This is a genomic window from Lentzea sp. NPDC004782 (genome assembly GCF_040609115.1).
Classification (GTDB): Bacteria; Actinomycetota; Actinomycetes; order Mycobacteriales; family Pseudonocardiaceae; genus Lentzea.
The window spans coordinates 54,487-167,580 of sequence record NZ_JBEXJN010000016.1; the positions used below are offsets into that span (position 1 = coordinate 54,487).

Annotated in this window: 100 protein-coding genes and 1 tRNA gene (1 of these 101 only partly in view); 44 read left to right on the top strand and 57 right to left on the bottom strand. The window is 68.8% G+C overall.

Annotated features, from left to right (window positions below; genetic code table 11):
- A protein-coding gene (gene rdgB / locus ABZV40_RS17205) for an RdgB/HAM1 family non-canonical purine NTP pyrophosphatase (protein ID WP_355441719.1) crosses the window boundary here: on the top strand, window positions 1-183 show its final stretch. Its footprint begins 417 nt before the window's first position; the window shows 183 of its 600 coding nt (coding positions 418-600); its start codon lies off the left edge, out of view; its stop codon occupies window positions 181-183.
- Here rdgB and ABZV40_RS17210 read toward each other — a convergent pair.
- The 5 genes from ABZV40_RS17210 to ABZV40_RS17230 form a co-directional block, all read right to left on the bottom strand.
- Window positions 180-3,047, bottom strand: a complete 2,868-nt coding sequence (locus ABZV40_RS17210; RefSeq protein WP_355441721.1) for an NACHT domain-containing protein — start codon at window positions 3,045-3,047, stop codon at window positions 180-182. The genes rdgB and ABZV40_RS17210 overlap by 4 nt on opposite strands.
- 10 nt (window positions 3,048-3,057) lie before the next feature.
- Window positions 3,058-3,399, bottom strand: a complete 342-nt coding sequence (locus tag ABZV40_RS17215) for a multidrug efflux SMR transporter (RefSeq protein ID WP_355441724.1) — start codon at window positions 3,397-3,399, stop codon at window positions 3,058-3,060.
- 284 nt (window positions 3,400-3,683) lie between these two features.
- A complete protein-coding gene (gene bcp / locus ABZV40_RS17220) occupies window positions 3,684-4,151 on the bottom strand; it encodes a thioredoxin-dependent thiol peroxidase (protein WP_355441727.1) in 468 nt (155 codons plus the stop codon).
- 150 nt (window positions 4,152-4,301) lie between these two features.
- The gene (locus tag ABZV40_RS17225; RefSeq protein ID WP_355441731.1) at window positions 4,302-4,829 is read right to left on the bottom strand and encodes a hypothetical protein; all 528 of its coding nucleotides are present in this window, start codon (window positions 4,827-4,829) and stop codon (window positions 4,302-4,304) included.
- Between the two features lie 324 nt (window positions 4,830-5,153).
- On the bottom strand, window positions 5,154-6,182 hold the full coding sequence (locus ABZV40_RS17230) for an LLM class flavin-dependent oxidoreductase (protein WP_355441733.1): 1,029 nt from the start codon (window positions 6,180-6,182) through the stop codon (window positions 5,154-5,156).
- Window positions 6,183-6,301: 119 nt separating this feature from the next.
- Between ABZV40_RS17230 and ABZV40_RS17235 the strand changes: the two genes are divergently transcribed.
- Together ABZV40_RS17235 and ABZV40_RS17240 are read left to right on the top strand one after the other, a co-directional pair.
- Window positions 6,302-7,348: an FAD-dependent oxidoreductase gene (locus ABZV40_RS17235; RefSeq protein ID WP_355441736.1), complete on the top strand. Its 1,047-nt coding sequence runs from the start codon at window positions 6,302-6,304 to the stop codon at window positions 7,346-7,348.
- A gap of 30 nt (window positions 7,349-7,378) precedes the next feature.
- The gene (locus ABZV40_RS17240) at window positions 7,379-9,661 is read left to right on the top strand and encodes an excinuclease ABC subunit UvrA (RefSeq protein ID WP_355441739.1); all 2,283 of its coding nucleotides are present in this window, start codon (window positions 7,379-7,381) and stop codon (window positions 9,659-9,661) included.
- A gap of 9 nt (window positions 9,662-9,670) precedes the next feature.
- On the opposite strand, the gene ABZV40_RS17245 is transcribed toward ABZV40_RS17240, so the two are convergent.
- Window positions 9,671-10,291, bottom strand: coding sequence for a DedA family protein (locus tag ABZV40_RS17245; RefSeq protein ID WP_355441741.1), 621 nt, complete (start codon window positions 10,289-10,291; stop codon window positions 9,671-9,673).
- An 85-nt stretch (window positions 10,292-10,376) separates the two neighbouring features.
- Window positions 10,377-12,998, bottom strand: a complete 2,622-nt coding sequence (locus tag ABZV40_RS17250; protein WP_355441744.1) for a glycoside hydrolase family 97 catalytic domain-containing protein — start codon at window positions 12,996-12,998, stop codon at window positions 10,377-10,379.
- 128 nt (window positions 12,999-13,126) lie between these two features.
- Here ABZV40_RS17250 and ABZV40_RS17255 point away from each other — a divergent pair, with 128 nt between their 5' ends.
- The gene (locus ABZV40_RS17255; protein WP_355441747.1) at window positions 13,127-15,349 is read left to right on the top strand and encodes a LuxR C-terminal-related transcriptional regulator; all 2,223 of its coding nucleotides are present in this window, start codon (window positions 13,127-13,129) and stop codon (window positions 15,347-15,349) included.
- A 263-nt stretch (window positions 15,350-15,612) separates the two neighbouring features.
- Here ABZV40_RS17255 and ABZV40_RS17260 read toward each other — a convergent pair.
- A tRNA-Leu gene (locus tag ABZV40_RS17260) sits at window positions 15,613-15,686 on the bottom strand.
- A gap of 109 nt (window positions 15,687-15,795) precedes the next feature.
- Between ABZV40_RS17260 and ABZV40_RS17265 the strand changes: the two genes are divergently transcribed.
- On the top strand, window positions 15,796-16,017 hold the full coding sequence (locus tag ABZV40_RS17265; RefSeq protein ID WP_030469566.1) for a DUF3618 domain-containing protein: 222 nt from the start codon (window positions 15,796-15,798) through the stop codon (window positions 16,015-16,017).
- 146 nt (window positions 16,018-16,163) lie between these two features.
- Here ABZV40_RS17265 and ABZV40_RS17270 read toward each other — a convergent pair whose 3' ends face one another.
- Window positions 16,164-16,775: a TetR/AcrR family transcriptional regulator gene (locus ABZV40_RS17270; protein ID WP_355441749.1), complete on the bottom strand. Its 612-nt coding sequence runs from the start codon at window positions 16,773-16,775 to the stop codon at window positions 16,164-16,166.
- A gap of 238 nt (window positions 16,776-17,013) precedes the next feature.
- Between ABZV40_RS17270 and ABZV40_RS17275 the strand changes: the two genes are divergently transcribed.
- The 3 genes from ABZV40_RS17275 (at window position 17,014) to ABZV40_RS17285 (ending at window position 21,677) form a co-directional block, all read left to right on the top strand.
- Window positions 17,014-19,302, top strand: coding sequence for a Tat pathway signal sequence domain protein (locus ABZV40_RS17275; protein ID WP_355441752.1), 2,289 nt, complete (start codon window positions 17,014-17,016; stop codon window positions 19,300-19,302).
- Between the two features lie 26 nt (window positions 19,303-19,328).
- Entirely contained in the window at window positions 19,329-20,969 is a 1,641-nt protein-coding gene (locus ABZV40_RS17280) for an NPCBM/NEW2 domain-containing protein (RefSeq protein ID WP_355441755.1), read from the top strand.
- A 63-nt stretch (window positions 20,970-21,032) separates the two neighbouring features.
- Window positions 21,033-21,677, top strand: coding sequence for a hypothetical protein (locus ABZV40_RS17285; RefSeq protein WP_355441758.1), 645 nt, complete (start codon window positions 21,033-21,035; stop codon window positions 21,675-21,677).
- Here the strand turns inward: ABZV40_RS17285 and ABZV40_RS17290 are convergent.
- Window positions 21,649-22,410 carry a class I SAM-dependent methyltransferase gene (locus tag ABZV40_RS17290; RefSeq protein WP_355441761.1) on the bottom strand — a complete coding sequence of 254 codons (762 nt, stop codon included), beginning with the start codon at window positions 22,408-22,410 and terminating at the stop codon, window positions 21,649-21,651. The two genes, ABZV40_RS17285 and ABZV40_RS17290, sit on opposite strands and share 29 nt — an antisense overlap.
- 113 nt (window positions 22,411-22,523) lie before the next feature.
- Between ABZV40_RS17290 and ABZV40_RS17295 the strand changes: the two genes are divergently transcribed.
- A complete protein-coding gene (locus ABZV40_RS17295; protein ID WP_355441764.1) occupies window positions 22,524-23,558 on the top strand; it encodes a zinc-dependent alcohol dehydrogenase family protein in 1,035 nt (344 codons plus the stop codon).
- On the opposite strand, the gene ABZV40_RS17300 is transcribed toward ABZV40_RS17295, so the two are convergent.
- The gene (locus tag ABZV40_RS17300) at window positions 23,542-25,014 is read right to left on the bottom strand and encodes an NAD(P)/FAD-dependent oxidoreductase (protein WP_355441767.1); all 1,473 of its coding nucleotides are present in this window, start codon (window positions 25,012-25,014) and stop codon (window positions 23,542-23,544) included. The genes ABZV40_RS17295 and ABZV40_RS17300 overlap by 17 nt on opposite strands.
- A 116-nt stretch (window positions 25,015-25,130) precedes the next feature.
- On the opposite strand from ABZV40_RS17300, the gene ABZV40_RS17305 reads away from it, so the two are divergent.
- Window positions 25,131-25,715 carry a TetR/AcrR family transcriptional regulator gene (locus ABZV40_RS17305; RefSeq protein ID WP_355442005.1) on the top strand — a complete coding sequence of 195 codons (585 nt, stop codon included), beginning with the start codon at window positions 25,131-25,133 and terminating at the stop codon, window positions 25,713-25,715.
- Here ABZV40_RS17305 and ABZV40_RS17310 read toward each other — a convergent pair.
- The 4 genes from ABZV40_RS17310 to ABZV40_RS17325 form a co-directional block, all read right to left on the bottom strand.
- Window positions 25,681-26,388, bottom strand: a complete 708-nt coding sequence (locus ABZV40_RS17310; RefSeq protein WP_355441771.1) for a glutamine amidotransferase — start codon at window positions 26,386-26,388, stop codon at window positions 25,681-25,683. The genes ABZV40_RS17305 and ABZV40_RS17310 overlap by 35 nt on opposite strands.
- Window positions 26,381-27,628 (bottom strand): MurT ligase domain-containing protein, encoded by a 1,248-nt coding sequence (locus ABZV40_RS17315; RefSeq protein ID WP_355441774.1) that lies wholly within the window; start codon window positions 27,626-27,628, stop codon window positions 26,381-26,383. Before ABZV40_RS17315 ends, ABZV40_RS17310 begins: the two co-directional genes overlap by 8 nt.
- A 183-nt stretch (window positions 27,629-27,811) precedes the next feature.
- Window positions 27,812-28,297: a helix-turn-helix transcriptional regulator gene (locus ABZV40_RS17320; RefSeq protein WP_355441778.1), complete on the bottom strand. Its 486-nt coding sequence runs from the start codon at window positions 28,295-28,297 to the stop codon at window positions 27,812-27,814.
- Between the two features lie 115 nt (window positions 28,298-28,412).
- Entirely contained in the window at window positions 28,413-30,191 is a 1,779-nt protein-coding gene (locus ABZV40_RS17325) for an LCP family protein (protein WP_355441781.1), read from the bottom strand.
- 250 nt (window positions 30,192-30,441) lie between these two features.
- On the opposite strand from ABZV40_RS17325, the gene ABZV40_RS17330 reads away from it, so the two are divergent.
- Entirely contained in the window at window positions 30,442-33,372 is a 2,931-nt protein-coding gene (locus tag ABZV40_RS17330; protein WP_355442008.1) for a glycine--tRNA ligase, read from the top strand.
- A gap of 77 nt (window positions 33,373-33,449) precedes the next feature.
- Here the strand turns inward: ABZV40_RS17330 and ABZV40_RS17335 are convergent, their stop codons facing one another.
- Window positions 33,450-34,238: a chitosanase gene (locus ABZV40_RS17335; protein WP_355441784.1), complete on the bottom strand. Its 789-nt coding sequence runs from the start codon at window positions 34,236-34,238 to the stop codon at window positions 33,450-33,452.
- Between the two features lie 253 nt (window positions 34,239-34,491).
- Window positions 34,492-36,222 (bottom strand): S8 family serine peptidase, encoded by a 1,731-nt coding sequence (locus ABZV40_RS17340; RefSeq protein ID WP_355441786.1) that lies wholly within the window; start codon window positions 36,220-36,222, stop codon window positions 34,492-34,494.
- A gap of 222 nt (window positions 36,223-36,444) precedes the next feature.
- On the opposite strand from ABZV40_RS17340, the gene ABZV40_RS17345 reads away from it, so the two are divergent.
- Entirely contained in the window at window positions 36,445-37,533 is a 1,089-nt protein-coding gene (locus ABZV40_RS17345) for a substrate-binding domain-containing protein (RefSeq protein ID WP_355441788.1), read from the top strand.
- A 21-nt stretch (window positions 37,534-37,554) separates the two neighbouring features.
- On the opposite strand, the gene ABZV40_RS17350 is transcribed toward ABZV40_RS17345, so the two are convergent.
- Together ABZV40_RS17350 and ABZV40_RS17355 are read right to left on the bottom strand one after the other, a co-directional pair.
- A complete protein-coding gene (locus tag ABZV40_RS17350; RefSeq protein ID WP_355441790.1) occupies window positions 37,555-38,301 on the bottom strand; it encodes a hypothetical protein in 747 nt (248 codons plus the stop codon).
- Between the two features lie 31 nt (window positions 38,302-38,332).
- On the bottom strand, window positions 38,333-38,554 hold the full coding sequence (locus ABZV40_RS17355) for a hypothetical protein (protein WP_355441793.1): 222 nt from the start codon (window positions 38,552-38,554) through the stop codon (window positions 38,333-38,335).
- 238 nt (window positions 38,555-38,792) lie between these two features.
- On the opposite strand from ABZV40_RS17355, the gene ABZV40_RS17360 reads away from it, so the two are divergent.
- Together ABZV40_RS17360 and ABZV40_RS17365 are read left to right on the top strand one after the other, a co-directional pair.
- Window positions 38,793-38,999 (top strand): cold-shock protein, encoded by a 207-nt coding sequence (locus tag ABZV40_RS17360; RefSeq protein ID WP_189253125.1) that lies wholly within the window; start codon window positions 38,793-38,795, stop codon window positions 38,997-38,999.
- Window positions 39,000-39,121: 122 nt separating this feature from the next.
- Complete coding sequence (locus ABZV40_RS17365) at window positions 39,122-40,054, top strand: asparaginase (RefSeq protein ID WP_355441796.1); 933 nt, start codon at window positions 39,122-39,124, stop codon at window positions 40,052-40,054.
- Here the strand turns inward: ABZV40_RS17365 and ABZV40_RS17370 are convergent.
- Complete coding sequence (locus tag ABZV40_RS17370; protein WP_355441799.1) at window positions 40,048-40,500, bottom strand: ester cyclase; 453 nt, start codon at window positions 40,498-40,500, stop codon at window positions 40,048-40,050. The genes ABZV40_RS17365 and ABZV40_RS17370 overlap by 7 nt on opposite strands.
- 68 nt (window positions 40,501-40,568) lie before the next feature.
- On the opposite strand from ABZV40_RS17370, the gene ABZV40_RS17375 reads away from it, so the two are divergent.
- Complete coding sequence (locus ABZV40_RS17375; RefSeq protein ID WP_355441802.1) at window positions 40,569-41,204, top strand: TetR/AcrR family transcriptional regulator C-terminal domain-containing protein; 636 nt, start codon at window positions 40,569-40,571, stop codon at window positions 41,202-41,204.
- Here the strand turns inward: ABZV40_RS17375 and ABZV40_RS17380 are convergent.
- A complete protein-coding gene (locus ABZV40_RS17380; RefSeq protein WP_355441805.1) occupies window positions 41,201-43,201 on the bottom strand; it encodes an NPCBM/NEW2 domain-containing protein in 2,001 nt (666 codons plus the stop codon). The two genes, ABZV40_RS17375 and ABZV40_RS17380, sit on opposite strands and share 4 nt — an antisense overlap.
- 114 nt (window positions 43,202-43,315) lie before the next feature.
- Window positions 43,316-45,019, bottom strand: a complete 1,704-nt coding sequence (locus tag ABZV40_RS17385) for an acyl-CoA dehydrogenase family protein (RefSeq protein ID WP_355441808.1) — start codon at window positions 45,017-45,019, stop codon at window positions 43,316-43,318.
- Between the two features lie 144 nt (window positions 45,020-45,163).
- On the opposite strand from ABZV40_RS17385, the gene ABZV40_RS17390 reads away from it, so the two are divergent.
- Together ABZV40_RS17390 and ABZV40_RS17395 are read left to right on the top strand one after the other, a co-directional pair.
- On the top strand, window positions 45,164-46,243 hold the full coding sequence (locus tag ABZV40_RS17390) for an exo-alpha-sialidase (RefSeq protein WP_355441811.1): 1,080 nt from the start codon (window positions 45,164-45,166) through the stop codon (window positions 46,241-46,243).
- A 97-nt stretch (window positions 46,244-46,340) separates the two neighbouring features.
- Window positions 46,341-46,625: a MoaD/ThiS family protein gene (locus tag ABZV40_RS17395; protein ID WP_355441814.1), complete on the top strand. Its 285-nt coding sequence runs from the start codon at window positions 46,341-46,343 to the stop codon at window positions 46,623-46,625.
- Window positions 46,626-46,683: 58 nt separating this feature from the next.
- Here ABZV40_RS17395 and ABZV40_RS17400 read toward each other — a convergent pair whose 3' ends face one another.
- The 3 genes from ABZV40_RS17400 to ABZV40_RS17410 all read right to left on the bottom strand — a co-directional run bounded on the left by ABZV40_RS17400 (window position 46,684) and on the right by ABZV40_RS17410 (window position 50,015).
- Complete coding sequence (locus ABZV40_RS17400) at window positions 46,684-47,640, bottom strand: zinc-binding dehydrogenase (protein WP_355441817.1); 957 nt, start codon at window positions 47,638-47,640, stop codon at window positions 46,684-46,686.
- A gap of 85 nt (window positions 47,641-47,725) precedes the next feature.
- Window positions 47,726-48,529 carry an alpha/beta hydrolase gene (locus ABZV40_RS17405; RefSeq protein WP_355441820.1) on the bottom strand — a complete coding sequence of 268 codons (804 nt, stop codon included), beginning with the start codon at window positions 48,527-48,529 and terminating at the stop codon, window positions 47,726-47,728.
- Between the two features lie 19 nt (window positions 48,530-48,548).
- Window positions 48,549-50,015, bottom strand: coding sequence for an aromatic amino acid ammonia-lyase (locus ABZV40_RS17410; RefSeq protein ID WP_355441823.1), 1,467 nt, complete (start codon window positions 50,013-50,015; stop codon window positions 48,549-48,551).
- 30 nt (window positions 50,016-50,045) lie between these two features.
- Between ABZV40_RS17410 and ABZV40_RS17415 the strand changes: the two genes are divergently transcribed.
- Window positions 50,046-53,021, top strand: coding sequence for a DEAD/DEAH box helicase (locus ABZV40_RS17415; protein ID WP_355441826.1), 2,976 nt, complete (start codon window positions 50,046-50,048; stop codon window positions 53,019-53,021).
- On the top strand, window positions 53,014-53,856 hold the full coding sequence (locus tag ABZV40_RS17420) for an SWIM zinc finger family protein (protein ID WP_355441829.1): 843 nt from the start codon (window positions 53,014-53,016) through the stop codon (window positions 53,854-53,856). The genes ABZV40_RS17415 and ABZV40_RS17420 overlap by 8 nt, the downstream gene beginning before the upstream one ends.
- Here the strand turns inward: ABZV40_RS17420 and ABZV40_RS17425 are convergent.
- The 5 genes from ABZV40_RS17425 to ABZV40_RS17445 all read right to left on the bottom strand — a co-directional run bounded on the left by ABZV40_RS17425 (window position 53,853) and on the right by ABZV40_RS17445 (window position 57,470).
- Entirely contained in the window at window positions 53,853-54,005 is a 153-nt protein-coding gene (locus tag ABZV40_RS17425) for a hypothetical protein (RefSeq protein ID WP_355441831.1), read from the bottom strand. The genes ABZV40_RS17420 and ABZV40_RS17425 overlap by 4 nt on opposite strands.
- 274 nt (window positions 54,006-54,279) lie before the next feature.
- Window positions 54,280-54,552, bottom strand: coding sequence for a GlsB/YeaQ/YmgE family stress response membrane protein (locus ABZV40_RS17430; RefSeq protein WP_355441834.1), 273 nt, complete (start codon window positions 54,550-54,552; stop codon window positions 54,280-54,282).
- A gap of 62 nt (window positions 54,553-54,614) precedes the next feature.
- Window positions 54,615-55,097 (bottom strand): hypothetical protein, encoded by a 483-nt coding sequence (locus tag ABZV40_RS17435; protein WP_355441837.1) that lies wholly within the window; start codon window positions 55,095-55,097, stop codon window positions 54,615-54,617.
- Window positions 55,098-55,147: 50 nt separating this feature from the next.
- Window positions 55,148-56,383 (bottom strand): hypothetical protein, encoded by a 1,236-nt coding sequence (locus ABZV40_RS17440; protein WP_355441840.1) that lies wholly within the window; start codon window positions 56,381-56,383, stop codon window positions 55,148-55,150.
- Between the two features lie 40 nt (window positions 56,384-56,423).
- Window positions 56,424-57,470 carry a DUF2786 domain-containing protein gene (locus tag ABZV40_RS17445; protein ID WP_355441842.1) on the bottom strand — a complete coding sequence of 349 codons (1,047 nt, stop codon included), beginning with the start codon at window positions 57,468-57,470 and terminating at the stop codon, window positions 56,424-56,426.
- A 61-nt stretch (window positions 57,471-57,531) separates the two neighbouring features.
- Here ABZV40_RS17445 and folP point away from each other — a divergent pair, with 61 nt between their 5' ends.
- Genes folP through ABZV40_RS17460 form a run of 3 tightly spaced genes read left to right on the top strand, consistent with a single transcriptional unit; the run spans window position 57,532 to window position 59,642 of the window.
- A complete protein-coding gene (gene folP, locus ABZV40_RS17450) occupies window positions 57,532-58,356 on the top strand; it encodes a dihydropteroate synthase (RefSeq protein WP_355441844.1) in 825 nt (274 codons plus the stop codon).
- Window positions 58,357-58,370: 14 nt separating this feature from the next.
- The gene (locus tag ABZV40_RS17455; protein ID WP_355441848.1) at window positions 58,371-59,309 is read left to right on the top strand and encodes a hypothetical protein; all 939 of its coding nucleotides are present in this window, start codon (window positions 58,371-58,373) and stop codon (window positions 59,307-59,309) included.
- Between the two features lie 48 nt (window positions 59,310-59,357).
- A complete protein-coding gene (locus tag ABZV40_RS17460) occupies window positions 59,358-59,642 on the top strand; it encodes a hypothetical protein (RefSeq protein WP_355441850.1) in 285 nt (94 codons plus the stop codon).
- On the opposite strand, the gene ABZV40_RS17465 is transcribed toward ABZV40_RS17460, so the two are convergent.
- Window positions 59,599-60,651: a cytochrome P450 gene (locus ABZV40_RS17465; protein WP_355441853.1), complete on the bottom strand. Its 1,053-nt coding sequence runs from the start codon at window positions 60,649-60,651 to the stop codon at window positions 59,599-59,601. The genes ABZV40_RS17460 and ABZV40_RS17465 overlap by 44 nt on opposite strands.
- An 84-nt stretch (window positions 60,652-60,735) precedes the next feature.
- On the opposite strand from ABZV40_RS17465, the gene ABZV40_RS17470 reads away from it, so the two are divergent.
- From ABZV40_RS17470 to ABZV40_RS17480, 3 genes are read left to right on the top strand one after another with little or no spacing between them, the layout of a single operon-like run.
- Window positions 60,736-63,006, top strand: a complete 2,271-nt coding sequence (locus ABZV40_RS17470) for a LuxR C-terminal-related transcriptional regulator (protein ID WP_355441857.1) — start codon at window positions 60,736-60,738, stop codon at window positions 63,004-63,006.
- Window positions 63,007-63,041: 35 nt separating this feature from the next.
- Window positions 63,042-63,878 (top strand): exonuclease domain-containing protein, encoded by an 837-nt coding sequence (locus ABZV40_RS17475; protein ID WP_355441860.1) that lies wholly within the window; start codon window positions 63,042-63,044, stop codon window positions 63,876-63,878.
- Window positions 63,875-64,378, top strand: coding sequence for a hypothetical protein (locus tag ABZV40_RS17480; protein ID WP_355441862.1), 504 nt, complete (start codon window positions 63,875-63,877; stop codon window positions 64,376-64,378). Before ABZV40_RS17475 ends, ABZV40_RS17480 begins: the two co-directional genes overlap by 4 nt.
- Here the strand turns inward: ABZV40_RS17480 and ABZV40_RS17485 are convergent.
- The 12 genes from ABZV40_RS17485 to ABZV40_RS17540 all read right to left on the bottom strand — a co-directional run bounded on the left by ABZV40_RS17485 (window position 64,362) and on the right by ABZV40_RS17540 (window position 83,426).
- Window positions 64,362-68,144, bottom strand: a complete 3,783-nt coding sequence (locus ABZV40_RS17485) for an SbcC/MukB-like Walker B domain-containing protein (protein ID WP_355441865.1) — start codon at window positions 68,142-68,144, stop codon at window positions 64,362-64,364. The genes ABZV40_RS17480 and ABZV40_RS17485 overlap by 17 nt on opposite strands.
- Window positions 68,137-69,216, bottom strand: coding sequence for a TIGR02678 family protein (locus ABZV40_RS17490; protein ID WP_355441868.1), 1,080 nt, complete (start codon window positions 69,214-69,216; stop codon window positions 68,137-68,139). The genes ABZV40_RS17485 and ABZV40_RS17490 overlap by 8 nt, the downstream gene beginning before the upstream one ends.
- Entirely contained in the window at window positions 69,213-70,607 is a 1,395-nt protein-coding gene (locus ABZV40_RS17495; protein ID WP_355441871.1) for a TIGR02677 family protein, read from the bottom strand. The genes ABZV40_RS17490 and ABZV40_RS17495 overlap by 4 nt, the downstream gene beginning before the upstream one ends.
- Before the next feature lie 56 nt (window positions 70,608-70,663).
- Window positions 70,664-71,827: a TIGR02679 family protein gene (locus ABZV40_RS17500; RefSeq protein ID WP_355441874.1), complete on the bottom strand. Its 1,164-nt coding sequence runs from the start codon at window positions 71,825-71,827 to the stop codon at window positions 70,664-70,666.
- Window positions 71,824-75,771 carry a TIGR02680 family protein gene (locus ABZV40_RS17505; protein ID WP_355441877.1) on the bottom strand — a complete coding sequence of 1,316 codons (3,948 nt, stop codon included), beginning with the start codon at window positions 75,769-75,771 and terminating at the stop codon, window positions 71,824-71,826. Before ABZV40_RS17505 ends, ABZV40_RS17500 begins: the two co-directional genes overlap by 4 nt.
- Window positions 75,768-76,934 carry a TIGR02678 family protein gene (locus ABZV40_RS17510; RefSeq protein WP_355441880.1) on the bottom strand — a complete coding sequence of 389 codons (1,167 nt, stop codon included), beginning with the start codon at window positions 76,932-76,934 and terminating at the stop codon, window positions 75,768-75,770. The genes ABZV40_RS17505 and ABZV40_RS17510 overlap by 4 nt, the downstream gene beginning before the upstream one ends.
- Entirely contained in the window at window positions 76,931-78,451 is a 1,521-nt protein-coding gene (locus ABZV40_RS17515; RefSeq protein WP_355441882.1) for a TIGR02677 family protein, read from the bottom strand. The genes ABZV40_RS17510 and ABZV40_RS17515 overlap by 4 nt, the downstream gene beginning before the upstream one ends.
- Window positions 78,452-78,516: 65 nt before the next feature.
- Window positions 78,517-80,790, bottom strand: a complete 2,274-nt coding sequence (locus ABZV40_RS17520) for an ATP-dependent helicase (RefSeq protein WP_355441885.1) — start codon at window positions 80,788-80,790, stop codon at window positions 78,517-78,519.
- 191 nt (window positions 80,791-80,981) lie between these two features.
- Window positions 80,982-81,590 (bottom strand): hypothetical protein, encoded by a 609-nt coding sequence (locus tag ABZV40_RS17525; protein WP_355441889.1) that lies wholly within the window; start codon window positions 81,588-81,590, stop codon window positions 80,982-80,984.
- A 24-nt stretch (window positions 81,591-81,614) separates the two neighbouring features.
- Window positions 81,615-82,337: a hypothetical protein gene (locus ABZV40_RS17530; RefSeq protein ID WP_355441892.1), complete on the bottom strand. Its 723-nt coding sequence runs from the start codon at window positions 82,335-82,337 to the stop codon at window positions 81,615-81,617.
- Window positions 82,338-82,351: 14 nt separating this feature from the next.
- Window positions 82,352-82,693 (bottom strand): hypothetical protein, encoded by a 342-nt coding sequence (locus tag ABZV40_RS17535; RefSeq protein WP_355441894.1) that lies wholly within the window; start codon window positions 82,691-82,693, stop codon window positions 82,352-82,354.
- Entirely contained in the window at window positions 82,686-83,426 is a 741-nt protein-coding gene (locus tag ABZV40_RS17540; RefSeq protein WP_355441897.1) for a hypothetical protein, read from the bottom strand. The genes ABZV40_RS17535 and ABZV40_RS17540 overlap by 8 nt, the downstream gene beginning before the upstream one ends.
- Window positions 83,427-83,636: 210 nt before the next feature.
- On the opposite strand from ABZV40_RS17540, the gene ABZV40_RS17545 reads away from it, so the two are divergent.
- Window positions 83,637-83,822 (top strand): hypothetical protein, encoded by a 186-nt coding sequence (locus ABZV40_RS17545; RefSeq protein WP_355441900.1) that lies wholly within the window; start codon window positions 83,637-83,639, stop codon window positions 83,820-83,822.
- A gap of 503 nt (window positions 83,823-84,325) precedes the next feature.
- On the opposite strand, the gene ABZV40_RS17550 is transcribed toward ABZV40_RS17545, so the two are convergent.
- Entirely contained in the window at window positions 84,326-86,149 is a 1,824-nt protein-coding gene (locus ABZV40_RS17550) for a DUF2075 domain-containing protein (RefSeq protein ID WP_355441903.1), read from the bottom strand.
- 341 nt (window positions 86,150-86,490) lie between these two features.
- Between ABZV40_RS17550 and ABZV40_RS17555 the strand changes: the two genes are divergently transcribed.
- Window positions 86,491-86,637, top strand: a complete 147-nt coding sequence (locus tag ABZV40_RS17555) for an Imm1 family immunity protein (protein ID WP_355441907.1) — start codon at window positions 86,491-86,493, stop codon at window positions 86,635-86,637.
- Here the strand turns inward: ABZV40_RS17555 and ABZV40_RS17560 are convergent.
- From ABZV40_RS17560 to ABZV40_RS17570, 3 genes are read right to left on the bottom strand one after another with little or no spacing between them, the layout of a single operon-like run.
- Window positions 86,627-86,812: a DUF397 domain-containing protein gene (locus ABZV40_RS17560; protein ID WP_355441910.1), complete on the bottom strand. Its 186-nt coding sequence runs from the start codon at window positions 86,810-86,812 to the stop codon at window positions 86,627-86,629. The two genes, ABZV40_RS17555 and ABZV40_RS17560, sit on opposite strands and share 11 nt — an antisense overlap.
- Window positions 86,813-86,827: 15 nt before the next feature.
- Window positions 86,828-87,325, bottom strand: coding sequence for a DUF5753 domain-containing protein (locus ABZV40_RS17565; RefSeq protein WP_355442011.1), 498 nt, complete (start codon window positions 87,323-87,325; stop codon window positions 86,828-86,830).
- 6 nt (window positions 87,326-87,331) lie between these two features.
- Window positions 87,332-87,676, bottom strand: a complete 345-nt coding sequence (locus ABZV40_RS17570) for a helix-turn-helix transcriptional regulator (protein ID WP_355441913.1) — start codon at window positions 87,674-87,676, stop codon at window positions 87,332-87,334.
- Between the two features lie 38 nt (window positions 87,677-87,714).
- Between ABZV40_RS17570 and ABZV40_RS17575 the strand changes: the two genes are divergently transcribed.
- Together ABZV40_RS17575 and ABZV40_RS17580 are read left to right on the top strand one after the other, a co-directional pair.
- The gene (locus ABZV40_RS17575; protein ID WP_355441916.1) at window positions 87,715-87,864 is read left to right on the top strand and encodes a hypothetical protein; all 150 of its coding nucleotides are present in this window, start codon (window positions 87,715-87,717) and stop codon (window positions 87,862-87,864) included.
- A 27-nt stretch (window positions 87,865-87,891) separates the two neighbouring features.
- A complete protein-coding gene (locus ABZV40_RS17580) occupies window positions 87,892-88,455 on the top strand; it encodes a hypothetical protein (RefSeq protein WP_355441919.1) in 564 nt (187 codons plus the stop codon).
- Window positions 88,456-88,598: 143 nt separating this feature from the next.
- Here the strand turns inward: ABZV40_RS17580 and ABZV40_RS17585 are convergent, their stop codons facing one another.
- The 4 genes from ABZV40_RS17585 to ABZV40_RS17600 are packed head-to-tail and all read right to left on the bottom strand — an operon-like array spanning window position 88,599 to window position 91,511.
- Entirely contained in the window at window positions 88,599-89,381 is a 783-nt protein-coding gene (locus ABZV40_RS17585) for an ESX secretion-associated protein EspG (protein WP_355441922.1), read from the bottom strand.
- Entirely contained in the window at window positions 89,378-90,562 is a 1,185-nt protein-coding gene (locus ABZV40_RS17590) for a PPE domain-containing protein (RefSeq protein ID WP_355441925.1), read from the bottom strand. Before ABZV40_RS17590 ends, ABZV40_RS17585 begins: the two co-directional genes overlap by 4 nt.
- Window positions 90,559-91,113: a DUF3558 domain-containing protein gene (locus ABZV40_RS17595; protein ID WP_355441928.1), complete on the bottom strand. Its 555-nt coding sequence runs from the start codon at window positions 91,111-91,113 to the stop codon at window positions 90,559-90,561. Before ABZV40_RS17595 ends, ABZV40_RS17590 begins: the two co-directional genes overlap by 4 nt.
- Window positions 91,114-91,139: 26 nt before the next feature.
- Window positions 91,140-91,511: a PE family protein gene (locus tag ABZV40_RS17600; protein ID WP_355441930.1), complete on the bottom strand. Its 372-nt coding sequence runs from the start codon at window positions 91,509-91,511 to the stop codon at window positions 91,140-91,142.
- 276 nt (window positions 91,512-91,787) lie between these two features.
- Here ABZV40_RS17600 and ABZV40_RS17605 point away from each other — a divergent pair, with 276 nt between their 5' ends.
- The 11 genes from ABZV40_RS17605 (at window position 91,788) to ABZV40_RS17655 (ending at window position 103,139) form a co-directional block, all read left to right on the top strand.
- Window positions 91,788-92,135, top strand: a complete 348-nt coding sequence (locus ABZV40_RS17605) for a hypothetical protein (RefSeq protein WP_355441932.1) — start codon at window positions 91,788-91,790, stop codon at window positions 92,133-92,135.
- Between the two features lie 10 nt (window positions 92,136-92,145).
- Entirely contained in the window at window positions 92,146-92,910 is a 765-nt protein-coding gene (locus ABZV40_RS17610; RefSeq protein ID WP_355441934.1) for a hypothetical protein, read from the top strand.
- Complete coding sequence (locus tag ABZV40_RS17615) at window positions 92,910-93,632, top strand: hypothetical protein (protein WP_355441937.1); 723 nt, start codon at window positions 92,910-92,912, stop codon at window positions 93,630-93,632. Before ABZV40_RS17610 ends, ABZV40_RS17615 begins: the two co-directional genes overlap by 1 nt.
- 23 nt (window positions 93,633-93,655) lie before the next feature.
- Window positions 93,656-94,195, top strand: a complete 540-nt coding sequence (locus ABZV40_RS17620) for a hypothetical protein (protein ID WP_355441941.1) — start codon at window positions 93,656-93,658, stop codon at window positions 94,193-94,195.
- A 107-nt stretch (window positions 94,196-94,302) separates the two neighbouring features.
- Complete coding sequence (locus ABZV40_RS17625; RefSeq protein WP_355441944.1) at window positions 94,303-95,631, top strand: DUF2786 domain-containing protein; 1,329 nt, start codon at window positions 94,303-94,305, stop codon at window positions 95,629-95,631.
- Window positions 95,632-95,805: 174 nt separating this feature from the next.
- Window positions 95,806-96,438 carry a hypothetical protein gene (locus ABZV40_RS17630; protein ID WP_355441947.1) on the top strand — a complete coding sequence of 211 codons (633 nt, stop codon included), beginning with the start codon at window positions 95,806-95,808 and terminating at the stop codon, window positions 96,436-96,438.
- A 115-nt stretch (window positions 96,439-96,553) separates the two neighbouring features.
- On the top strand, window positions 96,554-97,873 hold the full coding sequence (locus ABZV40_RS17635; RefSeq protein WP_355441949.1) for a cytosine permease: 1,320 nt from the start codon (window positions 96,554-96,556) through the stop codon (window positions 97,871-97,873).
- A gap of 15 nt (window positions 97,874-97,888) precedes the next feature.
- The gene (locus tag ABZV40_RS17640; RefSeq protein ID WP_355441952.1) at window positions 97,889-99,460 is read left to right on the top strand and encodes a hydantoinase/oxoprolinase family protein; all 1,572 of its coding nucleotides are present in this window, start codon (window positions 97,889-97,891) and stop codon (window positions 99,458-99,460) included.
- On the top strand, window positions 99,453-100,520 hold the full coding sequence (locus ABZV40_RS17645) for a DUF917 domain-containing protein (RefSeq protein ID WP_355441955.1): 1,068 nt from the start codon (window positions 99,453-99,455) through the stop codon (window positions 100,518-100,520). Before ABZV40_RS17640 ends, ABZV40_RS17645 begins: the two co-directional genes overlap by 8 nt.
- 22 nt (window positions 100,521-100,542) lie before the next feature.
- Window positions 100,543-101,604 carry a DUF917 domain-containing protein gene (locus ABZV40_RS17650; RefSeq protein ID WP_355441958.1) on the top strand — a complete coding sequence of 354 codons (1,062 nt, stop codon included), beginning with the start codon at window positions 100,543-100,545 and terminating at the stop codon, window positions 101,602-101,604.
- Complete coding sequence (locus ABZV40_RS17655) at window positions 101,601-103,139, top strand: helix-turn-helix domain-containing protein (protein ID WP_355441961.1); 1,539 nt, start codon at window positions 101,601-101,603, stop codon at window positions 103,137-103,139. Before ABZV40_RS17650 ends, ABZV40_RS17655 begins: the two co-directional genes overlap by 4 nt.
- A gap of 141 nt (window positions 103,140-103,280) precedes the next feature.
- On the opposite strand, the gene ABZV40_RS17660 is transcribed toward ABZV40_RS17655, so the two are convergent.
- Together ABZV40_RS17660 and ABZV40_RS17665 are read right to left on the bottom strand one after the other, a co-directional pair.
- Window positions 103,281-104,132: a helix-turn-helix transcriptional regulator gene (locus ABZV40_RS17660; RefSeq protein ID WP_355441964.1), complete on the bottom strand. Its 852-nt coding sequence runs from the start codon at window positions 104,130-104,132 to the stop codon at window positions 103,281-103,283.
- A gap of 106 nt (window positions 104,133-104,238) precedes the next feature.
- Complete coding sequence (locus ABZV40_RS17665) at window positions 104,239-104,424, bottom strand: DUF397 domain-containing protein (RefSeq protein WP_355441967.1); 186 nt, start codon at window positions 104,422-104,424, stop codon at window positions 104,239-104,241.
- Between the two features lie 308 nt (window positions 104,425-104,732).
- Between ABZV40_RS17665 and ABZV40_RS17670 the strand changes: the two genes are divergently transcribed.
- Window positions 104,733-106,748, top strand: a complete 2,016-nt coding sequence (locus tag ABZV40_RS17670) for a hypothetical protein (protein ID WP_355441970.1) — start codon at window positions 104,733-104,735, stop codon at window positions 106,746-106,748.
- Here the strand turns inward: ABZV40_RS17670 and ABZV40_RS17675 are convergent, their stop codons facing one another.
- Genes ABZV40_RS17675 through ABZV40_RS17685 form a run of 3 tightly spaced genes read right to left on the bottom strand, consistent with a single transcriptional unit; the run spans window position 106,749 to window position 109,348 of the window.
- Window positions 106,749-107,537 (bottom strand): histidine kinase, encoded by a 789-nt coding sequence (locus ABZV40_RS17675; RefSeq protein WP_355441972.1) that lies wholly within the window; start codon window positions 107,535-107,537, stop codon window positions 106,749-106,751.
- A 60-nt stretch (window positions 107,538-107,597) separates the two neighbouring features.
- Window positions 107,598-108,356: a class I SAM-dependent methyltransferase gene (locus ABZV40_RS17680; protein WP_355441975.1), complete on the bottom strand. Its 759-nt coding sequence runs from the start codon at window positions 108,354-108,356 to the stop codon at window positions 107,598-107,600.
- Window positions 108,357-108,391: 35 nt separating this feature from the next.
- Entirely contained in the window at window positions 108,392-109,348 is a 957-nt protein-coding gene (locus tag ABZV40_RS17685; protein WP_355441978.1) for a hypothetical protein, read from the bottom strand.
- A 126-nt stretch (window positions 109,349-109,474) separates the two neighbouring features.
- Here ABZV40_RS17685 and ABZV40_RS17690 point away from each other — a divergent pair, with 126 nt between their 5' ends.
- Together ABZV40_RS17690 and ABZV40_RS17695 are read left to right on the top strand one after the other, a co-directional pair.
- Window positions 109,475-110,605, top strand: a complete 1,131-nt coding sequence (locus tag ABZV40_RS17690) for an ROK family transcriptional regulator (RefSeq protein ID WP_355441980.1) — start codon at window positions 109,475-109,477, stop codon at window positions 110,603-110,605.
- Between the two features lie 28 nt (window positions 110,606-110,633).
- Window positions 110,634-112,223 carry an endo-1,4-beta-xylanase gene (locus ABZV40_RS17695; protein ID WP_355441983.1) on the top strand — a complete coding sequence of 530 codons (1,590 nt, stop codon included), beginning with the start codon at window positions 110,634-110,636 and terminating at the stop codon, window positions 112,221-112,223.
- On the opposite strand, the gene ABZV40_RS17700 is transcribed toward ABZV40_RS17695, so the two are convergent.
- A complete protein-coding gene (locus tag ABZV40_RS17700) occupies window positions 112,190-112,570 on the bottom strand; it encodes a nuclear transport factor 2 family protein (RefSeq protein ID WP_355441986.1) in 381 nt (126 codons plus the stop codon). The two genes, ABZV40_RS17695 and ABZV40_RS17700, sit on opposite strands and share 34 nt — an antisense overlap.
- A 53-nt stretch (window positions 112,571-112,623) precedes the next feature.
- Here ABZV40_RS17700 and ABZV40_RS17705 point away from each other — a divergent pair.
- A partial coding sequence (locus tag ABZV40_RS17705) for a MarR family transcriptional regulator (protein WP_355442014.1) occupies window positions 112,624-113,094 on the top strand: 471 nt, incomplete at its 3' end.

Consider the following 113,094-nt stretch of genomic DNA (forward strand, 5'->3'; position numbering starts at 1 on the left):
GAGTGGCGGGGGACGTTGCTGCGGGAGCGGCGCGGGACCAACGGGTTCGGGTACGACCCGATCTTCGTGCCGGAGGGGTACTCGATCACGTCGGCCGAGATGACTGCCGAGCAGAAGGACGCCGAGTCGCACCGGGGCCGGGCGTTGAAGCTGCTGGTCCCGCACCTGCGCAAGCTGGTCTAACCGATCCACCTCACTCTTACTCCGGGACCGAGTTCCTCGACTCCTGGGTAGGAGAGGTATCGGCTCAATTCCAGAACCAGCGACCGGTTCTTCAACGGCAGGACGTCCACCGGGATGTGGCCCCCGAGCCCGAGGGTGTGCAGATTCGGCAGGTCGGGCATCGCACTGAGGTCGGGCCAGTTGTAGCAGTACAACGTCTTCAGATCGGCCACTTCCGCGAGCGGGGTCAGATCGCAGTCAGGCGCCGTTCTGCTGAGGTGGAGGTTGTTGCAGGCCCGCCCGCGCAGGAAGTCCAGATCGTGCCAGGGCTCGGCCTGCGTCAAGCCCAGGAACACGGGGATCTGCGGCAGCCGGTCCAGGTTCGAGTACTGCTGGGCGCGGCGCAGGTTGACCACCACCGGACGGGTCGGCTCCAGCGGGCTGACGTCGATCTCACCCGAGGTCGGCGTGCTGAGGTACCGCAATCCCCTCACGCGATCGAGGAACCGCAGGTCCGTATGTGCTTCGTCATCGAGCCAGAGATCGGTACCACGCAGGCGCTGGAGAAGATCCAGGTAAGGGATCAGACGGGTGGTCGTGATCCTCGCGTAGCCGTTGTCCAACGGCGCATCGGCCAGCACCTCTTCCGCATAGCGTTGCGGGTCGAAGTTGAGCCACGCTTCAAGAAGCGCCTCTTGCACGTTCTCCCTAGGATCGCGGGCGTACCCGGCCAGTCGTGCCATCGCTTCTGGCGATCCCACCAGTGCCGCGCTGCGCACGGTCGCTCCCGCGGCAGCGTCCGAGAGCCCGTCGAGATCCGTTGGCAGGTAGCGCAGGACGCGATGCCCGATCGTGGCCAGTGACGTGGTCTCCTTCTTGCTGCGCGGTGGAACCAGCCGGTCCCTGATGATCGCGTCGATCCGGTCATGTACGTCCGCGTCGACGTCCCTGATGGTTTCCAGGCACGCGGCGGCCAGCAGCCGCAGTCGGCGAGCGTTGCGCGGTTCGCGGTCGGCGCGGTCGAGCACCTCGGTCAGGAGTTCGGTGACCTGGGAGCGGTGGCCGTGTCCGCAGGCCAGCACGATCGTCTGCGTCCACGAGTCCTGGTGGGCGTGGGCGACCAGCGTCTCGACCTGGCCGTCCTGCATCGCCTCCTCGCCGGCCAGGTACTCCTGGAACGTCCGGTGCACGAAGTCGACCTGGCCCGGTACGGGTTCGCGGATGACGCCGCTGCGTTCCAGCAGGTGCGTGACGACGGCGCCGGGTTCCTCGTCGACGTTGGGCATCGAGCGGATCTTGCGCGCCACGTGCTCGTGCACTTTGGCCGTGGGCAGCTGGGTTCGGCCGCCCAGGGTGAGCCGCCACGCCAGATCCCGCAGCAGCACCGTCTTGTCGGAGGTGGTGAGGATGCGGGCGATGCCGCGTTCGGCGTCGCGGAGGTCCAGGAGCATGGTCAGCGCGGCCGCGTACAACTCCATGCGGCTCTGCGGCAGCTCCGAGACCCGGCCGAGGTTCAGCGCGCACAACATCGCGCAGAGCAACGGCGAGGAGGCGAGGGAACGCAGGTGCTCGCGGCTGTCCAGCTGGGTGGTCAGCCGCCGTTGGGCTTCCTCGGGCGCCCCGGCGGCCTCGTGCCACCGCTGCAGGAACACCTTCACGTCGGCCGGGCTCATCTGCTCCAGCTCGACGGACGAGAAGTCCAGCTCCGCCAACCACTTCTCGTCCGTCGCCGCGGGACGTGCCGTCACCACGACCTGCGCGGACGGGAAGACGTGCACGAGCTCGCGCAGCCACTCCCGGACGTGCTGGCGCTTCGACGGCGGCACCTCGTCGACGCCGTCCACCAGCAGGAGTCCTTTGCCCGCCTGCAGAACTCGATGGACCCACCCGGCGGGCATGATCCCGGCGAGCCATCCCGTGACGAAGTCCTCCGGCTTGGAGGGCAGCGGTGAGTCGGCGTAGGCGCGCAGCCGGACCGGGAACGGGACCAGGCCGTTCCACGACTGCAGGTTGCCGACGAACCCGCCGCGGGCGGCGGTGACCGCGAGCCAGTCGAGCAACGTCGTCTTGCCCGAGCCCGCTTCACCGCGGACCAGGGTGCGGCTGACCAGGGCCGACTCGACGCGCACGCCCGAGTGCGAGTGGTGGTCGGCCTGGCCGAACCACTCGTGCCGCTGTCGTTGCGCCCCTGACACCGTGAGACTCAGGTAGGCGACGCTCAGCGCCAGGCGCGGGCGGTCCTTCATGGACAATCCCAGGAGCTCAAGACGGTCGAGGTTGGCGGCGATGTAGCGCAGGTACTCGTCGCGGAACTCGTCGTCGTTGCTCGTTCCCTGCGGTGCGTGCAGCGAGGTGCGCGGCAAGCGGGCGAGGACGTCCTCGAGCAGCGCGGTCTGGGCCGTGGCGCGGGAGAGCACCTCGGCGAGGGCGCGCGGCTGGAACGACGGCAGGTGCCTGATCACCTGCACCAGGTGGCGGCACGACTGGTCGAGCGCGAGGTCGTAGAACCGGCCCAGGTCCTGGCGCGGCAGCTCCTTGCGGATGCGGCGCGCCAGCACCTCGGGATCGGCGTCGTCGGCGAGCAGCGCCTCGTCGGACAGGTCGATCGACTGCAGCGCCACCTCGACCGCGGCGAGCGAGGCGTCGATCTCGTCCTCGGGACACCGTTGCAGGACGGGCTCCAACTGCTCGGCGACCGTGTGGCCGATGCTCTCGACCAGGGTCTTGAGCTTGGCCTGCTGCAACGGTTTCGCGAGCTGTGCCGCCGCGAGCTCGGTCAGGGAGGAGGTCCGGGCCTTCTCCTTGTCGCGACCCGCCAGCCAGGCGGTGGCGGCGCGGGTCGCGATGGTCTGACCGAGTTTGGCGGCGGCGATTTCCAAGCCCACCCAAACGAGGTTAGACCGTGGCCGCCTGTGCGTGGGACGCGACGGACACGACGCACACGCCTGCCGCGATGAGGGCCATGCCGGTCAGCATCGCGAGGTTCAGCGGGTCGGCGAAGAGCACGCGGCTGGTGATGGCGACCAGGGCGATGCCCGCACCGGCCCAGACCGCGTAGGTGATCGCGACGGGCAGGCCCATCCGGATCACCACCGACTCCAGGTAGAGCGCGGTGAGGAAACCTGCGCCGAGGCCTGCGACGGGCCACGGTTTCGTGAAGCCGTCGGAGTACTTGAGACAAAGGGTCGCGAAAACTTCCGCGCCCACGGCGACGGTCAGCAATATCCACTTGAGCATTGAATTTTCCCAGCACGAAATGCACGTACGCGAAACGCACGTGTTTGACAGCGAACGGACGACGGGGCTGATCAGCCCAGGTCAACCGCCGCGCGTGGGGAAGTGGACGCGCAGGACGAAATCAGACGGGATGTCGGGACCGCGAGGTGCCGTCAAGCGACACACGGTGTATCACCCTCACCGGAACAAGGGGCGGCATTTTGCACGCCCTCACCTCGACCATACCCGAAGAAGGGGCCGCCGCCGCAAGTCTTGCGGCGGCGGCGTCACCTCTGGAGTGAAATTCAAGCGGGGAGTTCGCGCAGCAGCTTGGCGACGTGGCCGGTGGCGCGGACGTTGTACATGGCCTTGACGATCTTGCCGTCGGGGCCGACGAGGAACGTGGAGCGGATGACGCCCTGGACGGTGCGGCCGTAGTTCTGCTTTTCGCCGAACGCGCCCCACTCGGTCAGGACCTTCTTGCCCGGGTCGCCGAGCAGCGGGAAGTTCAGGCCTTCCGCGTCGCGGAACTTGGCGAGCTTCTCCTGCTTGTCGGGCGAGATGCCGACGACCTCGTAGCCGGAGTCGGCGAGGACGCCGAGGTTGTCGCGGAAGTCGCAGGCCTGCTTGGTGCAGCCCGGCGTGCTCGCGGCCGGGTAGAAGTACACGACCACGGACTTGCCGAGGTAGTCGGACAGGGACACCGGCTTGCCCTCGCTGTCGGGCAGCGTGAACGCGGGCGCGATGTCTCCAGGTTCGAGACGACTGGTCATGCCGTCGAGCCTAGGCCCGCCGCTCGGATGCCTCGCCGCAGACCTGAGGTGGATGAAGGGCGCCTTCATCGACCTCAGGTGGAGGAAGGCGCCCTTCATCGACCACGGGGCGTGCCTGGAACGGGCGCGCGCCTCGTCGAGGATCCCGGCCTAGGCCTGGCCTTCGAAGACGGTGGCCGCGTCCTGTGCCTGACCACCCGGCTGCACGCTCAGCTGCATCTTCACCGGCAGCTCGGACACGGCGAACGCCACCTGGATCTGGGTGTCACGGCCGGGCGGGAGCTCCGCGACGGCGCCGGCGAGGCCGTTGAGGCCCTGTGCGGAGTCGATCAGCTCGGCGGCGGGGGAGCCGTCGGCCGTGGCGCGCACGGTGAGCTTGGAGGGGCGGTAGGACGCCTTGGAGCCGTTGTAGACGGTGATCGTGAAGACCGCGGTGCGCCTGGCCGGTGGGACGGCCGTCGGGGACGGCGTGAGCGAACGGGGGGCGGACACCACGATGGAGAGGCCGGAGGCCCACACGCGCTGCGTGCCGAACGCGGCGGCGCCGGCCGCGCTGGGCGTCTCGGCTCGTTGTTCGACGGTCAGGTTCTCGTCCGGGGTGACGGCGACACGGGGGCCCGCACATCCCGCCACGGCCAGCACCAGGCACAGGCCCGCGGCCGATTTGGCGAACTTCACGAACTCCCCTTTCCCACCCCGGCGGTGGGTGTGAACGACTCCCGTCAACTGTGACGGTGCCGAAGGGGTGGCGGGGACCGGAAGAGGGCCTTGAAGCGGACCTGGTGCCGGGCCGTGGCCGTCTCGTGATGGGCGGCGTGGGCGGCGCCACACAGTGCGCCTGCCCCACGCCGTCCGTCTGGTGAAGCTAGGGAGCGCGTCGGGGGGCGTGCGCGCTCACACCGATCATCGCCCACAGTGTGTCTGGCGCTACAAGCGGAGCCGTTTATCACCCGTTCAGACCAGCGACAGTCGTACGAAACGTGAAGGTCACGCGTGGCCGACTCACGTATGTGCGGCTGAACGGCCCATCGTCGGCGTCCGTTCAGCCACCTCGCTGAGCAGTTCGAAGGAACGGAGGCGGTCTTCGTGGCCGTGCACGATGGTCGTCACCATCAGCTCGTCGGCGGCCGTCGACTCCATCAACTCGTCGAGCCCGGCCCGGACCGTTGAGGGGGACCCGATGATCTGGGTGGACATCCGGTCCTCGATCACGAACTCGTCGATCTCGGTGTACGGGTAGGCCGCGGCCTCCTCCGGCGTGGCCAGCGGTGCCGGGCGTCCCTGGCGCAGCCGCACGAACGACAGCGCCCCCGGACCGGCGATGTACCGGGCGTGCTCGTCGGTGTCGGCCACGATCACCGAGGCGCACACCATCGCGTACGGCTCCTGGAGGACCTCCGACGGCCGGAAGTGCCGCCGGTACAGCTCCAGTGCGGGCAACGTGTTCTGGGCGCTGAAGTGGTGGGCGAACGCGAACGGCAGGCCGAGCAGACCGGCGGCCTGCGCGCTGTAACCGGACGAGCCGAGCAGCCAGATCGGCGGCTTGTTGCCGGCGGCGGGCACGGCGTTGAGCTCCGCGGTGCCCTCGAAGTACTGGATGAGCTCGGTGAGCTCCTGCGGGAAGTTCTCCGCGGACAGCCCGGCCTCGGTGCGCCGCAGCGCCCGTGCCGTCTTCTGGTCGGTGCCGGGCGCGCGGCCGATGCCGAGGTCGATGCGGCCGGGGTGCAGCGCCTCCAGCATGCCGAACTGCTCCGCGACCACCAGCGGCGCGTGGTTGGGCAGCATCACGCCACCGGAACCGACGCGGATGGTCGACGTGGCGTCCGCGATGTGCCCGATCAGCACGGCGGGTGCGGACGACGCGATGCCCGGCATGTTGTGGTGCTCGGCGAACCAGTACCGGTGGTAGCCGAGACGTTCCGCCTGCTGCGCGAGTTCGCGGGAGTTCCGCAGTGCGGTCGAGGCATCCGATCCCGACGTGATGGGGGCGAGGTCGAGAACGGACAGCGGAATCTCACGAAGTCGGCTCATACATCGATCAACACCGATACTTCGTGACTTCTTCCGTGACGCGGGCAACTCGTTCCGCGGTGAGTGATCCGTGTGTCACAGCTGGGACGTTTCGCGGCCTCCTCCCGGTTGATCGTGGTGTGACGGATGTGGTGGTGATCGGCGCGGGACAGGCCGGCCTGTCCGCCTCGTACTTCCTCCGGCGCCGTGGCGTCGACCACGTCGTGCTGGACGCGAACGACGCTCCGGGCGGCGCGTGGCTGCACCGCTGGCCCTCGTTGCGGATGCGGACCGTGCACGGCATCCACGAACTGCCCGGCATGCCGTTCGAGCAGCCCTCGCCGGACGAGCCCGCCAACGTCGCGATCCCGTCGTACTTCGCCCGCTACGAGCAGCTCTTCGACCTGCCGGTGATCCGTCCGGTGAACGTCACGCAGGTCGTCGACGACGGCTCGCTGCTCAAGGTCGAGACGTCCCACGGCGTCTGGACCACCCGCGGCCTGATCAACGCGACCGGCACGTGGCGCCGCCCGTTCTGGCCGCACCACCCCGGCCAGGAGACGTTCCAGGGACGACAGCTGCACACCGCGGACTACCAGGGGCCCGAGGAGTTCGCGGGTAAGCGGGTCGTGGTGGTGGGTGGCGGTGCTTCCGCGACACAGCTGCTCATGGAACTCGCTCCTTTCGCCGCGGAGACCCGGTGGGTCACGCGGCACGAACCGGTGTGGCGGGAAGGCCCGTTCACCGAGGACTACGGCCGCCGGGTCGTCGGCATGGTCGACGAACGCGTCCGCAAGGGGCTGATCCCGCGCAGCGTCGTGAGCGTGACGGGGCTGGCGCTCAACGACCGGACGCGCGCCGCGATCGCGTCCGGGGTGCTGGACCGCAAGCCGATGTTCGACCGCATCACGCCGGACGGCGTCGTGTGGGCGTCCGGGGAGCACTTCGACGCCGACGTCATCCTGTGGGCGACGGGGTTCCGGCACGACCTCGGCCACCTCGCGCCCCTGCATCTGCGTTCGGCGGGCGGTGGCATCGAGGTCGACGGCACGCGCGTGGTCGCCGACCCGCGCATCCACCTCGTCGGTTACGGCCCCTCCGCGAGCACGATCGGCGCCAACCGAGCCGGACGCAGTGCCGTCCGTGAACTGATGCGTCACCTGGAGACCCCAGCACGGCTCGAGTGACGATCGACCGGCGCGCGGGACCGTCGTGCGATGAGCCGCAAGCGTGGACAGGAACCAATCGCCGCCGACAGCCACGACGTGATCGAGGTGCGCGGGGCGCGGGAGAACAACCTGCGCAACGTCTCGCTGGACATCCCCAAGCGCCGCCTCACCGTGTTCACGGGTGTGTCCGGGTCCGGGAAGTCGTCGCTCGTGTTCGGCACGATCGCCGCCGAGTCGCAGCGGCTCATCAACGAGACCTACACGGCGTTCCTGCAGGCCATGATGCCGAACCTGGGCCGCCCCGACGTCGACGAGCTGCGCAACCTCAGCGCCGCGATCATCGTCGACCAGGAACGCATGGGCGCGAACTCGCGGTCGACGGTCGGCACCGCCACCGACGCGCACACCATGCTGCGCATCGTGTTCAGCCGCCTCGGCAAGCCGCACATCGGCACGTCCACCGCGTTCAGCTTCAACTCGACCGACGGCATGTGCCCGGAGTGCGAGGGCATCGGCAGCGTCCGCGGCCTGGACATGAACGAGATGTACGACGTCGAGAAGTCCCTCAACGAGGGCGCCATCAAGATCCCGAACTTCCACCCGCGCTCGCAGTACTGGCAGACCTACAACATGTCGGAGTTCTTCGACATGGACAAGAAGCTCAAGAACTTCACGAAGAAGGAGTGGGAGCTCTTCCTCCACGCTCCGGCGCAGAAGCTCAAGCGGGACAAGTTCAACTTCAACTACGAGGGCCTGCTGGTCAAGTTCGACCGGATCTACGCGGGCAAGGAACGCGACACGGTCCAGCCGCACGTGCGGGCGTGGATGGACCGCGCCATGACGTTCACGACGTGCACCGCCTGCGACGGCACGAGGCTCAACCAGGCCGCGCTCGGCTGCAAGATCAAGGGCAGGAACATCGCCGAGCTGTCCTCGATGCAGATCAGCGACCTGGCCGCGTTCCTGCGCAAGGTCACCGACTCCGAGGTGGCGCCACTCCTGGCGAACCTGCTGAACACCCTGGACTCGCTGGTCGAGATCGGCCTGGGGTACCTGTCGCTGGACCGCGAGTCCGGCACGCTGTCCGGTGGTGAGGCGCAACGCGTGAAGATGGTGCGGCACCTCGGCTCCGCGCTGACCGACGTGACGTACGTCTTCGACGAGCCCACCACCGGGCTGCACCCGCACGACATCGAGCGGATGAACGACCTGCTGCTCCGCCTGCGGGACAAGGGGAACACGGTCCTCGTCGTCGAGCACAAGCCCGAGGCCATCGCGATCGCCGACCACGTCGTCGACCTCGGCCCCGGCGCCGGCGTGAACGGCGGCGAGCTCTGCTACACCGGCGACCTCGCGGGCCTGCGCAAGTCCGGCACGTTGACGGGCACACACCTCGACCACAAGGCCGGCCTGCGCGACCAGGTGCGCGTCGGCCGGGGCAAGATCTCGGTCAGGGGCGCGAAGCTGCACAACCTCAAGAACGTCTCCGTGGACATCCCCCTCGGCGTGCTCACCGTCGTGACGGGCGTGGCGGGCTCGGGCAAGTCGTCGCTGATCCACGGCTCGCTCGGGTCGCGTGCGGACGTGGTCAAGGTCGACCAGTCGCCCATCCGCGGCTCGAAGCGCTCGAACCCCGCCACCTACACGGGCATGCTCGACCACATCCGCAAGGCGTTCGCCAAGGCCAACAACGTCAAGGACTCGCTGTTCAGCGCCAACTCCGACGGCGCCTGCCCGAACTGCAAGGGCATCGGCCTCATCTACACCGACCTCGCGATGATGGCCGGCGTCGCCACCGTGTGCGAGGAGTGCGGCGGCAAGCGGTACACGCAGAAGGTGCTGGGCTACCGGTTGAACGGCAAGAACATCGCCGAGGTGCTGGAGATGCCGATCGCTGCCGCCGCCTCGTTCTTCTCCGACGGGCCGACGAAGGTGATCCTCGACCGGCTGGTGGACGTGGGGCTGGGCTACCTCGGGCTGGGGCAGCCGCTGAACACGTTGTCCGGTGGTGAGCGGCAGCGGTTGAAGCTCGCGATCAACATGACCGACAAGGGGTCGGTGTACGTGCTCGACGAGCCCACGACCGGACTGCACCTGGCTGACGTGGACCAGTTGCTCGGGTTGCTGGACCGGTTGGTGGACAACGGGAACACCGTTGTGGTGATCGAGCACCACCAGGCGGTGATGGCGCACGCCGACTGGATCGTCGACATGGGGCCCGGGGCGGGGCACGACGGCGGCAAGGTGGTGTTCACGGGGACGCCGCACGATTTGGTCGCGTCCGGGGAGACGTTGACGGCTCAGCACCTGCGGACGTACGTGAAGGGGTGAGGGTGCTGCTCAGGAGCGCGTCCGGGCAGCCTTCCTCGCCTTCACCAGGCGCGACACCACGAAGAACAGCACCGCCACACCCGCGAGCACCAGCACGACCTTCGACACGATGCCGACGTACTGCTCGACCAGGTGCCAGTTGTCGCCCAGCAGGTAGCCCGCGAGGATCAGGGCTGTGTTCCACAGGAGACTGCCGGCCGCGGTGTAGGCGATGAACGGCGCCAACCGCATGCGTTCGACACCGGCGGGGATCGAGATCAGGCTGCGGAAGACCGGGATCATGCGGCCGAAGAACACCGCGCGGTAGCCGTTGCGCAGGAACCACGCCTCCGTCCTGTCCACGTCGGACAGGCGGACCAGCGGCATGCGGGAGGCGATGCGGCGCACGCGGTCGCGGCCCAGCAGCGCGCCGATCCAGTAGAGCACCAGAGCTCCCGCCACGGAGCCGGCCGTGGTCCAGAGGATGGCGTCGGCCAACGACATCTTGCCCTGACCGGCGGTGAAACCGGCCAGCGGCAGGAAGACCTCGCTCGGCAGCGGCGGGAACAGGTTCTCCAGCGCGATGGCCGCAGCCGCTCCGGGTGCGCCGGCCGTGTTCATCAGGTCGGTGACCCAGTCGACCAAGTTCATGCAGTCCAAGTTACGGAGAGGACGCCGGGGCCGACCGCGAAGTCCGGGTGGCGTGAACCGCATTCCGGACTTCGCGGAAAACCCGCTATGCGCAGCGAATCCTTGCGTCGGCCCAAGAAGCGTGGTCGTTCTGCGTGCCGTCACCGCCGTCGAGGACGCGCAGGGTGAGAGTCCTCACGCCGCTCACGTCCGCGGTCAGGTCGCGAGCAGGGGTGCGCACGCCCAGAACGCCCGTGTCGGCGAGGACCGCGCCGTCGCCGAGCACCTGGAACGACACCGTGCCGCCTGCCTTCTGCCGGGCCACGTCCAGGCCCGCCTCGTCGTCGACGCCGACCGAGGCGGCGAAAGCGGTGCAGCGCGCGTCGAGCGCGTAAGTGATCTCGGACGACGCGTACGTGCCGAGACCCTTGCCGTAGGTGACCCGGCGGATCGCGATGCCCCGGCCGTCGCCGGCGGCGCTGCCGCCGTTGGTGAGGTCCTTCTCGACCGGGCCGTTACCGCCGACCGCGGACACCCACGGGCGGTCCGTCAGGTAGGACCAGCCGTCCGAGAGCGGCCGCACCAGGTGCACCCGCGCGGTCTTCTCGGACTCCACGCCGCCGTTGAAGGACGCGACGACCGGTATGTCGAAGTAGCCGTAGGACGAAGGGGACGCGGGCGGCACGACGGTCCACGATCCCGACAGCGCCTGACCGGAGCGCACCGCACGGGCCCTGACCGGCTCGCCCTGCACCGACCACCCGGCGGGCACGCGAGGTGCCAGCGTCACCCCGTGCACGTCCTCCTTCGTGGTGAAGAGGCCGGTCACCTTGAAGCCGTTGGAGGCGGTGGAGACGGAAGTCGAAGGCACGGCGGACACCGGTCGCTCACAGGTGCGTGAACCCGCGCGGCAGGCGATAGCGGCGAACCCGCCGTTGGCCACGACGTCGAGCGTCAGCACGTCACCCGAACGCACGGTCCGGGACTCGCGCACGAGACCGGCAGGACCGTCGCGCGTGATCTCCACCAGCCAGCGACCGGACGGCAGGTCGAACGGCACGGACACGGTCCTGGCGGCACCGGAGTACCCGCCACCGATGAACCACCGGTCACCGGACCGGCGGGCGAACACCGAGTGGTCGGCAGGACGCCCGGACAGCAGCCGGGTCTCGTCCCACGCGGTCGGCACCTGGTCGATGAACCGCTCGGCGGCGGGCCGCGCCGCGTAGTCCTCCGGGCGCCCTGCCAGGTTCTCCAGACCCGACTCGTAGATCACGGTCAGCGCCAGTTCGTGCGCGTCGGACGTGGTGCGTGAAGGACGGTGCCAGGCCAACGGCGTGTAGTCCATGCCACCGACGACGTTGCGCGTGAACGGCAGCGAGGTCAGGTGCGTTCCGGTGAGGCCGGAGGACTTCTCTCCACCGTGTACGGCTTCCATGGTCATGACCTGTGGCCACGTCCGTTGGAGGCCGTGCGGGATCGTCGAGCCGTGGAAGTTCACCAGCAGGTGGTGCTGGGCGGTCTCCGCGAGAATCCTGTCGTACCAGCGGTAGCGGTCCTGTCCGTCGGAGTCCATGAAGTCGATCTTCACGCCCGCGATGCCCCACTTCTCGAACAGCGCCAGCCTGGCAGCGCTCTCAGCGGGCGTGTCGAGCTCGTCGTAGTGGATCCACAGATGGATCTTCACGCCGCGTGCGGCGGCGTAGGACACTAGCTGCGGGATCCACGAGGTCTGCTCCCACGACGGGTCGTAGTCCCAGTTCGGGTCGAAGTACCAGCCGGCGTCGACCAGCGCGTACGGCCAGCCGTGCTGTGCCGCGTAGTCCACGTACTGCTTCTGCATCGCGAGGCTCTGCCCGGCCTCGCGGCCGCCGGCGAGCCAGCTCCAGAACACCTTGCCCGGCTTGATCCACGACGTGTCGCGCACCTTCGAGGCCGGTGCCAGGTCGTCCACCAGCGTCGACTCCGTGACCTCCGCCAGGGTGCCGACGATCGCGGTGCGCCACGGCGACTGCCACGCGCCGTCCACCTGCACCTGCTCGTCCCAGTACTTGATCGAGTAGACGCCCGAACCGGTGGTGTGCACCAGTCGCGCGCCCGAGTGTCGACCGTCCACGGAGGACTCGGTGAGCAGCGCGTACACGCCGTTCGTCTCGAACAGCGCCGGGTGCAGGTACTCGGCGGACTCCGCGGTGGCCGCGTTCGTCTGCACGAACGGGTTCTCGTAGTCCCGCCGGTACTTGGCGATCCACGCCGTCGCGGCGGAAGGCACGACGAACGCCGACGTCTCGCGCAGCACGTTGCCCAGCCCGGCCGGCAGCTCGTACCGGTACGCGACGCCGTCCGCCGCGGTCCGCACGACGAGATCCAGCCGGGCCGCGCCGGTGAACGAGTAGCGCTCTTCCTTGTGCGCCACCGTGCGCTGCCCCTGCTTGCCCGACGACGCGGTGTAGTGCTCGAACACCCGCCGTTCGGTGTGGCCGGTCAGCGTCAATCCGCCAGAAAGATCCGCTCTTTCCGTCACCACGCCCAGTGGGCTCGGCTCGAGCACGGTGGTGCCGCCACGGGTCACGGACAGCGTCGGAACGCCGTTCGACAGCTGCACGACCGCCTTCGGCCAGGCGTCCTTCGCCGCTGGTTCTGCCGATGCCACAGGGGTTGTGGCGCTCGCTGTCAGCGCGACGACCAACGCTGTTGCCGCGCGCCATCGCGCGGGGGTCAACCGCATGTCCAGTCCTCCCAGAACCTCAGTCGCGGCGGCGACAGATCCGATGTATACGCGTTGACGCGCCGTTGGTCCACAACATGCCCGGAAAGCCCTTTCCGCCCCGTAACCGGATGACTACGATGAGTTCGATGGCCGACCAGGTGGGGACGTGTGCGACCTGCGGCGCCGCGACCGCCACCTCCCGGCGCAGACAAGCGCGGTACTGCTCCAACGCCTGCCGTCAACGGGCTTACCGGCAGCGGGCGAACGAGCCGCTCACGGCACTGGACAGCTTCATCGGGCGCGACGCCGAGCTGGAGCGCCTCACCGAGTTCGCGGACGCCCGCGTGCTCACGCTCGTCGGCCCGGCCGGGGTCGGGAAGTCCAGGCTGGCCGAGGAGTTCACCGACGGCCGGGCGGAACGGGTCGAGCTCTCCTCGGTTTCCGGTGGGGTGGCGCGCGCGTGCGCCATGGCGCTGGGCATCGGCGAGGTCACCCGCGAACCCGTGCTGAGCACCCTGGTGCACGCGCTGGCGGGCCGGACGATGCTGCTGGTGCTGGACAACTGCGAGCGCGTCGCCGCGGAGTGTGCGGCGCTGCTGGAGCCGCTCCTGCTCGGCTGCCCCGGCATCCGCGTCATCGCCACGAGCCGCGAACCGCTGCGGGTGCCGGGCGAGGTGCTGTTCGCCGTGCAGCCGTTGCCGATCCCCTGCGCGGTGGAGCTGTTCGCCGACCGCGCGCGGGCCAACCAGCTCGGCCTGCGGTTCGACGACCGGGACGTGCTGGCCACGTTGTGCGCCCGCCTGGACCGCCTCCCGCTCGCCATCGAGCTCGCCGCGCGCCTGGTCACCGTGCTGCCGGTCGAGGAACTGCTGGCGCGCCTGGACGACCGGCTGGAGCTGCTCAACCGCGGCAACCGCACCGCCGCCGAACGTCACCAGAGCCTGCGCGCCGCGATCGAGTGGAGCTACGACCACCTCAGCGCCGACGAGCAGCACGCGTTCCGGTGCCTCTCGCCGTTCCCCGGCAGCTTCGGGCTCGACGTCGCGGTGGCGGCGTGCGACCTGACCGCCGACCGCGTGCTGGCGCTGCTGTCCGCGCTCGTGGCCAAGTCGCTGCTGACCTTCAGCGGGCCCGGGCGGTTCGAGCAGCTGGAGTCGGTTCGGTTGTACGGCCGGGAAAAACTCGGTGAACGGTCGGACACGGTGGTCGCCGGGGTCGCGCGCTGGTTCGCCGGGCACTGGCCGAGGTTCACCTCGACGGTCTTCCCGGAGATCGCCGACCCGTTGATCACAGAGTGCGGCAACCTGCGGTGCGCCGTCGACTGGGCCGCCCGCACCGCGGACCCGTGCTACCTGCGGCTCGCGCTGATGCTGTCCGTGGCGTGGCGCGACCAGGGGCAGGTGTCGCAGGGGCGGTCGCTGCTGGAGGCGGCGGTGCGCACGGCAGCCGACCCGGCCGAGCGCTGTCTCGCGTCGTGCCACCTGGCACACCTCGCGGGCACCGAGTCCAACGAGGGCATGGCGTGGGCCGAGGAGGCGGTGGCGCTCGGCCGCGAGCTGGGGGACCCGACGCTGCTGGCCCAGGCGCTCAACGCGCTGGCGGGCGAGCACGTCCGCGCCGACCGCGACGGCGAGGCCCGCAAGTACTACGAGGAGGCCCTCGCGCTGCTCGCCCCGACCGCCGACCCGCTGGACCTGGCGCTCGTCGAGCACAACCTGGCGTGGGCGGCACTGCGGTCGGGTGACGCGGAGTTCGCCGACGCGCTGCTCGCCGACATGCTGCCCGTGTACCGCCGACTGGCACCACCACGCCGGTTGGCGATCTTCCTGCACACGGTCGGCGTGCGCGCGCTGCAACGCGACGAGGTCGACGAGGCCGCCGAGTACTTCCTGGAGTCGCTGCGGTCGTGGCACACCGGCTTCTGGGTCGCGGACGTGCTGGAGGGCCTCGGCCTGATCGCGCACCGGCGCGGTGACCCGAGGCGGGCGTTGCGGCTGGTCGGTGCCGCCTCCTGCCTGCGGGAGGGCGCGTACGCGAAGGACCCGGTGTGGCACAGCGAGGTCATCGAGGCCGTGCGGGCCTCACGGGTGGCGCTGCGCGGCGCGGACACGTTCCTGGCCGAGGGGCGGAAGATGACCCGCGAACAGGCCGTCGCGCACGCGCTGGCCGATCGTGCCGAACCCCAGGAGCTCAGCGACCGGGAACGGCAGGTCGTGGCGCTGGTCGCGGCCGGGCGGACGAACGCGGGCATCGGCGACGAGCTGCGGATCTCGCGGCGGATGGTCGAGACGCACCTGCAACGGGTGCGGCGCAAGCTGGACCTGACGACACGCGCGCAGATCGCCGACTGGGGCTCCACCGGGGGCTGACGCAGGCAGGGGCTGCACGTGGGCTCGCAGTGGTGTGGGCGGGGTGCGCCGTGCAGTTGGCGCGGCGCAGATCCGCTGAGGTTGGGGCGGCGTGCGGGCCCGCCCGCCAGCGTCTTCGGGGTCGGCCCGGCTGAACGCGCGGACGAGCACCGGGGGTCCGGGGGCGAAGCCCGCCGGGTGGGGTGTGGGGGGCTTCGCCCCCACAAAACACCACGAGATGGCCTGGTGAGCGCCCTCCGCGAACATGGTTCGCCGCCATCGAGTGAGGTCGGGGGGACTCGAACCCCCACTGGCTGGGACCTAAACCCAGTGCCTCTGCCAATTGGGCTACGACCCCTCACGTGGAAGCCTATAGGCCCTTCATGTACTCGCTCTCTCGGGTCGCTCGAAGCCGGGTCGGTGACCGTCCACTACGGTTGCGGACAGAACCGCTGCTAGGAGGACATGTGGCTCGCGATCCCGACACCATCCAGCGCGAGATCGAACAGGCTCGCACCGCGCTGGCCGCCACCCTGGACGAGCTCAGCGAACGCGCGAACCCGCAGAAGCTCGTCGAGCAGGGCAAGTCGTCCGTGCTCGACGTGCTGAGCCAGCCCAAGGTCAAGTACACGCTGATCGCGGTTGGCGCGGTGGTCGGCTTCGCGCTGGTGCGCAAGCTGTTCCGCTAGGCGTCTTGCCGGAGGTCTTCGTCCGCGACCCGCCTGCCGGTCAGTTACGTGGATGAAGGGCGCCTTCATCCACGCCAGGTGGAGGAAGGCGCCCTTCATCCACCACACCGGACGGCGAGTTGCGAACACGGCTTCCGGCTACCTGCTCAGGCGTGCACCAACGGTAAGAGGACCTGCTCGACGACCTTCTCCACGAACGGCTCGTCGAGCGGGTCTCCCGTGAGCATCAGCCGGTAGATCAGGGCCGCGCCCGCGATCTCGACGGCCATGCCGCGCGGGGCGTCGGCTTTGAGCTCGCCCCGTTCGGCGGCGCGGTCGAGGATGCCGCGCAGCACGTCGCGCTGCGAGATCAGGAACGTCTCCCGGAACGCCGAGGCCAGCTCGGGCTCGTGCGGCAGTTCGCCGACGAGTGCCTGGGCGGCCTTGCCGATCGGTCCGGAGAGGAACGCGGCGAACGACGAGAGGAACTCGCGCAGGTCGCCGGCCAGTGAGCCGGTGTCCGGTGCCGCGAGGTTCTGCGTGGCGAGCTGGGTGCACGTGTCGATCACGAGATCGAGCTTCGACTCCCACCGCCGGTAGATCGTGGCTTTGCCCGCTCTCGCGCGTGCCGCCACCGCGTCCATGGTGAGGGCCCGGTACCCGACCTCGGCCATCACCTCCAGTGCTGCCTGACGTAATGCGTCGTCCCTGCTGGCGTCGCGAGGACGGCCCCGCTGGGGGACCCTGCCCTCGTTGTACGCCGCTGTCGACACGGCCATGCCACCTCCCAATTGCAAGGGCACGGCACGTGCGTGTCTCCCCGCCCCTTTGGCGGGTCATCCTAGGCGTCTTGTCCTTCTGGCAGGAGCAAGAGCACCCGGTTGTTGCTTCGTGTTGCGTGTAGTGGGGTCTTGCGCGATGTGACCCAGAACTCCTACCTTTCCCGATTGTCTGGACCAAGCTGCACCGCCGCGCAGCTGGACGGTTGTTGTCGTCATGCGCGGGCGAGGAGCGGAAATGGTCGTTGGCAGGCGGGGTTTCATCGGTGGAACCACAGCGGCGGTGCTGCTCGCCCAGGCGGGAGTGGCGGCCGGGCAGGAGACCGTGTCCTCGGATGTCTTCGGCTGCGAAGGCATGTCGGAACGCGACTGGGAAAAGTTCATCGGGGCGCAGGATCTCGTTTGGCAGAAGCCTCCGACGCAGTACGGGCAGGCGCCGTTCCTCGGTGACGGCCGGCTCGGCAGCGTCGTGTACGCGGAGGGCAACACCGTCCGCTTCACCGTGCAGCACGCGGAGGTGCAGGACCACCGCACCAGCGGTGGCAGCCAGTTCGGCGTGTGCAGACTTCCCGTCGGCAACCTCAAGCTGACCGCCGCGGGCACCGTCACGGCCGTCGACTGGCGTCTCGACCTCTGGAACGCGGAGCTGCGTGGAACCGTGACCACGTCGCTCGGCGTGATCTCGTTCTCCGGCTACGTCCACAGCACGCGTTCGGTGCTGTCTGTGCAGGTCAGCGCCACCGGCGACGAGAAGCCCGTGCTGGAGTTCGCGCCGTCCAAGGCGATCCCGCCGCGCGCCGACTTCAACCCGCTGCCGGACGGCTACGTCCTCAACCCAGACCCCGTGACGAAACCCGACGGCCACGAGACGCTGGTGACGCAGGCCCTGAACGCGGGCGGCCAGACGGCAACCGCTTTCCGGATCATCACGACCGGGCGCGGTCAACGCCTGCTGCTGTCGGTCGCGCACACCTATCCCGAGGCCGGCGCCGACAAGGTCGTGCTGAAGGCCGTGCGCGAGGCCGCGCTGCTCGGCGGACTGCTGACCCGCACGCATCGCAAGTGGTGGAACGACTTCTACCGCAAGAGCTTCCTGTCGTTCGGCGACCAGAGGCTGCAGGCGTTCTACTGGATCCAGCTCTACAAGGTCGCGTCCGGGTCGCGCGCCGGCAGCCCGGTGATGGCGACGACCGGACCGTGGCTGGAGAAGACGCCGTGGGCCGCAGCCTGGTGGAACCTCAACGTGCAGCTGGAGTACTGGCTGATCCACGGCTCCAACCACCTGGAGCTGGACTCCGTCGCCAGCACGTTGAAGGCCAACCAGGACCAGCTCGTCGCCAACGTCAAGGAGCAGTACCGGCACGACTCGGCGGGCGTCGGGCGCAGCACCGACAGCCACACGTCGAACCTCGGCACGGTGTACGAGCCGGGTACCGGCGGCACCGGCGTGAAGGAGCTCGGCAACCTCACGTGGGCCCTGCACAACGTCTGGCTGTCGTACCGGCACAGCATGGACGCCCGGATCCTCTCCGACGTCGTGTTCCCGCTGCTGCGCCGGTCGATCAACTACTACCTGCACTTCCTCAAGAAGGGCAACGACGGCAAGCTCCACCTCGACGTCACCACCTCGCCCGAGTACGGCGACGCGCCGGACTGCAACTACGACCTGCAGCTCATCCGGTGGGGCTGCCAGACGCTGATCGACTCGGCGAAGCTGCTGAAGATCGACGACCCGCTGGCGCCGAAGTGGGCGGAGGTCCTGCGCGACCTCACGCCGTACCCGGTGGACGAGAACGGCTTCATGATCGGCGCCGGCGTGCCGTTCGTGAACTCCCACCGCCACTTCTCGCACCTGCTCGCGACGTTCCCGCTCATGACGGTGAACTGGGAGCAGCCGGAGAACCGCGAGCTCATCGAGAAGTCGTTGCACCACTGGATGTCCCTGGAACCGGCGCACCGCGGCTACAGCTACTCCGGTTCCGGCTCGATCGCCGCGCGCATGTTCCGCGGCGACGAGGCCTACGGCTACTTCCTGAAGATGTTCGACACGACCAAGCGCTACCCGGTCCTGGAGAACACCATGTACACCGAGGCCGGCCCGGTCGTCGAGACCCCGCTGTCCGGCGCGCAGACCATCCACGACTTCGTCTGCCAGAGCTGGGGCGGCATCGTCAGGGTGTTCCCGGCCGTGCCGTCGGTGTGGCCGGACGTCGTGATCGCCGACCACTCGTGCGAGGGCGGCTTCTCGGTCACCGCCCGCCGATCCGGTGGCAAGACGCAGTTCGTGCTCGTCCGCAGCCGCGCGGGTGAGCCGTTGGTGCTGCGGCACGGCATCGACGGCCCGGTGTCCGTGGTGACGCCGGGTGGTCGTCCCGTCCGGTACCACGACCGCGGCGACGGGACGTTCGAGATCCCGTTGCGCCGCGGCCAGGAAGTCCTGGTGCATCCCAGGGGCCGCCGCCCCGACCTGGCTGTGAAGCCGGTCAGCATCACGACCCCGGGCAAGCCCTGGGGTCTGCCCGCGTGACCCCCTGTCGTCCGAGAGGAATTCCCATGCGCATTCTCGCCCTGGCCGCATTGACCACAATGGTCGGTGCGGTCCTGGTAGCGCCCACCGCACAGGCTCTGCCGGACGGTCTGGCGTTGACACCGCCGATGGGCTTCAACAACTGGAACACCACCGCCTGCCGCGCTGAGTTCAACGAGGCGCTGGTCAAGGGCATCGCCGACATCTTCGTGGCGAAGGGCCTGAAGGACGCGGGCTACGAGTACGTCAACATCGACGACTGCTGGGCCGAGAAGACCCGTGACGCCCAGGGCAAGCTCGTGCCGAACAAGATCCGCTTCCCCAACGGCATCAAGGCCGTCGCGGACTACGTGCACTCCAAGGGCCTGAAGTTCGGCATCTACACCAGTGCCGGCACCAAGACGTGCAACAAGGACAACGGCTTCCCCGGCGGCCTGAACCACGAGGAGTCCGACGCCCAGCAGTTCGCGTCATGGGGCGTCGACTACCTGAAGTACGACAACTGCAACAACCAGGGCGTGGACGCCAAGCAGCGCTACCGCAAGATGCGTGACGCGTTGAAGAAGACCGGTCGCCCGATCGTCTTCTCGTTGTGCGAGTGGGGTCAGAACAAGCCGTGGGAGTGGGCCGCCGACACGGGACACCTGTGGCGCACGACCGGTGACATCAACGACACCTGGCCGCGCACGATGGACATCTACGAGAAGAACGTCGTGCTGGACTCCTACGCCGGTCCGGGGCACTGGAACGACCCGGACATGCTCGAAGTCGGCAACGGCAAGATGAGCGCCACGCAGTACCGCAGCCACTTCTCGTTGTGGGCGATCATGTCCGCGCCGCTGCTCATCGGCTCGGACCTGCGCAAGGTCTCCGCGGACACGTTCACGATCCTGGAGAACAAGGACGTCATCGCGGTCGACCAGGACAAGCTCGGTGTGCAGGGCAAGCGGATCAGGACGACCGGCAAGACCGGTGTCGACGTGATCGTGAAGCCGCTGGCGAACGGCGACAAGGCCGTGGCGCTGTTCAACAAGTCGGACACCACGCAGACGATCTCGACCTCCCTGTCCGAGATCGGCATGTCCGGACCCGCGACGCTGAAGGACCTGTGGACCAAGTCGACGCGGACCACCACCGGCGCGATCTCGGCTTCGGTGCCGTCGCTCGCCACGGTGATCTACCGCGTCTCGAAGGGCGACGGCGGTCCGCACCCGACCCCGCCGACCGGCACCAGCGACCTGTCCGCGTTCGACGCCACGTCGTCCACGAACGGCTGGGGCCCGGTGGAGATCGACAAGTCCGTCGGCAACCAGGCCGCGGGTGACGGCAAGACGCTGACGATCAACGGCGTGACGCACTCGCGCGGCTTCGGCGCGCACGCGGCCTCGACGATCGAGTTCTACCTCGGGCGCAAGTGCTCCTCGCTCACGGTGGACGTCGGCGTCGACGACGAGGTGGCCGCGGGCAAGGGTTCGGTGATCTTCCAGGTGTTCGCGGACGACACGAAGGTCGCGGACTCCGGGGTGCTGACCGGCACCGACGCGGCGAAGAAGCTCACCGCGTCGTTGACCGACGCCGAGAACCTGCGGCTGGTGCTGACCGACGGGGGTGACGGCATCAACTCCGACCACGGCGACTGGGCGTCACCCCGCATCACCTGTTCGTAGTGTCCGGTGTGGACGGCCTGTGGACCGTGTAACGCGGTTCACAGGCCGTCCTATATGTCGGGCATGAAAGCAACCCGGCTCCTCCCCGCCCTCGCGGCCGCCGCTGCGCTGGTGCTCGCTCCCGGCCTGGGGCTCGCCGACCCCGGGAACGGTCACGGGAACGGGATCACGAACAACCCGAACGTCCCGCCTGGACAGTCCGCGCAGGACACCTCGACGCCCCAGCCGCCGTCGAACGCGGACTTCAGCGGCAACGGCGCGAACGTGCACGGCCCGTACGACTCGACGCGGGACGGCTCGCCTTCGCAGAACGGCAACGGTGGCGGCGAGGCCGTGGGCAAGCCGTGTGCGGGCTGCGTCGGCAAGGCCGACAACAAGAACCCGAACGGTCAGCAGCCGGGCGGTTCCGACGCCAACTCCGGCTACGAGTGCGACTCCAACCACGGTGTGGGGCGTTCGAACCCGGCTCACACGGGCTGCGAGCTTGCCGAGACGCCGACCTCGACCCCGCCGACGACCCCTCCGCCGACGAAGACCGAGGTGCCGCCGCCTCCGCCCGGTGGAGGAGCGCCTCAGGCACCCGCGGCCAAGTCGGCTGCCGTGGACGAGCTGGCGTTCACGGGCTTCGACGTGCTGCCTTTCGCCGTCGGCGGCCTCGCACTGGTGGGCGCGGGCGTGGTCATGACGCGACGGGCCCGGCGGTCCTGACGCGGGCGATGGCGAGCTGGGTCAGGTAGCGCTTGGTGACCCGGCCACCGTGGCGCGTGTCGATGAGCTGCCGGATGTCCGCGATGAGCTGGTCGCGAGCGGGCAGCGCGATGTGGTTCGAATACGTGAGGAGCAGGTCGACGTACGCTTCGGTGTCGTAGGCCTGTTCCCATTCGTACCGGTGGAACTCCGGCTCTTCGAAGAGGTCGCTCTCGTCGAACTCGCGCGGGATGTCGTCCCCCTTCGACAGCCGGAGGTTCGGCGGGGTCGCTGGATCCCACCGCTCGTAGCACTTCTGAACGTCCACGAAGAACTGTTCCGTGCCGCCCGCGACGTGGTGCGTGGAGATCACGGCCAGCGCGCCGCCCGGCCGCAGAGCCGCGGCGCAGCGGGCCATCCGGGTGGCGGGGTCGAGCCAGTGGAACGCCGTCGCGGACACCACCAGGTCGAACGGTTCCGGCGGCAGCGGCCACTCGTCGAAGTTCGCGACCACCACGTGGGCCGCGGGCGCGTACGAGCGGGCGACGGCGGCGAGAGCGGGGCTCAGCTCCACCGCCGTGACGTCGCCGATCGCGGTCAACGGCAGGGTGGCCTGACCGGTGCCCGGCCCGATCTCCAGGATGCGCGGGCCGCTGAGCTGCGCGAACAGCTGCGGGGGATAGGTGGGACGAGCCCGGTGGTAGCGGGCCGCATCCGTTCCGAACGTGGTGCGCAAACGCTCGCGGTCGGTCACTCGCCGGATTGAAGCAGCACGGGTAACCAATTGCACAGCGTCTCGATTCGGCGGTGAAGCCGGTGCGGGAGCACCATGTAACGGTTGGGAAACGAGACCTGAGGAGGCGCCCGGTGCGGGCTACGACGATCTACGGCACCCGTGACATCCGCGTGGAGGAGGTGCCGGACGCCGCCGTCCAGGAGGCCACCGACGTCGTCGTCCGGGTCGAGCTGGCCTGCATCTGCGGCAGCGACCTGTGGGCGTACCGGGGCGTGGCCAAACGCGAGGGCGGGCAGCGCATCGGGCACGAGTTCCTCGGCATCGTCGAGGAGGTCGGCGAGGACGTGCGGTCGGTCCAGGTCGGCGACCGCGTGATCGCGCCGTTCGTGTGGAGCGACGGCACCTGCGCGTACTGCGTGGCCGGGTTGCAGACCTCGTGCCGGTCCGGCGGGTTCTGGGGGAGCAAGGGCAGCGACGGCGGCCAGGGTGAGGCCGTGCGGGTGCCGCTCGCCGACGGCACGCTGGTCCGGGTGCCCGCGGACGCGCCGGCTGAGCTGCTGCCCGCGTTCCTGAGCCTCTCCGACGTCATGGGCACCGGTCACCACGCGGCGATGGGCGCGGGCGTCGGGCCCGGCAGCACGGTCGCGGTCGTCGGTGACGGCGCGGTCGGCCTGTGCGGCGTGCTCGCGGCCAAGCGGCTCGGGGCTGAGCGGATCATCGCGATGGGCCGTCACGAGGACCGCGCCAAGATCGCCAAGCTGTTCGGTGCCACGGACCAGGTCGCCGAACGCGGTGAGGCCGCGATCGAGCGGATCAAGGAGATGACCGGCGGCCTCGGCGCGTCGGCCGTGCTGGAGTGCGTCGGCACCGAGCAGTCGTGGGAGACCGCGATGGGCATCGTGCGCGACGGCGGCAGGATCGGGTACGTCGGTGTGCCGCACGAGATGCCGGGGCTGCCGCTCGGCAAGCTGTTCGGCCGCAACATCAACATCGGCGGCGGCATCGCGCCCGCGCGCGCCTACCTGCCCGAGCTGCTGGCCGACGTGCTCGCCGGGAGGATCGACCCCGGTCCCGTGTTCGACCGGACGGTCTCGCTCGACGACGTCGCGCTGGGCTACCAGGCGATGGACGAGCGGACCGCCCTCAAGGTCATCGTGCAGCCGTAGTCAACACGTAGTCCTCGGCGCGCACGCGCTTGGTCCGCATCCAGTACCGCCAGGTGAAGCCCGGCCACACGGTGCGGTTCACGCCCTGCGCGTCGAGGTACCAGCTCTTGCAGCCGCCCTGGGTCCACACGCCCTTGCTGAGCTTGCGCTGGATCTCGCGGTTGAACTCCCGCTGGGCCTCCGGTCGCACGTCCAGCTCGGCGGCGCGGTGGCGGTCCAGCAACTTCAGGCACTGCGAGATGTACCGGATCTGCGACTCGATCATGAACACGACCGAGTTGTGGCCGAGCCCGGTGTTGGGACCGAGCAGGAAGAACAGGTTGGGGAACCCCGAGACCGTGATGCCGTAGTAGGTCTCGATGCCCTGCTCACGCCACTGCTTCGCGAGGTCGACACCGCCCTTGCCCTGGATGTCCAGGTAGTCGAACGAGTCGACGACGTGGAAACCGGTGCCGTAGATGATGGCGTCGACCTCGTGCTCGACGCCCGCACTGTCCACGATGGACGACTCGCGCACCTCGGAGACCTTGTCCGTCACCAGGTCGACGTTCGGGTGGCCCAGCGCGGGGTAGTAGTCGTTGGAGATCAGCACGCGCTTGCAGCCCATCGTGTAGTCGGGCTTCAGCTTCCTGCGCAGCTCGGGGTCCGGCACCTGCTTCTTCATGTGCTTCAACGCGATGCCCTGCGCGAACTGCATGATGCGAGGGTTGATCGCGAACCCCAGCGCGGACGACTCGCGCACCCAGTAGACGAAGTTCCGGTAGAGCCGTTGCGTGAAGGGCAGGGCGCGGAACAGCTTCTGCTCCCGGCCGGTGATCTCGCGGTCGGCCTTGGGCATGATCCACGGCGGCGTGCGCTGGAAGATCTTCAGCGAGCCGACCCCTCCCGCGATCTTCGGCACGAACTGGATCGCGGACGCGCCGGTGCCGACGACGGCGACGCGCTTGCCGGTCAGGTCGTAGTCGTGGTCCCACTGCGCGCTGTGGAACGTCCTGCCGGTGAAGTTCTCGATGCCGGGCAGCTCGGGGATGTTGGGGATGTGCAACGCGCCGACGCCGGCGACCAGCGCCTGCGCCGTGTACGTGTCGCCCTGCTCGGTCGTCACGTGCCAGCGCTTGGCCTCGTCGTCCCACTGCGCGCCGGAGACCTTGCTGTTGAACCGGATGTGCGGCCGCAGCCGGTACTTGTCGGCCACGCGCCGCAGGTAGTCCCAGATCTCGCCCTGCTCGGCGAACATCCGCGACCACTTCGGGTTCAGCTCGAACGAGAACGAGTACATGTGCGACGGCACATCACACGCGCAGCCGGGGTAGGAGTTGTCCCGCCACGTGCCACCGAGGTCGCTCGCCTTCTCGAGCACCACGAAGTCGTGCTCACCGCGGCGCTTCAGCTCGATGGCCATGCCGAGGCCGGAGAAGCCGGTGCCGATGACGAGCACTTTCGTCTCTCGGTGCATGGGGACGTCCCTCCGCTCACGAGTGGCTACTTCACGGTAGGTTACTCGAAGTAAGTTACGGGCGGTAGACTCCGTTCGTGACTGCTCCGCGGCGCCGCATGCCCAAGGCCCAGCGCATGGCGCAGATGCTCACCGTCGCCGAGGAGATCTTCGCCGAGCAGGGGTATCTGGCCACGTCGATGGACGAGATCGCCGAACGCGTCGGCGTCTCCAAGCCGATGCTCTACGAGTACTTCGGCTCGAAGGAAGGCCTGCTCATCGGCTGCATCCACCGTGCGCGCACGGAGCTGCGCGAGAAGACGGCGGCGGCCATCGCGGGCGCGGGGAGCCCGGAGGAGTTCCTCAGGCTGGGGCTGCGGGCGTTCTTCGAGTTCATCGTCGACCACCAGAAGTCCTGGGCGCTGCTGCGGCAGGAGGCGGCGATCGCCGTGCCGTCGGCGCAGGAGGAGGTCGAGGGGATCAGGCAGCAGCAGACGGACATGATCGGGTCCGTACTGGTGTCGTTCGCGCCGGAGATCGACCCGCTGGAGGCGGAGGCGTTCGCGGAGATCGTCGTCGGCGCCTGCGAACGGCTGGCGGTGTGGTGCGAGCGCAGGCCCTCGGTGGGACCGGCGCTCGCGACCGACTACGTGATGGCCGTGATCTGGCCGGGTGTCGCCGACAGGCTCAGGACGCTGCCCGAACTCGCTCCGCACGCATAGCGGAGACGGCGGGCAGGTCCAGCGGGGCGACCTTCGTGCCGGTGGCCCACTCGATCAGCAGGTCGGCGAGCTGCGGGTTGCGCGGCAGCACCGGTCCGTGCAGGTAGGTGCAGACGATCCGGCCCTGCACGGCACCCTCGACGCTGCCGTCGTTGCCCGTGCCGACCTTGACGTGCGCGAGCGGCTGCGCGGCCGGGCCCAGCACGGTGCGGCCCTGGTGGTTCTCGAACCCGGTCAGCACGCCTTCGAACAGGCCGTTGGCGGGCTCCGCGAGCACCTCGCCGATCGCGCGGCTGCCGCCCGCGTGCGAGGTCGAGTCGATCAGGCCCATGCCGGGGTGCGTGACGTTGTCGGCACGGGTGAAGCTCTCGCCGAAGATCTGGATGCCCGCGCACACGCCCAGCACCACGGCGTTCTTCGTGACGGCGCGCTGCAGGCCGGGGTGCTCGCGCAGGTGCTTCACGGCCAGCGTCTGCGCCGTGTCCTCACCGCCGCCGACGACGTAGATGTCGCACGAGTCGGGCACCGGCTCGCCGTAGTTGATCGGCACGATCTCGGCTTTGATGCCGCGCCACGTCATGCGCTTCTCGAGGACCACGGCGTTGCCGAAGTCGCCGTACGTGCCGAGGAGATCCGGCAGCACGAGCGCGATCTGGATTGTCGACTCACTCATCAGCGGCAGCCCTGGCATTCAAGTCGCGGAACGCGGTGTAGTTGGCGATGACCTCGACCGCGCCCTGGGGCATCTGGTCGATGGCCTTCAGCGGGTCGGGCACGATCGTGTGCTGGACCTCGGCGTACGTGAGACGCACGGCGAGGTCGGTCGCGCGCTCGCCGGACGCGATGACCGTGCGGCCCTGCAGCCGCTCGAACGGCACGTCCCACAGCCAGCTCAGGTCGCGGCCGTCGGCCTCCTGGGCGTTGATCACCAGGACGGCCGGGTGGTTGGCCTCCTTGACGACCGTGAGCGTCTCGCTCCAGCCGGCCGGGTTCTTGCTGAGCAGCAGACGCGCGCTGCGGCCGTTGCGCTGGATCGTGCGGTAGCGGCCGCTCACGTTGGACACGCCGCGCAGCCGCGCGACCGCCTCCTCCGCGGGCACGCCCATGGCGTTCGCGGCCGCCGACGCCATGACGGCGTTGGCCTGGTTGAACTTGCCCGGCAGCGTGAGGCGCAGCTCCAGCTTCTGGTGCTCCGGCGTGATCATCGCTTCGTCGGCGGTGATCCAGTTCGGGTGCGGGCGCGCGAGGTCGCAGCCGGTGCAGTGCCAGTGCTCGCCCTGCCAGCGGATCGGGTTGCCGCAGCGCGGGCAGCTCGCCGAGTCGTGGTGCCAGCCGGTGCCGGTGGCGACCCACACGACCTTGGAGGCGTTCCAAGCCGCGCTCGTGACCATCACGTCGTCGCAGTTGGCGACGATCGTGCAGTTCTGCAGCTTCGTGATCGAGTCACGCAGCGAGCGCTCGATGGTCCGCACCTCGCCGACGCGGTCGAGCTGGTCGCGGCTGAGGTTCAGGATCACCGCCACGGCCGGGTTGCTCGCACCGGCGACGGCGGGGAAGTAGCCCTCGTCGCACTCCAGCACGGCGTACGGGGCGTCCGGCTGCTTCGACAGCGCCGTGACGTGACCGTCGGGCATGTTGGCGCCGCTGTGGTTCGTGGCGACCTCACCCAGCGCGCCGACCGCCCTGGCCAGCATCATCGTGCTGGTGGTCTTGCCGTTCGTGCCGGTCACCACGGCGACCTTGCGGCCCTGCGTCAGCCGGTTCAGCGCTTGCGGGTCGAGCTTCAGCGCCACCCGGCCGCCGATCATGCCGCCTGCGCCGAGACCCATCTTCTGGGACAGCGAGGAGCTCAGGTTGCCCAGTTTCACTGCGGCCGCGGTGCGCAGGGGGAGGCGGGCGGGGGAATCGTTCACCCCGGCGATGCTACCGGCGGTGGAGAAGTGACCTTTTCGGGCGGTCGTTGCGTTGGTGTGAACGGGGTTCGGTAGAACTGACGGCTCAGCCCGCGCAGGGTCCGGAGTCACGTGGATGAAGGGCGCCTTCATCTACGTCAGGTGGAGGAAGGCGCCCTTCATCCACGACTTCCGGCTACGTGCTCAGTGGCTCAGCCCGCGCAGCGTCCGGATGAGCTCCACGGTCGGAAGTTGGCAGAGTTGCGCCATGTTCTCGAGCGCGGGCAGATCCAGGTGCACCTCCGAGGACGCGCCCGGCGCCAGCACGTGCAGACGTCCCGCGGCCCACCGCCTCAGCGGAACCAGGCGCGGGTCGTCGGTGGCGGCGACGGCGGTGAGGTTCAGGGTCAGGTGACCGGCCGGGGCGTCCCCGAAGAACCGTTCGTGCACCCGTGCGAGGACCTCGTGGGCCGGCACGTCGAGGGCGTGGCAGATCTCCACCAGGCGCACGACCGAGCACTGGCGGGTGCCCAGCTCGTAGGTGGCCAGCGTCTGCAGCGAGATCTCGGTCTGCAGCCGCTTGTTCAGCTCCTTGCGGGTCCAGCCGCGCTGCTTGCGAAGGCTGCGGATCTCATCACCGAGCACGCGCTGGTACGCCGCTGTGTCGATTTGGCCTGTCGCAGTCTGCACTGGTCCCTCCACCCCGTGAGCGGGTCTCACGGTGATGGAAGGCGCGAGTTCTTCGGCGCTTACGCAACTTGCTGGCAGAATCCCCCGAACGGGGTATGCATCTCTACTCTCAGTATCAGTTCACGCAGCGTACGCCGTCTGCGCTGATGGGTTTGGGGGCGTTCGGGTCGGGGGCCGGCTGCTGCCGCGCACCGTCCAGGTTGAGCGCTGCGGAGCCCGTGAAGCCCTGCGCGCCGGGACCCGAGTAGTCCGAGCCCAGGAAGACGCGGACCCGTCCGGCGGGCACGTTCACGTCCTCCTCGATCTTCAGGCCGCCGAGGGCCTTCTGGACCGCGTTCGCGCCGTCCTCGCCGCCCTTGCCGTAGCGGACGACCGACTTCGACATGGCGTCGGCGTTGCCCGTCTGGCCGCCGGTGAAGCCCTTCGCGGTGAGCGACTGGAGCACCTGGGCCGCGAGACCGGGTGTCCCGGAGGCGTTGCGGACGTCGACGGTCACCGAGGCGTTGTTGAACTTCGGGTCCGGCGCGGCCGAAGTCGACGCCGGGTCCTTGCCGAGGTTCTTCATGAACGTGTGGACATCGGACTCGTTCACCTCGACCGCGGAGCCGTCCTCGGGCGTCTGCAGGTCGGGGTTGCCGGTCGGGATGGTCTGGAACGTCATGTTGCCGCCCGTCATGTCCTTCATCTGCAGGGCGAACTTGGTGATGTCCCAGCCGTCGTCGAGCACGATCGCGCCGCTGAGGGCCTTGATCATGTCGGTGCGCTTCTTGCTGTCCGTGAGCACGCCCGCGGAGAGCATCTTCTTGGCCAGGCCTGCCATGAAGACCTGCTGGCGCACGACGCGGTCCAGGTCGCCCATGGGCAGGCCGTGGCGCTGCCGGACGAACGCCAGCGCGTTGCGGCCCTCGACGGTCTGCGGTCCCGCCTTGAAGTTCGCGCCGGAGAAGCTGTCGCGGACGTTGTTGTTGAGGCAGACGTCGACACCGCCGATGGCCTTGGTGATCTCGTAGAAGCCGACCAGGTTGACCTCGGCGTAGTGGTCGATCTTGTAGCTGGTCAGGTTCTGGATGGTCTCGATCAGGTTGTTCGCCCCGGCCTTGCGGGACTCCATCTCGATGTCGGGTGCGCTCTTGCCGCTGCCCTGCAGCTTCTGGGCCGCTTGACTCTTGGCGTAACCGTAGGCAGAGTTGATCTTGTGGCGCCCGAATCCGCCCGCGATCTTCACGTAGGAGTCGCGCGGGAACGACACGGCGTAGGCCTTGCCGCTGTCGTTCGGGATGTGCACCAGGATCAGCGTGTCGGTGTTGAACCCGCCGTCGTCGCTGCCACCCGCCTGCAGCTCGTTGAGGATGTTCTGCGGCAGCGGGTTGCCCTTGGAGTCGGTGCGGCTGTCCATGCCGACCAGCAGGATGTCGATCGAGCCGTCCGCGGGCTTCTCACCTGCGTCGGCGAGGTTCAGGTCCTGCTTGGTCAGGCTGTCGGTCAGCGAGTTCAGGTCCCGCCACGCGATGCCCGTGACCAGCAGGATCGTCGCGGACAGCAGGCTGACGAAGATCTTGGCGCCGGTGGACGCGCCGCGCTGCGCGGTGCTCGGCCTGCGGGGCGCGGGCCTGGGACGCGGACGGGGCGCGGGTGCGGGCGACTTCGCCTTGGCCGGGGTGGTGCGGACCGTCGGGCGGTCGGCCACCGGACGCGGGCGCGGGGCCGACGACGTGGCGCGGGCCGGTTCACCGCGGCGCGGTGGCTCCCGGCGGGGCGGTGGCTCTTTGCGCGGCGGTTCGGCGCGCTTCGGGGGTTCGCGGCGGGGCGGTTCGGCGCGCTTGGCAGGCTCCCGGCGCGGCGGCTCAGCCCGGTTCGGCTGCCGGTGCGGGGGCTCTGAGCTGCGCGGAGGCACCTGGGGACGGCGGGGCTGCCCCGCCGGGGGACGCGGGGTGACGGAAGGTCGCCTGGGAGTACCGTTCGGTTCTCCTGGCCGCGGCGGCCGGTTGTCCACACCCACTCCTCTCAGCACATCCGGGTACCCCAAGTAGACGTGCGGAGACTCCACTCGGTTGTGCAAAGCGTGACACAGTGGCGGAGGCCACCGGATGCAGGCCCCTTGACCAGCGGTTTTGTCCGCTTCGTAGACTCGTGCCGTGTTGACGATGCAGGACGCGCTGCTCGCGCTGACCAAGTACTGGACCGACCGGGGCTGCATCGTGGTGCAGCCCTTCAACACCGAGGTCGGGGCGGGGACGCTGAACCCCGCCACCGTGCTGCGCGTGCTGGGTCCCGAGCCGTGGCGCGTGGCCTACGTCGAGCCGTCCGTGCGGCCCGACGACGCCCGTTACGGCGAGAACCCGAACCGTCTGCAGACGCACACCCAGTTCCAGGTGATCCTCAAGCCGGATCCGGGCGACCCGCAGGAGCTCTACCTCGGTTCGCTGGAGGCCCTGGGCATCGACGTGCGGGCGCACGACGTCCGGTTCGTCGAGGACAACTGGGCCTCGCCCGCGCTGGGCGCCTGGGGCCTGGGCTGGGAGGTCTGGCTGGACGGCCTGGAGATCACCCAGTTCACCTACTTCCAGCAGGCCGGCGGCATGACGCTCGACCCGGTGTCGGTGGAGATCACCTACGGCATCGAGCGGATCATGATGGCGCTGCAGGGCGTCGACCACTTCAAGAAGATCGCCTACGCGCCGGGCATCTCCTACGGCGAGGCGTTCGGCCAGGCCGAGTACGAGATGTCGCGGTACTACCTCGACGACGCGGACGTGGAGGCGAACAAGCGCCTCTTCCAGGAGTTCGCGGCCGAGGCGCGGCGCATGCTCGACGCGCGGCTCCCCGTTCCGGCGCACAGCTTCGTGCTGAAGTGCTCGCACATCTTCAACGTGCTGGACGCGCGTGGCGCGATCTCCACGACCGAACGCGCCCGCGCGTTCGGCCGGATGCGCGGGCTGGCGCGCGAGGTCGCCTCCCTGTGGGCCGAGCGCCGCGCCGAGCTCGGGCATCCCCTCGGCGTGGCGGAGGTTCCCGCTCTGGCCGAGAAGCCCTCGTCCTTCGAGGACGTCGCCGCACCGGCGACGTTGTTGTTCGAGATCGGTACCGAGGAGCTGCCGCCGCACGAGGTGCTGCGGACCGTCGACGCGGTGCGTGAGGCCGTGGTCGCGAAGCTCGGTGCGACGCGGCTGACGCACGACGAGGTGACCGTGCACGGCACGCCGCGCCGGATCGTCGTGCTCGTGCCCACCGTGGCGCCGCGCGAGCCGGACGCCGAGCGCACGGTGCGCGGACCTCGGGTCTCCGCGGCGTTCGACGCCGACGGAAACCCGACGAAGGCCGTGCAGGGCTTCGCCCGCGGTCAGGGCGTCGACGTCGCGGAACTGGGACGGGTCACCGAGAACGGCGTCGAGTTCGTGGCGCTGACCAGGACCGAGGCCGGTCGTGGTGCCGTCGAGGTGCTGAGCGGTCTGCTGGCCGAGGTCGTCTCCGACCTGCGCGCCGAGAAGAACATGAAGTGGAACGACCCGAAGCTGTCGTTCACCCGGCCGATCCGCTGGCTGCTCGCGCTGCTCGGGGACACCCCGGTGCCGGTCGCCGTGGGATCGCTGGCCTCCGGTACGACGACGCGCGTGCACCGCACGGCCGCACGGCCCGTGGTGGAGGTGTCCACTGCGGACGGTTACCTGGACTTCCTGGAGTCGCACGGCATCCAGGCCGACGCCTACGCCCGTTCGGCGGTGATCGTGGCCGCCGCGCAGGAGCTCGCGGCCTCGGTCGGCGGCGTCGTGGAGGTCGAGGGGCTGCTGGACGAGGTGACGAACCTGGTCGAGTGGCCGACGCCGATCCTCGGGTCGTTCGAGGAGCGGTACCTGGAGCTGCCGGGCCAGATCCTCACCACGGTGATGCGCAAGCACCAGCGCTACCTGCCGGTTCGCACCGCCGACGGTGCGTTGCTGCCGCACTTCGTGGCCGTGGCGAACGGTTCCGTCGACGCGGACCTGGTTCGCGCGGGCAACGAAGCCGTGCTGCGCGCACGGTACGAGGACGCGGCGTTCTTCTGGCGGGCGGACCTCAAGACGCCGCTGGAGGAGATGAAGGCGGGCCTCGCGAAGCTGACGTTCGCGGACAAGCTCGGCTCGATGGCCGACCGCGCCGGTCGGATCGCGCTGCTGGCAGGACGTTTCGCCTCGCTGGTCGACGTCGACCGGGAGACGCTGGACCGCGCGGGCGCGCTGGCCAAGTTCGACCTCGGCTCGCAGATGGTGATCGAGCTGTCGTCGCTGGCGGGCGTGATGGCGCGCGAGTACGCGGAGCGGGCGGGGGAGACCCCGGAGGTCGCGCAGGCGTTGTGGGAGATGGAGCTCCCGCGCTCGGCCGGTGACGCGCTGCCGTCGTCGGTGCCGGGTGCGCTGCTGTCGCTCGCGGACCGGTTCGACCTGCTGGCGGGCCTGTTCGGCATCGGCGCCCAGCCGACCGGTTCCTCGGACCCGTTCGGCCTGCGGCGCGCGGCGCTGGGCGCGGTGTCGGTGCTGCGGGCGTTCCCGGACCTGCGCGCGATCACCCTGCCGCGGGCCCTTTCCCTTGCGGCAGAAGGCCTCGAGGTGTCGGCTGAGGCGCTGGAGACCGCGCGCGAGTTCGCGGTGCGGCGCTACGAGCAGGCGTTGCTCGACGCGGGCCATGAGCACCGGTTCGTCCAGGCGGTGCTGCCGCTGGCCGACTCGCCGGTGCTGGCCGACGAGACGCTGACGCAGCTGGAGTCGTTGGCGGGCAACGAGTCCTTCGACGCCCTGACGGCCGCTCTGCAGCGCGTGCGCCGGATCGTGCCGGCCGCCACCGAGGCCTCCTACGACGCCTCGGTGCTGTCCGAACCGGCGGAAGTGGCGCTGCACAAGGCGTTCAGCGCGGTGCCGCGGGACGTGACCGGCCTGGCGGCGTTCGTCTCGGCCGCGGAAGGGCTGACCGCCCCGATCAACACCTTCTTCGACGAGGTGCTGGTCATGGCGGACGACCCGGCCGTGAAGGCGGCGAGGCTCGGCCTGCTGGCGTCGATCCGCGACTACGCCGCGCCGGTCCTGGACTGGACCCAGCTGTAACTCGATCTAGTGAACGATGAACGGCGCATTCGTCCACCTCAAGTGGACGAATGCGCCGTTCATCGTAGAAGTGCGGGTTAGTTGATCGTGTAGCTGTCGCCGTAGACCTTCCACTTCAGCGGCGTCTTCAGGTCGAAGTTGCCGGCCTTGAGCCACACGCGCTGCGCGGTCTCGATGCGGGAGACGTCCTCGTGGGCCGCTTCCTGCTTCATGGCCCACACGCGGGCGTCCATGAAGGCGTTGAGCCACGTCTTCTCGTCACCGCCCTGCGACGGCGGCTTCGCCTTGCCGAGCGCACGCTTGCGGATGTTGCTGAAGCTGGTCTTGTCGCCACCGTCACCGTGCACGACGATCGCGTCGTAGTACGCGAACTGGCCCAGCGCCCGCACGCCGTCGGCCTTGCCCTGCGCCACCGCTGGGTTGAAGTACACGCGGTCGCGTTCGGACTCCTGCGCCGCCTTGAACACGGAGTCCTTGGCCGCGGTCTTCCAGTCCTTGGTGAAGTTGGGGTCGAGACCGGCGTGCGAGGCCGTGCCGTTCACCTTGCGCAGCGCGGGAAGGTACTTCTCCAGCACGTTGCCGGGCTTCTTCGTCTGGTAGAGCTCGACCAGGTCGAGCATGTCACCGGTACCACTGCAGAACCCGATGATGCCCGCGGTGTAGCCGCGGCCGTCCTTGATGTCCTCGATGTAGCCGAACTGGGCGCGCCAGTCCAAAGAGGAGTTCTCCGCGCTGGACACGATCTGCATCGCGATGTCCTTGAGGCGCGGTTCGTCGAGGTTGGCCGCAGAGGCGGTCGTTGCGGTGGTGGTGATCAGAGCGGCGCACGTCAGCAGCGCGGCCGCGAGGCGACCTGACAGTTTCACGGATTTCCTCCGGGGCAGGGTGTTGGGGTCCCGGGCGGCGTGAGAGCAACGGTAAGGGGTCCATACCTTTATTGGCAAGAGGGTTTACTATTTCGCGAATCGGGCATTTCGGTAGGATGGCCGTCTTGCAAACGTTTTCTGACCGTGAGGCCTGACCGCGTTGCCGGTGCGGCTTTCCTCCGGCACGACGAAGGCTCCCGGCCGGGACCGGGAGCCTTCGCGTCGAACTGCGGGACAGTCGAACGGGATGCGGTTACAGGAAGTCGCCGCCGCGGGTCACGGCGCCGTAGGCGTCCACGATGCCGTGACCGTAGAAGCCGTTGAACTTCGCGTCACCCTCGCAGGTGGCGTCGAACTCCGGCGTGCGGCCCACGTTCACGTACGAGACGGTGCGCGGGTTCGGGCAGGCGCGCTGGATCGCGGTCTTGTAGAGGATCTTCTCGACCTTGTCGGGGTCCATGGTCAGGCCGGGGCGGCCCTTGTCCTTCTTGCCGTACTGGCTGACGATCAGCGCGGCCACGCCGGTCGCGTGCGGGGCGGCCATCGAGGTGCCCTGCAGGTACTGGTAGTAGCCGACCTTGTCGCCCTGCACGGCCTTCTTGACGCCCGCGGCGAGGCCCTTCGCGGTGATGTTGCCCGCCTCGTCGACGTTGCCCTCGGCGATGGCGACGTTGCGGGGGTAGGTGGACAGGATCAGGTTTTCGTTGGTGCGGTACCACGGCGTGCCGAAGCCGTCGCGGAAGAAGCCGCCGGGGGCCGAGATCGCGGTCTGCTCAAGGCCGTAGTTCGAGTAGTCGGCCTTGGCGGTCGACGGGCCGAGGGCGGAGACCGAGATGACGTGGTCGCCCTCGGTCGGGAGGTTGAGGCAGGTGGCGTTGTCGACCGGGCGCGGGCGGTTGTGGCCGGGCGGGTAGTTCGGGCTCACGGTGTCCGTGCGGGGCTTGCCCAGGTCCTCGTGGTTGTTGCCGCCTGCACCGATCAGGGTGACGCCCTTGCGGTGCGCGTAGTTCAGGGCGCGCTGCACGGACGCGATGATCGTGCGCTGCTCCAGCTGCTCCTCCGGCGTGGCGGTGGAGTCGTTGGCGCAGTTCATGTACCAGGGGTCGACGTAGAACGACATGTTGATGACGTCCAGGCCGATGTCGGCGCCGTAGGTCAGGGCGTCGACGACGGGCTGCAGGAAGAACGAGCCCGAGTCCTGGCCGCCGCGGATGTTCACCAGCGACACGTTCGGCGCGACACCGGAGATGCCGAAGCCGTTGGCGGCGGCGCCGATGGTGCCGGCCACGTGGGTGCCGTGGCCGCCGTCGTCCCAGTTCGCCGGGTCGACGCAGCCGCGGAACTCGCACGGGCCGTCGAACTCGCCACCGTCGGAGTCGAATGGGATGTCGACGGTGAAGTTGCGCGACAGCTCGTTGTTGAAGTTCGGCGCGATGTCCGGGTGCGTGCCGTCCACACCGGTGTCGAGGATGCCGACGTACACGCGCTTGTCACCGGCCTGCTTGGCCCGTGCGATGTTGGAGCGGACGAGGTTCAGGCCCCACAGGTCGCCGTCCATCGGGTCCATGCCCGCGGTCGACTTCGACTCGGCAGGGGCCTTGTTCGGCTGTGCGGCCGTGTTCTCCTTCTCGACGTTGTCCCGCTTGGTCTTCTCGGCCTTCGCCACGGGGGTGTGGCCGATCGGCGTTGAGCGTGCGGCTCCGACGATCTCCTTCGACGCGGAGACCTTCTCCACGAACCCCTTCGCGGGCGCCTTGACGGTCAGCAGACCGACGGCCTTGTTGTCCCGCACCACCTCGCCGCCCGCCTTGTGCACCGCGTCGATCGCGAAGTCGCGGTTCGCGGGTTCGGCCAGCAGGACGGTGTACTCGGTGTCCTTCTGCCGGTCCGCGGTCGAGGCCGGCGCCGCCCCCGCCGCCGAAGTGCCCGCGGCGATCAGCGACACCGTTGCCGCCACCGCCATCACGGTTCTGCGCGTTCTCACCTAGCTGTCTCCTCACACCCGGTCAGGGCTGGATCCAACAACACAGTGCGGCCCCCGATTGCCGCCCAAGTCCGACACACTGACACGAAAATTCGCCTGTCATCAGCCCCTTTCGTACGGAATCGAACTGTAGCCGATCGGAAGCGGAGCGTGATGGATGCGAGGAAATCTTGACTTAACAACATTCAAGCGATGAACTCCGCGTTTATGCGAAGACGGGTAATGGCATCGTCGGCGTGCCTGCTCTTTCTCCTCTCTGCCTGCGGTGGTGCAGGTCAGGGTGCTCCGACGCTGCCGGCGCGTGGACCCAAACCAATCGTCGGGGTAATCCTTCCCGACCGAACGACATCCACGCGCTGGGAAGAACAAGATCGCCCGCTGCTCACGCACGCGTTCAACTATGCGGACATCGAACCGTTCATGGAGAACGCCGAGGGCGACGAGGCGAAGTTCGCGCAGATCGCCGACGAGATGATCCGCCGCAAGGTGAAGGTTCTGATGATCACGCCGTTGTCGGCGGCGGGCGGCCTGGCGGTGCAGAAGAAGGCGAAGGCCGCGGGCATCCCGGTCATCGACTACGACCGCGTGACGCTCGGCGGTGAGGCGGAGTACCACGTCGGCTTCGACAGCGTGAACGTCGGCCAGCTCCAGGCGGACGGTCTGATGGCGTGCCTCGGTGACAAGCCGGGCGCCCAGATCATCGAGATCGAGGGCGCGCCGACCGACCACAACGCCACGCTGTTCACACAGGGCCAGAAGTCGCGGCTGTCGGCCAAGTACGACAGCGGCGCACTCAAGCTCGTGAAGTCGCAGGCGGTCGCCGACTGGAACAACGAGCTCGGCGGGCGGCTGTTCGAGCAGATCCTGAACGAGAACAACGGCAAGGTCGACGGCGTGGTCGCGGCCAACGACGGCCTGGCCGGCGCGGTCATCGCGGTGCTCAAGAAGAGGAACCTGGCGGGCAAGGTCCCGGTCACCGGGCAGGACGCCACTGTGGACGGTCTGCGGGCCGTGCTGCGCGGCGACCAGTGCATCACGGTCTACAAGCCGGTGCGCGACGAGGCGGAGGCCGCGGCGCGGCTGGCGATCGCGATCGCTCGCGGCGACCTCTCGGGCGCCGACGACCTCGCCACCGGCAACCTGCGGGACCCCGTCGCGCGGCGCGACATCAAGTCGGTGCTGCTCGGCGCGACGTTGATCAAGAAGGACACCGTGCGGACGCTGGTGACCGAGGGCGTCGTCAAGCCGCAGGAGCTCTGCGCGGGCGACCTCGCTCAGGCGTGTGCCCAGCAGGACATCGTCGGAGGCTAGTCACACCACCGGTCCGAACCGTCACGACCTGTCGTGGTCCGGCAGGTCGTGACGGCCCGAGATGAACTCCTGCACGGCGATCTTGGCTCGGATGATCGGCTGCCGCAGCCGCGCCTCCCTGCGGTACGCCCGCGAGAGCTTGCGCGAGCCCTCCTGGTAACGCCAGCGCGCCCACGGTGAACCCGGCCGTGCGAGCCGCACGGCGCCCACGGCGGGCACCACCGGGACCAGCAGGCCGAGCAGCCCCGTCCAGATCTTCCCCTTCAGCAGCGCCACGATCGCGAGGCACAGGTTCACCCCGATGGCCATCAGCCGCAGCGTGAACGCGTCGGTCGGCGCCGTCTCCGGGTTGAGCTGCAGCACCTCGTCGTAGCCGAGAGGGCGCGCGCCGAGCAGGAACGTGCCCGTCAGGCCGATGGCGAGGAAGACGGCGTCAACCGACAGCCGGCCCGCCTTCGTCCAGTAGACGTCCCGCAGGTGCAGGATCAGCGCGAACTCGTCCAGCACCAGTGCCGCGCCCACCCCGAGGACCGCCGCGGCCGCCAGCCGGGCGCCGTGCAGGTCGTCGGGGATGATCAGGCTCGTGACGCTGGACAACAGCAGCAGCACGGTGCCGAACACCACGTGATGCACGTGCGTGTCGCCGTGCACGATGTTGCGCGGCCACCAGCGCACCTTCGCCCGGATCAACCGCACGCTGATGCGGATGAACACGAAGGTGGTCACCAAGCCGATGAAGAAGAAGAGCAGTCGCTCACTGCCGGTCAAGCACGGCCCCCTGGGTCAACGACCCTCCAGGTTACCGGCCCCAGTTGAGGTTGAGCGGCCCTTGCACGTCGCCGCCCTGGTACACGTGGCCGTGCACAACGCCGGAGATGGTGTTCGTGACCGCGCCCCCGGTCCGCGCGGGCTTCTTCGCGGCGGGGGCGCGGGTCAGGTGTTCGCGGGCGAGCGCGTGCAGGCCGCCCGCGATCTGCGGCGCGACCGTGACCTTGATCGACAACGTCGGCTGCTCGGGCACGAGGACCTCCGCGTGGTCGTTTGGAATCTCACGATAGCAGTGCGATCGAGTGCTCGACTACGAGCGGGAGGTCGTGGTTGACTGTCCATGGTCGTACGTTTTCGTGTTCGTGCTTTCCCACGCTCGCGGAACGAGGTCGCGAGCGAGTGGGTTCTCCAGGTTCCGGAGAGGTCGCCGTTCCGGCTTGACCCGGTGGTCGCGAGCGCGATCCGGCACCTGTTAGAGGAGAAGTAGCAAGATGGCAGTACAGGGCACCGTCAAGTGGTTCAACGCGGAGAAGGGCTTCGGCTTCATCTCCCCCGACAACGGTGGCGCCGACGTGTTCGTCCACTACTCCGAGATCCAGATGAACGGCTACAAGGCTCTCGAGGAGAACCAGCGGGTCGAGTTCGAGATCGGTCAGGGCCAGAAGGGCCCGCAGGCCCAGGGCGTTCGCGCCATCTGAGTCTGAACTGATCAGCATCTGATCTGTCGAGAAGCCGCCTGTCATGAACCCGACAGGCGGCTTCTTCGCGTCTTGTGCCCGGTCGACTGCGATCAGTAGTTTCGCGGGCATGGGGAGACTGCGTGGAAAGGCCGGCCGTGCCCGCACTGCTCGCTGAGGTCACCAGGAGCGGTTTCGTCGAAAGCCTGCACCACGGCAGCGTTGTCGGCCTGCTGCCGTCCGGTGAGGTCGGTGTGTCCGTCGGGGCGATCGGTGATCCGGTGCTGCCGCGGTCGTGCCTGAAACCGTTCCAGGCGCTGGCCTGCCTGTCCGCCGGTGCGCCGCTGGAGGGACCGTCGCTGGCGATCGCGGCCGGGTCGCACACGGGCGAGCACCGGCACGTCGAGCTGGTGATGCAGCTGATGGGCGGGCTGCCGGTGGGGTTGTTGCGCTGCCCGGTTTCCTGGCCGGAGGACGAGAACACCCGTCAACGGTTGACGGAACCGTCGCGCCTGCGGATGAACTGCTCCGGCAAGCACGCGGCGATGCTGGCGGCGTGCCTGGCGGCGCGGTGGCCGACCCAGACCTATTTGGAACCGACACATCCGTTGCAGCAGTTGGTGTTGCGGACGGTGGAGGAGCTTTCCGGCGAACGCGTGGCGCACACGGCGGTCGACGGATGCGGTGCGCCGGTGTACGGGTTGTCGTTGCACGGCTTGGCGCGCGCGATGCAGGGCCTGGTGCGCACGCCGGTCGCGGATGCCATGCGCGGCTTTCCCGAGTACGTGGGCGGAACCGGGCACGTGAACACGGTGGTGATGCAACTGCTGCCGGGCGTGGTGGCCAAGGGCGGCGCGGAGGGCGTGCTGGTGCTGGCGACCGCGGCCGGGCACGCGGTCGCGGTGAAGGTGCTCGACGGCAATCCCCGTGCCACCACGGCGATCGGGCTCACGGCCCTGGCCGCGCTGGGTTACGACGTGTCACCCGCCAAGGAACACCTGTCCGTGCCGGTACTCGGTGGCGGTCAGGTGGTCGGCGAGGTCAGAGTGGTGTTCGGGAAGGAAATGCCTCAGTAGGGCCCTGCGTACTCCGCGGGGGCGTTGAGCAGGCCGAGCTGGGTCATGACGGTCGTGGTGTCGCCGTAGACCCGTTCGCAGAGCAGGATGTCCTTCTCGAACAGGAAGAAACCCACCATCCGGACCTTGAAGGCCTTGTTCGTCGGTTCCTCACCGAGGAGGCTGCCCAGATGCGTTCCCGACAGCTCGAACTCGACGACCACCGCGTCATCGGCGTGGTGGATCTCGATGACCTTGTTGCGCTGGTCGGGAAACGTCGCGCGGGTGCGCTGCCAGTACGCGCGGACCTCGTCCACGCCGTCCAGCACCTGGCCGGACGCCATGATCTCGTACCTGGGGTGCGGGAACGCGTTCAGGGAGGTGTCGAAGTCGAAGTCGTTCTGGCATTCCATGTGTTCCAGGACGATCGCCTCGCGCAGCGCTCTGAGCGCCTTGGATTCGGTCATGCCGGCCGACCCTCCTACGTACGCCGTACGTCGCAGGGAAGCTACTCCACGTCATATGGTCTGCGCCAGTGGCCTCATCCCGTGAACCGTTGACCCGCAGCCGCATCGTGGATGCGGCGGTGCGGTTGATCGAACGTGAGGGCGTGGAGGCCGTCTCGATGAGACGCCTCGCCGCCGAGCTGGGCGCGGGCACGATGTCGTTGTACAACCACGTGCCGAACAAGGCCGTGCTGGTGGACCTCGCGGCCGAGCGGATCATGGCCGAGGCGCGGCCGTACCACGTCGACAGCGACGACTGGCGCGACCACATCCGGGCGCACGCGCGGGCGGTGCGGGAGCTGGCACGGCAGCACCCCCGTGCGTTCGTGATGCTGGCGACGCGGCGGCTGAGCTCCGAGGCGGGGTTCCGCACGATCGAGGCCGCGCTGACGAACTTCGACAAGGCCGGGTTCCGGGGCAAGATCGCCGTCGGGATGATGCGGGCGATGGTGTCCTACTTGCTGGGCACGCTGATGAGGGAGGCCGCGACGTCGCCGGAGCTCGGCGGGATCGCCTTGTCGCCGTACGAAGGTGTTGACGCGTCGGCGTTCCCGTTGTCCGCCGAGGTGCTCGACGAGCTGGGCACCTACGACCACGATCATGAGTTCGAGTTCGGGCTCGAACTCATGATCGCGGCCTTGGAGCGCTACCAGGAGCCCGGCTAGCAGGTGATCCTCAGATCACCCCAGTCGGCGTGGTCGTAGGACTTGCCGTTGCCGCCGTCCGTGACGATCAGACGCGTGACCGTTGCCCCGGACACGTTGGCCTCCAACGACTTCGCGGCGTCCGTGCCCGCGACGGGGCCGCTGTCGTAGACCATCGTGTTGTCGGCCCACACCTGGTAGCTGACCAGGCTCAGCGGGTTGACCTTCCGGTCGTCGATGCCGATGGTCGCGGTCACCTTCGAGCAGCTGCCGCCGGTGTAGTACTCGATGTGCGCGGGGGCGTGCGTGCCGAGGCCCTTCGCGAACACCTTGCCGCGGATGGTGATCGGGCCGCCGTCGCCCTGCTTGGCCTCGCCGTTGGTGGTGTCGATCTCGACCGGGCCGTGGCCGTTGGACGACCGCAGCCACTTCAGGTCGCTGACGTACAGCTCACCCTTCGGTGCTGGTCCGGGTACCAGCGCCGCCGCGGAGTACTGCCTGGTCACCGGGTTGTTCTCGTGCGGGCTGTGGAAGGTGAAGGCCGCGTTGACCCCGAACCTGCCCGCGGTGGCGTTCTGCGGGACGGTGACCTGCCAGGTGGTTCGGAAGGTCTTCTCTCCCGGCAGGATCGCCTTGAAGCTCGCCGTCGTGGCCTTCGCCGTCCAGCCCTGGGGGACCTGGAGGGCCGCCTGGACCAGGGCGATCGGCAGGCGGCCGGTGTTGGTCACCGACGTCGTGTACGTGACCGACTTGCCGGGCTGCACGATCGGCAGCGCGCCGGGGTAGAGGACCTCCCCGGTCGCGGCCGTGGTGACGGCGGGCGGGTAGCGGTACCAGTCCTTCGCCGCGCTGACGCGGAACATGGCGCTGCCGTGCGGTGGGAGGGCGGCGCTGATCTGGCCGGCGGTGTGCGTGGTGGTCCTGGCCCAGAGGTCGCGGACCTGGTAGCCGCTCGCCTTGGTGAGACCGGCTTCCGCTGCGGTGACGGAGATGTCGGCGGCGCTGTCGTTCTCGCTGAACAACAGCACTGCCTTGTCGCCGTTGCTGAGCGGCTTCACCAGCACGTAGTTGCCGCCCTCGTTGCGGACGACCTTCCCCTGGACGCCGAGCTCGTCCTGGTTGACGGCGATGACCTCGCGGTTCTCCAGGATCTCGAACGTCTCCGGCGTCACCTTGCGCAGGTCGGCGCCGATCAGCAGCGGTGCGGCCATGATGGACCAGAGGCTGAAGTGGCTGCGGTACTCCAGGTCCGTCATGCCGCCGTTGCCGACCTCCAGCATGTCCGGGTCGTTCCAGTGGCCGGGGCCCGCGTAGTCGGCGAGCTCCATGTTGCGCTTGGCGATCGACACCATGGAGTTCCAGTTGTCACTGATGTCGCCGGTGGTGCGCCACAGGTGGCCGACGTCCTTCGCCCACTCCCACGGCTTGTTCTGGCCCCACTCGCAGAGGCTGAAGACGATCTTGCGGCCGGTGGCGTTCAGCGCGTCGCGCATCTTGGTGTAGCGCAGCTTCGCGTCCACGCCCTGGTTGTTGCAGTTGTCGTACTTGAGGTAGTCGACGCCCCAGCTCGCGAACAGCTTCGCGTCCTGCTCCTCGTGGTTCAGGCCGCCGGGGAAGCCGCCGTCCTTGTTGCACGTCTTGGTGCCCGCGCTGGTGTAGATGCCGAACTTGAGACCCTTGCCGTGCACGTAGTCGGCGACTGCCTTGATGCCGTTGGGGAAGCGGACCGGGTGCGGGACCAGGTCGCCTTGCTCGTTGCGCTCGGGGAGGGCCCAGCAGTCGTCGATGTTGACGTACTCGTAGCCGGCGTCCTTCAGGCCCTTGGCCACGAAGATGTCGGCGATGCCCTTGACCATCTCCTCGTTGAAGTCGTTGCGGCAGTGCGTGCTGTTCCAGTTGTTGAAGCCCATCGGCGGGGTCAGCGCCAGTTCGGGTTTCTCGGCCGCCTGCGCCTCGGGGGTGATGACGGCTGCGATGAGGGCGGCGACTGCGGCTGTGCGCCATCTGCGGTGATCCACGTGCACGCGCTCCTTGTGGCTGTGGAGGCGGCGGCGTGCCCATGAAAACGTTTGTGCAACCGATGCGTCAAGGGGGCGGAACCTGTCGGCTTCGCCCCCTGGTGTCCCGTTTGGTCAGGGGCGCATCTCGTACTGGCCGGAAAGCGCCACGACCTGCTGCCAGACGGCGTCGAACCGGGCCTGGTCGACGTGCGGCTTGCGGATCTGTTGCACGGCCCACTGCTGCTGGGGCTCGGTGCTGCTGGCCTTGCCGTGCAACGCGGTCGCATAACCGGCGAAGTCGCGGACCAGGACGTCGAAGATCTGGTCGACGAGGTGCTCGTCGGTGCCGGTGATCTTGGCCTGCTCCAGCACCAGCTGTCCGTAGACGACCAGGGTGAAGAGGTGGCCGAGGTTCAGCAGGAAGTCGAGGTCCTTCTGCTGGTCCTCGTCGGGCGCGGCGGTGGCGAGCAGGGTCTTGATCGCCTTGGCCTGCTCGTGGAAGAGCCGCACGTTGGGCAGGTTCGCGTGCTCGGTGTAGATCGGCTCCCAGTCGTGGAACTGGATCTTGCCGAGGCCGCGCGCGGGGCCCTGGTGCCAGAAGAAGTCGTCGTCCGTCGCGTCGTGGCGGGTCGGGACCTCGTCGTAGGCCTTGGGGTTGAAGAAGTAGTTCGGCATGAACTTCAGCACCAGGGCCAGGTTGACGTGCACGGTGCCTTCGAGCTTCGGCAGGGCGCGGATGTCGGCGGTGGCACGGGTGAAGTAGGTGTCCTTCTCGAAGCCCTTGGCGGCGATGACGTCCCAGAGCAGGTCGATGACGTTCTCGCCCTCGCTCGTGACCTTCATCTTCGTGATGGGGTTGAAGAGGAGGTAGCGGCGGTCGTTCTCGCCGGCGGACCTGAAGTAGTCGACACTTCGGTCCGCGAAGAGCTTCATCGCGGCGAGGCGCGCGTACGCGTCGACGAAGTTCTGGCGCACGTGCGGGAAGTCGGTGACCGGGTTGCCGTAGAGGATCCGGTTGTGGGCGTGGGTGATCGCCTCGTAGAAGGAGTGTTCGCAGATGCCGATGCTGGCCGTGCAGAGGTTGAACTTGCCGACGTTGACGGTGTTCAGCGCGGCCGAGAACGCGTCGGGGCCGCGGTGCAGGATGTCGGCGTCGGTCAGCGGGTAGTCGTCGAGGCGGAACTCGCTGACGAACATCTGGCTGTCGACGACGTTCTTGACCAGCTTGAAGTTCTCGTGCTGGCTGTCGACGGCGAAGAAGACGTACTCGTCCCCGTTCTTGGAGTTGCTGTCGCTGAGCTTGCCGAAGACGCTGACCATGCCGGCGACGTTGCCGTTGCCGATGTAGTACTTGCCGCCGTTGGCCCGGTAGCCGTCCTCGGTCCTCGTGACGATCATGTCGGTGCTGTAGACATCGGCGCCGTGCTCCTTCTCGGAGAGGCCGAACGCGAACACCGCGCCGCTGTCGAGGAGGGCGGCCGCCTTCTGCTTGGCCTCGGTGTTGTCGCTCATCCAGATCGGGCCGAGGCCGAGAACGGTGACCTGCCAGGCGTACCAGTACTGCAGGCCGTAGAAGCCCAGCACCTCGCTGAACGCGGCGTTGCGGGCGGCGTCCCAGCGCTTGGTGCCGTCGACGCTGCTCGGCGTGCAGAAGGTGGCGAAGAGCTTCTCCCGCTTCACGAAGTCGAGGAACTCGGTGTACCAGACCTTCTCCTGCGCGTCGGCGATCAGCTGCCGCTTGCCGCGGGCCTCGAACCAGTCGACGGTGGCCCTGAGCAGGCGGCGGGTCTCGTCGTCGAGGTGGGCTGGGTCGTAGTGGTTCGGGTCGAGCAGCACTGGCGCCTCCTTGCGTCTCGGTGATTCGGACGCTACCAGTGAGTAACTTGCGGGTCTACGTGGGGTTTCTCCCGCGCTCAGAAATTGTCGGACCCCAGGCGTAACGTGCTCCGCGTCACATCTTTCCCGGGAGGCTGTGTTGCGATGACGGTGGTCGTGGCGATCGGTACGCGCAAGGGGCTGTGGCTCGCCCGCAGCGAGGATCGGGTCACGTGGGAGGTCGACGGACCGCACCACGCGATGCAGGAGGTGTACGCGGTCGCCTTCGACACACGCGGTCCGTTGCGGTTGCTGACCGGTGTGTCCTCACCGCACTTCGGCCCCGGTGTGTCCATTTCGGACGATCTCGGGGTCACGTGGGAGGAGTCGGCCTCGCCGCCGATCGCGTTTCCGGTGGAAGACGCCTCCCTGGAACGCGTGTGGCAACTGCAGCCCGCGCCCGCCTCACAACCGGGCGTCGTGTGGGCGGGCACGCAACCGTCGGCGCTGTTCAGGTCGTCGGACGGCGGCCGCTCGTTCGAGTTCGTCGAGGGCCTGTGGAACCACCCGCACCGCCCGGAGTGGTCGGCGGGCTTCGGCGGCCAGGCCGTGCACACGATCGTGCCGGACCCGGTCGACCCGGACCGGCTCCTGGTGGCGATGTCGACGGGCGGCGTCTACCGCACGGCCGACGGCGGCAAGTCCTGGGAGGCCCGCAACAAGGGCATCAAGGCGTACTTCTTCCCGGACCCGTGGCCGGAGTTCGGCCAGTGCGTGCACAAGGTGGCCCAGCACCCGTCGGAGCCGTCGCGCTTCTACGCCCAGAACCACCACGGCGTGTACCGCAGCGACGACGGCGGCGACACCTGGCAGTCCATCGCCGACGGCCTCCCGACCGACTTCGGCTTCGCGATGGTCGTCCACCCGCACGATCCGGACACGATCTTCACGTTCCCGATCGAGGCCGACGGCCGCCGCTTCCCACCGGAGGGCAAGTGCCGCGTGTACCGCTCACGCGACGCCGGCGCGACCTGGCAGGCCCTGGGCGCGGGCCTGCCGGACAACTTCTGGACCGCCGTGATGCGCGACGCGATGTGCACCGACACGGCCCCGACCCCCGGCGTCTACTTCGGCTCCCGCTCGGGCGAGGTGTACGCCAGCCCGGACGAGGGCGAAACCTGGCACCAGGTGGCCGCCCACCTGCCGGACGTGATGTCGGTCCGTGCGGCGGTGGTGCCGGCGTGAGCGCGAAGGCCTTGTTGTCCGGAGTCGTGTGTGTCGCGGCCAGCGGTGCTGCCCATCGGTCGGACGTGATGCCGGTCCGACCGGAGGTGGTCCCGACGTGAAGGTGACGGTCCTGATCCCAGGCGTCCTGCGCACCGCGACCGACGGCGCCTCCCACCTCGACGTGGACGTCCCCGAGCCCGCCACCCTCGGTGCGGCCCTGGACGTCCTCGCCGCCACCTACCCCGGCCTCGACCGCCGCCTGCGTGACGAACGCTCCGCCCTGCGCCGCTACGTGAACTTCTACGTCAACGGCGAGGAGTGCCGCCGCCTCTCCGGCCCGGCCACCCCCTTACCGGCGGGCGCCGAGATCCAGATCCTGCCCTCGGTCGCGGGCGGCTGACGGCCGAACCGGGTTGCGCCGCACCGGGGATGGCGGCGCAACCCGGAGCGCGAGCCGGTCAGATCAGCAGCAGCGACTTGCCGAGGGTGGTGCGTTCCTCAAGCGACCTGTGAGCCTTCTCCGCGTCCGCCAACGGGTACGTCGCGCTGATCACCGGGCGGATCCGGCCTGCTGCCGTGAGTTCGAGCGCCTTCGTGAGGTGCTCGCGCACGGTCGCCGGGTCCGGAGCCGCGGCGAGCACGTTGTCGACCTGCACCTGTCGACGGTTCGCCACCTCCGGATCGATGTCGGCGAACCCGTCGGAGCTGCCGTAGGTGACGAAGCGTCCGCCGTCGGCCACGGTTTCGAACGCGGCCTTGCCGAGGGCTCCGCCCGCGCCGTCGAAGACCACGCCGATGTCGCCCGCCGTCTCCCGGACCTGGTCCTGCCACCCGTCGAGCGAGTAGTCGACGGTCACCTCCGCGCCCAGCTCGCGGACCAGGGCCAGCTTGCGTTCGCCGCGAGCGGCCGCAACGACCCGTGCACCGGCGTCGCGCAGCAGTTGCACCAGCAGCGAGCCCGCCCCGCCCGCGGCCGCCGCCACCAGGACCCAGTCACCTCGCTCGATCTTCACCCGGCCGGCGAGGTTCACCGCGGTCGCTCCGTCGTGGAGCATCGCCGCCGCCTCGGCCGAGCCCAGGCCGTCCGGGACCGCGACGATCTCCTCGACCGAGAAGACGACCTGTTCCGCGTAGCCCTCAGGCCCGCGGCCGATCACCTGACGGCCCAGCCAGCCCGGATCGACGCCCTCCCCGACCGACAGCACTCGTCCCGCGCCGCCTCCGCCGGGAACGTAGGGCGGGTGCCGGGGGAAGAACTCGCCGCCCCAGCCGCTGCGCAACAACGTGTCGAGGAAGATCACGTCGGCGGCGGCCACGCCGACCACGACCTGTCCCAGACCTGCCACCGGCTCGGGAATCTCGTCGACGCGCAACACCTCGGGTCCACCGAACTCGTGCACGCGGACAGCCCTCATCACGACCACATCCCCCCATCTCGATCACCTTGGTCCCGTCCACCGTAAAAGCTCGACCGAGGTGGAGATCAAGGCCGGGAATCCGTCAGTCGGCCAGGAAGTCCGCGATCGCCTTCCGGAAGAACTCGGCGTCGTCCAACCACGGGTAGTGCCCGGCCCCGGGCTGCACGACCACATCGGCCCGCGGGAACAACCGAGCCGCCTCCCGCACCGCCGCGGGTGAAGGCATGGCGTCGGCCTCACCGGCCAGCATCAGCACCGGCACGTTCAGCCCCGCCAGCTCCTCCGCCGTCGCAACAGGAGCTCCGGGGGCGTAGTAGGCAGCAGGCGCGTCGGGCAGTCGGATCGCGTCGGACGCGCGGGCGTGCTCCTGCGCCACCTCGTCCCACCGGCCGTAGTACAAGGGAGCCAGCGCCGCCCAGTCCGCAGCCGCGAAACTCCCGGCCAGCACGGCTTCCAGCGCGTCCCTGACCGCGGGGTACCAGTCCTCACCGGACCGCGCGGAGGCCGCGCTCCGCAACTGCTCGGGATCAGGCGCGAACCCCAGCGACCTCAGGCTGGGGGTCACGAGCACCAGCCGCCGCACGTGCTCCGGGTACCGCAGGGCGTACCGGATCGCGATCGACGCGCCCGCCGAGTGCGCGAGCAGGTCCACAGGGTCGAGCCCGGCGTGCGCCCGGTAGGCCTCGACGTCGTCGACGAGCAGGTCGAAGCGCAGTTCCGCCGCGTCCGCGGGTCCTGACCTGCCGGTGCCGCGAAGGTGCAGCAGGTGCAGCCGAGCCGGGACGCCGCCGAGGTCGCCCAGGTAGGACGGGGCGAGCAGCGGACCTCCCGGCACCACCAGCAGGGGTGCGCCGGTGCCGATTTCGTCGTGGGCGAGCAGATTCATGGGAACGATCATCACAGAGCTAGCAGGCCGCGAAGTCGTCCAGCAGTCCCGACGCGACCTCCACGTCCGGGCTGAGCTGGCGGTCCGCCATGTCCGGGTTGAGCTTCGACTCCGCCAGCTCGAACGCGGCCAGCAACGCCGGCGTCTCCGGTCGCACCCCGCGCAGCCGCAACGCCCGCACGGCCGCGACGATCTCGCAGGCGAGCACCAGCCGGAACGCTCCCAGCGAGCGCAGGGCCTGCGAGGCGGACTGGAACGCGAAGCTCGAGTTCTCCTCCTGCCCGCGCGACACGACGGCGTTGCCGATGCTCGCGGGTTCGGCGAGGGTGCGGACCTCGGCCAGCGCGGAGTTGGCGCTGTACTCGAGGATCATCACGCCCGAGCTGCCGCGCACGCCCTCGGCCAGGAACGGGCGCAGGCCCGTGAAGTTCGGCTCGACCAGGGTGGCCAGGCGGGCGGTCGACAGGTGGCCGGTGTGCAGCATCGACAGGCGCAGGCGGTCCAGCGCCTGGCCCAGGTACGCGCTGTGGAAGGCGCCGTGGTGGTAGGCGGCGTCGTCTTCCGGGCCGAAGTGGTCGGCGACGATCAGCGGGTTCTCCGCGGCGGCGTTGAACTCGACGTCCAGGACGCGGCCGAGGTCGGTGGCGGCGTCGACGGCCGGGCCGTGGATCTGCGGGAAGCAGCGGTAGCCGAACGGGTCCTGGACGCGGGCGGCCGGGCGGGACGGCTCGGCGAGCAGGCGGCGCATTTCGGCGGCCACCGCCACCTGACCCGGGTGCGGGCGGCCGAGGTGGACGCGTTCGTCGTAGGCCTCGACGGCGCCGTCCACCGCGAGGAACGACAGTGCCGCCACGACGTGGGTGGCCTTCAGGAGCTGGTGGGCGTCCTGCCAGGCGAGGCCCGCCATGCCGATGGTCAGGGCGTTGCTGCTGATCAACGCCAGCGCGTCACCGGAGTCGAGCTCGATCGGGTCCGGGGTCTGCGTGGAGCCGAGCCAGTAGCGCTCGCCCAGCAGGGTCAGGCCGGTTTCGGCCAACGCCGTGAGGTCGCCGGTGCCGATGGCGCCGTACTCGTGCACGCCGGGGTAGCAGCTGCTGTTCAGGGCGGCGAGCAGGGCGTCGGCCACGGGTCTGCGCACGCCGGCACCGCCTGCCAGGAGCTGGTTGAGGCGCACGACCATCATGGCGCGCACCTGTTCCTCGGGGAGCATGCCGCCGAGGCCGCCCGCGTGGCTGCGCAGCAGGCGCAGGCCGTGCTCGGCCCAGCCCTCGGTGCTGATGATCTGGTCGCGGTTCGCACCGACGCCGGTGGTGCGGCCGTAGACCTGTCGTCGCACCACGAGGCGCTGGCTGGCGCGCCACGACGCTTCGAGGCGTTCGATGCCGTCGGCGTGCAGGGCCACCGGCGCGTGGTACCTCGCGACGCGCACCACGTCGTCGGCGCCGAGGGACTGACCGTCCAGCACGACAGGGGAGTCTTCGACCATGGCGCCAATGTGAACACATAGGGTTCAAAGGTGCTCGTACTGCATGGCCTGTGCACGACCGACGGCGTCCTGGCGCTGTGGGCCGAGGACTCCGCGCTGCCCGCACGGAGCGAGAGCACACGCCGGGACGCTCCGCACCCGTTCGCGGCGACGGGGGAGTCGCTGGCTGTGGCGTTCGGGCAGGAAGCGCTCAAGACGACCGCACGGGCGCTGCTGCTGCCGTCCTACTCCTCCGGGCCGATGGCGTCGCCGGAGCTGGTGCGCGACCCGTTGGCGGCGGGGCGGGCGCAGCGCGGCAAGGTCGGGCTGCGGCAGTGGGGTGTACCCACGATCCGGCTGACGGTCAAGCCCGAGCCCGGCGCCGAGGTGCGGCTGAGCGACTCCGCGCGGTTCGTGTTCGACGTGGCGGCGTTCGCCGCCGATCTGGTGGACCGCGGGCGAGTGCTGCCGTCGATTGCGCCTGATCACGCCGTTGCGCGGTGGGTGCCGGTGCTGTCGGGCACGGACTCGGCGCGGTTCGCCGCCCTGCAGACCGCGATGCCGCCGGCGTGCAGGTGCGAGGAGATCGTCAGCGACCCGGCCGAACTGGTGCGCGCGGCGCTCACGACCGCGGTCGACGAGCAGGTCAGGAGCCGGTTGAACGGCATGGTCCTCGCGCCGAAGCAGCGCGGCCGCGCCACGACCGCCGAGGCGTGGCTCGCCGCGCTGACCGGGGAGCCGGTGTTCGACGCGGACCCGGTGGAGCTGTACGACCTGCGCGAACAGCTGGACCGCTGGCGCGACAGCGCGGGCAACGAGAGCCCGGTGCGCACGTGCTTCCGGTTGCGCTCGCCCGAGCAGCGCGACGAGGACGAGTGGGCGATCGAGTTCCTGCTGCAGGCCGTCGACGAGCCGAGCGTGCTCGTGCCCGCGCAGCAGGTGTGGTTCGCGGACGACGGTGTGCTGCGGCGCTGGATCCCGGCACCGCAGGAGCACCTGCTGGCCGACCTCGGGCGGGCGAGCAGACTGCACCCGGACCTCGACGAGGCGTTGCGCGACGCGCACCCGGCCGAGCTGGAGGTCGGCGCGGAGGGCGCGTACCGGTTCCTCACCGCCGCTCCCGTGCTGGCGCAGGCGGGATTCGGTGTGTTGTTGCCGTCGTGGTGGCAGCAGCAGACGAAGCTGGGGTTGAAGCTCACGACGAAAAGCCGTGGCACGGCCGGAACCGTCGCCAAGGAGAGCGAGATCGGCCTTAAGTCCATTTTGGACTACAAGTGGGAGCTGGCTCTCGGCGAGGACACGCTCACCGACGCCGAGCTCGCCGAGCTGGCCAGGGCGAAGGTGCCGCTGGTGAAGGTGCGCGGCCAGTGGGTGCAGGTCGACCAGAAACGCCTCGCCGCGGGCCTCGCGTTCCTCAAACGCGGTGGTGGGCAGATGACCGCGGCGGAGGTGATGCTCCACAGTGGACTGAGTGCGGCGGACGAGAGCCTCCCGCTCCCGCTGACGTCCGTCGAGGCCGACGGCTGGCTCGGGGACCTGTTGTCCGGCAAGGCGGACGAGCAGCTCGAACCCGTCGAGCCGCCGGCGGGCTTCGGCGCACGGCTGCGCCCGTACCAGCAGCGCGGCCTGGCGTGGCTCGCGTTCCTCGACCGGATCGGCCTGGGCGCCTGCCTCGCGGACGACATGGGCCTCGGCAAGACCGTGCAGCTGCTGGCGCTCGAAGCGTTGAACCGCGCGCACGGCAAGCGGCCGCCGACGTTGCTGATCTGCCCGATGTCGGTGGTCGGCAACTGGCAGCGCGAGGCCGCGCGGTTCACCCCGGAGCTGTCCGTGCACGTGCACCACGGCGCGGACCGGCTGGACGGCGACGCGTTGCGGGAGGCCGTCGAGAGCCACGACCTGGTGCTCACCACGTACGCGCTGGCCGCCCGCGACGCCGACGCGCTCGGCGACCTCACCTGGGACCGCGTGGTGCTGGACGAGGCGCAGAACATCAAGAACAGCGCCACCCGCCAGTCGCAGGCCGTGCGTCAGCTCAAGGCACGCCATCGCGTGGCACTGACCGGCACGCCCGTCGAGAACCGCCTGGCCGAGCTGTGGTCGATCATGGACTTCGCCAACCCCGGTGTGCTCGGCACGATCAACACGTTCCGCGCCCGCTTCGCCGTCCCGGTCGAGCGCCACAACGACCAGGACGCCGCCGCCCGCCTGCGCAAGATCACGAACCCGTTCGTGCTGCGCCGCGTGAAGACCGATCCGCGCATCATCAGCGACCTGCCGGACAAGGTCGAGATGCGCCAGCTGTGCAACCTCACCACCGAACAGGCCTCGCTCTACCAGGCCGTCGTGAACGACATGCTGGAGAAGATCGAGGAGTCGGACGGCATCGAGCGCAAGGGCCTGGTGCTCGCGACGATGTCCAAGCTCAAGCAGGTCTGCAACCACCCGGCGCACTTCCTGGGTGACGGTTCGCGCGTCGCCGGCCGCTCCGGCAAGCTCGCGCGCCTCGAGGAAGTGCTCGAGGAGGTGTTCGCCGAGGGCGACAAGGCGTTGTGCTTCACGCAGTTCACCGAGTTCGGCAGCATGCTCGTGCCGTACCTCGCCGCGCGCTTCGACACCGAGGTGATGTTCCTGCACGGCGGCACGAACAAGGCGTCGCGCGATCGCATGGTCGAACGCTTCCAGGACGCCCACGGCCCGTCGCTGTTCCTGCTGTCGTTGAAGGCGGGCGGCACCGGCCTCAACCTCACCGCCGCCAACCACGTGATCCACCTGGACCGCTGGTGGAACCCCGCGGTCGAGGACCAGGCGACCGACCGCGCGTTCCGCATCGGCCAGCGCCGCAACGTGCAGGTCCGCAAGTTCGTCTGCATCGGCACGCTGGAGGAACGCATCGACGCGATGATCGAGGAGAAGCGCGCGCTGGCGCAGCTGGTCGTGGGCGCGGGCGAGAACTGGCTGACCGAGCTGTCGACGGCCCAGCTGCGCGACCTGCTGACGTTGTCGGGGGAGGCCGTCGGTGAGTGAACACTGGTCCGGTCCCCGTTATGGCAAGACCATCAAGGTGGACAACGGCATCAAGGCGCGCAGCAAGCGCGGCGACATCGGCGCGACGTGGTGGTCGCGCCGCTTCATCGAGGTGCTCGAGTCGTTCGGCATGGGCGGCCGCCTGAGCCGCGGCCGCAACTACGCGCGCCAGGGCCAGGTCCTCTCGTTGTCCTTGTCCACCAGCATGGTCATCGCACTGGTGCAGGGCTCACGCCCCACCCCGTACAAGGCGCGCATCGCGATCAAGGCGTTCACCGCGCCGGAATGGCAGCGCATCGAGCACGCGCTGGCCGGCAAAGCCTTGTACGCGGCCAAGTTGCTGGCCGGCGAGATGCCCGTCGACATCGAGGCGCTGTTCGCGTCGCTGGGCCTGCAGCTCTTCCCGGCTTCGTCCCGCGAGCTGACGATGGACTGCACCTGCCCCGACTGGGAAGTGCCGTGCAAACACCTCGCCGCCGCCTGCTACCTGCTCGCCGAGTCGTTCGACAACGACCCGTTCGAAATCCTGGCCTGGCGCGGCCGCAGCCGCGAGGACCTGCTGGAACGCCTCCGCACCCTGCGCGGCACAGCGCGGGCCGTCGCCGCGCGCGAGGAGGCGCCGCCGCTGACCCGATGCCTCGACACGTTCTGGCAGCGGCAGACCGCGTCCGGTCTGACCCTCGGCGACCCCACGGCTGAGGTGCGCGTCGACGCGGTGCTCGACCAGCTCGACGGCGTGCCGATCACGGTCCGGCGCTCGGACGTCGTCTCGCTGCTGCGGCCGGCGTACCTGGCGCTTCGGCCCCCTGCCGATCCTGCCGACTCTGCTGACTAGAACAGGTCGCTGATCGACTGCCGGGTGAACGGGTCGGCCCAGCCTTCGTCGTCACCCAGCCAGGCGGTGAAGGCGGTGTGGTCTTCCAGCTGGTAGAGACCGTCGGAGAAGACCACCGCGGGTTCGCGGGCCGGGGCGCAGATGCCCAAAGCGTTGAGGGCGCCGGGCTGTGCGGACGGTGTTCGTGTGGCAGCGGTCAGTGGACGTGGCGTCGCATGCCCGGTGATGCCGGGTGGTGGTGCGAGGTTGCGGAGCCGGCGCGCCTCCCGCGGGTGCGTGTGGGTATGGCCGGACGGGGACCCGTTGGGCGCGGTGCGGTCCGGGCGCTTGGGAGCGGCGGAGGGCAGGGCGGCTCGGGTCCGCGGGTTGCGGGCCGGTGGTGAGTCGGTGGGTGGGCGGCGGGTGCCGCCCTTGCCCGGTCGGCTAGCGGGGGAGTTTGGGCCTGGAGCGGTTGGCCAGGATGGTCACGCCTGTGGCTGCGAGGCCTACCTGGAGGGCCAGTTCGATCCAGTCGATGCCCGGGGTGTCGGCGACGCCCAGGACGGTGGCCGCCGCGGTGCCCAGGAGGGCCGCGACGATGCCCACCAGGATGGTGGCCAGCAGTGAGACGTGCTGCCTGCCCGGAACGACCAGGCGGCCCAGGCCGCCGATGATGGCTCCGAAGAGCAGCGCGGTGAACAAGCCGCCGATTTCCACTGTTACCCCCTGAGACTCTGGTGCTTGCCGCTCCAGCGTCCACCGGGCCGAGGTCCGGCGAATCAGGTCTTTCCCTGAGTCGTCCCTGACATCGACCCCAGCAGGGTGGCGGCGGCCCGGGACAGTTCGCGGCCGGGGACGTCCGGGTCGCAGCCGACTCGCGGCAGACGGGCCCGGATGGCCGTGGGGGAGCGTTGCATGTCGTCGGCGATGGACCTGATCAGTGTGGGAGCGGGGTCGTCGGTCGGGGTGAGCCAGGTGGTGCGCAGGGTGGCGTCGAGCTCGTCGGACCAGGGCTGGTTGGCGTTGGCGTAGCGGGACGTGCGGCCTCGCAGGCGCGTGTGGGCGCCCAGGACGCGGGACAGGAGCTTGCCGACCGTGGCGGCGCCTTCGACCGGTAGCCGAAGGCGCCCGTCCGCGATCACCTCGCCCGAGTCGAGCGATCCCAGCAGGTCCAGCACCAGGGACTCCGAGGAGTCCGTCGTCGCGCTCAGCCGGTAGTTGACCTCGCCGAGCTTGATCTCGTTGTGGTAGGTGGATGTCATGGGGTCGACGTTAGGGAGGGGGTCTGACGGTTTTTCGCGGGGGAAGGCCTTCAGATGCGGTTGTGAAGGAGGAGTTCACTCGAAGGGGTGGGGGTCAGGTTCGTCGCCTTCGAGGAGAACACCACGGAGCGGCCGTCCGCGCTGATCGTCGGTGCCAGCGAGAAGTCGTTGCCCTGCCTGCCGAAGCGCTCGCTCAGCCGCGTCACCGAACCGGTGCGCATGTCCTTCAGGAAGACGTCGTCCACGTTGTTGGTGTCACCGCGCACCAGGTTCGACGCCAGCGACGAGAACACGACGAAGCGGCCGTCCGCGCTCACCGACGGCTGATACGGCTGTGCGTCCGACACCGTCCCGTCAGGACGGGTGTTCACCCGCGTGATCGCACCGGAACGCCTGTCCTTCATGAAGATGTCCGGCGTGTCCACGGTGTCACCGGGCACCAACGTGTCGCCCCACGCCACAAACAACACGCGTGAACCATCGGGCGTGATGGCGGGCATCAGCGTGTAGGACGAACTCTGTGCGCCTGAAGCGGACACGTTGACCCGTTCCACCGCACCCGAAACGACGTCCTTCACGAACATGTCCACGCTGCCGTTCGTGTCACCCGGCACCAGGTTCGTCGCGGCGGAAGGGAAAACGACGAACCGGCCGTCGGCGCTCATCGCCAGGCCGTGGAGCGCCAGCTTGTCGCCCTGTGCGCCGGAAGCCGACGTGCTGATCCGCGTCACGGCACCAGACACCCGGTCCCTCAGAAAGACGTCCGCCACGCCGTTGGTGTCCCCCTCCACCAACGTCGACGCCTCGGACCGGAACGCCACATAACGCCCGTCAGCGCTGATGGCCGGCGAACCGAACGCAGGACCGTTGCCGCCGCTGACCCGCTCGACGTGCCCGGTGCGCATGTCGGTCACGAACACGTCATCGACGCCGTTGGTGTCACCGGCGACCAGATTGGTGGCCGACGACACGAAGGCGACGAACCGTCCGTCAGCGCTCAACGCGGGCGGGTCGAACGACGGTCCGTCACCGCCACGCGACGCCGACCGCACCACGCCCGTGCGCAGGTCCTTCACGAAGATGTCGGAGACGCCGTTGCGGTCTCCGTGCACGAGGTTCGACGCGAGAGAGGGAAACGCGACATAGCGTCCATCAGCGCTGATGACCGGCGTCGTGGAGTCGCCGTTGCCGCGCGTCAGAGGCCTGAGCAGCGAGAACGACGCGGAAGCGGTCGAGGAGAAGGTCACCGCGAGCACCGCGGCAACAGCAAGAGACTTCCCGAACAAGGACGTGCACCACCCTGGGTCGCGGGGCGGCGGCGTCAGCTTAACCCGAAGTCACGGTCTTCCGGCCGGTCCCGATGTCCGCGACGTCCGCGGCCGCCCGGCCCGCACCCCACCCGGCCGCCGACCGCACCGTCACGCGTGAGGTCTTCGTCCGGGTGAACATCTCGTCGAACAACGTGTCCACGGCCTTCTTCCGGTCGGCCAGCACCGGCAGCAGCCGCTCGTCGGAGACATCGGAGACGTCGGCGGCCGAAGCCAGCCGTTCGCCGATCCGCGTCGCGTAGGCCACGAGGAACGCCTTGCGGAACGGCCGCGACCGCGCCTCGCTGCCCTTCGACGCCCGCCCGCCGACGGCGACCATCGCCCGCGTCGCCTGCACCAGCAACGACGTCGACAGCAGCTCGACGCTCTCCAGATCCACCTCGTCCCCCACCAGGGCGACGAACCCGAACCCGTCGTAGGCCACGGCACGGGAGCGGAACGCTTTGGACACCACGTGCACGAGCTGCGACTTCTCCTTGAAGTAGCTCTTGTCCAGCCACATCCGCCGCGACGTCGCGAGGGCGGGCAGGTCCGCGTCGAGCACGGCCCGTTCCAGCGCGTGCCGGTTCATCAGCTCCTGCGCCTTGGCCGACAACGCCTCGGCTTCCTCGGCGAACGACGTCGACTCGGCCTTCGCGAGCAGCCCGCGCACCCGGTTGAGCACCTTCGGGTCGACACCCGCGCGCACGGCCGACATCAAAGCGTCGCCCGGCAACGGCAGGATGCGCGGCAACACGGGCAACCTCTGGAGGAACGTCAACAACCGTGCAGCCGTGCGAGACGCGTAGGACTCCGTCTCGATGTGACGCGCCGCCCACGCCTCCAACAACGGGCCGTCCCACCACACAGAGGCGCCGATCTCGTCCAGCTGGCGCTGCCACCGCGGGTGCACCGTCGACGAGGCAGGCGGCGAACAGGACAAAGCGATCACGTCCACCACGAGAGAAGTGGCCGACTCGTCGAGTGAACGCGACACGATCTCGCGAACGTCGTACGGCAGCCAGCCCCGCTGCCACGCCGTGTCGATCGCCTGTACCAGTTCCACCCGGGCAGTATGAGACGTCCGCCATGTGCCGAGGTCTTCGGCCACCTGGTAGACACGGGGTGTGATCGAGCTCCACTTCCGCGGCCGGACGGTCGTCCGCGACCGCGCGCTGGTGATGGCGATCATCAACCGCACCCCGGACTCCTTCTACGACAAAGGCGCCACCTACGCCGAGGACGTCGCGATGGAGGCCGTCCACCGCGTCGTCGACGAGGGCGCGGACATCGTCGACATCGGCGGCGTGAAGGCGGGCCCCGGCGATCTCGTCGACTCCGACGAGGAGGTGCGCCGCGTCGTGCCGTTCATCGCCCGCGTGCGCGAGGCCTACCCCGACCTCGTCATCAGCAGCGACACGTGGCGCGCGGACGTCGGCAGGCTCGCCTGCGAGGCCGGCGCCGACCTGCTCAACGACACGTGGGCGGGCGCGGACCCCCAGCTGGCCGAGGTCGCCGCGGAGTACGGCGCCGGTTACGTCTGTTCGCACACGGGTGGTGTCAAACCCCGCACGCGTCCGCATAGGGTGAGCTATCCGAATCTCATCGACGACGTCATCGCGGAGACGACCGCGCACGCCGAGAGAGTGGTCGCGCTCGGTGTGCCGCGCAAGAGCGTGCTGATCGACCCCACACACGACTTCGGCAAGAACACGTGGCACAGCCTCGCGCTGGTGCGACACACGGACGAGCTGGTGGCGACCGGTTGGCCGGTGCTGATGGCGTTGTCCAACAAGGACTTCGTCGGGGAGACCCTCGGCGTAGAACTGCACGAACGCGTCGAGGGAACCCTCGTCGCGACGGCGATCGCGGCGGTGGCGGGCGCCGCGGTGTTCCGCGCGCACGAAGTGGCGCGCACCAGACGAGTACTCGAGTCCGTCGCTCGACTGTGAGCTGGAGGTATGAGGTGGACGACGTCTTCGCCCGGTTTTCGGAGGACCGGTGGGACGACTTCCTCGACGAACTCGACAAGATCCGCGTGAGCGTGGTCGATCCCGCGGAACGGCAGCAGATGAAGGTCAACGCGCGGCGCGACGCGCGTGAGGCGGCATCTCAGCCGTTGCTCGTGCGGATGGCCATCGCGGACCACTACCTGAACCTGCTCGCCATCGGCGTGTGGGCGGGCGACGAGAGCTGGCGCGCGGATCTGCGCGACCTGGTGACCGCTCTCGTGCCCGAAGACGACGAGTCACACGACGACGCCCTGCTGAGTTCCGTCATCGCCGTGGTGCTCGCACAGCTGTTGCAGGACGCACGGCTGCGCGGTGGCTCCGAGGCCGATGTCATCGCACGGTCGGCGTGGGAGAAGGCGCAGGAGTGGGCGGCCTACGCGGAGGACCGCTACGTGGAACGCCTCCTGCACGCCTCCACCGAGGCCGGTGCGCGCGTCGTGACGGCCTCCGAGGTGCAGGAGGTCGTGGAGCTCGCCACGGCCGCGGCGGACGACCAGCACGCAGAGACGCTCGCCGCGCTGGAGGCGGAAGGCCTCAACGCGGAGGTCATGAACGGCGTGTGGGTGGTGGACGGGGACTTCCGCAACCCGGTGCGGGCGGCCGCGCGCGCGATCACCCTCACGGGCTACGGCTGCGTCCTCGCGCGCAACGAACGGCAGTCCGCCGTGATGTTGTGGCACGAGAACACGCTCGCGATGGCGGACTCGAAGGTGCCGCGCTGGCGCGTCTACCCGATCCTCGCGCCCGTCACCCCGCAATCGAAGTTTTCCGGCGGCGAAGGACTGCCGTTCACCCGCGACACCCACCCGTTGGCACCTGCACCGGAAGTCGTGCGCCGGTTGGCGGACGCCGTTGGTGTCAACCTGTCTCATCTGCTGGCGGCATTGCGGTGAAAGGGTGATCTTTGACTTTTCGCAACCTCCACTCGTTATGTTGGTGGCATGCCCAGATTTGCCGAGTTCGATGTGGAAGGCCTGCGGAAATCCAGCGCCGTCGCCGACTTTCCCTGGTCAGAGACGTGGGTCACGTTGATCCGCGTCGACGCCAAGGGAGTTGTCCGGCAAGCCAAGTCGTTGACCGAGAAGGTTTCTTTGCTGACTGTTGCGTCAGACAAGGACCTCGTCATCGCCTCCTGCCCCGAGATTTACGCCGTCGACGACCTGTCGGCGGCCAGAGCAGCGATCAGGGCTTCGGCCGCACGCGAAATGACGCCAAGCCTCGGATGAATGACTCCCGCCACTCGGGCTCAGCGGCGAGCGCGAGTTCCGGGAAACGCCGGAGAAGCGTTCCGAACGCGATCTCGGCCTCGACGCGCGCCAGCCGCGCCCCCACGCAGTAGTGGACCCCGTGCCCGAACGCGAGGTGCGGGTGCCGGCCCAGCTGCAGCACGTCGGGGTCCGGGTACCGGGACGGATCCCGGTTCGCCGCCCCCAGCGAGATGGTGACGGCCGAGGACCGCGGGATCTTCACGCCTCCGATCACCACGTCGGATGTCGCGACGCGCGCGACACCGAGGGCGAGCGGACCGTCGAAGCGCAGGAACTCCTCCACGGCCTCCGGAACCAGGATCGGGTCGTCGAGCAACGTCTGCTTCAGGGCGGGATCGCGCAGCAGCGCGAGCAGCCCGTTGCCGATCAGGTGCACCGTGGTCTCGTGGCCCGCTGTGATGAGCAGCACGAGGTTGTTCACGAGGTTCGGTTCGTCGCGGAGCTCGGTGATGACGTCGTCACCGGGTTCCTTGGTGTCCACGAGACGTTGCACGTAGGCGGCGAACCTGCCGTAGGCCTGCGCCATCGTCTCCGGGGCGAGCAGCTCGGCGGTGATCGCGCGGATCTCGTCGGAGTCCTCTCCGGGCACACCGAGCAGCTCGCAGATGACCGTGATCGGCAGCGGGTACGCGAACGTCTCGATGACGTCCACTTCTTCTTCGGTCTCCCACGCGTCCAGCAGCTCGTTGGTGATCTGCTCGATGCGCGGCCGCAGCGCCTCCACGCGCCGTGTGGAGAACGCGCGCGCGATGGGCTTGCGCAGCTGCGTGTGCTCCGGTGGGTCGGTGTGGTTCAGCATTCCGCCGGGGACGACGGCGCTGCTGAGGCCGGGGTGGCTGAGCGCCTGCACGACGTCGTCGTAACGGCTGATCATCCACGCCCGCCGGCCGTCCGGGGTGTCGATCAGCGCGGGGCCCTGCTCGCGCCACCGGTCGAAGTACGGGGTCGGGTCTGCGAAGAAGCTCATGGCCTCAGCGTGGCGTTTGCGCTGTTCGGGGGCCTGAGTGAACGATCACCCATCTTCGCGCCGGGCATCACCTAGCCTGACCGGATGGGGTGGCCGTTCGTGGGCAGGGGCGCCGAGCTCGCCGAGGTCCGGCGTGCGGTGCGCGGCGCCGGGCTGATCGTCGCCGGGCCGGCCGGGGTGGGCAAGACGCGGTTGTTGGACGAGGTGGCGTGTGACGTCCGGTTGCGTGCGACGTCCGCGATGTCCGGCATCCCACTCGGCGTGATGGCCCCTCTCCTGCCTGAGGTGGAACCCTCGCCGCTGGCCATGTTGCACGCCGCACGGTTTGCGTTGCGCGGCCGCGTTATCGCGGTCGATGACCTGCATCTGCTCGATGACGCGTCAGCGGGCCTGTTGCACATGCTTGTGCAGCACCGAGAAGCCGTGGTGGTGGCGACACTGCGGTCGGGTGAGCGCGCACCGGAACCTGTGATGGCCCTCTGGAAGGACGAACTGCTGCCGCGCATCGAACTCGAACCACTTGGTCCCGCCGAGGTCACCGAGGTGCTGGAAACCGTGCTGGGCGGCGTGGTGGAGAGCGGTACCGCCAGCCGGTTGTGGACGGCTTCGGCCGGGAACATGTTGCTGCTGCGGGAGATGCACCTCGCGGCACGGTGGGTGGCGCACGACGGCGTCTGGTCGTTGGACGGGGCGTTGCCCCTGTCGCCGCGGCTCGTCGAGCTGATCGAGGCGCACCTGGCCGCCGTGCCGGACGAGGAACGCCGGGTGCTGGAGCTGCTCGCGTTCGGCGAACCCCTGGACCTGGCCGCGTCCGAGGCGCTGGACGGTCTCGTCACGGTGTCCGACGACGGCCTGAGGCTCGCGCATCCGTTGTACGGCGAGGTGTTGCGCGCGCAGTGCCCTCCTCTGCGCAAGCGCAACCATCAGCGCTATTTGGCTGATGTGCTCGACGACCCGTTGCGCGTGGCTGTCCTGCGGCTGGACAGCGATACAGCAGACGATCCCGCGCTACTGCTGAAAGCCGCGCATCTGGCGTGTGCGACAGGTGGCGTTGCTCTGGCAGAACGACTCGCACGTGCGGCTTGGTCGGTCGGTGGTGGTGTGGACGCTGCGCTGCTGTTGGCGCAAGTGCTGGTGTTCACCGACCGTCCGGAGGAGGCGGAAGACGTCTTCGCGATGGTCGCCACCGACGACGACCCAGCGGAAGTGCGCGCCATCCGTGCGACGAACATCGGCTGGGGGCTTGGCCGCAGCGAGGAAGCCGCGGCCATGGTCGACATGGAGCTCGCGCGAGCCGTCCTGCTCCACGACGCGGGGAAGTACGACGAGGCGCGCGCCCTGCTCATCGGTGACGAGCCGGAAGTGGCCGCGGTCCGCGCGATGATCGACGTGGTGCAGGGCAGGTACGTGCCGCCGTTCCCGGTCATCCCGGCACGGCCGGACATCCCGCTGGGCGCGGAGATGACCTTGCTCGCGGAGGTCTTCGTGCACGCGCTGCACGGTGATCTGCGGAAGGCGGAAAGCCTTGCCGAGCAGGCACACCGGAACAGGGTGGAGTGGCCCACCATGCGGTCGACCTGGGCTGTCTCGAGGGCGAGCCTCGCGATGTCGGCCGGTCGGCTCGAGGAGGCCCGCCGGCTGCTGCGCGAGGCACGTCCCGCTCATCCGTTCGCGCAGGTGTGCGTGCTCACGTGCGTGGAAGCGTTGCTGGGCAACAACGCTCGTTCGCTGCTCGACGAGGCGGAGCAGCTGGCGCCGGAGGGGCAACGACCGCAGCGCTACGGGCTGTGGATCGCGCGAATCTGGGCCGGTGGTGTGTCGCCGTTCGAGGCGGCGGCGGACGTTCGCGCGCACGGAGAGCTCGCCGCCGAGGCGTTGTTGCTGCACGAGGCGGTGCGGCTCGGACATGCCGATCGTGCACTCGAACGGCTGCGTGAGCTTGCCGCGACGACGACAGGGTTGCTCGTGCCGGTGTATGCCGCACACGCAGAGGCGTTGGTGCGCAATGATTCCGGCGCTCTGATAGAAGTCGCCGCACGGTTCGAAGAGGCCGGGATGATGTTGCACGCGGCGGAAGCTGCTGCTGCGTCCGGCAACCGGGCGTTGTACGGGCGGTTGGTGAGCATGTGCCAGGGCGCGCGCACGCCCGCGTTGGCGTTGATGTCGGCACCGGCACTGACCCGTCGTGAGCGGGAGATCGCCGTGCTGGCTGCACGAGGGTTGACGAACAAGGAGATCGCGTCCACTTTGGTGATCTCCGTGCGCACCGTCGACAACCACCTCTCGAACGCCTACGCGAAGCTCGGCATCACGGCTCGCGGCGAGCTCGCGTTAGCCCTAATGGATGACAGCTGATAACGGAAGGCACGGGTCCGAACGACAGCTTCGGCATGAGCAACGGGTACGCGGTCGTCGACGTCGAAACCACCGGGCTCTCACCCGGCCACCACCACCGGGTGATCGAGGTCGCCGTCGTGCACGTGGACGAGTCCGGCCGCCGCACCGACGAATGGTGCACGTTGGTCAACCCACGGCGCGATCTCGGCGCACAGCACGTGCACGGCATCAGTTCCGATGACATCCGCCGCGCGCCGGAGTTCGCCGGTGTCGCGGGCGAGCTCGCGGCGCGGCTGTCCGGCCGGGTGCTGGTGGGCCACAACCTGGCGTTCGACCTGCGGTTCCTCACCGCCGAGTTCGGTCGCCTGGGTTACGGGTTCTCCGCCTCGGGGCTGTGCACGATGGAGCTGGCCGGTCGGTTCCTCGGCGCGTCGTCGCGTTCACTCGGTGCGGTGCATTCCGCGTTGCGCAACGCACGGGCGTCCGCACGCCTGCTGGTGCGATGCCTGGACCGCGTCGGTGACGTCGCGCCGGTGCAGTTCGACGTGCCGCGGCAGGTGAGCACCTATGCCGCGCAACGCCGCCGCGCTCACGCGCGAGAGCAGCACTTCCTGGCGAAGCTCGTGCCGTTGCTGCCGCGGGCGGGGACACCGCGGGAGGACCAGTACCTCGACGTGCTGGACCGGGCGGTGCTGGACGGGCGCTTCCCGCTCGACGAGCTGCTCGACGTGGCACGCGGCCTCGGGCTGGGCGTGGCGGACGTGATGGAGCTGCACCGCGGCTACTTCGCGGCGCTGGCGGAGGTCGCCGACGAGGACGACCTCCGGCTGGTCGCGTCGCTGCTCGGGGTGGACCTGGCGCTGCCGGAACTCACCGGGGGACGGCGATGAGCGACGTGCCGCGGGTGGCCGAGCTGGTCCGGGCGCGCAACCGCATCGACGCCGCGCTGTCCGCCTGCATCCGGCGCCCCGCGCTGCCCGGCCACCTCGGGGACTGGATCGCGGCCCAGGTCTTCGGGATCGAGCTGGACCAGCACTCGGCCAAGGGCGTCGACGGGCGGTTCGCGGACGGCACGCCCGTGAACATCAGGTGGTACCTGAGCCGGGACAACCTGCTTGACCTGCGCGAGAACGGGCCGGACCGCTACCTCGTGCTGACCGGCCCGAGGGTCGCCGCCGACGTGCGGCCGATGGTCGTCGACGCCGTTCACCTCTTCGACGCCGCAACCGTGGTCGCGGATCTACGGGCGCGTGGCCTGAAGATCGGCATCGCGTCGAGTGTGCGCGCACAGCTGTGGGAGGCCGCGGAGATCTATCCGCGGCACAACCCGGCGTTCCCTCTCGACGACGAGCAGCGCGAACTCCTGGCCTTGTTCAGTCATCACCCTTGAGGCTGTGGCCGTCCCACGTGAAGCGCACGGTCGTGACGGCGTCGTCGCCGTCGGTCCCGGTGGTGAGCTGGTGGATCGCGATGCCGGTCAGCTCCTGGTAGTCGCACCACTCGTGGTCCGAGGTGAGCACCAGATCCAGGTCGAACGCGACGAGCAGCTCCAGCAGCTGGCCGCGGTTGGTCGCGTCGACGCCCACGAAGACCTCGTCCAGCAGGATCAGGCGAGGTGCGGTGGGGGTGGCGTGGTAGTGCGCGGCAGCCGCGGCGAACAACGGCAGGTGCAGCACGATGGCCTTCTCACCACCGGACAACGCGCCGTGCACGCGTTTGGTGACAGGTACCCAGCCCTCGCCGCGGTCCACCTTCACGACGAACTGGTGCCACGTCGTGTAGTCCAGCACCTGGGCGAGTTGTTGTTCCCAGCCCGTCGCGGTGTCGTGGGCGCGTGCCTCTTCCACGCGCTCGCGGAAGAACTGGTGCAGCGCAGCGCGTTCTGCGGCATCGAGGTCCGAGCGCAACAGGAGGTCGCGGGCTTCTCGGGTGCCCAGCGGTAGCTGCGGGTCCACCTGCCAGTCGAGCTGCACGCGGATGTTGGACGCGGTCTGGACGCGCGCCAGGCGTTGGTTCATCGTCTCGACGAGCTCGGACGCGCCCTGGATGCGTTGGGCGATGTGCCTTCTGGTGTCACCGGTGAGCGTCTGGTCGAACAGGTCCCGTTCGCCGTCGGTGATGTGTGTGCGCATGCGTTCGCGTTCGGCCTGCAGGGTTTGAAGCAACGCGTGCGCGCCCATGCGCGTGCCGTCCACCGTTGCGCTGAGGACCGTGACGTCGTCGTCGAGGTCGAGCGACAGGTTGATGCGGCCGGCGAGTTGTTGCTGGGCCTGGTGCACAGCACGGCTCAGGCGGGACTCGGCGTCGCGGATCAGCATCGTGTCGACGGGACCGTCGGGCACCTCGCCGGCATCGGCGGGCAGGTGACCGCTGGTCAGGCGGCGGTGCCGGGCCTCGGCGGCGTCCCGCAGCGCCGTGGCTTCCGCGGCACGTGCGGTGTCGGTCTTGCGCTTCTCCTCCAGCGTGCCGAGGGTGCGCGCCAGCGAGGTTTGCCTGTCCTGCAACGTTTCGCGTTGCTCGGCCAGTTCGACGGCCTTGGTGCGCAACGAGATGAGCTGCTGGTCGAGGGCGTGGAACTCGGAACCTGCCGAGCGTTCGACGGTCTCCAGGGTGATGGCGAGGTCGGCGGCCTCCTGCTGACGGGCGGACGCGGCCTCCTCCGCCTCATCAGCCAATGCGTTGCTCACCGACGACCGGTTCATCGCTTCAGCCGCAAGAGCTTCGGCGGCGAACGCGTCGTGGCGGTCGTCGAGCCAAAGGTGGCCCGCAGTGCGGAACGCGGCAACGGCGCTCAGGTCCACGGTGACGTCGTTGCTGACGAGACGCAGCGTCTCGGCCACGGCGGCGTCCGCTTCGGACACCCGGCGGGCAGCGGCGGCGACGGCGTCTTTCCTGGCCGCACACCGCAACTGCGCCTTGGTCCGCTGCTCCTCGGCGACCTCCACCGGGTCGGTCGAGGGCTGCCTTGCCAGCTCACCGGCCAGCGTCGCGCGGCGGACGGCGATCTGCGACAGCGCGGCGTCCACCCCGGCCAGATCGGTGGCGAGCTGCTCGATCAGACCGGTGAGCTCGGCAATGCGGCCGGCCCGCGCGCGGTGGCGGGAGTCGGCGCCGATGTAGGCCGGGACAGGTTTGGTCCAGCGGCCGTGCGCGTTGGCCAGGCGCCACGTGCCGTCGGCGCCGATGGCCGCTGTGTGGCCCGTCGCCGTCTCACCGAACGCGATGCCTTCCAACAACCGGTAGGCGCGTTCGTCGTCGGTGACGAGCACTTCGAGCAGGGTGCGGCCGGGGGCCGGGCCGCCCAGCAGCGGTTCGGCGAAGCGGTCCCGGTCGGAGAGGCCGAACGAGTTGCTCGGCGTGAGCCACGCGTCCAGCAGGCCCGATGCTTCGAGGGCGGCCTCGACGGCGGCGCACACGTCCGGTGGCGTGCCTGGGCGAAAGTCCACCAGCCGCCACAAAGGAGCGCCCACGGCAGATGAGCGGTACTCCGTGTCACGGGTGTACGGCGCGGGCGGCGGCACATCGACCTGGTTGGCGAGCTTCTCGCGGATGGCGTTGTACTGCGCGAGCTGGCCGTTCAACGCCGAGCGCGTCTCGTGGAGGCGTGCCTCGATGGCACTGAACTCCTCGCGGGCGAGGGCGGCGGCCTCCACCACCTCGGCGTGTTCGGAAACGCGCAGCTCGGTGCAGCCGTGCGCCCACGTCTCGAACTCGGCGCCGAACCGCGCAAACGCTTGCTCGAACGCCTGCTGCGCCGCGGTTTCCGCTTCCACGGCCAAGTCGAGCTCTTCGCGCGTCTCGTCGAGCCGTTGGCGTGCGGCCTCCCGTGCGTCGACCGCCCGTTCGTGCACGGCAACGGCACGCATGACCGCGTTGATCTCGGCCAACTGCGTGTCCACGGCGGCGCTGAGCAGCTGACGGGCCGACCGCGCGTCGGCGTCCGCGTCGATCTCCGCGAACACCGACGGCATGCCCGCGCGCTCTGCTGCTTCCTTGGCCGCCGAGGCAGAATGCCGCACCGCATCGGCGTGTGCGGCGGCATCGGCCTTGGCCTGCGCGGCCACCTCTTCGTCCGCAACGGCCCGTGCGCGCAGTTTCGTGGCGTGCGCGGCGGCATCGGCCGACCGTTGCACTGCGGCGGAATGCTGTTGCCGCAACAGGTCGAGCTGCTTGCCCTCCTGGTACGCGGGCAGGTCGGAGATCCCGGCGATCTCGGCGTCGACCGCGCTCGCCTCCCGGCCCAGCGCGGCCAGTTGCTCGAAAGCCTCGTCGGCCAGCGTGACCTGGCGCTGATAACGCCGTTCGCTCATCCGCGCCGCACGCGTCATGTCTTCGAGATGCTCAGAAGACGAAGACAACGCCCATGCGGACGCACCGAGCACACGTTGGGCATAGGTCCGTTGGATGTCCGCGAGCCGTTCGGCCGTGACGATCTCCTCGTCGAGCCGCCGCAGCTCCTCGCGGTGCCGGTCGAGGCGTTCGAAACCCTCGGCGATCTCGGCGAGGTCCGACTGGTCCAGCGGCGGAAGCGCCTTGGACAGCAACGAGGACAGCACGCTCGGATCGAGCCGTTCGGACAGCTTCGGCGTGCGCAGCTGCAGCAGTGCGGTGATCAACGAGTCGTACCGCTGCTCGGTCACGCCGGGGAAGAGCGTCGTGCGCACCGTGTGGCGGTAGTCGGCCGGTGAGGCGTGCACGACGCCGTGCTCACCTATCGCCGCGATGAGGTCGGTGGTGGTCAACGGACGGCCGGACTCGTTGACGAGGGCGAGATCCCCGACGCGCTGGCTGGTGGTGAAGTACGTGGCGCCGACGCTCGAGGTGTTCGTGGTGGCCTGAAGGCGCGCACCGCACGTGAACCACTCGTCGCCGTGCTGGAACTCCAGCCACACGTAACCGACGCGGGTGCTGCCCTGGTTGCCCTCACCCATGAGGTTCCAGTGCATGGTGCGGTCCGCGCTGCCGAACGTCGACAGGCGGTGCGGGCGCAGGTTCGCGTCGAACAGGTACGGCAGCAGCAGTTCGAGCGCCTTCGACTTGCCCGTGCCGTTGGGACCCCTGAGCAGCAGCCTGCCCTGGTGGAACGTGAAGATCTCGTCGTAGTAGCGCCAGACGTTGATGATCCCGGCGCGGCTGGGTTGCCACCGGTCAGTCATGCAGCTCCTCGTACCTGGCTGCGGCGGGCAGCCTGCGAACGGTGCCGTTCTCCGTGCGCGCGAGCCCGAACGCCTCCAGCAGCGCGAGCCCGTCCGCCGCGAGCCGTCCCGCGCCACCGTCCGACTGGTAGGCCTTGGCCCAGTTGCGGAACTTCGTGAGCAGCTCGCGTGTCTCCTCGACGAGGTCTTCCGTCGTTGCCGGACCTCGTGCCAACCGGTCGAGCAACAACAACGCGGCGACCTTCGCGTGGCTGTCGTCGTCCGGAAACCTCGTGTCCGTGGCGATCGCGTCGGGATCGACCACGAGAAAACCCTCGGCGCGTTCCTCCAACGTGCACCCGGCGAGCCCGACACCCGTCTGGACGATCTTGCGCCCGGTGGGGGAGGCCAGGAACGCGAGCTGGCTCGCCGTCAGGTCGTCGCGGTACACCACGGGGTCGTCGATGAGCCTGCGCATGACGGAGTGCCGTTGCCACAGACTGCGGTGCGCGCTCTCGTACCGCGCCTCGTGCGTGAGGTCCTCCATGCTGTCCACAGTGGACGGCGACGCCGGTGCCGCCAGCAGCCGGGTGATGATCACGGGATCCGCGCGCAGACGCGTCTCGTCGCTCTCCACGGCGCCCTGCTGTTCGAGGAAGACCAGCACCTCGGCGAACGCGACCCGGTCGGCGCGGCGGCTCGGGTCGAACGGCGGCAGGTCCTCGGCCCTGGCCGCCTGCTGCACGCGTTCGGCCAGGGCGTCCACGGTGATCGTCGTCGTGCTGAGCAGCTCCGCGCACGCGAGGCACAACAGCACGTACCGCCGCCGGTCGAAGCCGGGCGCGGGCCGCGTGCGGTCGGGCCGCTGCGTCGTCTTGACCAGCCGCGCGTACCCCGCACGCGGCTCGACGTGCACCTTCCAGCCGCAGTAGTAGTCGAACCACTTCACGATCGGTTCACGTCGCCGCCGGATGAGGTCGAACCCGTCGGGGTCGTGCACGGCGGCGAGCAACGGCCGGGCGAGCAGCAGCCGGACGCCACGCGCCACCTCCTCGCTCTCCAGCCGGGCGAGCTGGTTCCCGATCCTGCTCATCGGCTCTGCACGTCGATCACGTAGTCGGGCCCGTTCAGCGTGCCCTTCCGGGTGGTGATGGTGGCCCAGCCGCGGGCGTTGCGCAGGTTGATCAGCATCCGTCCGTCGGTCGTGACGGCCGTGCGCGTGCCGGTGCTGTCCGGGTCGCTGCCGAGCGCGCGGCCGACCAGGTCGATCAGCCGGTGGAAGGTGTCGTGGTCGAGCTCCCTCAGCGTCGAGAGCCGCACCGCCCCGTCCGTCTGGATCAGCTGCCACGCGTGTTCGAGCTCTTCGCGCTCCCGTTGCGCCTGCCTGCGGCGGTTGCGCCGGACCTCGTCGACGTCGCGGACCTTGCCCGTGCTGCCGATGTGCTCCTGCTTGCCGGTGGCGCGCAGGTGAGGCGAAAGGGGAACCGGCGGCGTGTTGTGCCACGGCTCGGCGCTCGGGATCAGCTCGCCGTCGGCGTGCGCGAGGTGGGCGTGCCGCGCGGGGTGGAGGCCGAACGCGGCGTTGAACAGCTCGTGCGCCTGGTCCTCGGTCTCCGTCCGGGCGAACCAGTGCGCCAGCGCCCGGAAGTCGGCCGCGGTGTTGGTCGGGCGTTTCCGCTGCTCGCTGATTCGGTCGAGGACCCTCAGCAGCTGGACGATCGCCTTCCGCGCCACGTCCTGCAGTTCGTCGGCCTTCGACGGCGTGTCGTGGAACCACGCCTTGAGGCTCTTCCAGTTCTTCGCGCGCTCATCGAGCCAATGCTCGTCCTTGAGCAAGTCAGCACCGTTGCGTGCGCGTTCGTGCAGTTTGGGGTCTATCGCGCCGATGGCGTCCCGAATGCGCTGTTTGCGTGCATCCAGGTCGCTGATGAAGTCACGCAGGTAGGTGATCGTCGTGCGCTTGACGTCCTGGAACGTGGCGAGGTCGTGCTCTTCCCGCAGAAGCCGCTGCAAGTCCGCGTTGAACCGCGTGGTGTTGGTGGTCAACGTCTGCACATGGCCTTCGAGCTCCATCAACGCCGTGAACGTGCGCCTGTCGTCGGTGGTCTGCAGCTCATCAAGACGGTCCGCGATCGCGTCGAGCACGGCGGTCTGCAGCGCACCGCTCCCGGTCAGCGTCTCCAGCGCGTGCTGCACGCCGGCGAACGCGGCCTCGCCCAGTTTCGTCAGCCCGTACCGCTGCTGCGCGCTGTCGAGCAGCCCCCACTTGCGGAGCTTGGTCAGCGACCCGGTCAGCTCCTCGTCCGTCACCTGTTCGGCCCAGCCCGCGTCCCGGAGCCGTTGCTGCACGTCATCGGGGCTGAGCGAGGTCTCCAGGCGCGCGTTGGCCAGCCCGAACACGCGCAGCACCGCGGTGTGCAGCTCCGCGTCGACGGTCGTGGTGAAGCGGAACAGGTCCGCGGGCACCCCGTGGGACTTCGTCACGTGGCCCACCGTAGCTGGTCGCTGTAGCGCTTTCGGGTGACACGGCGGACGGCCGGTCACACCGACAGGTCGCTCAGAAGATCATCCAGCACCAGTTCCTCCTCGATGCGGCGGTCCACGCGGCTCATCGCGGATGCCAAGCCGGCATCCCAGCGAGCCTCGACCGGCACACCGCCGAGTGGTCTGCCGATGTCGCCCGCGGCGAGATAGGACGAGGTGTCGAAGCGCCACGGTGTGAAGGGCACGCGGTCGTGCAGCACGTTGGCGATGCGGATGCCGCCCCAGTCGAAGTCGCCGTGATAGCGCAGCGTGCCCCGCGCGGAGACGATCAGCCGGAGCAGGTGCATCACGGCGGCGCTGGGCTGACCGCTGGTGCAGATCAACGGCGGGCACGCGGGACCGAGTTGATCGGCCGCGGTCGCCACGACCACGGGGTTCTCGCAGACGAAGACGTCCGGCGCGGCGAGGCGCGGGGGATCGCGAACGAGCTGGCGCAGCGTGAGGTGCACCGGTTGACCGAGCCACGCCTCCAGGCCGGGGTGGCCGGTGAGCCCCAGCGCGATGACCGTGGTCGACAGTTCGTCCCGCATCAGGCCGACCGACGCCCAGACCTCACGTCGCCATTCCGCACCGCTGCCGTCGGGCAGACCGGAGATGAGGCGGGCGGCGCGCAGCGCCAGTGTCGCCAACGGCCGGTCGTCGTCCAAGGCGTGTGCGTCGCCCGTTGTGCGCGCCGCGAACCGGCCGATCGGCTCACCGGGGGACGGCAGGTTCCCGACGACGACGTTCAACGCGGCCAGCAGGTCAGCCGCCTGAGCAGCCGAGGCGAGGCGTTTCACCACGCCGCTGGCGCGCAACGACAGGGCCCACTCGGCGAAGCGCGGATCTGTCAGTTCCGCGAACGCGCGGTCCCACACGGCTTCCACGTCGACCGCGACCGGAAGCGGTCCGGTCAGCTCGAGCACGGCCGGCCCGAGGCCGTCCGGGTGCGCGCCCGACCGGCGGAGCGTGTCGTCGACCGCGGGCAACGACACGCTCAACGCCCGGCCTGGCCGTGCTGCACGGCCGAGCAGGCGGTGCACGGCCTGGCGCTGGGCCTCCGTCGCGTTCGACAGGGTCACGGTGATGTCGAGCGGCTCGCCGCGTTCGAGACGTTTGCGGACCCGAGCGACGAGCCAGGCCAGCTCGTCGCCGCCGAGCAGCCGGTGCAGTCTCGTCATCCGGTGGCCACCCTGATCCTGCGGTGGCCGGTCCACTCCCACGGCGTCACGAGCACGGCCGCGATGTCGTCGGTGCGGGACAGCTGGGCGATCGCCAGCCCAGGCACCTCCGGATAGCAGCCCCACTCGCGTTCGCTGGTCATCACCACGTCCAGGTCGAACGCCGCCAGCAGACCCATGCACTTGGCCCGCGAGTCATCATCGACGCCGGCGAACGCCTCGTCCAGCGTCACCAGCCGCGGTGCGTGCGGGTTGCCCGCGGAGGCGTAGTGGGAGGAAGCCGCGGCGAACAACGGCACGCTAGCCGTCAGCACCCGTTCACCACCGGAAGCCGGACCGATCGCGGCCCGCCACTGGCCGTTCTGGTGGCGCTGGATGACGAACCGGTGCCACTTGCGGTAGTCCAGCGCTTCGGTCAGGTGCTCCAGCCACGTGCCCGATGCGTTGCGGGACCGCACGTTCGCGATCTCGGCCTGGAGGAACTCGCCCACGGCCGAACGGTCCTCGTCGGACCAGGCGTCGGAGGTCTGGCGCAGCAGGCGTTCACGAGCGGTGGCGAGCCCGGCCGGGCCGTCCTCGACCGGCAGCCACCTCAGGCGCAGCCGCATGCCGGTGCTGGTCGGGCGTTCGTCCAGCTCGGCGTTCATCCTGGCCACCTGCTGGTCCGCGGCGAAGATCAACTCCTGGAGAGTGCTGGCGACCTCGTTGACGAGGTGGTTCTCCAGGATCTCGCGCTCACGTTCGTCGAGGATCCGGCCGCGGTCCGCCACCTCCACGCGCAACGCCTCGGCGAGCTCCGGCGTGCTCGTGGTGCGGCCCTGGAACAGGACGTCGACGACGATGCCGTCGTCGAGCAGCCGGGCCGTGGCCGAGTTCCCGTGCCGCGACAGCGTGTCCATCAACGCCTTCAGCTCGTCGTTGACCTTGCGCTGGACCCGTTCCCACGTCTGGTCGTCGTCGGCCTGGTCGGTGAGTTCGCGATCGATCAGCCGTGCCAGCCGCACCGTCGGGTCCGGAGCCCAGGGCACAGCGGGATCGGGCGTGTCCAGGTCAGGCAGTGCCACCCCGAGCAGCCCGGTCGTCGCGAAGCGCCGCAGGGCTTCCGCCGCCTCGGCACGGCTCGCCGTCGCCTCCTCCAGCTGCGTGTCGAGACTCTCGAGCTGCCCCTCGGCTTTGCCCCGGTTCGTGAGGGCGTCCGTGCGGCGGACGTCCGCGGCCTTGCGATCGTCGCCGCACCGCCTCATCGCCTCCGCCACCTCGTCGAGCTGTCGTTGCAGCTCGGCCACCGCGGAACCGACGGTCGCGGCCAGGGTCTCGTGGTGTTCGGCGGCCGCTTCGCTCGCCAACACCGCTTCGGTCGCCTGTTCCTGCCGGGTGGCGTGGTCTTCGGTGGCGGTGGTGAGTTCGGCGCGAGCACGCTCGTCGTCGCGGATCGCGTCGCTGTGCCGTCGTTGCGCCGGCCAGAGGGCGGTGATGGCCACGCGGTACTCGGCCAGCGCCTCCGACACCGTCTTCAGCTCGTCACGGGTGGCCGGCAGACCCACCTCGGCGGCTTCCTCGACGAGCCGGCGCTGCGCTGTGTCGAACGCGGCGACGGCCTTGGTGCGCTGGTCGTCGGCGATGCCCCGGCGTTCGGCGAGCCGCCGTTGCTCGCCGTCGATCGCGTGCACCTCCGCATGTGCCTTGCGCAGCGCTGTGTCGTCCGGGCAGGCCGCGATCTCGGCGGCGAGGGCCGCACGTCGTTCGCGCAGGGTGTGTTGCTCGGCCGCGAGCGCAGCGAGTTCCTCTTGTACCGCAAGGAGCTCGGCGCGCAGCTCGGCGAGCCTCGCCAGCCGGGCGGCCTCGCGGGCACTGCGTCCGATGAACTCCGCCGCGGGCTTGTGCCACGCGCCTTCGAGCACGCCGACGCGGAACCGGCCGGTGAGGTCGACCCAGTTGGTTCCGCTCCCGAGGCCGATGGTGGCGAGAACTGCGCTGACCTGGTCGTCCGCTCGCAGCACCGAGGTCAGGTTCGCCGGCTCGGCCGTGGCGGCACGCAGGAAGACGTCCTCGGTGTCCGGAGAGATCAGCTCGCCGTCCGGCGTCACCCACGCGTCCAGCAGCCCCGCACCCTCCAGCGCGGCTTCGAGTCCCGCCCGCTGGTCGTCGGGCAGCTCGTCGGTGAAGTCGATCAGCTGCCACAGCGGCGCCCCCGGCCTGTCGTCGCGGCTCGCGCGGCGGGTGTGCGGCACCGGCGGCAGGCTGTCCTCGCCCGCCTCCAGCTTGGTGATCTCGTCGTTCAGGTCGGTGCCACGGCGTCGGGCGGCGGCCTCACGCGTCCTCGTGTCGGCCTCGGCGTCCGCCAGCGCTGCGCTCGCCGCGTGCCCGGCCGTGTCCACCGACGTCTTCACCGGGTTCGGCCCGTCGAGCGTCTCGACCCACAGGTCCAGTTCGGCGGGCACCTCGGCACGCAGCTCGACAGTGGCGGCCAGATGGTGGCGAACCGCGCTCACCAGCGCCCGGCCCTGCGCCTCGACGATCTCGGCGGCTTCGGTGCGGCGTTCGGCGAGGGCGTCGGCCTCCGCCGCGAGCTCGTCCACCCGCAGCCTTGCCTGGTCGAGCTTCGTCCTGGCCTCGTCGACGGACGCGAGCAGACCGTCGACGTGCCGGACCGCCCGGTGCTGACGTTCGGCCGCACGATCCGCCTCAGCGCGGTCGGTCAGCACCGCTTCGTCCAGCAACGCCGCCCGTGCCGCCTCGGCTGCCACCGAGCGGCAGCCCTCCAACGCCTCCGTTGCCTCGCCGAGGATCGCGGCCGCTTCGCCTGCCAGCGCGGTGCGATAGCCGACGGTGTCCGCCGCCCTGGTGGCCTCGGCCGCGAGCCTGCCTGCCTCACGCTTGAGCCGTTGCGCCTCCTGCGCGACCCGGTCCAGCTCTCGTGCGCTGCGCATCTCGGGACTCGCCCGCAACGCCTCGTCGCGGGCCCTCAGACGTGCCGCGTGCTGGTCGAGCTGGTCGAGTTGCTGTTCAGCCGCATCGAGTGCTCGCTGCGCCTGGGAATGTGCTTCCTGCGCGGCGCTGAGCTCCCGGTTGACCTGCTCGTACTTGGACTGGGCGTTGCGCGGTTGTGCCGCGCGCCGACGTGATGCGACGCGGGCATATCGCCGGTAGTGGCCGAGGAACGACTCCGCCGCGTCACGAGCCTCCGTCATCGCGGCGAGGGCGTCCCGGTCCTCCTCCAGGCTGCGGAACGCCTCCGCGACATCGGCGATGACCGCCTGGTCCAACGGAGGCAGCGCCTCCGTCAACGCGTTCGACAACGCCTTCTCGTTGGGACGCTTGGACAACTGCGGCGCGCGCAGGTTGATCAGCAGGTCGACGAGCGCGGCGTAGCGTTGTTCCCCGAGCCCGAACAGCGCCTCGTCCACCGCACGCCGGTAGTCCCGCGCCTTGTCGTAGACCGTGCCGTGCTCACCGAGCGCGTCGGCGAGCCGGTCCCGCGCGAGCGCGGTGCTCGTGGCGTCGACCAGCGACAGGTCCTGCCCGATCCGTTGGGACGTCACGAAGAACCAGTGCCGCGCGATGCCACGCCCGGCCACCGCCTTCAGCCCGCACCCGATCGTGCGGTACTCCGCAGTCCCGTCGTCGTCGATCCGGCCGAACTCCAGCCAGGTGTAACCGAGCCGTTCGGGATGCGGGTGTGCACCGCCGAGCAGGAGGTTCCACTCCATCCGTTTCTTCGGGTCGGCGTCGGGTTCCACCCGATGTGGTGACAGTTCGCCGTCCAGCAGGAACGGCAGCATGAGCGCCAGCACCTTGGACTTGCCGGTGCCGTTGTTGCCGCGCAACAACAAACGCCCGTCGCGGAACCGGAACTCCTCCTGGTCGTAGTAGAAGAGGTCGACCAGTCCGGCACGCAGCGGCTGCCAGCGATCGCGGGCGGGATGGGGCAGCACGTCGGTCACCTCGTGGTGGTAATGGTCGGTTCGGCGAGCGCGTAGCGGGCCAGCGCAGGCCGTGCGCGGACGTGGTCGTGGACTCGGCTCACCAGGTGCAGAGCGGTGAGGCGGGTGAGGGCCTGCTCGACCAACTCTTCCTCGGCACCAGGTTCGGTGGCGTTGCGCCGCCAGTACGACCTGTGCTCCTGTGCCAGCGCGCGCACACGGTCGTGCAGGTCGCTGATGCGCACTTCTACTTGCGCGGCAAGGTGTTCCGCGACGAGCAGGGTGACGTGACCCTCCGTGCCGCTCTCCGGCATGCGCACATCGGTGAGATCGTCCGCGGGGTCGATCATCGCGATGCCCTCGGCACGGACTTCGGCGACCAGCCCGGTCAGTTCGCTGACCTGCCGGGTGAGCGCGGCACGCTGCCGGGTCAGGTAGGCGAGCTCGTCGGAGTCCAGCTCGTCGTAGTAGAGCACCGGTTCGTCCAGCAGGTGGCGCGTCAGCCGATGGCGGATCGCCCGGTTGCGCAGCTCGTCGGTGTCCGGCACGACATCGCTCGTGAGCTCGTCCAGATCAAGCTCGTCCATTGTGGACGGACCACGCCTGGTCGCCAGCAACGTGGCCAGCACCCGGCGTTCCACGTCGTACAGCACGTCGCCGGTGTCCCGGACGAAGGCGTCCTCTTCACCCGCGACCTTGCTCAACACACCGAGATCGAGCAGCAACCTGGTCACCGCGACCAGGTCAGCGCGTTCCTCGCGACCGGTCAGCGTGAAGTCGATGCCCAGCTCGGGATCGGCAGCCCCCATCACGACACTTCCCGCGAGCCGCCCCAGCGTGATCTGCGCGTCGGCCCGTTCGAGCGCCGCCAACGCCAGGCACGTCAACACGTACCGCCGGCGCGTGAACGGCAGCTTCGACCGCGTGTCCCTGGCCGGATGGCTGGCGTCGTCCGCGGTCGCGGCGACCTTCACCAGCCGCGCGACCTCGCTGTCGACGATCAACCGCCAGCCGGTGTTGAGGTCGAACCACGCCCGCAGCTCGGTTTCGTGCTTGCGGACCAGCCGGTACTCGTCGGACTGCGTGCTCGCACGCAGCAACGGCCGCCGCAGCAACGCCCTCGCTGCCTTCCTCCGATCGTCGACGTGCGAGGCACTGAGCGCGTCCGACAGTGACCGCGTCACGCCGACCACTCCTCGGGCTCCGCCGCGGTCAGGTCGATGATCTCGATGACGTGGTCCGGCCCGCGGAACATCCCATCCGGTGTGCGGATCTCTGCGGTGCCCTCGTCGAGCGCGGTCAACCTGATCTCCAACGTGCCGTCGGAAGTGGTGGTGGAGACGTGTTTCTGCCGAGGCCCGCGCGCGGAGAGCGCGTCCCCGAGCAGCCCCAGGAACAGCCTGAACTCGGCGGGATCCAGCGCGCCGACCTCACTCAGCCGCGTCGGCCGATGCGTCACCAACCGCCTGCGCGCCAGCTCGGTCTCCTCAGCCTGCCGCGCAGCGCGTTCCGCCAGAACCCTGCGTTGCTCAGTCCGATCGACGATCTTGTTCGGCTTGCCCCGCCGCTCATAACTACCGGTCTTGCGCAGCTGCGGGCTGATCAGCAACGGCGGCGCGTCGAACCACGGCGTGCTCGGAGCAACCGGCTGCTCCTCCCGTTCAGCGAGCGTGTCCGCGTCGACCGTCAGATGCCGCGCTGACGACAGCCCGAAAGCCGCCCGCCACAACCGATGCATCGTGGCCTCGTCCGGCGCCTGCGCGAACCACCGCGCCAACGTCCGAAAGTCCGCAGACCGATCCGACCGCCCGGCCCTGCGTTCGTTGAGCGCCGACACCACCTGCAACAGCGCCGGAATCGCAGCCCGCGCCCGTGCCCGCAGCAACTTGGCCTGACTCGGATGCTGCGGCTCGCTGACGAACCACTGACGCAACCCGAGCCACCGTTCCTGCCACAACGCGAGCCCGCGCTCGAACTCCTCTTGGCGCTCCTGGTCCGCGCCAGGCGCCGCGTCCTCTGCCTCGCGTTTCGCCGCCATCGCGAGGAGCCGCCCGGCATCGGCGTGATCAATCTCGGTGACCAGACCGGCGATCTCCGCACCCGTGGTGACCAGGTCCTTGATGAACCGTTCGAGGTAGTCGATCAACTGGTCCTTGTAGGCCCGGAACGCGTCGACGTCCACGTCGTGCAGATCGATCGAGCGCTGCAAGGACCCCATGAACGCCTGCGCGTTGTCCGCGAGATCCGAGAACCTGCCGACCAGACCGTGCAACAGCAGGTGCACCTTGGCCGGATCGGGTTCCTCCTGCCGGGCAAGCTCCAGCAGCGCCCGCAGCTGGGTGACGATGTCGGTGAGCGCGACCGCCTGCAGCGCGCCACGCCGCCCCAGCGCCTCGTCGAACGCCTGCAGCGCCTGCTCAGCCGCCTCGCCGGCCGGTGTCAGCTGGTAGAGGAACCGGGCGCGGTGGAAGTCCTCGACCGTCGTGACGCGGCTGGTGTCTGGATCCGCGCGCAGGTTGCCCCAGTCCTTCAGCCTGCCGAGCGCGTCCGTCACCGACCCGAGGTCCGCGTCCAGCTCCAGGTCCTCGGGCCGCAGGTGTACGACGAACCGCCGCTTGGCGCGGACGAACTCCCCCATCACGGCGCGATAGAGGTCGACGTTCGGTGCAGTCAGGTGCGCGAACGGCTGAAAGTCCGGCATGGCGCCCAGTGTGCCAGGTGGGTCCGACAGTTTCGGCACCGAACGGCCGCTGCAACCACAAGCACTCACGACTGCTGGATCGGCGAGGACAGGAACTCGCTTGGCTCCGCCGTGTGCGACACGTAGAGCGAGTCCCGGGCTCGGGTGCACGCGACGAACAACAGGCTGCGTTCGCGTTGCAGATCATGCTTGTGGGATACCGGATCCTCCGAAGTCGGAGTGATCGACCAGCTCGCCGGCACGACACCGTCATCTACACCGATCACCGCCATGCAGCGAAATTCATGTCCTTTCATCGCATGCATCGTGCCGACCTGGACCCCACTTGACGCGCCATGTGGTATCCCGGCCCGATCAAGGGCTGTTTCCGCACGTTCGACCTGATCCTTCGTGCGTGCTGCCACTCCGATCGAGCTCGGTTCGACCTCGGCTTTCAGCCATTCCCTGACCTGATCGACGAGACCTTCGAGCTCAGCGTCGCGGTGCTCGAAGCCGCGAGCGATCGGATTGCGACCATGAATGGGAGAGCGATACCCGGCAAGCCTGTCCGGCTCGTCGTCGAGCCCGTGCGTCGCGGCTCTACCAAGCACACGTACGGACCAGTTCAGGATCTCCTGCGTCGTGCGGTAGTTGACCGTGAGACGGTAGCTCCGGCCGACGACCTTGATCCCGAGGCTGCCAAGCGATACGCGGTTGTTGTAGATCCGTTGGTTGGGATCGGCGACGATGAACATGTCATCGTGTTCATACGGCGCCAGCGCGCGCAGTAGCCGCCACTGCATGGGATGAAGATCCTGTCCTTCATCCACGATGACGTGCCGGTATTTGGTCTGGTTGTGGTTCGCCGCGAGTCGCGCCGCTTCGGCGGCGACCTGGAGATGGGTGTGCTTGCGGAGCCTGCGCAGTTCACCGAGGACGATGCCGATCGCGTCCCACACTCGTTGCTTCTGGAAGAGACCGAGTGCCCTGCCTCGGCCAGGTCGGCTGCAACGCTGGTAGGCAGACAGGTCGGAGATGCCCTGGGCGAGAATGACCTGCTCCCACTCGCGCTCCAGGAACGCGGCGCTGAACTCGTCGGTGGCCGCGCGCCGCCACAGGCTTTGCAGTGTGGGGCGCCGGACGATGTCAGGCGCTTTGCCGTACGCCTCCGTGACGATACGGTTGGCGAGCTTGTCGACGTTTACCACTTCGATCCGGCGTCGAACGTTCTCATCGTTGATGACAAGATCCACCTGGTTCCGCAGTGCACTGGCGAGATCGCGAGTGAAAGTGGTCAGGAGGATCGGCGCGTTCTGATCAACAGGCTGCTGCTTGGCCAGGAATGCCGCCCGGTGCACAGCTGTCACGGTCTTCCCGGTGCCGGCACCACCGCTGACCAGCACAGGTCCCCGATACGTCTTCCGAACGAGCGAACGCTGGCGTTCGTCCAGGAAGACCCGCCAGACGTCGAACGGATGTGCCAGCACGTCGGCCAGCTCCGCAGGGCCGGATACCAGCAGGTACTTGTCAGGCATGCGCTGTGCTGCCGCCGACAGATCCTCCGCGTCGATCTCGACGGGGGGTTCGGCACCGGCGAGGTGTTTGCTGACCTCCTGCCATGCCTCGTCGAGGCTCATCCCCGAGGCCAATGCCACCAGCGCGTCGTACTGTGCGACAGGTAGCAGACTCGCGAGTGTGTCGAGATGCGTCTCCGTGGTCAGCAGTCTGATCAACGGCAGCAGCTTCTCGTCGATGCCCAGCCTGACCAGATCGTGGTCTTTGAAGGCGTCGAACAGCCGGATCTCGCTGGACCCGGCCATCTGTGCGAGGGTCGGCTCAATGGTCTCCAGAGCTTCCTGGTTACGGACTTCCAGCACACCGATGGCCTGGTTGACCGTGAACACCCGGCTGATCGCAAACGAGTTCGCTTTGTCGTGCGGCAAAACGGTGAGCAGCCAGTACTCGTCACCCCGCTGCGGGGCGAGTACAACACCCCGCCAGAACTGGGTGATCCGGATCGTCCGGATGTTCGGGTCCTTGGCACCCTCGAGCTTCTCCAGATGCAGGCCCGCGTGGGTGTGTTTCGCGAACAGGCCAATGGATTTGTCCACGGCACGTTGCACGTGTTTCTCAAGTTCGGCGTAGCCCGAAAGGAACTCCTTGGCGATACCCAACCGTGGCACTCGTACGTCTCCCTCACGGGTGATCGGGCCGATTGCGATGACAGATAGTAGCGAGAGGGCTACACGGTTGACGCTTGTTTGGGCCGAACACGAGGGAAGGGATTTGAACACCCTGGTGCCATAGCCGATCGGCGGCTCCCCGAGCAGCAGTCTTCGCTGGCTCGAGCGCAGTGCCATGACTGCCGCTGGCACTGCACCTGGCTTCACTTCGCCAATGACTGCGCGCTGCCGCACGAAGGCCCGGACCAGGCCGAGTCCGGTGCCGCGGCGCTCTGCGACACCGCCGAGCGGTTGGAACTGGACTGGGACGTCGAGTGATAGTGCACCGCGGGGTGGCTGGCACCTGATCGGTGCCGACCACCCGGCCGTCACTGTGGTTGCACGGCAGCAAAGAACTGTTTCGCCAGCTTGCGCACGAGGCCCCGGCACTGTTCGTTGTTCCCAGGGGTAGGCGTCTTGCGATTGCTGCTGCCTGCACTTATCACGGCGTTCTCATCGAGAATCTCCAAGGTGCAGCCGTTGGTGTCGTCTCTCTTCCATCGGGCATCCGAACCGAGGTTGACGCTGTTGTCCCTCTCACGTGCCGGACCGCGGTCGAGGAACTCCTTCTTGGCGCGTTCTGCTCCGGTGTGGACGCCGGTGATGTCCGCGGTGGTGTCCCAGTACTGAATCCTGAAGACGACAAGCGAGTCATCATCCCGGAACGGGCAGATTCGCATGGACCACTTGGGACCTTCCTGCTTGTCATCCGGTAGAGGGGGAGGCAGGTCGCTGGCCAGCTTCTGCCGGACTTCCGAGCAGCTCTTCCAGTCGGAGGTGGAATACTTGTCCGGTGGCGGGGGCGGTGTGGTCGACGTCGTGCTCGAACTGAACGCGGGCGTCTGGATCGGCTCGACACTGCAGCCACCCAAGAGCGTCACCACGGCCGATGCCATGCCGATGCGCTGGATCCACCTGTGGTGAGGTTTCGTGCTCATGACTTTCCTGTCGTGGATGCGAACTCAGCCCGTGACTGCCTGCGGCCACTGGTTCTTGGGAAGCTTGGGGTCGCTCATCATGCTCAGGATGTCCCGCACCTTGCTGAGGGCCTCCGCGAACCTCTTGGCGATACCGACCAGGTTGTCCAGCGACTGGGTGACGAGGGCGCCGATGGCGCCGGCTAGATCTGTGACCGTGAACGGGATTTCGACAACGGTGGCTGCCTCGATCGCGGCGGCGACGAGTGCGCCGAGGAAACCGGTCACCATCTCGGCGAGCTTGGTCATGTACTCGATGTTGTACTTCGCAATGTCCATGAGCCACTTGCTGACGTTGCCCGACTTGGTCGCGACAGCGGCAATCGCGTCGTTCTGTGCCGTGACCTTGTCCTGGTACTTCGTGCTGGCCGGACCAGTCCAGTAGTAGGCCAGGTCGGTCTTCTCGTGGACAAGGTTGTTCATCGGTGCCTGGACCTTTTCGACCCAGCTGAAAGATTGCCAGATTAGCGACACGACGGGCCAGTGGTGTTCCATGGCCGTTCTGATCAGTTTGAAGAGCGTTTCCAAGCCGTCCCGGATCGTGTCCAGGGCAGGACGGATCGCGAACATCGCCGGACCGAGCACGTACCGCCAGCCGTGGATGTGGTGAACTGCGGCGTTGAACTTGTCAGCACATTCGCGGGCTTTGTCTTCGAGACCTTGGAACCCTCGCTCGAACAGGTTGGTCATCTCGTCACGACCGGACATCGGGGCTTCAGCTCCTACGCGCTGTAGAACTTGGCGAGGTCGATCTCGTTGACACTCTCGGTTCGGTCGTACTCGTCGGCGATCCTGCGCAACGCGACATCGATCTGGCCGAACTCGGTGACCGCGCCCTGAACAACCTTCTCCATGAAAGCGCGGAAGTTCTCGTACTGATCGGCCTCGAGCTTGGCGTTGATCATTCCCACACCGAGCGTTGCGGGGTCGCCGACGAAGAACGCGGTGGCCGACAGGTAGGCCTCCTGAACCGCCCGCACGATCGGCTCGGCCTTGTCCGCCTTCTCCTGCCACAGCTTGGCTTCTTTGCGCAGCTCTGACGTGACAACCTTGAAGTCATCCATGTTCGTCCCTCTTGCCCAGCACCTTGAAGTCGTCGAAGTACTCGTCGTCCGCGTCGCCGCCGCTGCCACGCGGTCGCGCTGCCGGACGGGGTCGTTCCCCTGGATCGACTCCGAAACCCGCACGGGCGAACAACTGCAGGATGTCCTCGGCCAGCACTGTGACGGACGGGTTGTCCAGCGCCTGGGGATTGCCGTGGATCGCGATCGGGCCACCATCGCGTACATGCATCGTGAGATAGCCGAGTGGACTGCGGATCTCGGTCGTGTTCACCTGCGGAGCCTGCGTTCGGCGGCGGATAGCGTCGTACTCCGCGTCGACGGCGTCGAGTCGGGACCTGGTCCCCGCGATGAACTCCTCGATCGACAGCCCAGCAGGGTCTACCAAGGGTTCGGCTGGTGCGGGCGGGCCGGCGGACTTCACGGGTTCAGGAAGCCGGTAGGTGGATTCCACGGCGAGCGCGCACTGAACCGCGGTGATGTACGTGTTGTAGAGCGCGGCCGGGAATTCCTCCGGCCTGAGTTGCTCGTACCATCGCGGACGAATTCGAATCTTCGTCACCATTCGAAACCTGTTCACCGTAACGGTGATGAGCCCGTCCGGGTCGCTGGCCTCGTACGTCTCAGCCGGCTGAAGTCGAACGCCACCCGGACGAGTGAGTTCGTCGAAACGAGCCCTCGTTTGCGGGTCGTCAGGAATGTTCAGACTCGCCAGCTCAATGTGCTCGAGCGGCACAAGGCCTCCTCTCGGACTTCAGATAGACCTCATGAGCCACGAGGCGACCATAGCGGCATGCCGTGCCTGTCATGTGCATCTTGGAGTAATCGGCTTGTCACTCTCGGCGACGTCGCCGCCTTCGTGCCTGTCGGCCGCGCTGGAGTCGGAGTCGCCTCCCCGCACGGCGGCCGGCCCGGCCGTGCTCCGGGACGAGCGGGGGAGAACAACGTGCTCGCGGTCTACTCGTCACCGCGCCAACTCCCGGCTGGTGTTGGGACGCCTGATCGGTGGGCGTTGGAGGAACTGCTGCCCGCGCTGCCGGGGCTGCTCGTGCTGGTGAACCCTGGTGGGCAGGTGGGCGCGGACCTCCGGGGCGAGCACCTGGTGCAGCTGGCCACAGCCCAACCTGGCTGAGTCGCGCCACGAGACCAGGTCCAATCCGGCGATCGCCGGACACGGACTCGGCGTTGCCCCTACGTCCGTGAACTGCCACGCAGAACCGGGGGTGGGGAACAAGTATGGTCAGCATGATCCAACTGCGCGATGTCAAGTGGGCCCTGGGAGACCGCGGCGAGGGGCGTCGCGTGTCTGCGGAGGTGGACCACGTCGATCAGAGCGGTGGTGGTTCGCCTTGCTCGGGAGGCCTCCGGCAGGTACCGAGCTCCGAATTGCCGCCTTCGACATCGTTGCGCAGGTTGATCACCCGCAGCCCTTCGGGCCGAATGTGCTGAGAACGTGCTGGCGATAGTCGTCATCGTCGCGTTGTTGCTTCTCGCCCGGAGTCGTGCTCGGTGTCGTGACGAGCCCCTTCGCGTTGCTGCAGGGCCGGCTACCGCTGCGCTGGACAAGCTTGGGCTGGGCGGTATTCCGGTGCTACTTGTGGCCGCCTATGTCAGCCATCGCATTGGGATGGCGCGTCATCGCGTCATCGATTGCAGGTAGTCCTGGGTTTCCTGGTCCTCTGAGTAAAGGCAAACACCCCGCATGCCTCTGGTGAGCAGCACTTTGTACGTGTTGCGGATCAACCGGGCGAAGTGGAGCTCGTCGGCTTTTTTCACTGCGGGGTCGTGCGAGTGCTCGCGTCGTGCCTCCCAGTGGTCACCGCGCCAGACGAAGTCCTTGCCGAAGATGACACCGGCCCAGTCGTACTCGAAGCCCTGGGCGGTGTAGATGCAGCCCACCTGCCCGAACCCGCGCTCGTCGCTGGCCCAGAAGTGCGACGCGGGTACGTCAGGGACTCGCTGTTCGGGCTTGGCGTTCCACGGCCGGTGCCAGTCGCCGATCCGAACGTCCGGCACCAGCACCTTCGTCCCGTTCTCGGTGACGGGATCGCTCCACTTCCAGCAGTACCCGGCCGCGATGCGCGCGGTGCCGCCCTCCTTGGCCTGCCGGTCGAGCAGCCATGCCTCCATCTCGCGCGGCGACTCCGCGCTGCGCACCACGAACTCGTCGTCGGTACGCGTCACCAGCGTCGACCACTGCGCGGGTTTGCCCGTGATGCCGAGCAGCCTGGCGACCCACGCGTCGAAGAACTCCGAACCGCCGCAGCGGAACTGACCACCGAGCTCCACCACCTGCACGTCGCAGCCTGCTGCCTCGGCCGCGAACTCGATTTCTGTTCGCGACCCCATCTCGCCGGGCCGCACCGTCTGGTTCTCGTCGAGCAGGAACACCGGCACCCTGGCGGCGTCGATCAACTCCTCGATCTGCCGGCGCGCCTTCTCCCTGACCTCCCGCTTGGTGTAGCGGTTGAGGCTGGTCTCCCTGATGCGGTGTGCCTCGTCGCAGATCAGCACGTCGAGTCCGAACTGCTCCGCGTCGATGAAGTTGTTGAAGTACTTGAACATCGTCTGCACCCGCTTGTTGCGGCTGCCCGCGTGCTTGCGCATCGTGCTGGTGAACGACGAGGAACCCGTGGCGTGGAAGACGGCCCTGCCCTGCCTGGCCAGCTCGCCGAGCAGGCTCAGCGCGATGACGCTCTTGCCGGAGCCGGGACCGCCCAGCACGATCACCACGGTCTGCTTGCGTGACGCGCGTGCCTTCTCCACTGCCCTGCGAACCAGGCTGTACGCGACCTGCTGCTCGTCCAGCAGCACGAACTGCTCGCGTTCCTGGATCTCTTTGGCCGCCACGGTGAGAAGCGGCTTGGACGGTGCGTGACGCATGGCGAGGAACTCGTCGGCGGCATCACGCGCACCGTCGCGCGTCGCGGTGTCGGTGTCGAGCAACGTGCGGAGCCGGTTGATCAGCTCGCCCTTGTTGTCGAGCGTGTAGAGCTCACCGAACTCGTCGACGCCGTAGCGCGTGATGTTCCAGACGCCGACTTTCCGCGCGTTGTGCAGATAAGCCACGCCATACACGGAATCCGGTCGTTCGGCGAGGGCGGGTGTCGAGTCGACGAGATACTCGCGGTATCGGCGCACCTGTTCGAGTGGGTGCAGCACGGGCTGCGGGTAGAACTCGACCTTCACCAGGTCGTCACCGTACGGCTCGGCCTTCGACCACTGCTTCAGCTCGACGATCACGTACGAGGGCCTGCCGTGCCGGGGGTTCTGGCCGCACAGCACCACGTCCACACGCTTCGGGCTGTGCGGCAGCTTGTGCTCCAGCAACACCTCGACGTGGCCGAGCCCAGCGTCTACGAGATCGCGGAGGAATGTCGGAAGGCTGTTCTGCCACGAGCGCACCTCACCTCTGCTCACCCCTGCCTCGAACTGGATCCGCGCCTTCTCCTCAAGCATCTTGTGCAGCCTGTCAGCCAAGGCATCGGCGAGCAGCGATTCGGCGCTCTGACGGACGAGAGCCACTGATGTTCCCCCACTTGGGCACGCGAAATACACGTGCGGGTGGGAGCAGCGACGAGGTGTCGAGCCTGATCACCTCGGTGCCCGTCGGGCCGCAGAGGAGAGGTTACCTGCAAATCGATCATTCAGCCGGAAGTCTTGTCGAACGTGGCTGGACACGCAGAGCATCGCCATACAGTGATTAATCGAGAGGAGCTTGCATCGTCGTCAGTGGGAGCTACGTCTACCGAGGATGCGAAGACGGATGAGCGTCGAAGTCCGCTATCGGACGCTGGACGGTGTTCGCCGAGGTCGACTTTCGTCCGCACTGCGAGATCCCGCTTGATCGGGTGAAGGAAGCGCTCCAGGAGTTCACGACCACCGGTCGCCGACCTGGTTGCGTGGAGTGGCGGGAAGATCCGTACAGCTCGACCATCAGCGGCTGAGACGGTTCGCCTTCGCTTCACTCAGGAATCCGGTCCACGACTGCGCTGAGAAGCGCAGGGTCGGGCCGGTCGGGTTCTTCGAGTCGCGGGTGGCGACGCCGGCACCCGCGAACGCCACCTCGACGCAGCTCGTACCGTTGCTGCTACGGCTCGACTTCCGCCACGCGGTGGTCATGGGTACTCCTCATGATCATGTGAGTTTCGCCAGGCGCGACTTGATCGCCTTGATCGTGTCGGCTGGCGACAGCGCCGCTGCGCACAGGCGCTCTGCTGCCAGAGTGGACGCCGCGACCTGATCATGATTCTGCACGTAGACAGCGCCGTCGGGGAACTCCACGTAGCCGATGCTTCGTGCCTCGTGGAAGTCGAGCAGGATGAACTCGCCGTCCAGCCCGTCGTGCACCGCGACCGATGTCGGCATGAGGTGAAGGGTGATGTTGTCGCGCTCGGCCAGCGTGAGCAGGTGAACGTACTGATCGCGTATCACGTCGACGCCACCCACAAGGCGGTCCAGTGCCGCCTCTTCGATCACTGCTCTGAAGATCAGAGGGTCGTCGTCGGTGAGGCGCTTCTGCCGTTCCATGCGCAGCTTCACGACTCGCTCGACGTCGACTGCGGCCACGCGAAGGTTGTTGACCAGCAAGGCGGCGGCGTAGGCGGGTGTCTGGAGCAGGCCGTAGATGAGCAGCGGTTCTTAGGAGAACTCGCTCTTGGCGAGACCTTCCAGGCCGACAGAGGTCTTGAGCCAGTCCGGCACGACGTCGGTGAACGGCGCCCACCAGGTGCCGTGGTCTGCGCGCCCGGCGAGCGATGCCATGCGGTCGACGTGAGCTACATCGGCGCCATAGAGGCGCAGCAGAGTGGTTACTTCCTCGGGCTGCTGTTGGTTTCGGCCGGTCTCCAGGTAGTTGATCCTCGGCTGACTGCAGCCAAGCGCCTGCCCCGCCTCGGCTTGGGTCTTCCCTGCCCGCAGACGCGCCTGACGGAGTTCGTGGCCGATGAGCCATCGCAGCGCCGACGGATCACTCCGCTCCGGCATCGCCGCACTCCTGACTGTCGATCTAGTGGTCATTCGTCGTGTGGCTGGCGGTGCCGCCGCTGTACGTGATCGTGCTCGGGCGGACCTACCTCTCGCGTTGTCGGCTGCTCTATCAGCAGCTGCGTGATCACGGCTGCGAGTGCGACTGCTGCTGCGAGGACGTGGGGCGGCACGCGCTGCGCCGCTGATGTCCTGTGTCAGATTGGAGAGAACCGATGCGCCGCGCGCTGGACGCTCTGCCGCCGGAGGGCCTGGAGTTCAAGCTCCACATTCTCCGCAGGCTGCTCGAAACCGCTCCGGAGCCGTTGAGCGTGAGTGAGGCCATGGAAGGCGGGCCGAACCGCACCGACGCGTCCGGCTGGTACGCCGTGAAGGCGCTGGAGCGCATCGGCGTGGTCGCCCCTGTCCCGAAGACCCCGGAGTGCCGCATCGCCCGCTACCGCTTGGCGGAGGGTGCGGAAGACGTCGTCGGCGAGTTCGTGGCGGATCGGTTGCGGCAGGAGTTGCCACCGCCGCTGTCACCACTGTCCGGCGGCAAGCAGTACCAACAGGTGCTTGCCGTGCTCTGCAAGGCCCCCGACGCGTGGTTCACCGTGAGCGAGCTGACGTCCAAGCTCATTCGTGTGCGGAAGTGCGCCCGCAGGCCGACGGTCGAGCTGCATGCCGCCGGCTACCTGCTCCGCCGCCTGTCGGACGGCGGGAAACCTGGCCGTGCCGAGTACCAGTACCGCCTGAATCCCGACGCCGCACCGTATGCACACGCGCTGATCGACGTGTAAGCCCTAATAGGACAGTGCTTTCCCGAAAGGCGATGCCTGTGCCCGAAGACAAGCCGATCAAGGACATGACCGTGGCCGAACTCCTGGCCAACCAGGTCGACCAGGAGCCGATCGAGCAGGCGCAGCACACCGAAGAGGACTGATCAGTTGGTGCGGCTGAGCAGTTCCGTCACGGCGTGGGTGAGCCGTCCATGGTCGGCCGGGGCGAGCGTGGACCACTCACGGCCGTCGCCCGAGGCGCGGCGGGTGAACTGCCAGCGGCCGTCCGGGGTGTCGTAGAACGACACGGCGTACGAACCGCGGCGTCGTGGGCCGAGTCCACCGTGCCGCCGCTCGCGGCGGGCCGCGCCGAACTGGCCCATGCGCACCACGTTGCCGAGCACCGAGGCGACGAGGTGGGCGTCCGGCCGCGGAATCCGGGCGTCGGCGAGCAGGTTCTCCATGCGGCCGGAGGACTCGCCGGCCCGAGCGGCGGCGTGGTCGAGCACCTCGGCCGGGAGGCTGACGGACCGGGCTCGTGGTGTTGCGTGCTCTGGCAGCAGCGACACCACCGACCGGGCCAGTGCGGTCTCGTCGATCTCCCGCAGGGTGAACTCGTCCGCGGTGAGCACCGCGAGTACCGCGTACCGTCCGACGCCCGCGGCAAGCGCGCGGACCCGTGGCCCGCTGGGATCGAGTCGTAGCCGGGCGTCGACCTCCCGTTCCGGCCGGGCCAGCACGCGCATCCAGCCGGCCAGCGCGCCGTCCAGTTCGCCGCGGTCGGTGTAGCCCTTGTCCTCCAACGATTCCCACGCCTCGCGGTGCAGCGCCCTGCGTTCGTCGAACAGGTCGCCGTGGCTGTTGATCGACAGGATCGTGGGGAACTCGCCGAGGCCGAGGCGCTCCCAGCACAGGTCGAACTCCAGCCGGGACAACCGGTATCTCACTGCTGGTCTTCTCCGATCACCGGCGGCGCCACCGTCGGGATGGTGCCCTCGCCCCACACGTCGTCCAGTTCTTCCAGGTACGGCGCGGACTTGTGCTCCTTGTCCTCCTCGTCCTGGCCACGCTGTTGCGCACCTGCTGTGCCGGCGCCCGGTGTTCCGGCCGCGCCTCGCGCGCCTGGCACACCCTGGCCGCCGCGGCCCGCCTCACCGAGAGCGCCGGTCCTGGCCGCTGGTCCACGGCCCAGCTGACCGGCCATTCCGCTGTCGGACCGTGGCGTGCTCCCGCCGGAGCTGCCGCGCGGGCCGGTGCCTCCGACTGGGGTCGCGCCTGGCGGTCGCATCGTGGGTGGGACGAGGCCGCTGATCGGCGGCTGCGGGTTCGGCGTGGGCTGCGAGCCAGGTGGTGGCGTCGGGCGCGGGACCGTGTTGGCGGGCGGCTGGTAGGCCGAGGTTCCTGTCGTGTCGTCCTTGCCCTGCAACGCAGGCGGCGTGACGCTCTGCTGCTGTTGTCGGGACTGCGTCAACTGCTCGCCGGTCGACGTGGTGCGTTGCTGCGAACTCCACTGTTGTGAGTACTGCATCTGCGAATCCGATGGCTGCTGGATCGGCGTCTCGGCAACCTGAGTGGTCACCTGCGGTGGCGGTACGAACGTGCCGATGGTCGTCACCGACGCCGCGGCACTGTCCCGGTAGGTCTTCATCACCCGCACGGCCTCGCGCTTGGCCTCGTTGGCTTTCTGCTCCTCGATGTCCTGGTCGGTCTGTCCGCCGAGCAGATGCGTCATCCCCGCCGGAATGCCGACGAAGTCGTCGTTCGCCGTCGAGGACACGTGCACCGGCGGCGGCATTCCGTTCTTCGCGGCGTGGTAGAACGACTGCTGGGCCTGCACCGAATGGTGCGTCGCCACCCCTGCCGCGCGAGCGTCCTCGGCGAACTGGGCCAGCGGCGCCATCGCACCGGAGAACGCCTCCCCGGCCGCCCCCACCCAGTGCACGCCCGCGTCCCGGTAGGCCGCCTCGATCTCGGCCTTCGCGTTCCCCATCACCGCACGGAAGCCGTTCCACGCGTCTTCCAGGGCCTGAGCGAAGGACGCGCCGGCGTCGGCGTGAATCTTGTCGTACAGCTCCTGATGCGACTTCGCGTCGAAGTTGTAGTCGCCAAGCACCGCAACCCCTCTCACTTCACCAAGTTCTGCATGGCAGCCTCGGCCAACTGCCGCGCCCCGTCGCACGGCTTCGGAAACCGATCCCTGAAACTCGGGCTGACCGAGAAGGTCGCCAGCAGGTACTGGCCGTCAGCCACATCGACCATCACGTCACAACGATCCTGGTCGGACGGAACGGTGACGGAGATCGCGGGGAATGCTGCGATCGGGGCTGTTTTCTCCGCTTGCCCGGTACGCTCGGCGCCGGTCCAGACGTCGATGCCTTCGCTCATGACCGGGGTGAGCCGGCTAGCGGCGCCTGTGACGGTCCATGAGCAATCCTTGGCGTTGAACGCCGGAGCGGTCCCCGGACGCCCAGGTCGATCGATCTTGAGCGACGGCAGCTGTTCCGCCGTGAGCAACTGGCAGGGGTCCTTGCCGTCGAGCTTGATCTCCCGAGGACGAGCAGACGACGGCTTGGCAGAGGTCGATTCCGTGGTCGGAGTGGTGCTATCGGGGGTAGCGGTTCCTCCCTTGGAGTCACTGCAAGCCGCGATGAACGCAAGCACGGTGATGCCGGCGAACATGGCGGACACAGATCGTCGCATCTGGCTCAGACACCCCTGTTCTGCTGCTGCATCGCGGTGGTGTTGACGTCCTCGACCAGGTTGTAGGTCTTGGCGATCTGGCCCAGTTGTTCGATCGTGAGATTGAGCTGGTCGATGAACTGCCTGCTCACGGCAAGAGCGGTGTCGGCGTTGTCCGCGAAGATCCTGGCTGCGTCGACGGATACCTCGTCCCGAGCCACCGGTCTTGGCAGCAGGTTGTCACCCTCTGACCACAGGAAGTCCTGAACGTTGTCGCGGACCGCCTCGAGGCGAGCTTTGAGCCCCAGTACTTCACCGGGATCGACACGCATGGTCACCGGCCCTCCAGCGGATGGCCTGTCACTTCCCCCGTCCGGCTTGCCCGCGTAGAACGGCATCGAGTTCCTCCCCCGAACCTGGATGCACGTGCTCCCTTTGGCATCTAACGACCACCGCGCGGGGGTGGTCAACCAATCTACGAGCAGAAACCCCATTAGAAGTAACGTGTCGGTACGCCTTTTGGAGGACCTCCATGAATAACCATTTAGTGCGAATGTATTCCACCTTTGTGGTGATGCTCGGCTTTCACACCCGTGCCGCCCGCTGCACCGTGCTACCGTGATCGCGCAATCGTGCGAGTGTGATTGTGCTGCCAGTGAGGTCGGGAGGGGCTCATGGCTGGCTTTCAGGTGGTCACCGAGGCAGTTCGCAAGGAAGCTGCGAAGTGGGGCGAGTTCGCTGATGAAATAGGCCCCGTGCGTGATGCGATTGCCTCGCTGACGTTGCAGCCGCTAGCCTTCTTCGTGCTGGATGCGATCACATTCGCCACGATTCCGTTGAGACTGCCGGCACCTCCGGAGGAGCTGGCGCGCTCGTACGAGGACATGCGCTCGTTCGTCGAGAAGCTGCTCGGTGAGGCACAAACCGAGTTCGCTGAGATCGCCGGGGCGCTTGTCAAGATCGCTGACACGTACGAGCAGGCCGAGGCCGTCGTCGAGCTCGAACTCGACCAGGTCTACTGAGGACAGCGGGATGACCATGACCAGTGTGGACTCGCAGTACCCAGCGTTGATCCGGGCACTTGAGGAAGCGTTCAAACTGGCCTACGAGGCGGTGAAACTCCTCATCGACAACTTCAACAAGGGTATTCACAACGTCAACACCAACCCGCTCATCTACCTGGCACCGGACATCTTCGGAAAACTGGACCGGGGCGTGAACACCCTGCGGGACTGGGTGGACAAGTTCGCGAAGGCGACAGAGCAGTTCTTCAAGCATCAGGCTCCCGTCATCGCACTGATCAAAGCAAGCTTCAACTGGCTCACCCAGATGCAGAAGCCTGTATCGGACATCGCCTCGCGAGTAGGCGACTTCGAGCAGAACAAGAACTACGGCGAGTGGACCGGCAAGGCCGCCACCTACTACAGCGTGCAGGTGGTCGCGCGGCAGCAGAAGGCGCTTGACGCGCTGAGTCCGAAAGCTGAAGCGATCAGCAAGTGGCTCACCCAGGTGGCGCAGGCGAACATCAAGTTCCTCAACACCTATGCCGCCCGGATCGGTGACATCGCCTCCAGCGGGGTTGCCGCCCTCATCTCCGCCGGCACGATCATCGGCGCGCTGGAGGCGATCGGCGACGCTGCGGAGGTGTGCGGGAAGTTGGTCGACAGCGCTGTCACCGTGTTCGGCGACAGCGTGGAGTACTACAGCCAGGCGATGAGCTTCATGCGTGATGCGGTGAGCACTCGCAGCAGCACCGGAGCATTCCCCAGAGACGCATGGCCGCAGGCGGTGAGCTGATGACCGACTTGAGCGCGTTGGCTGACGAGCTGCGCAACATGAAGCTGGCCGAGCTACGGCTGCCGCGGATTCCCCTCGGTCCGCGGCGGCCGTCGCCGGAGCTACCCGCAGGGCCCGCCGACGAGTACACGGCCGCCGATGCCTCGCGGTCGTTGCGGGTGACTGTCGATCCCGAGGGCAAGGTGCTGCGCTTCGACGTGGCCGGTTCCTGGCTCTCGCGGCTGCCCGCCGCCGAATTCGGGTCGGCGTTGATGGCGACCTATCAGGACGCGTTGGGGATCGCCGCTGCCGTCGAACGTCAGGCGCGCCGCAACCAGCCGGAGCCGGAAGCGCCGGTCAGCTTCGAGAGCTGGTCCGGTGCTGAGGATCTGGAGACGTTCCTGGCGAGGACCAGGGCCGAGCAGGTTGCGATCGGCCAGAAGCTGAGTGAGGCCAGGGAGAGTGCGGCCAGGGTGTCGTACGACGTGACCGAGCTGCGCAGTCCCCACGGGTTCGTGACGCTCCAGGTGCGCACTGGCGCGCTTGTCGGGCTGACGGCGAACACCGACGCGATTTCCCGAGCGAAACCCGGTCAGGTGCAGCAGGACCTGTGGGAGGTGTTCGGCGATGCGGGCCTCATTTCGAACCGCGCATCGGCACCGGTGAGCAGGCCGTCGCGCAGTCGGCCGCGGGTCGAGGAAGATCCGGAAGAGGACCTGTGGAAAGGCCTGGGAGGCAAGTGAATCGGTCAGTGAGGATCGCGGGTGTGCTGCTGTTTGCGCTGAGTGCGGGCGCGTGCGGAGGCACGAACGTGCGGCCGATCGAGCAGCCGGCGTTCACCACACCGACCACCCCCGCGGCTGCCAAGTACAAGGCGGTGCCGACCTGCAAGCAGATCGAGCAGAAGGTGCAGGGGTTGCCGAAGTTCCGGTCGGGCAACGAGAATCCGTCGCCGTTCGTGGACATGTTCACGGGGTGCGAGTTCCAGAACATTCCCGATTTCCCTCGTATCGGGCTGGACATCTCGGTGTGGCGCGATGAGCCGGGCAGAGCGAAGGCGCGTGAGCGGTTCGACGACTTCACGGATCCGGTTGACGACGGGCCCGCTGATGTGGGCGTTGGTGAACAGGCCAAATGGCAGAACGCCAAGGACAACGACAGCTGTTACCTGATCATCCTCGACGCCAACGCCGTGCTGTTGCTCAACAACAAGCCGTCCGACAAGACGAATCCGAGATCGGAGGCGTGCCGGGGCAGGCTGAAGGAGCTGGCCGGGACGTTTTACGCCGCGGTCCAGCCGAGCTGACCCGCATCTCAAACCGCCGCCGGACAGGCGGGTGCCGGAAGGCGGACGCGGAGCTGTCGGACCGCGTCATTACCCTGACTGGGACGACTACCACGAGGAGAGCCTGGGTGGGCAAGCGCAACCGCGAGAAGCGGGCTGCGAAGAAGAAGGTCAGGGCGAGTCGTGGCTCGACCTCACCTCGGGATGCCTTCGACGGCCATGAGGAGGTGTGGACGCCTCTGGTCGTGACGCCGGAGATGGTGGCGGAATCGTTGAAGGAGGCGGCCTTCGCCCGCGCGTCCGACACGGACGTGGTGGACAGGTGCGTGGCGGATCTCGCGGGTCCCAGGCCCGTCGCCGACCCCCGGACGGTGGCCATCGGTGCCGGGATCGTGCTGGGCGTGGCGATCGACCTGGTCTGGAAGAAGGGCTGGACGCCCGTCGATGTTCGCGAGCACCTTCGCCGGAACGCCAACTCGGCGGCGGACAGCCTGCTGATCGATCTGATCGCCGCGGACACGGCGAAGCACTCTTCGTCCACTGTGGACGAGCGGTGGGTGGCGCAGGTCCGCGGCCTCGGCGCCGAGGTCTGGTGGAAGCCTGGTGTGCCGCAAGTGTTGCAGTGGATGGACCGGCGTGGAGCCGATCTTGGGTTCGCGGTGCGCACCACGATCGTGTTGATCGACGAGTTGATGAAGATGCCCAAGCTGCCGCGCATCCTGCCGGTGCCGGGGTCGGCGTCCGCGCGAACGTCCGCCTCGGTGAGCGGTGTGGACCAGAAGGTGCTGGCGCGGGTTCGGGCCCTGCTGGCCAAGGCGGAGTCCACTCAGTTCCCCGAGGAGGCCGAGGCTCTCTCGGCCAAGGCGCAGGAGCTGATGAACCGGCACGCCTTCGAACGCGCCGTCCTCGACGCCGACCAGAAGCGGAAGCAGACGGCGTCGTCCAGCCGGTTGTGGCTTGATGCCCCGTATCTCGACGCCAAGGCACATCTGGTCCACCAGATCGCCGCGGCGAACCGGTGCCGGTCGGTGTTCTACCCCCGGATCGGGTTCGTCGCGCTGGTCGGGGAGTCGATGGATCTGGAGATCACCGAGCTGCTGGTCACGTCCCTGCAGGTGCAGGCGACTCGTGCGATGGTCGCCGAAGGAAGCCAGGTCACGCGAAGCGGAACGTCGCGCACGCGGTCGTTCCGGCAGTCGTTTTTGATCTCGTACGCCACGCGCATCGGAGAACGGCTCGAAGGGGCCGGTGCTCGTGCGCACGATCCGGTCGAGGACGAACGACTGCTTCCGGTGCTGGCCGAGCGGTCCCAGGTGGTCGAGGAGACGTTCGAGAAGATGTTCAGCAATCTCGTCCAGAGGTCGGCGACGGTCACCAACGGCGCGGGGTGGGAGGCGGGCCGAGCGGCCGCCGACCGTGCGGACATCACCGTCGGGCGCCAAGCCGTCGACGCCTGAGTTCGGGCTGGCCGTCCGTTCGCTCCACGTCGATGAAGGGCGCCTTCCTGCACCTCAGGTGGATGAAGGCGCCCTTCATCGAGGGCGCTGGACCGGTGCACGATGGGGTGATCCGCGTGGTGGCGCGGATCAACAAAGGCGTTGCGTTGCGCCGATCGGGCTAACCTGCCGCGCGTGCGGACGAGGCTGACCCCCATGCAGCAGGCGGTGGTGGATGCCGGGCGGCCGTTGCCGCAGCTCACCGACCCGTTGGAGGTCGAGCTCCAGGTCAGTGCGTTCGTGGGGCCGTTCGCCGACAACGAGGAGTTGTGGGAGGTCGTCGTCCGGCATCTGCGGGAGGTGCCCAGTCGGCGTAGTGCGGCGTTGCTCACCGCTCTCGCGCATCTTCTCCCCGGCAGGCCTGGGTTGTGGGCGAAAGAGGCGGCCGAGGAGCAGGGGCGACCGCGGTGGGACCTGCGGGAGTTGCGGTTCGGGGAGTGCTGGATCGGGGACCGGTCGATCGACGCGGGATATCTGGCGCTGCTGTGCAGTTATGCATATGGCGATGAGCCGCACGCCATGGTTTTCATGATCGACGAAATCAGCGGGAGCCTCACGAGGCACGCGTTCCTGACGCGGCGGGTCGACGAGGCGCTGGAGCGGCTCAAGCAGCAGATGCGGTTGGAGTTGATCAGCGCGGAGGCGGCGCACTGGCTGCTCAGCCGCAGCTACGACCGGTTCGAGCGGCGGCCTGGGCTGGGGGCGAGCATCGATGTGCACCACACTCGGCTGGTGGCGCGGCGGCGGATTGGGCTGGCGTTGAATTAGGTGGCCTGTGCGAATCGCAACGTGATGATTCGTCCGACAGTGCACATTGTCTGTAGCTCGATGGTGGGTCGGCGATTACTGTCCGGGTTGTCGATCACGGAGCGGAGGGACGAGAGTGGCCGCTCTTCTCGGGCATGACGATCAGGCCCTCACCCGTGTCCCCGACCAGGCGCGGCACCCGTGGTTGTCGGTCGCGACCCAGCGGTTCGGGCAGACGACCGCGCTGAGCCAGTTGCTGCTGGGCGCGACGCTCGGCTTCGGCATGACGTTCTGGGACGCCTTCCTCGCGCTCACGATCGGGGCGGTGGCGCTCAACGCCGTGGCCGTCACGGTCGGCGTGATCGGGCAGCGCGAAGGGCTCTCCACCGCGATCCTGACCAGGTGGACCGGGTTCGGGCACGCCGGGAGCGCGATGCTCGGGCTGATCATCGCGCTGTCCGCGACCGGGTGGTTCGGGGTGCAGACCGGGCTGGCCGGCGTCACGCTCGCGGACGTCGCGGGGGTGCTGCCGGCGCCCGTGTGGTCGTTGCTCTTCGGCATCGTCGTCACGGTCATCGCCGCGTATGGCGTGCGGTGGATGGCGTGGACGGCGTACGTGGCGGTGCCGGCGTTTCTCGTGCTCCTGGTCTGGCTCGTGCTGACGAACGTCCACGACATCCCGGCCGCTCTCAGCAGCCCGGCGCCGGGCGCGTCCATCGGCATGTTGACCGCGGTGACCCTGGTGACCGGCAGCTTCATCGTCGGGGCCGCCATCGCGCCGGACATGACGCGCTTCAACCGCAACGAGTGGGACGTCGTCAAGCAGACAGTCCTCGGCATCACGCTGGGCGAGTGGGTCATCAGCCTGGCGGGCGTGATCATCGCGCACGGGCTGGGCACCACGGACATCATGGGCGTCATCAGCCGGTCGAGCGGGTGGATCGGGGCGCTGGTCGTCGTCACGGCCGTGTTGAAGATCAACGACTGGAACCTCTACTCGGCCTCGCTCGGGCTGGTGAACTTCTTCGACGCCGTGTTCGCGGTGCGGATCAGCCGGGCGCAGGTGACCGTCATGGTCGGGTGCGCGGGCAGCTTCCTCGCGGCCGCCGGGATCGTGAGCCAGTTCAGCCACTTCCTGGTGCTGCTGGGCGTGGTGTTCCCGCCCGTCACCGGGATCATGATCGCGGAGTACTACGTCGTGCGGCGCTGGCGCAAGGAGATCATCTCGACTCGGCCGCGCGTACCGAGATCGGCGCCCTCGTGGGTGCCCGCCACCGTGGTCATCTGGCCGGCCGCCGCCGGCATCGGTGAGCTGCTGCCTTTCGGGCAGTCCAGTGTGAACTCGCTCGTGCTCGCGTTCGTCCTCTACGTCTCAGCTGGAAGATTCGACCTGCTTCGCATGAGGACTCGGAGGGCCACGAACCGTAAGGTGGTCGGGGAAGCGTCGGCCGCCTGAGGGGTGGTTTCGGACATGCACATCGGTATCGACGTCGGCGGCACGAACACCGATGCCGTTCTCGTCGAGGGACGGCGTGTCCTCGCCGAGTGCAAGACGACGACCACGGCCGACGTGACGAGCGGGATCGTCGAGGCGGTCGACGGTCTGCGGGCCGTCCGCGCGTTCGACCCGGCGGCGATCAACGCGGTGATGATCGGCACGACGCACTTCGTCAACGCCGTCGTCGAGGGCAGGGGACTCGCCCAGACGGCGGCGGTGCGGCTCGGACTTCCCGCCACCAAAGCACTTCCGCCGTTCGTCGACTGGCCGCAGCGGTTGCGGCAGGTCATCGGCGGGCACGCCTACCTCTGTCACGGCGGCCACGAGTACGACGGGCGGGTCATCTCGCCGCTCAACGAGGACGAGCTGCGCGGTGTCGCCACGGACATCGCCGCGAAGGGCGTGCGGTCGGTCGCCATCTCGTCGGTGTTCTCGTTGGTCAACGGCGACTTCGAACGCCAGGCGGCGGAGATCCTCACCGCCGAGGTGCCGGACCTGCTCGTCAGCTTCTCCCACGAGATCGGGCGGCTCGGCCTGCTGGAGCGGGAGAACGCGACGATCATCAACGCCGCCCTGCGCGAGCTCGCCGAGCAGATCGCCGACGGGCTCACCGAATCGCTGACGGCGCAGGGCATCCACGCCCCGCTCTACCTGAGCCAGAACGACGGCACGCTGATGGACCTCGAGTACGCGCGCTGCTACCCGGTCGCCACGTTCTCGTCCGGCCCCACGAACTCCATGCGCGGTGGGGCCTTCCTGTCCGGGCTGGACGAGTGCGCGGTGATCGACATCGGCGGTACGACGACCGACGTCGGCATGCTGAACAACGGTTTCCCGCGCGAGGCCTCGTCCGAGGTGGTGATCAGCGGGGTGCGCACGAACTTCCGCATGCCCGACGTGCTGAGCGTCGGTCTCGGTGGCGGCAGTGTCGTGCGGTCACAGCCGCAGGGCGTCGAGATCGGGCCGGAGAGCGTCGGGTTCCGGCTGTCCCAGCAGGCTTTGGTGTTCGGCGGCGACACGCTCACCGCCACGGACGTCGCGGTCGCGGCCGGCTTGGCCGACATCGGCGACCGGGCGCTCGTCAAGCACCTCGACCGCGCGCTCGTCCGCGCGGTGCTCGACCACGTCTGCGAACGCATCGCCACGCAGGTGGACCGCATGCGCACCTGCCCGGCACCGCTGCCCGTCGTGCTGGTCGGCGGCGGCAGCGTGCTGGTGCCCGACCAGGTCGAGGGCATCAGCGAGCTGATCAGGCCGCCGCACCACGCGTTCGCCAACGCCATCGGTGCCGCGATCGCGCAGGTCGGCGGCGAGGTCGACCGGGTCTTCACGATCGACCCGAGCCGGCGGGAGGAGGTGCTCGACTCGGCCAGGCAGGAGGCCGTGGACAAGGCGGTGGCGGCGGGCGCGCGGGCCGACAGCGTGCGGATCGTCGAGGTCGAGGAGATCCCGTTGGCGTACCTGCCCGGCAACGCGAGCAGGGTGCGCGCTAGAGCCGTGGGGGATCTCGTGCTGGACGACGCCCCGAGGAGGGCACGTGCGTGAGATCGGAGCGGACGAGCTGAGACAGATCGCCCGCGGTGCCGCGATCCTCGGCACCGGCGGCGGTGGCGACCCGTACATCGGCAGGCTCGTCGCGGAACAGGCGGTGCTGGAGTACGGTCCGGTGCTCGCGGCCGAGCTGCACGAGGTGCCGGACGACGCGGTCGTCGCGGGCATCGGCATGATCGGCGCGCCGACCGTGATGATCGAGAAGCTGCCCGCGGGTCAGGAGGCGGTCACGGCTTTCCTGACGCTGCAACGGGAAATCGGTCGCCCCATCACGCACGTGCTGCCGATCGAGGTGGGCGGGATGAACTCGCTCGCGCCGTTCCCGGTGGCCGCGTCGCTCGGCCTGCCGGTGCTCGACGCGGACTGCATGGGCCGTGCGTTCCCCATGGTGCAGATGGTCGTCTGCACGCTGGACGGCGTGCTGGCCAAGCCGCTCGCCATCGCGGACGAGAAGGGCAACTCGATCGTCCTCGACGTCCGCGACAACCACTGGGCGGAACGGCTCGCGCGCTCGGCCACGATCGGCATGGGCTGCACCGCGTTGATGAGCAGCTTTCCCATGTCCGGCAAGCAGGCCCGCGACATCACCATCCCCGGCACGCTCACCCTGGCGTCCCGGCTGGGGCGGCTGGTGGAACAGGCGCGGCGCGACCGCCAGGACCCGTGCGCGGCCATCGCGTCGTTCCTCGGCGGCCGGGTGTTGTTCACCGGCAAGGTCGTCGACGTCATGCGCGCCACCGATCCCGGGTTCGCCAAGGGGGAGGCGTGGCTGGAGGGCATGGCCGCGTACGACGGCGGGAACTGCCGGTTGGCGTTCCAGAACGAGCACCTCGTCGCGTCCAGGGACGGCGCGGTCGTCGCCTCGGTGCCGGACCTGATCTGCGTGCTCGACGCCGAAGGAGAACCGGTGCCGGCCGAGCGGTTGCGCTACGGGCAGCGGGTCTCGGTCGTCGGGGCGCCCTGCCACCCGCGCTGGCGGACGCCGGAAGGACTTGCGCTGGTCGGACCGTCGGCTTTCGGCTACTCGCACGACTACACACCGCTCGGGGCGTGACTCTTCCACTACAGTCCCGCGCATGCATCTGCTCCAGCCCGACGAGGTTGACCAGCTCGCTCTGGGCGTGGTCATGCTCGGCAGCGGGGGTGGAGGCGGTGAACGGGAGACGCACGCGTTCGCGGCCATGCTCCGGCAGGAAATGCGGCAAAGCGGGCCGGTCACGGTGCTGTCGCCGGAAGAGGCCGATCCGGACGGGTCCGGTGCCCGTGTCGGGCTGATCGGCGCACCGACCGTGATGATCGAGAAGCTCCCGTCCGGTCAGGAGGCGGAAGACGCGCTGAAGGCGTTGCAGGCGCACGACTCCACGCCGGCCACCGCCGTCATCGGGTGGGAGGTCGGCGGGTGCAACGGCCTGTTGCCGCTGATCCTGGCCGCCCGCCTCGGGCTGCCGTACGTCGACGTCGACGGCATGGGGAGAGCGTTCCCACGGATCGACCAGACGACCTACGACGCGGCCGGGCTGCCCACGATCCCGTTGGCCATCACCGAACCCGGCGGAAACCGGGCGGTCCTCGACGCGACCGGCATCGAGAAGCTCGCGCGCACGGTGATGGTCGACTTCGGCGGCTGGGCGATGATGGTCGCGAAGCCGTTGAGGCTCGCGGACGCGCTCAAAGTGGGCATAACGGGCTCGCTGGCACGGGCGTTGGAGCTCGGCGAGATCTGGTCCAGGCGCACGGTTTCCGTCGACGAACGGGCGAAGGCCTCCGGTGGTTTCCTCGTGGCACGGGGAAAGGTCGTCGAGGTGTGGCGCGAGTCCGTCGGGGAGTTTCCGCGTGGCACGGTGGCGCTGCGCTGCCTGGACGCCGACGATGCGTACGTGCGCCTGGAGATGCAGGGGGAGTACCTCGTCGCGCTGGCGGACGGCGAGCCGCTCGTGACGACACCCGACCTGCTGTGCTGCCTGGACGCGGAGTCCGGCAAACCGGTGTCGACCGAGCGCCTCGCGTTCGGTGCCGTCGTGGACGTGGTAGCGCTCCCATCCCCGGCGCGGTGGGTGCGCGCCGAGATGCTCGGACGGGTCGACCCGCGGGCGTTCGGGTACGACCTCGACTACGTGCCGTTCCGGGGCTCCCCGTGATCGACGACGCCGACTCGCTGACCGTGCGCGATCTGCTGGAGATCGGCGTGCTCGGCGAGGCGTGCCTGCTGGCGGGCGAGCGCGGCGTCGACACCGAGGTCGCCGACGTGCGGCTGGCGGCCGACATGACCGCCGTGGAGGCGTGCTCGGCCGGCGACCTGGTGATCCTGACCGGGCACCAGCCGTACCTCGTCGAGGTGGCGCTGCGCCGGGCCTACAGCGCCGACGTGCGGGCCGTCGTGCTGGTGCGGCCGACGACCGGCAGCTACCAGCCCCCGTCCACCGCGACGGTCTCGTTCGCGAACCGGCTCGGCGTCCCGTTGCTGCAGACCAAGGCCGACGATCCGTTGCTGGTCGCCGACTCGTTGCGCACGGCCGTCCGCCGTCCCGAGGTCGCCGCGGCCCGGCTGCTCAACGCCGTCACGACGAGGCTGGGCCGCAGCCGGCCGGACCCGCGGTCGGTCATCACGATCCTGTCCGGCGAGCTGCACGTGACGTGCGCGGTGATGAGCGCGGACGGCACGGCGATCGAGGGCGTGTCACCGCCGGGCCTGCCACCGGACCTGCTCGTCGGCTCGGTCGCCACCACCGTGGAGCTGCCGGAGGGCGTCGCGGTGGCGGTGCCGGTCGAGACCGACCGGACCGGGCACGTGCACCTGTGGCTCGTCTCGCACACCCGCGGCCGCAACAAGCGCTGGGCCGAGACCGTGCAGCAGATCAGCCAGGTCGCGTCCTGGGCGCTGGGCAACTGGGTCGCCGCGGAACGCCTGGAAACCGAGCGCCGGGCCCGTTCCCGCGGCTCGCTGCTGGCCGAGCTGCTCGCCGCGGGTGACGACGTGCCGCCGCAGCTGGTGCAGCAGGCGGTGCTGGCAGGGTGGCGCCTCGACGGCTGGCACACGGGCGTCTACGCGATGCCGAACCCGCCGTCACCCGGCATCTTCGACGCCTCCCACACCGAACGCCTGCGCGTCGAGCTCTCCCGGCGCGGCCTGCACGGCCAGCTGGTCGAGGGTGCGGAGGGCTGGTCGTTCTGGCTGACCAACGACGCCGAACCACCCCAGTCGCAGCACCGCGAGCTGACCGCGAAACTGGCCCAGGTGCTCAGTTCCGGCAACCTGGTCGCGGGTGTCGGGAGACCGCATCCGGGGGCCGCCGGGGTCGGCCGGACGCTCGCCGAGGCGCGGGAGGCCGCGGCGATGACCGGGCCCGCGAAGGTCGTGCACATCGACGAGCTCGGCGTGCGCCGGTTGCTGTCGATGGCGGCCGAGACGCCGGCGCTGGTGGAGCAGGCGACCCGGCTGCTGGAACCGCTGGCGGGCGTGGAGGACGGGCAGCTGCTGCGCACGCTCGCCGTGTACCTGGACGAGGAGTCGGTGACGTCGTCGGCCGCGGTGCGGCTCAAGGTGCACCGCAACACGGTGGCGCAGCGGATCAACCGGGCCGAGCAGCTGCTGGGCGTGAGCCTGCTGAACCCGGACGAACGGCTGGCGGTGCACCTGGCATGCCGGGCCGTGCGCGCGTCGGACGAGACCTGAACCCGGCCGGGTTCGCCATGCACCCGTGCGATCAGGCCTCGCCAGGTGCGTGGTGACGTGGATGAAGGCGCCCTTCATCCATCTCAGGTGGAGCAAGGAGCCCTTCATCCACCGTGACGAGCGGCCGGAGTCGCTTGGGCGTCACGTCTCGGCGTCCAGCTCCTTGTACAGGTCGGTGAGGAAGACCCTGGTGTCCGCGCGGCTGAGCGCCGCCTGCCGGAGCTTGTCCCACTGGTGCCGGTACCTGGTGATCTCCGCGGTGCCTCTCGGCTCGACGGACTTCCCCAACAGCTCGATGTAGACGAAGTTGCGCGCCCGGTCGGCGAAGTCCAGCAACGTGAAGTCGCCCGGGAGGAAGTCGACGTCGGCGTCGAACGGCAGGACGTGGATCGACACGCCCGGGTACCTGTCGCCGATGCGCAGCAGCTCGGCGACCTGGTCGAGTGCGACCGGGATGCTGCCGTGCACCCGCCGCCGCACCGACGACTCGCTCAGCAGGTACTCGAACCGCGGTCCGCCGTCGAGGTCGAACAGCTGCTTGCGTTCGAGCCGGGCGCGGATGCGGTCGGTGATCTGGGCCGGGTTCCTGATGCCGGCCTGGCGGAACATGTACTGCTCGGACTGCAGCACGCCGGGGATGCGGTCGCCGTGCACGCCGCGGATCAGCACGGCCTCGCGTTCGGCTTCGAGGTAGCGGCGCACGTGCAGGGGAATCGCACCCCGCCACGTGCGTTGCCGCGGCGCGGCGGCCGCCAGTGCCTCCATCTCCGCGGCGACCTCGGGCGCGATGCCGAGCGCGGTGACGATCGACCGCAGGTCGTCGATCTTCGTGCCGGCCAGGCCGCGTTCGATTCGGTTGATCTTCGCCTGGCTGCCCTTGATCAGCTTCCCGAGCCGGGCCTGGGACATCTCGCGGTCCTTGCGGGCGATGCGCACCAGCGCGCCCAGTTTCTCTCGTCGCGACCGCAGCGACATGGGTTCCGAGCCTGCCACTGACTCTCCACTCGAACGAGGTGATCGGTCAGGCGGCCATTGTGGAAAGCAGGCGATCGGTGCGGCACGCGGTCCGCGAAAATGGCCTTGTTTTGGCCATGATTGCTCAATGGCGCCGCACGAACCGCACGAAGTCGGCCCAGCTCGTCGCCTCGAACGTCAGGATTGCCCCATCGGTGTGCTTGGAATCGCGCACACGCGAGACTCCTGAGTGGCTGAGATTCACCTCGACGCAGTTGTCACCCGCCGGGCTGCACGCTCGTGCCCGTTTCCACGCCTTTGTCGTGGACATGATCCACCCCCTTGGTTGTTAACGTACACAATCGTCGGGACGCGATAATGTTTTATCGCTCGATCGTGTGAGTTGCACAGGCGGTCGGTACGAGCGTCTCAGATGGTCGCGAACCGCGATTAACCGAATTACGGGTCCCGCCCCGCGTGCGGGGTGAGATGCGGTGAACGGTTGATCGCGGTCGTTCAGCGGTGAGCGTTCAACGTCGTGCCGAACGCATACGCCGAACTATCGCCGTTACCCGTTTGAGATCGGTCGTACCTTCGCTAAGGTGCTCGCCTTCGACCGATTCATCCGGAGTCCGCCGCGTGAGTGATGACCAGTCGTCGCGCCAAGACCTGCCGCCAGGAGCGACGAACAACAAGATCGAGGCCAGTACGGCGCGCACGGTGTTCCAGGCCGGCCGGATCGGCGGCGACCTCGTCTTCAACGGTGTGCCCGGCGTGGAACCCCAGCCGGGACTCGTGTCGATCGCGCCGCCGTTCGACCGGCTCGTCGGCAAGATCCACGGCCGGGAGAACGTCATCGCGCATCTGCTCGGCGTCGCGCGGAGATCCGACGGCGCCGCTGTCGTGCTGCACGGCCGCGGCGGCTGCGGCAAGACCTCGGTGGCGCTGGAGACGGCCAGACGGCTGGGCCGCGACGACACGACGATCCGCACCTGGTGGGTGGACGCGGGCAACGCCGCCGCGCTGGAGGCGGGCCTGCGGGAGGTCGCGTTCGACGCCGGCGCGTGCCCGAGCGACATCGCCAGGGCGTGGTCGGGGGAGAGCTCCGCGGTGGAGCTGCTGGGGCGCGTGCTCGGTGCGGCGCGCTGGCCGTGGCTGCTGATCATCGACAAGGCCGACGACCACCGGGTGCTCACCGCGTGGCGTCCCGCGCTCACCCGCGCCGGGGGCACCGTGCTGATCACCTCGCGGGACGGAGGGGAGATGAGCAGGCGCGGTGCCGCCGAGCTGATCCTGATCGGGCCGTTGAACGAGCAGAGCGCGGTCGAGCTGCTGCGGTCGGCGGCACCCAACGCGACGGGCGACGCGGCGGAGCTCGCCCGCGCGCTCGGCTACCTGCCGCTCGCGCTGCGGCTCGCCGGCCACTACCTCAACGCGGCCCGCAACTTCCCGCCGTTGGACGCGGTGGCGCTGCCCCGCGACTTCGACCAGTACCGCGTCACGTTCCAGCAGCGGTTCGCCGACCTCGACCGGTTGCACGAGATCGGCAGCGGACTGGACGAGCGCGAGCTGTTGCTGCGCACCTGGGAGCTGTCGCTCGACCTGCTGGCCGAGCACGGTGAACCGCTGGCGCGCCCGTTGCTGCGGTGGCTGTCGTGCTTCGAGCAGGCTCCCGTGCCGTGCGTGCTGCTCGATCACCGCGTGCTGTCGCAGTCCGAGCTGTTCCCCGAGGTCAGCGAGATGGACCTGATGCGGGCGCTGGTGCTGCTCGGCGACTTCGGCCTGGTCGAACAGGGCACCATGACGAACCCGCGGTCGTCCGGCGCGTCCGTGGTGTACCTGACCGTGCACCCGGTCATCCGCGAGGCGAACCGGCACCAGGCCGACGTCCAGGAGGACTTCCACGCCTATCTCGCGCTCTGCGTCGCCGCACTGGACGGCTGCACCAGCTATCTGTCCACATCGGACCCGCGCGACCTCGCGCAGTGGGGTGTGCTGAGCCCGCAGTGCGCCTACGTCGTGGACCGCATCCACGACGCGCGTGCCACGTTCGCCAACGCGGAGCAGTGGGAGCTGATGGGCAGCAGGCTCACCTGCGCGGTCGCCGAGTTCGCGCGCCTGTCGGGGTCGTACGCCTTCGGTGAGGCCATGTACCGCCACGCACTCGTGGTCAGGTTGCGCTATCTCGGGCTCGGGCACCCCGAGGTGCTCACGGTGCGCCGCGAGCTGGCGCGACTGCACTGGGAGCGCAACCAGGCGCGGTCCTCGATCGAGGAGTACGCGGCGCTGGCCGACGACTGCGCCGAGAGCCTCGGTGACCACGAGCTGACGCTGGCGTGCCGGCTCGACCTCGCGCTCATCCGGGCGCAGTTCGGTGAGGTGGAGACGATCGCCGACGAGTACCGGGCCGTCGTGCGGCTGAGCAGGAAGCTGAGCGGCCGCACCGACGTGATCGGCCTGTCCGCGCAGATGTGCCTCGTCAAGGAGCTGTGGGAGCGCGGCGACGCGACGTGCCTCGTCGAGCAGTTCCAGCTGTTGTCGATGCTGAAGGAGATCGGCGACATCGGTGGCGTCCTGCCGATCGGGTTGCAGGACCTGCGGGCGGTCATCTGGCGGCAGCTCCGGACGTGCATCGCCTGGTTCAACGGCCGGTGATCAGGTCGGCACGAACGCGGGCAGCACCGCGTCCACCTCGAACCCGCCGTCGTCCGTCGGGCCCGCGGTGAGCGTGCCGCCGACCATCTCCACCCGGCCGCGCAACCCCAGCAGACCGTTGCCGGAGCGCGGCGGCGCGGTGCCGGGGGTGGCCGGCGGCGCGGTGTTGCGGATGACCGCACGGACGCTGCTCGGTCCACAGTGGATGGTGATCTCGGTGTGCGCGCCGGGGGCGTGCTTGTGCACGTTGGTCAGCGACTCCTGGACGACCCGGTACATCGTGCGGCGCACGGCCGGGGAGATCGTGTCGGCGTCGCCGTGCTCGGTCAGCGTCACCTCCAGGCCCGTGGCCGCGGAGTCGGCCACCAGGTTGGCGAGGCGGTCGGGCAGCACGTCCGGGATGCGCGCCCTGCCGCCGGACCGCAGCACCCCGACGAGGTCGCGCAGCTCCGCCAACGCCTGACAGCCCGCGGTGCGGAGCCCTTCCGCGGCCTCGCGCGTGCTGTCGTCCCTGGCCGCCACCCGCAGCGCGCCGGCGTGCAGGACCATGAGGTTCAGGCGGTGGGTGACCACGTCGTGCATCTCGGCGGCGAGCCTGGTGCGTTCGTCGGCACGGGCCTGCTCGGCCCGCAGGTCGCGCTCGGCACGTTCCGCGCGCTGGACGAGCCGGCGGCGGCCGATCAGGTAGAGGACCGCGAGCCCGGCGATCATCAGGAAGGCGATCACGGCGCCGGAGATGTCCGGCGCCGCCGCGGGCAGCTCCGGTGCGAGTTCTCCTGCCCGCTTCACGCGGCCGACGATACTGGCGGGTAGGGGCTTCGGATCACCTACGGGAGCAGGGCCTTCTCCCTACTTTCGCAGGTGGCGACCCCGATCGATTCCGCCTGTCGGACGCGCACGTCCGTTCGGTGCACGGAACAGCGCCGTCCAGAGGAACGCCTTGCCGAACACCGGGGACTGGGCGGGTTCCTCGGTCATCCGGCGCAGCTCGACCTCGGCGTGGCCGGAGAAGATCCACCGCAGCTCGTCGGGCTGGTAGCCGACCCCGCCGCTCAGCCCCCGCTGCCGGTACAGCTCGGCGTCCGGCGTGGCGGTGCCCTCGTCGGCGGTGAAGCACGTCAACGCGAAGTGGCCGCCGGGTTCGAGCGCGCGGTCCAGCAGCGCGAGGTAGCTGATCCGGCGATGCGGCGGCAGGTGGTGGAAGCAGCCGGAGTCGTAGATCAGGTCGTACGAGCCCTCGGTCGCGAACGCGTCGCCCTGGCGGAACCGGACGTCGAGGCCCTCCGCGCGTTCACGGGCCCAGGCGATCGCGGTGGCCGAGAGGTCCACCGCGTCGACCTGGAACCCGTGACGCGCCAGGAAGATCGCGTTGCGACCGGGTCCGCAGCCCACGTCGAGCGCGCGGCCCGGCTTGATCAGCCCGCGTTCGAGGTAGCTCACCAGGTTCTCGTCCGGCTTGGCCGCGAAGAACGGGACTTCGCGGCTTCGGTCGGCGTAGAAGCGGTCCCACCAGCCGCCGGCCTTTTCGGTCCAGCGGTCGGCCTCCGGAGCGAACAGACCGTCGAGCAGAGTGAGGACGTCGTCGACCGTCCTGATGTGCCGATTCAACCAAAACCCCCAGGTAGATCGGCCTTCAGTCTACCTCAGAGGCCGCCTTCGGAGAGCCGCTTGCGGTAGCCGCGGGCCCCTTCCGAGCCGACGTTCTCGTTGAAGTCGACCCCGCTCGGGTTGGTCTGCACGTGGTAGTACGTGGCACCCCAGAGGTTGCCCGCGACCGAGTCGTCGAAGTGGATGAAGTTCCCGTACTTGTAGCCCTTCTGGTACGGGGTGAGCGCGGTGGTCCTGATCGAGTACTCGGTCGCGATCACCGGCTTGCCGGACCACTTCGAGGCGCACCGCGACAGGGTTTCGGCGTAGGTGAGCTCGTTCCAGCTGCCCTGGTTCGCGAAGCTGCCGTCGGTGGCGTTGCTGTAGAAGTGCACGCCGACGAAGTCGCACTTGGCGATGGCGTTGACGAAGTTCGGGTTGGCGTACCAGGTGTCGGGGTTCGTGCCCTTGTTCGGCGAGAGCGCGGTGCCGCAGATCTTGGCTCCGGGGAAGGCCTCCCGGACGCGGTCGACCGTGACGCCGAGGTTGTAGCCGTAGACCCACGGGTCGGCGACGCGGATGTTCGGCTCGTTGCCCAGCTCGATGATGCACTTGTCGGCGCCGGAGCGGATGCTCTTGTACTCGAAGAAGCGCGAGTCGCGGATCTCGGTGACCGCGCGGTTCGGGTCGATGACGTTGTCGGTGTCGCCGGTGGTGGTGCGGACGATGAGGAAGTTCGTCGCGCCGGCGGCGGTCCAGACGTGGTCGCGGTAGTTCGCCCACGGGCCGGGACCCGGTGTGCCCCAGCCGGTGACGACCTTGGCGAGGTTCGCGGACTGGTTGGTGATCGCGTCGAGCCAGGTCTGGTAGCCGTCGGTCAGCAACGGGCCGTGCGCCCGGTAGTGCGGGGCGGCCGAGGCCTTGCCCGGCAACGAGGCCATGCCCGCCGCCGCGACGGCGCCCGCCGCCAGCTTGCCCATCGCTCGGCGGCTGTACTGCTTCTCACCGGCCATCGCCGGTCTCCCTTCGTCGAGGAACACCGTCAGGCAACCGCGCCGGGGTATGAGGGCCGGTATGCGAGCGGTATGTGAACAAGTGGCCCTGGACACTGGTAACGTCTCGTTACTAGTTTGGCGGGCATGACAGGAGCCGTCACCGGCGCGCACGTCCGGGAGACCAACGTGCAGGCCGTGTACCAGGCGATCCGGCGGGCACACCCGGTCACCCGCGCGCAGCTCGCGCGGTACCTGGGGATGAGCAAGCCGACCGCGAACCGGGCGATCGACGCGTTGCTCGGCGCCGGGCTGGTCGAGGAGGTGCCGAAACCCCAGAACGCGGCGGGGTACGACGCGGTGTACTTCGGGCCGTGCGCCACGGCGGCCACGGTGCTCGCGCTCGACCTCGGCAGCCGGTTCCTGCGCGCGTGCGTCGCCGACCTCGACGGGACCGTGCTGGCGCGGCTCGACCAGCCCGTGAGCAGCAACGACCCCGCGCACGTGCTGGAGGTGGCCAGGGACGTGCGGGACGAGCTCGTCGCCGCGACCGGGGCCGCCCCCGAGGTCGCCACGATCGGCATCGGCGGCGTGATCGACCCGCGCACCGGGATCGTCCACGACGCCAACCAGGAGGCGCTGGAGGGCTTCGCCGCCAAGGCCGAGCTCACCGAAGCGCTGGAGTTGCCGGTGATCGCCGAGAACGACATCAACCTCGCCGCCGTCGGCGAAGGCTGGCGCGGGGTCGGTCTCGGCGTGCGGAACTTCGCGTTCCTGTCGATCGGCAGCGGGGTCGGCGCCGGGCTCGTGCTCGGCGGGGAGCTGCACCGGGGCGTCAACGGTGCCGCGGGCGAGATCGACCACGTGCCGGAGGGGCAGCGGTTCCGGTCCGACAGCCCCGCCGCGGACGCGTTCCTCGCGCACGTCTGGCAGCACTCCGACTTCGTCACCACGGAAGAAGTCATGATCGCGGCGCGGGAGAACGACGAACGCGCGCTGCACCTCGTCGCGTGGGAGGCGGCGCGGATCGCCGAACACGCCGCCAGGATCACCGCCGTCGTCGACGTGTCGCTGATCGTGCTGGGCGGCGGCATCGGGTTGAACGGCGACCTGCTCGTCGACCCCGTGCGCGCCACGCTGAACGGCCTGTCCGCCTACCCGCCCGCCGTGGAGACGTCCCGGCTGGGCGAGGCCGCCATCCTCACCGGTGCCGTCGCCACCGGGCTCACCACCGTGCTCGCCGGCCTCGTCGCCACCAGGGTTTCCGCCGTCAGCTGAGTCGCCGCCCACTACAGGAGAGGGCTCGATGCTGCCCGTTTTAGCCGCACTCACACTCGCGGCCGGGGTCGTCCCGGTCGCACCCCAGGCGCCGCTCGACCTGCTGAGCGGCCAGGACTGGGGTCACTTCGCCGGTGCCACACCGACTTCGGACGGGGTGCGGATCCGGCCGCTGGACCGGTGGATCGTCTCCACGGAAGGCCAGCGCTCCCAGCCCAACCCGCCGGTCAACCTGCTCGGGCCGCGACTTGTGGTCAACGGCGCGTTCGAGATCGACGCGACCATGTCCGGTTCCGGTTACCTGCAGCTCTACGGCTCGCCGCCGATCATCTACGACGAGTGGCGGCAGGAACCGCCGAGCGTCCGCGTCGGGGTGACCGGCGGGCGGCTCGACGTCGCCGTGTGGAACGGCAAGGGCGACAAACCCGTGCAGGTCAAGAAGTTCGGCTCCGGGCTGTCCGGTGACGTGACCGTGCGGGTGAAGCGGTCCGGTTCGTCGTTCGAGTTCTCGGCCGGCGGCAGGCAGCTCGGCACCGTGCCGGATCCCGGCGTGTTCTCCTCGGGGCAGGTCTGGTTCGGCGCGGACGGGTCGTGGACGCTGAAGTCGTTGACGGCCACCGGTGCCACGGGGATCCGCACGGCGCCGGACTGGAAGCAGAAGACCGTGCCCGGCTCGTTGCGGTCACGCGCGGAAGCGTTGCCGCGCAAGATGGGCGTGGGCAGCGCGCTCGCCGTGGCACCGCTCGTGGCCGATGACGTGTATCGGGCCACAGCAGGTGAGCAGTTCAACCTGATCACGCCCGAGAACGACATGAAGCCCCAGTTCGTGCAACCGGCACGCGGGGTGTTCGCGTTCGAGGAAGCCGACGCGATCGTGGACTTCGCACGTGCCAACGACATCGCGGTGCACGCGCACACGCTGGTGTGGTTCGAGGCGCTGCCCACGTGGATGAGGTCGGCGCCGGACAAGAAAACCGTGATGACCGACCACATCAAGGCCGTCGCCGGGCACTTCAAGGGCCGCGTCGCGGAGTGGGACGTCGTCAACGAGCCGATGAACGAGGACAACGCGGATGGACTGGAACACAATCTTTGGTATCAGGCCATGGGAGCCGATTACATCGCCCAGGCCTTCCGCACCGCCCGATCCGTCGATCCGAACGCCGTGCTGTATCTCAACGAGTACGGCGCCGAGCAGGAGGGACCGCGCTGGAAGGCTTTGTACGCCCTGGTGAAGAGGCTGCGGCAGGACGGCGTGCCGATCGACGGCGTCGGCTTGCAGAGCCACGAGTACGAGGCGGCCGACCGGGTGCCCGCGGAGACGTTCCGCAAGCACGTCCGCGCGCTGGCCGACCTCGGGCTGAAGGTGCGGGTGTCCGAAATGGACGTCAGCACGCCCGACCAGTCGTTGCAGGCGAAGCAGTTCGGTGAACGGCTCGCCGTGTGCAGGCAGGAGACCGGCTGCACCGGGTTCACCTCGTGGGGTTTCACCGACCGGTACGGCTCGACGGCCACGACGAAGCGCTATCCGCCGGTGCCGGGCAACGCGTTGCCGTGGACGTCGTCGATCACGCCGAAGAAGGCTCACACCGCCATGGTGAACGCGCTCGGCTCGTAGCAGTCGAACGTCTCGATCGACCTGATCAGCCCGTCGCGCATCTCGACGAACTGCGCGATGTGCGCGACGAGCTGATCACCCGTCCGCAGCACGCCGGTCCAGGTCAGCCGGACGATCACGGTGTCGCCGCAGCGCAGGGTCGAGTGCACGTCGTACTTCTGGCTCGACAACAGCTCCACGCCCTTCCTGGAGCCCGCGAGCATCTCGTCCAGCGGTGCTCGCGCGCCGTGCGGCTTGATCAGGTTCGGGTGCTCGACGGTCACCGCGTCGGCGGTGAAGAACCGGGCCAGCTCGTCGCCGGACTGCCCGGCTTCGAGCGCTCGGTGCAGCGAGTGAATGGTCTCCATGTTCACAACCATAGTTGTACAACTCAGGTTGTACAATGTCGGCCGTGGACCTGATGGGCATCGACCTCGCGACCCTCGCCTACCTGGCGGGCAGTTCGGCGAACGACGCGATCCTGCGGCGGCTGCACGAGATCGGGCACTCCGGCGTCCGCGTCTCGCACGGGTACGTGATCCAGCACCTCATCGAGGGCGCGCCGACGGTGTCCGAACTGGGAGAGCTGCTCGGCGTCACGCAGCAGGCCGCCTCGAAGCAGCTGCTGGAGCTGGAACGCCTCGGCTACGCCGAGCGCGCGCCCGACCCGGAGGACAGCCGCGTTCGGCGCGCGGTGCTCACCGAACGCGGCAGGCAACTCGTCGAGGACAGCCGGCGGTTGCGCCGCGAGCTGGACGAGCAGGTCGGTGACCGCGCGGCGAAACGGGCGCTGATCCTCATGACCGGGTTCGCGATCACGTTCATCGCCGCCGGCCTGTCCGCGATCCCCCGTGACGCGCTGGAGGCGGCCCGCGTCGACGGCGCGACGGAG

Bases quoted from the DNA above. Each gene is read 5' to 3' on its own strand.
- ABZV40_RS17665 (WP_355441967.1), bottom strand. From the start codon at position 104,424: ATGTCCACGACAAAGGCGTGGAAACGGGCACGAGCGTGCAGCCCGGCG.
- ABZV40_RS17615 (WP_355441937.1), top strand. From the start codon at position 92,910: ATGACCGACTTGAGCGCGTTGGCTGACGAGCTGCGCAACATGAAGCTG.
- ABZV40_RS17685 (WP_355441978.1), bottom strand. From the start codon at position 109,348: ATGGCCGGTGAGAAGCAGTACAGCCGCCGAGCGATGGGCAAGCTGGCG.
- ABZV40_RS17700 (WP_355441986.1), bottom strand. From the start codon at position 112,570: ATGGAGACCATTCACTCGCTGCACCGAGCGCTCGAAGCCGGGCAGTCC.
- ABZV40_RS17255 (WP_355441747.1), top strand. From the start codon at position 13,127: ATGGCCGACCAGGTGGGGACGTGTGCGACCTGCGGCGCCGCGACCGCC.
- ABZV40_RS17410 (WP_355441823.1), bottom strand. From the start codon at position 50,015: ATGGTCGAAGACTCCCCTGTCGTGCTGGACGGTCAGTCCCTCGGCGCC.
- ABZV40_RS17245 (WP_355441741.1), bottom strand. From the start codon at position 10,291: ATGAACTTGGTCGACTGGGTCACCGACCTGATGAACACGGCCGGCGCA.
- ABZV40_RS17400 (WP_355441817.1), bottom strand. From the start codon at position 47,640: ATGAGGGCTGTCCGCGTGCACGAGTTCGGTGGACCCGAGGTGTTGCGC.
- ABZV40_RS17610 (WP_355441934.1), top strand. From the start codon at position 92,146: ATGACCATGACCAGTGTGGACTCGCAGTACCCAGCGTTGATCCGGGCA.
- ABZV40_RS17310 (WP_355441771.1), bottom strand. From the start codon at position 26,388: ATGAGTGAGTCGACAATCCAGATCGCGCTCGTGCTGCCGGATCTCCTC.
- ABZV40_RS17285 (WP_355441758.1), top strand. From the start codon at position 21,033: ATGAAAGCAACCCGGCTCCTCCCCGCCCTCGCGGCCGCCGCTGCGCTG.
- ABZV40_RS17605 (WP_355441932.1), top strand. From the start codon at position 91,788: ATGGCTGGCTTTCAGGTGGTCACCGAGGCAGTTCGCAAGGAAGCTGCG.
- ABZV40_RS17270 (WP_355441749.1), bottom strand. From the start codon at position 16,775: ATGGCCGTGTCGACAGCGGCGTACAACGAGGGCAGGGTCCCCCAGCGG.
- ABZV40_RS17600 (WP_355441930.1), bottom strand. From the start codon at position 91,511: ATGCCGTTCTACGCGGGCAAGCCGGACGGGGGAAGTGACAGGCCATCC.
- ABZV40_RS17550 (WP_355441903.1), bottom strand. From the start codon at position 86,149: ATGCTTGAGGAGAAGGCGCGGATCCAGTTCGAGGCAGGGGTGAGCAGA.
- ABZV40_RS17695 (WP_355441983.1), top strand. From the start codon at position 110,634: ATGCTGCCCGTTTTAGCCGCACTCACACTCGCGGCCGGGGTCGTCCCG.
- ABZV40_RS17490 (WP_355441868.1), bottom strand. From the start codon at position 69,216: ATGAGCAGGATCGGGAACCAGCTCGCCCGGCTGGAGAGCGAGGAGGTG.
- ABZV40_RS17470 (WP_355441857.1), top strand. From the start codon at position 60,736: ATGGGGTGGCCGTTCGTGGGCAGGGGCGCCGAGCTCGCCGAGGTCCGG.
- ABZV40_RS17275 (WP_355441752.1), top strand. From the start codon at position 17,014: ATGGTCGTTGGCAGGCGGGGTTTCATCGGTGGAACCACAGCGGCGGTG.
- ABZV40_RS17330 (WP_355442008.1), top strand. From the start codon at position 30,442: ATGCAGGACGCGCTGCTCGCGCTGACCAAGTACTGGACCGACCGGGGC.
- ABZV40_RS17560 (WP_355441910.1), bottom strand. From the start codon at position 86,812: ATGACCACCGCGTGGCGGAAGTCGAGCCGTAGCAGCAACGGTACGAGC.
- ABZV40_RS17280 (WP_355441755.1), top strand. From the start codon at position 19,329: ATGCGCATTCTCGCCCTGGCCGCATTGACCACAATGGTCGGTGCGGTC.
- ABZV40_RS17500 (WP_355441874.1), bottom strand. From the start codon at position 71,827: ATGACGAGACTGCACCGGCTGCTCGGCGGCGACGAGCTGGCCTGGCTC.
- ABZV40_RS17595 (WP_355441928.1), bottom strand. From the start codon at position 91,113: ATGTTCGCCGGCATCACCGTGCTTGCGTTCATCGCGGCTTGCAGTGAC.
- ABZV40_RS17250 (WP_355441744.1), bottom strand. From the start codon at position 12,998: ATGCGGTTGACCCCCGCGCGATGGCGCGCGGCAACAGCGTTGGTCGTC.
- ABZV40_RS17570 (WP_355441913.1), bottom strand. From the start codon at position 87,676: ATGCCGGAGCGGAGTGATCCGTCGGCGCTGCGATGGCTCATCGGCCAC.
- ABZV40_RS17520 (WP_355441885.1), bottom strand. From the start codon at position 80,790: ATGGCACTGCGCTCGAGCCAGCGAAGACTGCTGCTCGGGGAGCCGCCG.
- ABZV40_RS17215 (WP_355441724.1), bottom strand. From the start codon at position 3,399: ATGCTCAAGTGGATATTGCTGACCGTCGCCGTGGGCGCGGAAGTTTTC.
- bcp (WP_355441727.1), bottom strand. From the start codon at position 4,151: ATGACCAGTCGTCTCGAACCTGGAGACATCGCGCCCGCGTTCACGCTG.
- ABZV40_RS17405 (WP_355441820.1), bottom strand. From the start codon at position 48,529: ATGAATCTGCTCGCCCACGACGAAATCGGCACCGGCGCACCCCTGCTG.
- ABZV40_RS17305 (WP_355442005.1), top strand. From the start codon at position 25,131: ATGGCGCAGATGCTCACCGTCGCCGAGGAGATCTTCGCCGAGCAGGGG.
- ABZV40_RS17515 (WP_355441882.1), bottom strand. From the start codon at position 78,451: ATGCCGGACTTTCAGCCGTTCGCGCACCTGACTGCACCGAACGTCGAC.
- ABZV40_RS17370 (WP_355441799.1), bottom strand. From the start codon at position 40,500: ATGACCGAATCCAAGGCGCTCAGAGCGCTGCGCGAGGCGATCGTCCTG.
- ABZV40_RS17525 (WP_355441889.1), bottom strand. From the start codon at position 81,590: ATGAGCACGAAACCTCACCACAGGTGGATCCAGCGCATCGGCATGGCA.
- ABZV40_RS17475 (WP_355441860.1), top strand. From the start codon at position 63,042: ATGAGCAACGGGTACGCGGTCGTCGACGTCGAAACCACCGGGCTCTCA.
- ABZV40_RS17535 (WP_355441894.1), bottom strand. From the start codon at position 82,693: ATGGATGACTTCAAGGTTGTCACGTCAGAGCTGCGCAAAGAAGCCAAG.
- ABZV40_RS17530 (WP_355441892.1), bottom strand. From the start codon at position 82,337: ATGTCCGGTCGTGACGAGATGACCAACCTGTTCGAGCGAGGGTTCCAA.
- ABZV40_RS17640 (WP_355441952.1), top strand. From the start codon at position 97,889: ATGCACATCGGTATCGACGTCGGCGGCACGAACACCGATGCCGTTCTC.
- ABZV40_RS17360 (WP_189253125.1), top strand. From the start codon at position 38,793: ATGGCAGTACAGGGCACCGTCAAGTGGTTCAACGCGGAGAAGGGCTTC.
- ABZV40_RS17465 (WP_355441853.1), bottom strand. From the start codon at position 60,651: ATGAGCTTCTTCGCAGACCCGACCCCGTACTTCGACCGGTGGCGCGAG.
- ABZV40_RS17300 (WP_355441767.1), bottom strand. From the start codon at position 25,014: ATGCACCGAGAGACGAAAGTGCTCGTCATCGGCACCGGCTTCTCCGGC.
- ABZV40_RS17480 (WP_355441862.1), top strand. From the start codon at position 63,875: ATGAGCGACGTGCCGCGGGTGGCCGAGCTGGTCCGGGCGCGCAACCGC.
- ABZV40_RS17240 (WP_355441739.1), top strand. From the start codon at position 7,379: ATGAGCCGCAAGCGTGGACAGGAACCAATCGCCGCCGACAGCCACGAC.
- ABZV40_RS17460 (WP_355441850.1), top strand. From the start codon at position 59,358: ATGCCCAGATTTGCCGAGTTCGATGTGGAAGGCCTGCGGAAATCCAGC.
- ABZV40_RS17485 (WP_355441865.1), bottom strand. From the start codon at position 68,144: ATGACTGACCGGTGGCAACCCAGCCGCGCCGGGATCATCAACGTCTGG.
- ABZV40_RS17345 (WP_355441788.1), top strand. From the start codon at position 36,445: ATGGCATCGTCGGCGTGCCTGCTCTTTCTCCTCTCTGCCTGCGGTGGT.
- ABZV40_RS17650 (WP_355441958.1), top strand. From the start codon at position 100,543: ATGCATCTGCTCCAGCCCGACGAGGTTGACCAGCTCGCTCTGGGCGTG.
- ABZV40_RS17390 (WP_355441811.1), top strand. From the start codon at position 45,164: ATGACGGTGGTCGTGGCGATCGGTACGCGCAAGGGGCTGTGGCTCGCC.
- ABZV40_RS17580 (WP_355441919.1), top strand. From the start codon at position 87,892: ATGCGCCGCGCGCTGGACGCTCTGCCGCCGGAGGGCCTGGAGTTCAAG.
- ABZV40_RS17690 (WP_355441980.1), top strand. From the start codon at position 109,475: ATGACAGGAGCCGTCACCGGCGCGCACGTCCGGGAGACCAACGTGCAG.
- ABZV40_RS17230 (WP_355441733.1), bottom strand. From the start codon at position 6,182: ATGAGCCGACTTCGTGAGATTCCGCTGTCCGTTCTCGACCTCGCCCCC.
- ABZV40_RS17435 (WP_355441837.1), bottom strand. From the start codon at position 55,097: ATGACATCCACCTACCACAACGAGATCAAGCTCGGCGAGGTCAACTAC.